108 protein-coding genes (2 of these 108 cut by a window edge) are annotated in these 114,213 nt (G+C 67.8%); 57 read left to right on the plus strand and 51 right to left on the minus strand.

All coding sequences use genetic code 11. The features are described 5' to 3' along the window. The 4 genes from ABTV68_RS00535 to ABTV68_RS00550 all read left to right on the plus strand — a co-directional run. On the plus strand, nt 1–4,485 hold the 3' portion of the coding sequence (locus ABTV68_RS00535) for an SdrD B-like domain-containing protein (protein WP_433675664.1). 132 nt of this gene lie to the left of the window's left edge; the window shows 4,485 of its 4,617 coding nt (coding positions 133–4,617); its start codon lies off the left edge, out of view; it ends in the stop codon at nt 4,483–4,485. A 141-nt stretch (nt 4,486–4,626) separates the two neighbouring features. Next, nucleotides 4,627–5,262: a hypothetical protein gene (locus ABTV68_RS00540; protein WP_433675665.1), complete on the plus strand. Its 636-nt coding sequence runs from the start codon at nt 4,627–4,629 to the stop codon at nt 5,260–5,262. A 12-nt stretch (nt 5,263–5,274) separates the two neighbouring features. Then, nucleotides 5,275–5,703, plus strand: coding sequence for a cupin domain-containing protein (locus tag ABTV68_RS00545; protein WP_433675666.1), 429 nt, complete (start codon nt 5,275–5,277; stop codon nt 5,701–5,703). Between the two features lie 52 nt (nt 5,704–5,755). Next, nucleotides 5,756–6,655 carry a DMT family transporter gene (locus ABTV68_RS00550; RefSeq protein WP_433675667.1) on the plus strand — a complete coding sequence of 300 codons (900 nt, stop codon included), beginning with the start codon at nt 5,756–5,758 and terminating at the stop codon, nt 6,653–6,655. Nucleotides 6,656–6,863: 208 nt separating this feature from the next. On the opposite strand, the gene ABTV68_RS00555 is transcribed toward ABTV68_RS00550, so the two are convergent. The 3 genes from ABTV68_RS00555 to ABTV68_RS00565 form a co-directional block, all read right to left on the minus strand. Further along, nucleotides 6,864–7,097: an RNA-binding S4 domain-containing protein gene (locus tag ABTV68_RS00555; protein ID WP_433675668.1), complete on the minus strand. Its 234-nt coding sequence runs from the start codon at nt 7,095–7,097 to the stop codon at nt 6,864–6,866. A gap of 97 nt (nt 7,098–7,194) precedes the next feature. Further along, on the minus strand, nt 7,195–8,025 hold the full coding sequence (locus ABTV68_RS00560) for an aldo/keto reductase (RefSeq protein ID WP_433675669.1): 831 nt from the start codon (nt 8,023–8,025) through the stop codon (nt 7,195–7,197). A gap of 27 nt (nt 8,026–8,052) precedes the next feature. Further along, a complete protein-coding gene (locus tag ABTV68_RS00565) occupies nt 8,053–9,237 on the minus strand; it encodes an MFS transporter (protein WP_433675670.1) in 1,185 nt (394 codons plus the stop codon). Between the two features lie 109 nt (nt 9,238–9,346). Between ABTV68_RS00565 and ABTV68_RS00570 the strand changes: the two genes are divergently transcribed. Beyond that, nucleotides 9,347–9,790: a MarR family winged helix-turn-helix transcriptional regulator gene (locus ABTV68_RS00570; protein WP_433675671.1), complete on the plus strand. Its 444-nt coding sequence runs from the start codon at nt 9,347–9,349 to the stop codon at nt 9,788–9,790. Between the two features lie 20 nt (nt 9,791–9,810). Here the strand turns inward: ABTV68_RS00570 and ABTV68_RS00575 are convergent, their stop codons facing one another. After that, nucleotides 9,811–10,689, minus strand: coding sequence for a helix-turn-helix domain-containing protein (locus ABTV68_RS00575; RefSeq protein WP_433675672.1), 879 nt, complete (start codon nt 10,687–10,689; stop codon nt 9,811–9,813). A gap of 91 nt (nt 10,690–10,780) precedes the next feature. On the opposite strand from ABTV68_RS00575, the gene ABTV68_RS00580 reads away from it, so the two are divergent. The 7 genes from ABTV68_RS00580 (at nt 10,781) to ABTV68_RS00610 (ending at nt 21,319) form a co-directional block, all read left to right on the plus strand. Further along, nucleotides 10,781–12,121 carry a cellulase-like family protein gene (locus ABTV68_RS00580; RefSeq protein ID WP_433675673.1) on the plus strand — a complete coding sequence of 447 codons (1,341 nt, stop codon included), beginning with the start codon at nt 10,781–10,783 and terminating at the stop codon, nt 12,119–12,121. A 39-nt stretch (nt 12,122–12,160) separates the two neighbouring features. Further along, a complete protein-coding gene (locus ABTV68_RS00585; protein WP_433675674.1) occupies nt 12,161–13,453 on the plus strand; it encodes an ABC transporter substrate-binding protein in 1,293 nt (430 codons plus the stop codon). Continuing rightward, complete coding sequence (locus tag ABTV68_RS00590) at nt 13,450–14,376, plus strand: carbohydrate ABC transporter permease (RefSeq protein WP_433675675.1); 927 nt, start codon at nt 13,450–13,452, stop codon at nt 14,374–14,376. Before ABTV68_RS00585 ends, ABTV68_RS00590 begins: the two co-directional genes overlap by 4 nt. Before the next feature lies 1 nt (nt 14,377). Beyond that, the gene (locus ABTV68_RS00595; protein WP_433675676.1) at nt 14,378–15,244 is read left to right on the plus strand and encodes a carbohydrate ABC transporter permease; all 867 of its coding nucleotides are present in this window, start codon (nt 14,378–14,380) and stop codon (nt 15,242–15,244) included. A 17-nt stretch (nt 15,245–15,261) separates the two neighbouring features. Beyond that, a complete protein-coding gene (locus tag ABTV68_RS00600) occupies nt 15,262–17,388 on the plus strand; it encodes an alpha-galactosidase (RefSeq protein ID WP_433675677.1) in 2,127 nt (708 codons plus the stop codon). 128 nt (nt 17,389–17,516) lie between these two features. Then, nucleotides 17,517–20,438, plus strand: coding sequence for a DUF5107 domain-containing protein (locus tag ABTV68_RS00605; protein ID WP_433675678.1), 2,922 nt, complete (start codon nt 17,517–17,519; stop codon nt 20,436–20,438). After that, nucleotides 20,435–21,319: a DUF4380 domain-containing protein gene (locus tag ABTV68_RS00610; RefSeq protein WP_433675679.1), complete on the plus strand. Its 885-nt coding sequence runs from the start codon at nt 20,435–20,437 to the stop codon at nt 21,317–21,319. Before ABTV68_RS00605 ends, ABTV68_RS00610 begins: the two co-directional genes overlap by 4 nt. Nucleotide 21,320: 1 nt before the next feature. Here ABTV68_RS00610 and ABTV68_RS00615 read toward each other — a convergent pair whose 3' ends face one another. The 5 genes from ABTV68_RS00615 to ABTV68_RS00635 form a co-directional block, all read right to left on the minus strand. Further along, entirely contained in the window at nt 21,321–22,256 is a 936-nt protein-coding gene (locus ABTV68_RS00615; protein WP_433675680.1) for a methyltransferase family protein, read from the minus strand. A 1-nt stretch (nt 22,257) separates the two neighbouring features. Then, nucleotides 22,258–23,142 carry a hypothetical protein gene (locus ABTV68_RS00620; RefSeq protein WP_433675681.1) on the minus strand — a complete coding sequence of 295 codons (885 nt, stop codon included), beginning with the start codon at nt 23,140–23,142 and terminating at the stop codon, nt 22,258–22,260. 96 nt (nt 23,143–23,238) lie between these two features. After that, the gene (locus ABTV68_RS00625; protein ID WP_433675682.1) at nt 23,239–23,682 is read right to left on the minus strand and encodes a PIN domain-containing protein; all 444 of its coding nucleotides are present in this window, start codon (nt 23,680–23,682) and stop codon (nt 23,239–23,241) included. Further along, nucleotides 23,683–24,558, minus strand: a complete 876-nt coding sequence (locus ABTV68_RS00630) for a hypothetical protein (protein ID WP_433675683.1) — start codon at nt 24,556–24,558, stop codon at nt 23,683–23,685. Between the two features lie 91 nt (nt 24,559–24,649). Beyond that, complete coding sequence (locus ABTV68_RS00635; protein ID WP_433675684.1) at nt 24,650–25,558, minus strand: LysR substrate-binding domain-containing protein; 909 nt, start codon at nt 25,556–25,558, stop codon at nt 24,650–24,652. A 147-nt stretch (nt 25,559–25,705) separates the two neighbouring features. On the opposite strand from ABTV68_RS00635, the gene ABTV68_RS00640 reads away from it, so the two are divergent. The 6 genes from ABTV68_RS00640 (at nt 25,706) to ABTV68_RS00665 (ending at nt 31,591) form a co-directional block, all read left to right on the plus strand. Beyond that, complete coding sequence (locus tag ABTV68_RS00640; protein ID WP_433675685.1) at nt 25,706–26,848, plus strand: tyramine oxidase subunit B; 1,143 nt, start codon at nt 25,706–25,708, stop codon at nt 26,846–26,848. 2 nt (nt 26,849–26,850) lie between these two features. After that, entirely contained in the window at nt 26,851–28,044 is a 1,194-nt protein-coding gene (locus ABTV68_RS00645; protein ID WP_433675686.1) for an FAD-dependent oxidoreductase, read from the plus strand. Then, on the plus strand, nt 28,044–29,267 hold the full coding sequence (locus ABTV68_RS00650) for an allantoate amidohydrolase (protein ID WP_433675687.1): 1,224 nt from the start codon (nt 28,044–28,046) through the stop codon (nt 29,265–29,267). The genes ABTV68_RS00645 and ABTV68_RS00650 overlap by 1 nt, the downstream gene beginning before the upstream one ends. 60 nt (nt 29,268–29,327) lie before the next feature. Then, nucleotides 29,328–30,599, plus strand: coding sequence for an ammonium transporter (locus ABTV68_RS00655; RefSeq protein ID WP_433675688.1), 1,272 nt, complete (start codon nt 29,328–29,330; stop codon nt 30,597–30,599). 28 nt (nt 30,600–30,627) lie between these two features. Continuing rightward, nucleotides 30,628–30,969 (plus strand): P-II family nitrogen regulator, encoded by a 342-nt coding sequence (locus tag ABTV68_RS00660; RefSeq protein ID WP_433675689.1) that lies wholly within the window; start codon nt 30,628–30,630, stop codon nt 30,967–30,969. Nucleotides 30,970–31,072: 103 nt separating this feature from the next. Beyond that, nucleotides 31,073–31,591, plus strand: coding sequence for a HutD family protein (locus tag ABTV68_RS00665; RefSeq protein ID WP_433675690.1), 519 nt, complete (start codon nt 31,073–31,075; stop codon nt 31,589–31,591). A 227-nt stretch (nt 31,592–31,818) separates the two neighbouring features. Here ABTV68_RS00665 and ABTV68_RS00670 read toward each other — a convergent pair whose 3' ends face one another. Further along, a complete protein-coding gene (locus ABTV68_RS00670; RefSeq protein ID WP_433675691.1) occupies nt 31,819–34,281 on the minus strand; it encodes a hypothetical protein in 2,463 nt (820 codons plus the stop codon). Between the two features lie 242 nt (nt 34,282–34,523). On the opposite strand from ABTV68_RS00670, the gene ABTV68_RS00675 reads away from it, so the two are divergent. Genes ABTV68_RS00675 through ABTV68_RS00695 form a run of 5 tightly spaced genes read left to right on the plus strand, consistent with a single transcriptional unit; the run spans nt 34,524 to nt 39,711 of the window. Continuing rightward, nucleotides 34,524–35,837 carry an ABC transporter substrate-binding protein gene (locus tag ABTV68_RS00675; RefSeq protein WP_433675692.1) on the plus strand — a complete coding sequence of 438 codons (1,314 nt, stop codon included), beginning with the start codon at nt 34,524–34,526 and terminating at the stop codon, nt 35,835–35,837. Between the two features lie 6 nt (nt 35,838–35,843). Further along, nucleotides 35,844–36,851: a carbohydrate ABC transporter permease gene (locus ABTV68_RS00680; protein WP_433675693.1), complete on the plus strand. Its 1,008-nt coding sequence runs from the start codon at nt 35,844–35,846 to the stop codon at nt 36,849–36,851. Continuing rightward, the gene (locus ABTV68_RS00685; protein ID WP_433675694.1) at nt 36,841–37,728 is read left to right on the plus strand and encodes a carbohydrate ABC transporter permease; all 888 of its coding nucleotides are present in this window, start codon (nt 36,841–36,843) and stop codon (nt 37,726–37,728) included. Before ABTV68_RS00680 ends, ABTV68_RS00685 begins: the two co-directional genes overlap by 11 nt. Beyond that, complete coding sequence (locus ABTV68_RS00690; RefSeq protein WP_433675695.1) at nt 37,725–38,843, plus strand: Gfo/Idh/MocA family protein; 1,119 nt, start codon at nt 37,725–37,727, stop codon at nt 38,841–38,843. The genes ABTV68_RS00685 and ABTV68_RS00690 overlap by 4 nt, the downstream gene beginning before the upstream one ends. Continuing rightward, nucleotides 38,830–39,711 (plus strand): DUF6807 family protein, encoded by an 882-nt coding sequence (locus ABTV68_RS00695; protein WP_433675696.1) that lies wholly within the window; start codon nt 38,830–38,832, stop codon nt 39,709–39,711. Before ABTV68_RS00690 ends, ABTV68_RS00695 begins: the two co-directional genes overlap by 14 nt. A gap of 225 nt (nt 39,712–39,936) precedes the next feature. On the opposite strand, the gene ABTV68_RS00700 is transcribed toward ABTV68_RS00695, so the two are convergent. The 8 genes from ABTV68_RS00700 to ABTV68_RS00735 form a co-directional block, all read right to left on the minus strand. After that, nucleotides 39,937–40,950: a LacI family DNA-binding transcriptional regulator gene (locus tag ABTV68_RS00700; RefSeq protein WP_433675697.1), complete on the minus strand. Its 1,014-nt coding sequence runs from the start codon at nt 40,948–40,950 to the stop codon at nt 39,937–39,939. Between the two features lie 10 nt (nt 40,951–40,960). Next, nucleotides 40,961–42,352, minus strand: a complete 1,392-nt coding sequence (locus ABTV68_RS00705; protein WP_433675698.1) for an FAD-dependent oxidoreductase — start codon at nt 42,350–42,352, stop codon at nt 40,961–40,963. Between the two features lie 4 nt (nt 42,353–42,356). Continuing rightward, on the minus strand, nt 42,357–43,130 hold the full coding sequence (locus ABTV68_RS00710) for an enoyl-CoA hydratase/isomerase family protein (protein WP_433675699.1): 774 nt from the start codon (nt 43,128–43,130) through the stop codon (nt 42,357–42,359). Next, nucleotides 43,127–44,317, minus strand: coding sequence for a CaiB/BaiF CoA transferase family protein (locus ABTV68_RS00715; RefSeq protein ID WP_433675700.1), 1,191 nt, complete (start codon nt 44,315–44,317; stop codon nt 43,127–43,129). Before ABTV68_RS00715 ends, ABTV68_RS00710 begins: the two co-directional genes overlap by 4 nt. After that, on the minus strand, nt 44,304–45,362 hold the full coding sequence (locus ABTV68_RS00720) for an NAD-dependent epimerase/dehydratase family protein (protein WP_433675701.1): 1,059 nt from the start codon (nt 45,360–45,362) through the stop codon (nt 44,304–44,306). The genes ABTV68_RS00715 and ABTV68_RS00720 overlap by 14 nt, the downstream gene beginning before the upstream one ends. Next, a complete protein-coding gene (locus ABTV68_RS00725; RefSeq protein ID WP_433675702.1) occupies nt 45,359–46,441 on the minus strand; it encodes a dihydrodipicolinate synthase family protein in 1,083 nt (360 codons plus the stop codon). The genes ABTV68_RS00720 and ABTV68_RS00725 overlap by 4 nt, the downstream gene beginning before the upstream one ends. Before the next feature lie 35 nt (nt 46,442–46,476). Further along, nucleotides 46,477–47,889: a hypothetical protein gene (locus ABTV68_RS00730; RefSeq protein ID WP_433675703.1), complete on the minus strand. Its 1,413-nt coding sequence runs from the start codon at nt 47,887–47,889 to the stop codon at nt 46,477–46,479. A 208-nt stretch (nt 47,890–48,097) separates the two neighbouring features. Beyond that, nucleotides 48,098–48,778 (minus strand): Abi family protein, encoded by a 681-nt coding sequence (locus tag ABTV68_RS00735; protein ID WP_433675704.1) that lies wholly within the window; start codon nt 48,776–48,778, stop codon nt 48,098–48,100. A 192-nt stretch (nt 48,779–48,970) separates the two neighbouring features. Here ABTV68_RS00735 and trxA point away from each other — a divergent pair, with 192 nt between their 5' ends. Both trxA and ABTV68_RS00745 read left to right on the plus strand, forming a co-directional pair. Beyond that, entirely contained in the window at nt 48,971–49,357 is a 387-nt protein-coding gene (trxA, locus tag ABTV68_RS00740; RefSeq protein WP_433675705.1) for a thioredoxin, read from the plus strand. A gap of 132 nt (nt 49,358–49,489) precedes the next feature. Beyond that, nucleotides 49,490–50,413, plus strand: coding sequence for an aldo/keto reductase (locus tag ABTV68_RS00745; protein WP_433675706.1), 924 nt, complete (start codon nt 49,490–49,492; stop codon nt 50,411–50,413). A gap of 238 nt (nt 50,414–50,651) precedes the next feature. Here ABTV68_RS00745 and ABTV68_RS00750 read toward each other — a convergent pair whose 3' ends face one another. Further along, on the minus strand, nt 50,652–51,437 hold the full coding sequence (locus ABTV68_RS00750) for a hydroxypyruvate isomerase family protein (RefSeq protein ID WP_433675707.1): 786 nt from the start codon (nt 51,435–51,437) through the stop codon (nt 50,652–50,654). Nucleotides 51,438–51,717: 280 nt separating this feature from the next. Between ABTV68_RS00750 and ABTV68_RS00755 the strand changes: the two genes are divergently transcribed. Both ABTV68_RS00755 and ABTV68_RS00760 read left to right on the plus strand, forming a co-directional pair. Then, the gene (locus tag ABTV68_RS00755; protein WP_433675708.1) at nt 51,718–52,557 is read left to right on the plus strand and encodes a DsbA family protein; all 840 of its coding nucleotides are present in this window, start codon (nt 51,718–51,720) and stop codon (nt 52,555–52,557) included. Between the two features lie 161 nt (nt 52,558–52,718). Next, nucleotides 52,719–52,925 (plus strand): cold-shock protein, encoded by a 207-nt coding sequence (locus tag ABTV68_RS00760; RefSeq protein ID WP_433675709.1) that lies wholly within the window; start codon nt 52,719–52,721, stop codon nt 52,923–52,925. A gap of 22 nt (nt 52,926–52,947) precedes the next feature. On the opposite strand, the gene ABTV68_RS00765 is transcribed toward ABTV68_RS00760, so the two are convergent. The 6 genes from ABTV68_RS00765 to fdxA all read right to left on the minus strand — a co-directional run bounded on the left by ABTV68_RS00765 (nt 52,948) and on the right by fdxA (nt 57,778). Continuing rightward, nucleotides 52,948–54,189: a hypothetical protein gene (locus tag ABTV68_RS00765; protein ID WP_433675710.1), complete on the minus strand. Its 1,242-nt coding sequence runs from the start codon at nt 54,187–54,189 to the stop codon at nt 52,948–52,950. Nucleotide 54,190: 1 nt separating this feature from the next. Continuing rightward, entirely contained in the window at nt 54,191–54,853 is a 663-nt protein-coding gene (locus ABTV68_RS00770; RefSeq protein ID WP_433675711.1) for an HAD hydrolase-like protein, read from the minus strand. 85 nt (nt 54,854–54,938) lie between these two features. Further along, nucleotides 54,939–55,538 carry a superoxide dismutase gene (locus ABTV68_RS00775; protein ID WP_433675712.1) on the minus strand — a complete coding sequence of 200 codons (600 nt, stop codon included), beginning with the start codon at nt 55,536–55,538 and terminating at the stop codon, nt 54,939–54,941. 58 nt (nt 55,539–55,596) lie between these two features. Then, on the minus strand, nt 55,597–56,103 hold the full coding sequence (locus tag ABTV68_RS00780; protein ID WP_433675713.1) for a flavin reductase family protein: 507 nt from the start codon (nt 56,101–56,103) through the stop codon (nt 55,597–55,599). Continuing rightward, entirely contained in the window at nt 56,100–57,458 is a 1,359-nt protein-coding gene (locus ABTV68_RS00785) for an FAD-dependent oxidoreductase (RefSeq protein WP_433675714.1), read from the minus strand. Before ABTV68_RS00785 ends, ABTV68_RS00780 begins: the two co-directional genes overlap by 4 nt. Next, nucleotides 57,455–57,778 carry a ferredoxin gene (gene fdxA / locus ABTV68_RS00790; RefSeq protein ID WP_433675715.1) on the minus strand — a complete coding sequence of 108 codons (324 nt, stop codon included), beginning with the start codon at nt 57,776–57,778 and terminating at the stop codon, nt 57,455–57,457. Before fdxA ends, ABTV68_RS00785 begins: the two co-directional genes overlap by 4 nt. Nucleotides 57,779–57,871: 93 nt before the next feature. Between fdxA and soxR the strand changes: the two genes are divergently transcribed. Further along, nucleotides 57,872–58,324, plus strand: coding sequence for a redox-sensitive transcriptional activator SoxR (gene soxR / locus ABTV68_RS00795; RefSeq protein WP_433675716.1), 453 nt, complete (start codon nt 57,872–57,874; stop codon nt 58,322–58,324). Here soxR and nucS read toward each other — a convergent pair whose 3' ends face one another. Both nucS and ABTV68_RS00805 read right to left on the minus strand, forming a co-directional pair. Beyond that, a complete protein-coding gene (nucS, locus tag ABTV68_RS00800) occupies nt 58,325–59,020 on the minus strand; it encodes an endonuclease NucS (RefSeq protein ID WP_433675717.1) in 696 nt (231 codons plus the stop codon). 71 nt (nt 59,021–59,091) lie between these two features. After that, entirely contained in the window at nt 59,092–60,030 is a 939-nt protein-coding gene (locus ABTV68_RS00805; protein WP_433675718.1) for an NAD(P)/FAD-dependent oxidoreductase, read from the minus strand. Between the two features lie 66 nt (nt 60,031–60,096). On the opposite strand from ABTV68_RS00805, the gene ABTV68_RS00810 reads away from it, so the two are divergent. The 7 genes from ABTV68_RS00810 (at nt 60,097) to ABTV68_RS00840 (ending at nt 68,249) form a co-directional block, all read left to right on the plus strand. After that, nucleotides 60,097–60,648 carry a helix-turn-helix domain-containing protein gene (locus ABTV68_RS00810; RefSeq protein WP_433675719.1) on the plus strand — a complete coding sequence of 184 codons (552 nt, stop codon included), beginning with the start codon at nt 60,097–60,099 and terminating at the stop codon, nt 60,646–60,648. Nucleotides 60,649–60,814: 166 nt separating this feature from the next. Next, a complete protein-coding gene (locus ABTV68_RS00815) occupies nt 60,815–62,059 on the plus strand; it encodes an ABC transporter substrate-binding protein (RefSeq protein ID WP_433675720.1) in 1,245 nt (414 codons plus the stop codon). Nucleotides 62,060–62,069: 10 nt separating this feature from the next. Continuing rightward, nucleotides 62,070–63,026, plus strand: a complete 957-nt coding sequence (locus ABTV68_RS00820) for a carbohydrate ABC transporter permease (RefSeq protein WP_433675721.1) — start codon at nt 62,070–62,072, stop codon at nt 63,024–63,026. After that, nucleotides 63,019–63,897, plus strand: a complete 879-nt coding sequence (locus tag ABTV68_RS00825) for a carbohydrate ABC transporter permease (protein WP_433675722.1) — start codon at nt 63,019–63,021, stop codon at nt 63,895–63,897. Before ABTV68_RS00820 ends, ABTV68_RS00825 begins: the two co-directional genes overlap by 8 nt. Nucleotide 63,898: 1 nt before the next feature. Further along, entirely contained in the window at nt 63,899–64,939 is a 1,041-nt protein-coding gene (locus ABTV68_RS00830; RefSeq protein WP_433675723.1) for a LacI family DNA-binding transcriptional regulator, read from the plus strand. After that, a complete protein-coding gene (locus tag ABTV68_RS00835; protein WP_433675724.1) occupies nt 64,939–67,083 on the plus strand; it encodes an alpha-N-acetylglucosaminidase TIM-barrel domain-containing protein in 2,145 nt (714 codons plus the stop codon). Before ABTV68_RS00830 ends, ABTV68_RS00835 begins: the two co-directional genes overlap by 1 nt. Beyond that, nucleotides 67,080–68,249, plus strand: a complete 1,170-nt coding sequence (locus ABTV68_RS00840) for a Gfo/Idh/MocA family protein (protein WP_433675725.1) — start codon at nt 67,080–67,082, stop codon at nt 68,247–68,249. Before ABTV68_RS00835 ends, ABTV68_RS00840 begins: the two co-directional genes overlap by 4 nt. A gap of 140 nt (nt 68,250–68,389) precedes the next feature. Here the strand turns inward: ABTV68_RS00840 and ABTV68_RS00845 are convergent, their stop codons facing one another. Continuing rightward, nucleotides 68,390–69,607, minus strand: a complete 1,218-nt coding sequence (locus ABTV68_RS00845; protein ID WP_433675726.1) for an MFS transporter — start codon at nt 69,605–69,607, stop codon at nt 68,390–68,392. 71 nt (nt 69,608–69,678) lie between these two features. Between ABTV68_RS00845 and ABTV68_RS00850 the strand changes: the two genes are divergently transcribed. After that, on the plus strand, nt 69,679–70,722 hold the full coding sequence (locus tag ABTV68_RS00850; RefSeq protein WP_433675727.1) for a LacI family DNA-binding transcriptional regulator: 1,044 nt from the start codon (nt 69,679–69,681) through the stop codon (nt 70,720–70,722). 474 nt (nt 70,723–71,196) lie between these two features. On the opposite strand, the gene ABTV68_RS00855 is transcribed toward ABTV68_RS00850, so the two are convergent. The 12 genes from ABTV68_RS00855 to ABTV68_RS00910 all read right to left on the minus strand — a co-directional run bounded on the left by ABTV68_RS00855 (nt 71,197) and on the right by ABTV68_RS00910 (nt 82,003). Further along, nucleotides 71,197–72,603 carry a hypothetical protein gene (locus ABTV68_RS00855; protein ID WP_433675728.1) on the minus strand — a complete coding sequence of 469 codons (1,407 nt, stop codon included), beginning with the start codon at nt 72,601–72,603 and terminating at the stop codon, nt 71,197–71,199. Then, a complete protein-coding gene (locus ABTV68_RS00860) occupies nt 72,597–73,379 on the minus strand; it encodes a tetratricopeptide repeat protein (protein ID WP_433675729.1) in 783 nt (260 codons plus the stop codon). The genes ABTV68_RS00855 and ABTV68_RS00860 overlap by 7 nt, the downstream gene beginning before the upstream one ends. Then, a complete protein-coding gene (locus ABTV68_RS00865; protein ID WP_433675730.1) occupies nt 73,376–74,380 on the minus strand; it encodes a VWA domain-containing protein in 1,005 nt (334 codons plus the stop codon). The genes ABTV68_RS00860 and ABTV68_RS00865 overlap by 4 nt, the downstream gene beginning before the upstream one ends. Next, nucleotides 74,377–75,363 (minus strand): vWA domain-containing protein, encoded by a 987-nt coding sequence (locus ABTV68_RS00870; RefSeq protein ID WP_433675731.1) that lies wholly within the window; start codon nt 75,361–75,363, stop codon nt 74,377–74,379. Before ABTV68_RS00870 ends, ABTV68_RS00865 begins: the two co-directional genes overlap by 4 nt. Continuing rightward, on the minus strand, nt 75,354–75,845 hold the full coding sequence (locus ABTV68_RS00875) for a hypothetical protein (protein ID WP_433675732.1): 492 nt from the start codon (nt 75,843–75,845) through the stop codon (nt 75,354–75,356). Before ABTV68_RS00875 ends, ABTV68_RS00870 begins: the two co-directional genes overlap by 10 nt. Beyond that, nucleotides 75,832–76,719, minus strand: a complete 888-nt coding sequence (locus ABTV68_RS00880; protein ID WP_433675733.1) for a DUF58 domain-containing protein — start codon at nt 76,717–76,719, stop codon at nt 75,832–75,834. The genes ABTV68_RS00875 and ABTV68_RS00880 overlap by 14 nt, the downstream gene beginning before the upstream one ends. Nucleotides 76,720–76,736: 17 nt before the next feature. Then, nucleotides 76,737–77,738 carry an AAA family ATPase gene (locus tag ABTV68_RS00885; protein WP_433675734.1) on the minus strand — a complete coding sequence of 334 codons (1,002 nt, stop codon included), beginning with the start codon at nt 77,736–77,738 and terminating at the stop codon, nt 76,737–76,739. Nucleotides 77,739–77,865: 127 nt separating this feature from the next. Then, nucleotides 77,866–79,167 (minus strand): S8 family peptidase, encoded by a 1,302-nt coding sequence (locus ABTV68_RS00890; protein ID WP_433675735.1) that lies wholly within the window; start codon nt 79,165–79,167, stop codon nt 77,866–77,868. Continuing rightward, nucleotides 79,160–80,770 (minus strand): hypothetical protein, encoded by a 1,611-nt coding sequence (locus ABTV68_RS00895; RefSeq protein WP_433675736.1) that lies wholly within the window; start codon nt 80,768–80,770, stop codon nt 79,160–79,162. Before ABTV68_RS00895 ends, ABTV68_RS00890 begins: the two co-directional genes overlap by 8 nt. A 75-nt stretch (nt 80,771–80,845) precedes the next feature. Then, nucleotides 80,846–81,256: a hypothetical protein gene (locus ABTV68_RS00900; RefSeq protein ID WP_433675737.1), complete on the minus strand. Its 411-nt coding sequence runs from the start codon at nt 81,254–81,256 to the stop codon at nt 80,846–80,848. Nucleotides 81,257–81,367: 111 nt separating this feature from the next. Then, a complete protein-coding gene (locus tag ABTV68_RS00905) occupies nt 81,368–81,658 on the minus strand; it encodes a WXG100 family type VII secretion target (protein ID WP_433675738.1) in 291 nt (96 codons plus the stop codon). Nucleotides 81,659–81,691: 33 nt separating this feature from the next. Then, nucleotides 81,692–82,003, minus strand: coding sequence for a WXG100 family type VII secretion target (locus ABTV68_RS00910; RefSeq protein ID WP_433675739.1), 312 nt, complete (start codon nt 82,001–82,003; stop codon nt 81,692–81,694). A gap of 210 nt (nt 82,004–82,213) precedes the next feature. Here ABTV68_RS00910 and ABTV68_RS00915 point away from each other — a divergent pair, with 210 nt between their 5' ends. The 13 genes from ABTV68_RS00915 to ABTV68_RS00975 all read left to right on the plus strand — a co-directional run bounded on the left by ABTV68_RS00915 (nt 82,214) and on the right by ABTV68_RS00975 (nt 93,554). Next, nucleotides 82,214–82,609, plus strand: a complete 396-nt coding sequence (locus ABTV68_RS00915; protein ID WP_433675740.1) for a hypothetical protein — start codon at nt 82,214–82,216, stop codon at nt 82,607–82,609. Next, a complete protein-coding gene (locus ABTV68_RS00920) occupies nt 82,603–82,980 on the plus strand; it encodes a type VII secretion target (protein WP_433675741.1) in 378 nt (125 codons plus the stop codon). The genes ABTV68_RS00915 and ABTV68_RS00920 overlap by 7 nt, the downstream gene beginning before the upstream one ends. Continuing rightward, nucleotides 82,977–84,593, plus strand: a complete 1,617-nt coding sequence (locus ABTV68_RS00925; RefSeq protein ID WP_433675742.1) for a TNT domain-containing protein — start codon at nt 82,977–82,979, stop codon at nt 84,591–84,593. Before ABTV68_RS00920 ends, ABTV68_RS00925 begins: the two co-directional genes overlap by 4 nt. After that, nucleotides 84,583–85,182 (plus strand): hypothetical protein, encoded by a 600-nt coding sequence (locus ABTV68_RS00930; protein ID WP_433675743.1) that lies wholly within the window; start codon nt 84,583–84,585, stop codon nt 85,180–85,182. Before ABTV68_RS00925 ends, ABTV68_RS00930 begins: the two co-directional genes overlap by 11 nt. Before the next feature lie 46 nt (nt 85,183–85,228). Further along, the gene (locus tag ABTV68_RS00935) at nt 85,229–85,609 is read left to right on the plus strand and encodes a TNT domain-containing protein (protein ID WP_433677667.1); all 381 of its coding nucleotides are present in this window, start codon (nt 85,229–85,231) and stop codon (nt 85,607–85,609) included. Beyond that, the gene (locus ABTV68_RS00940) at nt 85,606–86,124 is read left to right on the plus strand and encodes a hypothetical protein (RefSeq protein ID WP_433675744.1); all 519 of its coding nucleotides are present in this window, start codon (nt 85,606–85,608) and stop codon (nt 86,122–86,124) included. Before ABTV68_RS00935 ends, ABTV68_RS00940 begins: the two co-directional genes overlap by 4 nt. Nucleotides 86,125–86,360: 236 nt before the next feature. Next, nucleotides 86,361–89,315, plus strand: a complete 2,955-nt coding sequence (locus tag ABTV68_RS00945; protein ID WP_433675745.1) for a Na+/H+ antiporter subunit A — start codon at nt 86,361–86,363, stop codon at nt 89,313–89,315. Then, nucleotides 89,312–89,875: a Na(+)/H(+) antiporter subunit C gene (locus ABTV68_RS00950; RefSeq protein ID WP_433675746.1), complete on the plus strand. Its 564-nt coding sequence runs from the start codon at nt 89,312–89,314 to the stop codon at nt 89,873–89,875. Before ABTV68_RS00945 ends, ABTV68_RS00950 begins: the two co-directional genes overlap by 4 nt. Then, nucleotides 89,872–91,434, plus strand: coding sequence for a Na+/H+ antiporter subunit D (locus tag ABTV68_RS00955; protein ID WP_433675747.1), 1,563 nt, complete (start codon nt 89,872–89,874; stop codon nt 91,432–91,434). Before ABTV68_RS00950 ends, ABTV68_RS00955 begins: the two co-directional genes overlap by 4 nt. Continuing rightward, complete coding sequence (locus ABTV68_RS00960; RefSeq protein WP_433675748.1) at nt 91,431–91,994, plus strand: Na+/H+ antiporter subunit E; 564 nt, start codon at nt 91,431–91,433, stop codon at nt 91,992–91,994. Before ABTV68_RS00955 ends, ABTV68_RS00960 begins: the two co-directional genes overlap by 4 nt. Continuing rightward, the gene (locus ABTV68_RS00965) at nt 91,991–92,254 is read left to right on the plus strand and encodes a monovalent cation/H+ antiporter complex subunit F (protein WP_433675749.1); all 264 of its coding nucleotides are present in this window, start codon (nt 91,991–91,993) and stop codon (nt 92,252–92,254) included. The genes ABTV68_RS00960 and ABTV68_RS00965 overlap by 4 nt, the downstream gene beginning before the upstream one ends. Further along, nucleotides 92,251–92,607, plus strand: coding sequence for a monovalent cation/H(+) antiporter subunit G (gene mnhG / locus ABTV68_RS00970; RefSeq protein ID WP_433675750.1), 357 nt, complete (start codon nt 92,251–92,253; stop codon nt 92,605–92,607). Before ABTV68_RS00965 ends, mnhG begins: the two co-directional genes overlap by 4 nt. 104 nt (nt 92,608–92,711) lie before the next feature. Next, entirely contained in the window at nt 92,712–93,554 is an 843-nt protein-coding gene (locus ABTV68_RS00975; protein ID WP_433675751.1) for a DUF2510 domain-containing protein, read from the plus strand. Between the two features lie 111 nt (nt 93,555–93,665). Here ABTV68_RS00975 and ABTV68_RS00980 read toward each other — a convergent pair whose 3' ends face one another. Together ABTV68_RS00980 and ABTV68_RS00985 are read right to left on the minus strand one after the other, a co-directional pair. Further along, nucleotides 93,666–96,212 carry a penicillin acylase family protein gene (locus ABTV68_RS00980; RefSeq protein ID WP_433675752.1) on the minus strand — a complete coding sequence of 849 codons (2,547 nt, stop codon included), beginning with the start codon at nt 96,210–96,212 and terminating at the stop codon, nt 93,666–93,668. A 102-nt stretch (nt 96,213–96,314) separates the two neighbouring features. After that, nucleotides 96,315–97,928 (minus strand): glycoside hydrolase family 10 protein, encoded by a 1,614-nt coding sequence (locus ABTV68_RS00985; protein ID WP_433675753.1) that lies wholly within the window; start codon nt 97,926–97,928, stop codon nt 96,315–96,317. A gap of 119 nt (nt 97,929–98,047) precedes the next feature. Here ABTV68_RS00985 and ABTV68_RS00990 point away from each other — a divergent pair, with 119 nt between their 5' ends. Continuing rightward, nucleotides 98,048–98,485 (plus strand): DUF3995 domain-containing protein, encoded by a 438-nt coding sequence (locus ABTV68_RS00990; RefSeq protein WP_433675754.1) that lies wholly within the window; start codon nt 98,048–98,050, stop codon nt 98,483–98,485. A gap of 24 nt (nt 98,486–98,509) precedes the next feature. Here ABTV68_RS00990 and ABTV68_RS00995 read toward each other — a convergent pair whose 3' ends face one another. The 5 genes from ABTV68_RS00995 to ABTV68_RS01015 form a co-directional block, all read right to left on the minus strand. Next, on the minus strand, nt 98,510–100,534 hold the full coding sequence (locus tag ABTV68_RS00995) for a YhgE/Pip family protein (protein WP_433675755.1): 2,025 nt from the start codon (nt 100,532–100,534) through the stop codon (nt 98,510–98,512). Further along, on the minus strand, nt 100,531–101,805 hold the full coding sequence (locus ABTV68_RS01000; RefSeq protein WP_433675756.1) for a hypothetical protein: 1,275 nt from the start codon (nt 101,803–101,805) through the stop codon (nt 100,531–100,533). Before ABTV68_RS01000 ends, ABTV68_RS00995 begins: the two co-directional genes overlap by 4 nt. Next, a complete protein-coding gene (locus tag ABTV68_RS01005; RefSeq protein ID WP_433675757.1) occupies nt 101,802–102,461 on the minus strand; it encodes a TetR/AcrR family transcriptional regulator in 660 nt (219 codons plus the stop codon). Before ABTV68_RS01005 ends, ABTV68_RS01000 begins: the two co-directional genes overlap by 4 nt. A gap of 168 nt (nt 102,462–102,629) precedes the next feature. Beyond that, nucleotides 102,630–103,448, minus strand: a complete 819-nt coding sequence (locus ABTV68_RS01010) for an ABC transporter permease (RefSeq protein ID WP_433675758.1) — start codon at nt 103,446–103,448, stop codon at nt 102,630–102,632. A gap of 1 nt (nt 103,449) precedes the next feature. After that, on the minus strand, nt 103,450–104,385 hold the full coding sequence (locus ABTV68_RS01015; protein WP_433675759.1) for an ABC transporter ATP-binding protein: 936 nt from the start codon (nt 104,383–104,385) through the stop codon (nt 103,450–103,452). Nucleotides 104,386–104,466: 81 nt separating this feature from the next. Between ABTV68_RS01015 and ABTV68_RS01020 the strand changes: the two genes are divergently transcribed. The 3 genes from ABTV68_RS01020 (at nt 104,467) to ABTV68_RS01030 (ending at nt 107,364) form a co-directional block, all read left to right on the plus strand. Beyond that, nucleotides 104,467–105,294: an HNH endonuclease family protein gene (locus tag ABTV68_RS01020; RefSeq protein WP_433675760.1), complete on the plus strand. Its 828-nt coding sequence runs from the start codon at nt 104,467–104,469 to the stop codon at nt 105,292–105,294. Between the two features lie 408 nt (nt 105,295–105,702). Next, nucleotides 105,703–106,110 carry a hypothetical protein gene (locus ABTV68_RS01025; protein WP_433675761.1) on the plus strand — a complete coding sequence of 136 codons (408 nt, stop codon included), beginning with the start codon at nt 105,703–105,705 and terminating at the stop codon, nt 106,108–106,110. A 48-nt stretch (nt 106,111–106,158) separates the two neighbouring features. Continuing rightward, nucleotides 106,159–107,364: an AMP-binding protein gene (locus ABTV68_RS01030; protein ID WP_433675762.1), complete on the plus strand. Its 1,206-nt coding sequence runs from the start codon at nt 106,159–106,161 to the stop codon at nt 107,362–107,364. A 251-nt stretch (nt 107,365–107,615) separates the two neighbouring features. Here ABTV68_RS01030 and argG read toward each other — a convergent pair whose 3' ends face one another. Both argG and ABTV68_RS01040 read right to left on the minus strand, forming a co-directional pair. Then, the gene (gene argG, locus ABTV68_RS01035; protein WP_433675763.1) at nt 107,616–109,046 is read right to left on the minus strand and encodes an argininosuccinate synthase; all 1,431 of its coding nucleotides are present in this window, start codon (nt 109,044–109,046) and stop codon (nt 107,616–107,618) included. 104 nt (nt 109,047–109,150) lie between these two features. Next, nucleotides 109,151–109,666: a CGNR zinc finger domain-containing protein gene (locus ABTV68_RS01040; RefSeq protein WP_433675764.1), complete on the minus strand. Its 516-nt coding sequence runs from the start codon at nt 109,664–109,666 to the stop codon at nt 109,151–109,153. A gap of 25 nt (nt 109,667–109,691) precedes the next feature. On the opposite strand from ABTV68_RS01040, the gene ABTV68_RS01045 reads away from it, so the two are divergent. Further along, nucleotides 109,692–109,892, plus strand: coding sequence for a hypothetical protein (locus ABTV68_RS01045; protein ID WP_433675765.1), 201 nt, complete (start codon nt 109,692–109,694; stop codon nt 109,890–109,892). A 40-nt stretch (nt 109,893–109,932) separates the two neighbouring features. Here the strand turns inward: ABTV68_RS01045 and ABTV68_RS01050 are convergent, their stop codons facing one another. Next, nucleotides 109,933–110,709, minus strand: a complete 777-nt coding sequence (locus ABTV68_RS01050; protein ID WP_433675766.1) for an SDR family oxidoreductase — start codon at nt 110,707–110,709, stop codon at nt 109,933–109,935. A gap of 212 nt (nt 110,710–110,921) precedes the next feature. Here ABTV68_RS01050 and ABTV68_RS01055 point away from each other — a divergent pair, with 212 nt between their 5' ends. From ABTV68_RS01055 to ABTV68_RS01065, 3 genes are all read left to right on the plus strand, one after another. Continuing rightward, nucleotides 110,922–111,581, plus strand: coding sequence for a hypothetical protein (locus tag ABTV68_RS01055; RefSeq protein WP_433675767.1), 660 nt, complete (start codon nt 110,922–110,924; stop codon nt 111,579–111,581). Between the two features lie 123 nt (nt 111,582–111,704). Then, nucleotides 111,705–112,622: an RNA polymerase sigma-70 factor gene (locus ABTV68_RS01060; RefSeq protein ID WP_433675768.1), complete on the plus strand. Its 918-nt coding sequence runs from the start codon at nt 111,705–111,707 to the stop codon at nt 112,620–112,622. Next, a complete protein-coding gene (locus ABTV68_RS01065) occupies nt 112,619–113,032 on the plus strand; it encodes a hypothetical protein (protein ID WP_433675769.1) in 414 nt (137 codons plus the stop codon). The genes ABTV68_RS01060 and ABTV68_RS01065 overlap by 4 nt, the downstream gene beginning before the upstream one ends. A 34-nt stretch (nt 113,033–113,066) precedes the next feature. On the opposite strand, the gene ABTV68_RS01070 is transcribed toward ABTV68_RS01065, so the two are convergent. Beyond that, on the minus strand, nt 113,067–114,213 hold the 3' portion of the coding sequence (locus tag ABTV68_RS01070) for an LCP family protein (RefSeq protein ID WP_433675770.1). 152 nt of this gene lie beyond the right edge of the window; the window shows 1,147 of its 1,299 coding nt (coding positions 153–1,299); its start codon lies beyond the right edge, outside the window; its stop codon occupies nt 113,067–113,069.

The following is a 114,213-nucleotide window of genomic DNA, read 5'->3' on the forward strand; positions in this document are numbered from 1 at the left end:
AACGTGAATAAGGAGCACGACGGTCTCGACGTCGGGCTCGAGGGTGTCAAGGTTCACTTCTTCGACATCGCTGGCGACGAGATCGTCGTCGACACCGACGCGGACGGCGTGGCAACTCTCGCCGCCGCCGACAACACGCTGGCCGGCGGTCGTTACCGCGTCGAGGTCACCAACCCGGATGCCGGCAAGTACAGCGAGGCGCAGATCGCGGACGGTCACACCGACCCGCAGTTCGCTCCCGCCGTGTCCTTCGTGGACGTGCGTGGTGGCAAGGACGCGACGCTGACGGTCGGCTACGTCGACTACACCACACTGGGTGTGGACGGTGCCCGCATCTACTCCTCTGTGATGGGGAACGATATCTGGCCGTCGCAGAACAGCGGCACCGAGGTCTACAGCACCCGGTACGACATGACCGGTGGCCCGACTGACATCACCACGACCGGCACCATCGGCGCTGTCTACGGCATCGGCATGGACAGCCGGAGCCTCGACATCTACGCGGGTGCCTACGCCAAGCGCGGCTCGCTCTACGGCCCCGGCGGTTCCGGTGCGATCTATCGTGTCAACTCGGTGACGGGCGCATGGGAGATCTACGCCACCGTGGCGAACGCCGGTGACACCGAGCACGACCTCGGTCCGCTCGACCCGGCCGCAGGCTTCGTCCACCACGACTTCGCCTTCCGCGAGGCCGTCGGACGCGAGGCCCTCGGCGATGTCGACATCACTCCGGACAACAAGTTCCTGACCACCGTGAACCTCAACACGGATTCCCTCGTGGTCTACCCGGTGCAGGCCGATGTGAACCCGGCTCCGCTGCAGACGCTGAAGATCGACGCTCCGGCCAGCTGCACCAGCGACTGGTCGCCCATGGGCCTCGGTCAGAAGGACTCCAGCCTGTTCGTGGGTGCCATCTGCGGCAGCGACATGAAGACCTACCTGCTGGAGTACGAGCGGGCTGCAGACGGCACGCTCAGCGCGTTGCCGGTCAGCACCCGCGAGGGCGAGGTCGCGCTGACCGTCCCTCGCGCCGGACAGAACGGCCCCTTCGGTGGCTCGATGGCCGCCGAGTGCAACCCGGTGGCTTGGCGTGTGTGGACCGACGACGTCCCGCAGGCCTGCATCAACGGCGGTCTGAACGCTCCGGCTGTCGGCTGGTGGCCGCAGTTCGTGGTGCCGCAGCCGATGTTCGGCGACATCGAGTTCATCGAGAACGGTCAGATGGTTCTGAGCTTCCGCGACCGCAGCGGTGACCAGTACGGTCTCGGCATGTACGTGGGTCAGAAGGACCGCGACACGCCCTCCTACGGCAACATCGTCGCGACCGGCGACATCATCGCTCTGCCCGCGGACGCGACGTCGCTCGACTTCGCGAACCCCGTTCATGACTTCTCTGACACCGGCGCGTTCCACGCGCAGGCGGCCTACTCGGGAATCGCGCACGTGCCCGGTAGCGACACTGTCGTCAGCAACACGATGGATGCCACCGGTGCAATCAACACCAACGGTCTGCGGGCGTATGACGTCGAGACCGGCAACGGACGCGGGAACACCTTCCTCACCAGCGCCTTCTACAAGGGCATGGGTCTGGCGGATCTCGAGGCACTCGTTCTGGAGCAGACGCAGCAGATCGGTAACCGCATCTGGTCCGACCTGAACCAGGACGGTATCCAGAGCCCGAATGAGCGCGGAATTGCCGGCGTGCAGGTGAGCCTGTATGACGAAGAAGGAACGCTCATCGCGACCACGGAGACAGACGCGAACGGTGAGTACTACTTCGACACCGCTGATGGTCTGCTTCCGGACACGAAGTACGAGGTCCGTCTGGACCGCGCCAGCGACTTCGAGGCGGGTGGGCCGCTGGTCGGCTACACGCCGACCGAGGCCAACGCTGGACTCAACCGCGACATCGACAGCAACGGCGTGCTCAACGACGGTGGTGTGGTCGTCTCGGCTATCACCTCGCCGAAGGCCGGCGTGAACGACCACTCGATCGACTTCGGTTTCGTGCCGAAGCTGGTCTCGATGGGCACGTACGTCTGGTACGACGCGAACAGCGACGGCGTGCGCGACCCGGGCGAGGCACCCATCGCGGGCATCGAGGTCATCCTCTACGACGCGAACGGTGTCGAGGTTGCTCGCACCACGACGGATTCGAACGGGTTCTACGCGTTCGGTGACCTCGAGGCGAACGCCGAGTACACGGTTCAGTTCCCGACCACTGCTGAGGTGGACGGCAAGCAGGTTCCGCTGACCCGTCCGGGTCAGGGCACGGACGGCACGAAGGACTCCAACGCCGACCCCGAGACGGGTCGCGCGACCTTCCGCGCTCCGTCTGACGGTGAGAACTCGACTCTTCCGGGCGAGGTCGACCTTCCCGGTGTCGACGCGGGTTACGCCACGCCGATCCTCGTCTCCGTGGGTGACTACCTGTGGATCGACGCGGACCGTGATGGTGTCCAGGACTCCGGTGAGAAGCCGGTGGCTGGTGCCGAGGTCATCCTGTACGACGCTGAGGGTGTCGAGGTCGCTCGCACGACGACGGATGAGAACGGGTACTACGCGTTCCCGAACCTGACGCCGTCGACCGACTACACGATCGCGTTCCCGACCACCGTCACCGTGGGTGGCAAGGAGTACCCGCTGACGAAGCAGGGTGCCGGCAGCGACCGCGGTGCGGACTCGAACCCGGGCGCGGACGGCAAGTACTCGTTCACGTCGCCCGCGAACGGTGACAACTCGACCGCTCCGGGCGAGGCCGACGACCCCACCATCGACGCGGGTTACGTGCCGCCGGTGCTGGTGTCCGTGGGTGATTACCTGTGGCTGGACGCGGACCGTGACGGCATCCAGGACAAGGGCGAGAAGCCCGTTGCTGGTGCCACCGTGATTCTGTACGACGCTGAGGGTGTCGAGGTTGCTCGTACGACGACGGATGAGGACGGGTACTACGCGTTCCCGGATCTGACGCCGGGTGCGGACTACTTGATTCAGTTCCCGACCACGGTGACCGTGGGTGGTAAGGAGTACCCGCTGACCAAGCCCGGTGCCGGTTCGGACCGTGGTGCGGACTCGAACCCGGGTGCGGATGGCAAGTTCGCGTTCACTGCTCCGACGTCGGGTGACAACTCGACCGCTCCGGGTGAGGCTGACGACCCCACGATCGACGCGGGCTACGCGCCGCCGGTGCTGGTGTCTGTTGGTGACTACGTGTGGGTTGATGCTGACCGTGATGGCATCCAGGACAAGGGTGAGAAGCCTCTTCCGGGTGTTGAGGTGAAGCTGTTCGACAAGGATGGCAACCTGGTCGGTACGACGAAGACGGATGAGGACGGGTACTACGTGTTCACCGATCTGACTCCGGGTGCGGAGTACACGGTGCAGTTCCCGACGACGGTGACGGTTGGTGGGGTTGAGTACCCGCTGACCACGCCGGGTGCCGGTAGCGATCGTGGTGCGGACTCGAACGCGGGTGCTGATGGTAAGTACACGTTCAACGCGCCGACGTCGGGTGACAACTCGGCTGAGCCGGGCCAGGCGGATGACCCCACGATCGATGCCGGGTATGTGATCCCGTCGGTGTCGGTGGGTGACTTCGTGTGGCTGGACACGGATCGTGATGGTGTGCAGGATGCGGGCGAGCCCGGCATCCCGGGTGTCACCCTCACGTTGACGGGTCCGGATGGCAAGCCGGTCACGGATGTGTTCGGTAACCCGGTGGGTCCGGTCACGACCGACAAGGATGGCAAGTACTCGTTCGAGAACCTGCCGGTGCTGGCCCCGGGTCAGGAGTACACGGTCACGGTGACCCCGCCGGCCGGGTACCTGCCCACGCTGCCGGGTGTGGGTGAGCCGGGAACGGACTCGTCCACGGGTTCCGCGTCGTCGGGTGACCTGACCACGGATGGTGCGCGTGATGACACGCTGGACTTCGGGTTCTACCCGAACCTGGTGTCGATCGGTGACTACGTGTGGCTGGACGCGGACGGTGATGGTGTTCAGGATCCGGGCGAGAAGCCTCTCCCGGGTGTTGAGGTGAAGCTGTTCGACAAGGATGGCAACCTGGTCGCCACGACCACCACCGACGAGAACGGTTTCTACGTCTTCACGGACCTGAAGCCGGGTACCGACTACTTCCTCGAGTTCCCGACCACTGTCACGGTGGACGGCGTGGAACACTTCCTGACCCGCCCGGGCCAGGGAACCGACGGTACCGACTCGAACGCTGACCCCGCGACCGGACGCGTCCCGGTCACCACGCCGAAGACCGGGAACAACTCCGCCCTGCCGGGCGAGGTCGATGACCCGACCTACGACGTGGGTTACGCGCTCATCCCGGTCGTCACCCCGACCCCGACGCCGACGCCGAGTGCGCTGCCGTCGACCGGTCTCGGTGACATGACCCCGCTCGCGGGCCTCGCGGCCCTGCTGCTCCTCGCCGGTGCGGGTGCGTTCATCGCACGCCGCCGCACCAGCCAGCAGTAACCCGAGCAACACCAAGGCGGGCCCGTCGCGAAAGCGACGGGCCCGCCCTCGTATGCCAGACTCGCAGTAGCCCTAGCAAGGAGAACCGTGCGCCCATTGCCGTTCCGTCCCCGTCCTCGCCGTGCGATTCGACGTGGCGCGATGTTCGCCGCCGTGGTTCTCGGCGCATCAGTGCTGGCGGGATGCTCGGGAGGGCTGTCGGAAACGGGAGAACCGCTCACCACGGCGCAGTCCGAGCTGCTCGCGCAGGCGCGGTTCCAGCTTGGCCAGTCGGAGGAGTATGTCGCTCACGTGCAGTTGGGTGACCCCGAATCCGACTCGCATGCGGTGGCGGACCTGACCGTTGACGCCACCGAGCATCGCGCCTGGGGAACCGTGAAGCGCGGCCCGGAGGGGCTGGCGGTGGAGCAGCGGGTGCTGCTGACGACGGACTGGTACGCGTGGAACACCGACCAGGGCTGGCAGGCGTCGGGGTGGGGGCAGGGCGACCTCGCACCGATGATCATCCTGTTCTCCCTCTCCGCGGATCGTCCGGAGAACGCCCAGCTGCTTCAGCAGTCCGATGCACGCTACCTCGGTACCGAGGATGACCTCGAGGTATACCGCCTGCCGTCGAGCACCGAGGGCTCGGAGGCCGTCACCCGGCTGTGGCTCGACGACAACAAACTCGAACGCCTCGACAACGGCACGGATGACCTCGTGATCACCGTCGACGAGTCGGCCACGCCGGAGCCGCTGCCGGACGACCTGGCTGCGCTGATCGAGAGTGCGAAGTAGGAGAGGACGAGCATGTCTGACTACGAGGTTGTGGAGATCGGTGCGCCGGAGCGGTGGCACGAGTACGTCGGTGGCTTCCGGCCGGAGACCACCTGGGCCGGGCGGCACGTGGTGGATCACGATCTGCAGATGCAGTACATCGGGATGACCGCCAACGCGCTCCAGCCCGGCGACTCGGTCAGCTACTGGCATCGTCACTCGCGCATCGAGGAGCTGTACGTGTTTCTGCACGGGCGCGGCCAGATGGGCCTCGATGACGACGTGGTGGACGTGGGGCCGGGTTCCGTGGTCCGCGTGGGGCAGGGCGTGTGGCGCACGTGGCGCGCGCGTCCGGACAGCGCGGAGGAGCTGCGGTGGCTGTGCATCCGATCCGGTGGGGGCGAGCTTCCCCACTTGCCGGATGACAGCGAACGCGCCGTCGACCGTCCGCTTCCCTGGTGACGACTGGTCTCCCGATTAGCGTGTGCATCCGGCAGAGCGCCAGGATAGGGGAGTGAACCCGACCGCCGCCCGAGGCCTGCGCCTCAGCCGCCAGGAGTGGGTGCTGGTCGCCATCACCTTCCTGTGGGGCGCCACCTTCCTCATCGTGCACTTCGCCGTGACCACGACAGGCCCCTGGTTCTTCGTCGGGGTCCGGTTCCTCGCCGCCGGTGTGATCGGCGCCCTGGTGCTGAACCGCGGGCTTCGAGGACTGCGTCCGCGGGAGATCGGCGCAGGCGCCGCGATCGGTGTGATGGTGTATCTCGGCTACGGGTTGCAGACCGTGGGGCTGCAGACCATCGACTCCAGCACGTCGGCGTTTATCACGGCGTTCTACGTGCCGCTCGTGCCGCTGCTGCAGTGGGTGGTGTTCCGCAAGGCGCCGCGCTGGACCGTGTGGATCGGTGTTGCCCTGGCGTTCACGGGGCTCATCCTCGTGGCGGGACCCTCTGCCGCGGGGTTCTCCCTGGGCCAGGGCGAGCTGGTCACGATGATCAGCACTCTCGCCATCGCCGCCGAGATCATCCTGATCGGCGTGTTCGCCGGTCGCGTGGACGTCGGCCGGGTGACGGTGGTGCAGCTGATCGTGGCGAGCCTCCTGGCGTTCCTCACCATGCCGGTGGCGGGTGAAGCAGTGCCGGAGTTCTCGTGGGTGTGGCTGCTTGCCGCCGTGGGACTGGGTGCGATGAGCGCGGCCATCCAATGGGCCATGAACTGGGCGCAGCGCTCCGTGTCGCCGACTCGCGCGACCATCATCTACGCCGGCGAGCCGGTGTGGGCGGGGATCTTCGGCCGCCTGGCCGGGGAGCGCCTGCCGGCGCTCGCCATCGTGGGAGCCGCGATGATCATCGCCGGCATGGTGGTCAGCGAACTCACCCCGCGCTCTCGCCGCCGCACCCCGCCGCAAACATAGCCCGCGAGACTTCCGTCTGTGGGCGAGAATCCACGCAACGCGGCGATTGTCGCCCACAGACGGAAGTCTCGCGGGTCATGGTGTCGGGCAGGGGACGGACGCGGGGTCGGCCGAGGAACGGACGCCCGAGTGCGAATGAGGGTCCAACGAGGGACCGGGTGAGCGGGCGACGCGGGGAGGGGGCGTTGCGGAAGGGCGGACGACGGGGTCAGCCGAGGAGGCGGACGCGGACGGAGCGGTCGTCGAGGTCGACGATGTCGCCGTCCTGGAGCTGACGGCCGCGACGCACTTCGATCTCGCCGTTCACGGCCACGAGGCCTTCGGCGATGACCTCCTTGCCCTCACCACCGGACTCGATGAGATCCGCGAACTTCAGGAACTGGCCGAGGCGGATCATGTCGCTGTCGACCTCGACCTCGGGGATGTCTGCGGAGCTGGTCACTCGTCGATCGTATCGATCCCACACGTGCGAGAAACCCATGCACGGCGGAGAAACACCGCAACGCGGGGATTCTCGACCGTGTATGGGTTTCTCGGGATCAACCCTCGAACGTGGCGGGGTGGGGGCCGGTGCGACCGTCGATGTCGAGTGCGTCGATCGCGGTGAGCTCATCCGCGGTGAGGTCGAACCCGAACACGTCGAGGTTTTCGGCGATGCGCGACGGGGTCACGGACTTCGGGATGATGATCCGGCCCTGCTGCAGGTGCCAGCGCAGCACCACCTGCGCCGGCGTGACGCCGTGCGCGGCCGCAGCCGCCAGCACCGGCTCGGAGCCGAGTGCCGCGCCCTGCGCGAGCGGGCTCCATGCCTCGGTCGCGATGCCATGCGCCGCGTTCGCCGCCACCACCGCCCGGTTCTGGAACGACGGGTGAAGCTCCACCTGGTTGACGGCAGGAACGACCTCAGCATCCGCAAGCAGTCGGTCCAGGTGCGCGGGCTCGAAGTTGGAGACGCCGATGGCGCGAACTCGACCGTCGGCGTAGATCCGCTCCAACGCGCGCCAGGTGTCGCGGTAGAGGTCCCGACCCGGTGCCGGCCAGTGGATCAGGTACAGGTCCAGCGCGTCGACGCCGAGCTTCTCCAGCGTGACGTCGTAGGCGCGCAACGTGGCGTCGTAGCCGTGGTCGGAGTTCCACACCTTCGAGGTCAGGAAGAGGTCGTCGCGGGCGAGGCCGGATTCGGCGATCGCACGACCGACGCCCGCCTCATTGCCATAGATCGCGGCGGTGTCGATGGAGCGGTAGCCCGCCTGCAGCCCCGCGGTGACAGCGGCGGTGGTCTCCGCATCGGGGACCTGGAAGACGCCGAAACCGAGCTGGGGCATCGGCACGCCGTTGTTCAGCGTGATCAGGGGGATGCCGATGGACATGGCTCTCCTTGTGGGATGAGGGATGGGTCAGGCGGCGACGGGGATGGCCGGCGCCGGGACCGGGCGGGAGGTGCGGGCGGCGAGCGCGGAGGCGATCATCACGACGAACGCGACGACGGTGATCGCGGCGCCGATCCACAGCGGTGACGTGAACCCGAGGCCGGCGCTGATGCCGAGACCGCCGGCCCAGGCGCCGAGGGCGTTGCCCACGTTGAAGGCGCCGATGTTCGCGCCCGAGGCGAGCGTGGGTGCCGTGTCGGCGTAGGCCATCACGCGACTCTGCAGCCCGGGAACGGTGCCGAATCCGAATCCACCCATCAGCACCAGCAGCGCGATCACCGCCGGCTGCCAGCTGGCGAGCAGAGCGAAGGCGGCGAGCACCAGGATGAGAGCTCCGATGAACCAGAGCAGGGTGGCGTCACGGTGCTTGTCGGCCAGACGACCGCCGAGCGCGTTGCCCACCACGAGTCCAGTGCCGAACAGCACCAGCAGCCACGGCACCGCGCCGGCGGAGAAGCCGGACACCTCGGTGAGCGTGTAGGCGATGTAGGTGAACGCGCCGAACATGCCGCCGAAGGCGAGAGCGGTCACGATCAGCGACAGCCACACCTGGCCGGAACGGAATGCCGCGAGCTCGCGACGCAGGCTCGGCGCCGCGGTGTGTCCGGAGGCGGCCGGCACCAGAGCTGCGACGCCGATGAACGCGATCACGCCGATGGCCGCGATGGCCCAGAACGTCGAACGCCAACCGAACTGCTGACCGAGGAACGTGCCGAAGGGCACGCCCAGCACGTTGGCGGCGGTGAGGCCCGTGAACATGATCGCCACCGCGCGCGCCGCCCGATCAGCGGGGACGAGCGACGCCGCGACCACCGATCCGATTCCGAAGAAGGCACCATGGCAGAGGGCGGCGATGATGCGACCGACCAGGGCGATGCCGTACTCCGGCGCCAGTGCCGTGATGACGTTGCCGACGATGAACAGCACCATCAGCCCGAGCAGCACGGTCTTGCGTGGTAGGCGAGTGGTGGCAGCGGTCAGCCCCAGAGCACCGACCACGACGGCGAGGGCATAGCCCGAGATCAGGCCACCCGCTGCGGCTTCACTGACGCCGAAGTCGCGCGCGACCTCGGGCAGCAGGCCCATGATGACGAATTCCGTCAGTCCGATTCCGAACCCGCCGATGGCGAGTGCGAGAAGTCCGAGAGGCATGTGTGGAGCACTCCTGTAAGATAGTTGCAAACGCGGGATATTGCGTCGACAGCAATAATGATTGCACGCGCAACTATCCAGCGCAAGCAACTACTTGAGGAGGAGTGTCATGGGGATCTCCGACGACGCCGTCGAAGTCCGCGCCCAGGGGTGGCGCACGCTCGCCGCGCTCCACGGTCGCATCGAGTCCGAGCTGGAGCGCGCGCTCGGTGCCCACGTCGAGCTGTCGGTCGTGGAGTACACCGTGCTGGACGCCCTCAGCCGCCAGGACGGCTGGCACATGCGGATGCAGCAGCTCGCGCACGCCACGGCGCTGAGCCCGAGCGCCACCACGCGCCTGGTCACCCGGCTGGAGGACCGCGACCTGCTCACCCGCATCCTCTGCGTGGACGACCGGCGCGGCATCTACACCGAGCTCACCGCCGAGGGATGGAAGCTCTACGAGCGCGCGAAGCCGATTCACGACGAGACGCTGGAGAGCGTCCTGCGCGCCGTCAGCGAGGAGCCGGAACTCGCGCCCTTGGCTGCGCTCCTCGCCGGCGAGCGGGTCTGATCACCGCGCACGGCCCGACATCACGGCGCATGCTGCCGCGACGCCGCCCGGAACTGCGTCGGTGAGGAGCCGTTGATCGCACGGAACTGCCGCGAGAAATAGAACGCGTCCGGGTATCCCACCTGCGCCGCGATCTCCGCGACGGGAAGATCCGTCGTCACCAACAGCTCGCGCGCCCGCGCGCTGCGCAGCCGCTTGAGGTAGTCGACGACGCTGTAGCCGGTCGATGCTTTGAACAGCGCGGAGAAGTGCGACGTGCTCAGCTCCGCCAGTCGCGCCAACTCCGAGACCGGCACGGCCGAGGCGAGGTTGTCGCGCAGATACTCCTGGACCACGTGGATGCGATCCGCCGTGTGGCGCTCCCGACGCAGGCGATCCGCGGCGAGGACGGCCAGCAGATGCCAGCCCGCTCCGGCGGCACGCAGCAGCGTGCCTGTTGTCTCATCCGCCTCCAGGAGGGTGACAACCTGCTCGATGAGGGCGACGGCGGTGAACACGTCATGCAGGTGCACGACGGGATCGTCCTCCGGTCCGCGGATCTGCGCGACGAGTTCGGCGACATCCGACCCGGTCGCGTGCAGCCACCAGATGGTCCAGGGGTCTTCCTCGTCGGCGAGGTACGAGTGGGCTCGGTCGGGCGGGAGGACCACGGCGTCGCCGGGGCCGACGGGGAGGCGCTGACCGTCCTGCATCACCCAGCCGCCACCGTGCGTGCACACGATGACGATCGCCTCGGCGGCGCCCGCCGCGCGAATCCGTCCGTGCGCGGCGGCGCGCGGGAAGTACCCGGCATCGGTGACGAGCAGCCGCTGGGTCACCGGCCGCGCACGGGCCTCGGCGGCGAGCGGGACGGGAAGTACGCGCAGGCGCTGTCCGGGGAATCCATCGCGGCGGAGCATGCGCCGACGATAGCACTCATCGGAGAATCATCCAGGTATGCCGGAGAAACCAGCATTCCGTCCCCGTGGTGACCGTGGATATCGTGGCGACATGCTCACAGGAGAGATGACGGCATCAGCCGATCGGACAGGTCGCTACGTTCCCGTTCCGCCGCGTGAGGGGCTTCCGGAGCGCCTCACCATCACGCTCTGGGACTTCTCCTGGTACGTCCGCACGGGCCAGGGCGAGCCGTTCGAGAGCCTGGATCAGGCCGCGGCCGAGGCAGTCGAGCGCGGCTACAACACCATCCGCATCTGCGCGATGCCGTTCCTCCTGTTCGGTTCGGGGCTGGACACCAGCGCCGTGGAGCTGGACCGGCTGGGCGGCGACTACGCGCAGAACGTGCGCTGGTACGACGTCGGCTCGCCCACCGTGATCGACGGCCGTGCGCACCTGCGGGAGCTGTTCGAGGTGTGCCGGCGGCACGGCCTCTTCGTAATCCTGTCGTCGTGGGAGTATCAGCAGTCGTCCTCCTTCGCCACGAGCTCGGACTGGTGGGAGGCGCTGCGCGCCGTGGATCCGGAGGATCGTGCCGAGCGCCTGGCGGAGTCCTTCGCCGGGCTCATCGACTTCCTCGCCGAGCACGGGCTGGACGACCGAATCGCCTTCACCGAGTTGCACAACGAGGTCCAGATCGGCCACCTCAGCGACGGACTCACCAGCTGGCTGGTGGATGACGCTCGCACGGTCGTCGAACTGGAGCCACGGCTCACCCGGGGACTGACGCGATTCCACGAGCTGCAGCCGGATCAGCCCGTGACGGTCAACTACGCGCATGTGCCCGTGGCGTCGATGCGTGCGATTCCGCACAACATCGACGTGCTCGTCGTGCACCCGTACATCTACGGCGTGCTCGACGAGGTGACGCAGGCGTTCGACCTGCGTGGATCGCTCGCCGACTTCCCCCGAGCAGCGGTGGAAGCAGCGGGCATCCTCCGCGCGGACGCCCCCGATGCCGAGAGCTGGGTGCTCCCGGCGGATCGCGCGTGGAAGTCGGAGGCGACCATCGTCGGCAAGCCTGAGATCTTCCTGCACGACTGGGTGGATGCCGACGCGTTCGACCGCTTCCTCTACGAGCGCTACCAGGCGCATCGAGTGGAGATGGACCGGGTGCTGCGGATCTGGCTGGATGTGGCGGCGGATGCGTCGCGCTCCCGCGGGATTCCGCTGGCGTTCGGGGAGGGGTGGATCGGCTACACCCCGCTGCACGGCACCTTCGAGGAGGGGCCGGTGGGCAGCGAGTTCTGCCGACGAGCGGTGCGGGAGTCCGCTCGCGTCGGAGCCTGGGGCACCATCGTGTGCTCCAACGCGGCTCCGCATCATCCGATGTGGGCCGATGTCGCGCTCCAGATCGAATGCAACCGGATGTTCACCGAACATCTCACTCACTAGGCGCACGCGCCCCATCCATCGGTCGTCGAGGAGGACACCATGGCACCAGAACTGCAGGTCACACGTCGAACCTTCCTCGCGGGTGCGCTCGCGCTGGGAGGAGCATTCGCCCTTTCGGGATGCGTCACGGGAGGTTCCCCGGGCGCGAGTGGGAGCGGCGGCGCCGCGAGCGGCACCCTCACCCTCCAGTCATCACTGTCGGATCCGGCCCCCAAGGCGGCTCTCACCGCGGTCATGGACGCCTACACGGGCGGCAAGGTCACGCTGAACACGGTGGCGATCGAGCAGTTCCGCGCTCAGCTGTCCACCTACCTCTCCTCCAACAATCCGCCGGACGTGCTGACCTGGTACGCGGGTTCGGTGGCGCGTGACTACGCCAGCAAGGGATACCTGCTGGACCTGTCGGAGATGTGGACCGGGAGCGGTGCCGCCGCGAACTTCTCGCCCGCCCTGAAGGCGCTGTCCACCGACGACAGCGGCAAGCAGATCTTCCTTCCCACCTCCTACTACTGGTGGGGCGTCTTCTACCTCAAGGACAACTTCGCGAAGTGGGGCGTCACGGAGCCGAAGACCTGGGACGAGTTCATCGCGATGTGCGACAAGCTCAAGGGGATGGGCATCAACCCCCTCGCCAACGGCATCGGCACCACGCCGTGGATGGCGTCGGGATGGTTCGACATCCTCAACCTGCGCGTGAACGGTGCCACCTTCCACCGCGAGCTGCTGGCCGGGAAGCACTCGTTCGACAGCGCCGAGGTGCGCAAGGTGATGTCGTACTACGCGCAGCTGGTGCCGTATTTCGACCCCAATATGACCTCCTACGCCTGGCAGGACGCCGTCACGCCGCTGGTGCAGGGCAAGGATGCGATGTACCTCACCGGCGCGTTCATCAGCCAGAACATCACCGATAACCCCGACAACCTCGACTTCTTCAGCGTGCCGGTGATCGACCCGTCGGTCCCGACCGCGGAGGAAGCCCCGACGGACGGCTACTTCGCCAGCGCCAAGACGAAGGATCCGAAGGGGACCATCGCGATGCTGTCGTACCTCGCGAGCCCGAAGGCGCAGCAGGAGTTCATCGAGAAGGCCGGATCGTCCAATCTGCCCACCTCGCCCGACGTGGACGCCTCGCAGTTCAGCCCGCTGGTGCAGAAGGGTCTGAAGATGCTGAACGAGACCGAGGAGATCACGCAGTTCTTCAACCGCGACTCCTCCGACGCGCTGCAGACCACCGCCGACACCGCGCTGACGAAGTTCCTCGCCAAGCCGGACGACGTGGACAGCATCCTCAAGGAGTGGCAGACGGCCGCAGAGAAGGTGTGGAACTCGTGAGCCGCCCGGTGGGCACGGCGACCGCGACGATCGTGGCCGGACGCCGGCGGCGAAGCGCGGTCCGCCGTGTCCCACCGATCATCTGGGCCTTCCTCCTCATCCCGCTCCTGGTGGAGCTGGCCCTGGTGTTCTGGCCGGCGATCAACAGCTTCTACATCTCCCTCACGAAGTGGAATGGGGCGGGTGCACCCGAGTGGGTGGGGTTCCGCAACTTCGAGAACCTCACCACCGACCCGGTCTTCATCCAGGCGCTGCTGAACAACGTCTACTGGGTGGTCGGATTCGGTGGCGCCTCGGTGGTGATCGGGTTGCTTCTCGCTCTCGCCCTGAACCGGCCGCGGCGCGGTGTGGGCTTCTACCGCAGCGCGATCTACCTGCCGATGGTGTTCTCCCTCGCCGTCACCGGTCTGTTCTGGCGACTGCTGTATCAGCCCGACGGCGCGGTGAACACGGCGCTCGATGCGATCGGGCTGGGTGCGATCGCCCGGCAGTGGCTGGCCGATCCGAACACCGCTCTCACCGCCGTGCTGATCGCCGCGGTCTGGCGGCAGTGCGGCTACATCATGGTGCTGTACCTCGCCGGCCTCAAGGGCGTGGATCCCACGCTCGAAGAGGCGGCGCAGGTGGACGGCGCGAATCGCTGGCAGCGGTTCTGGCGCATCGTGATGCCGCAGATGAAGGGCGTCAACTCCGTGGTGTTCGCCGTGACGGTCATCGACTCGCTGCGCACGTTCGACATCGTCTGGACCATGACGCGCGGTGGCCCCTACAACTCCACGCAGCTGCTGTCGACGTACATGTACCAGACCGCCTTCTCGACGGTTGATCTCGGGTACGGGTCGGCGATCGCCGTGATCATCTTCCTGCTGGCGATCGTCTTCATCATCGGCTACCTGGCCAGCGCCGCACGATCGGAGGACTGAGATGAGCACGCATACCGCCACGCTGCATCAGGTCGGGGACACTCGCCCGCGCCGCCGCCACTCGTGGGTGTTTCACGCGGTGATGGCCCCGGTCTCGCTGCTGTGGGTCGCGCCGCTGATCTTCGTGGTCTTCGTCGCCTTCCGCTCCTTCTCCGACATCACTTCGAACGGTCTCGGAGGCCTGCCGCAGTCCTTCTCGCTGGACGGGTTCGTCACCGTGTTCACGCAGGGACTCGCCGGCAACGCGCTGTGGAACAGCGTGATCGTCACGGTGTTCACCGTGCTGCTCTCGCTGCTGCTCTCCTCCTGGGCCGCGTTCGCGCTGAGTCGCTATGAGATTCCGCTGCGGCGGACGATTCTGCTGATCATGCTCGCTGGTAACCTGCTGCCCGCCCAGATCCTGCTGATCCCGGTCGCCCGCATCACCGAGACGCTCGGCATCGCCGACACCCTGTTCGCCCTCATCGTGGTGCAGGTGGCGTTCGGCATCGGGTTCTACACGTTCGTGCTCTACGGCTTCATGCGCTCGATCCCCACGGAGATCTTCGAGGCGGCACGCGTCGACGGCGCGGGGGAGCTGCGGGTGTACCTCCAGCTCGTCCTCCCGCTCACGCGCCCGTCGCTGGCGGCGCTCGGAGCGCTGGCCACCACGTGGGTGTGGAACGACCTGATCTGGGCGCTCACCGTGCTGCGGACCGAATCCAAGTTCCCGATCACGGCGGAGCTGCTGAACATCCAGGGCGGCTTCGTCAGTCAGTGGAACGTGGTGGCGGCCGGCGCGATGATCGCCGCGCTTCCCACGGCGATCGTCTTCTTCATCTTCCAGAAGCAGTTCGTGTCGGGCCTCACGCTCGGCACGGGCAAGTGACCCCTCCAAGGAGCACCATGTCGCAGTGGCATCTGCGCACTCGCCGTACGTCCTATGCCGTGAGCCTCACGCCCGACGCCTCGGGTGCGGTGTCCGATTACTGGGGACCCGCGCTCGCGGCGGGCGAGGATCCGACGCCGTGGTCGGAGCCGGACCGGTTCGTCGGCTATGCCTCCGAGGCCGACGCCCAGCCCCTCGAATACGCCAGCGACGGCCAGCGGCACACCGCCTTCAGCGAGCTCCTCATCGACCGCGGCGACTCCCGTACCGGCGCGCGGTGGACGCTGCACGGTGAGCCGCAGTGGCGTTCGGATGCGAGCGGTGACGAGCTTGAACTGGTGTTTCACGACGAGACCGAAACGCTGCACCTGGTCTTGGGATACCGGAGCTCCCGCGACCACGACGTGATCCGTCGCTGGACCCGCATCGCGAACCACGGGTCCGACACTGTGACGCTGCCTCGCGCGTTCTCCGCGGCGTGGAATGCGCCCGTGGGTCAGCGTGTGCGCGTGGACTACCTCGCCGGATCCTGGGGGCGGGAGTTCCAGGCACGCAGCGCGCAGGTGCACTGGGGCACGTTCAGCATCGGCAGCCGGCAGGGCGTCACGGGGATGAGCTTCAGCCCGGTGGTGCGCGTGAGCGCGCTGCCGGACGATGACGACGATGTCGCGACGCGATCGGGTGCCGATGCGTACGGGGTGGCCCTGGACTGGAGCGGCTCGTGGCGGCTGCAGGTGGAGACAGCCGCCGTGGGCTCACACGCTCGGGTGTCGGCGGGCGTGGACGACGATGTCACCACGGTCACGCTGCTGCCGGGCGAGGAGTTCCGCACTCCGGACAGCCTGGGAGCGTATGCCGCCTCCGCGATCGAGCTGTCCTCGCGGTGGCATGAGTTCCAGCGCGGGCTGGCGCGGGAGCGCGGTTCGCAGACCCAGCCGATCGTCTACAACTCCTGGATGGCCACCACGTTCGACGTCGACATCGCGCAGCAGCTGGAGCTGGCTCGGCGTGCCGCAGCGATCGGGGTGGAGACGTTCGTGCTGGACGATGGCTGGTTCCGCGGGCGCATGTCCGATCGTGCGGGACTCGGGGACTGGCAGCCGGATCCGGCGAAGTTCCCGAAGGGGCTGAGCGAGCTGGCCGATGGCGTCGAGGCGCTCGGCATGCGGTTCGGGCTGTGGGTCGAACCCGAGTGTGTGAATCCCGACTCCGATCTCTTCCGCGCCCATCCCGACTGGGTCTATCGCGCCGAGGGGCGTCCACTGCTGACGATTCGCAATCAGTACGTTCTCGATCTCGGCCGCGAGGAGGTCGCGCTGTGGGTGATGGCGACGCTGCGTGACCTGCTGTCATCGGCGCCGATCGGGTATCTCAAGTGGGACATGAACCGGCCCGTCACGGACGGCGGGCGCGCCGGTGATCCGCACGGACGACAGTGGAGCGTGCAGCACACGCGCAACTACTACCGCGTGATGGACATGTTGCGCGCGGAGTTCCCCGATGTCGTCGTCGAGGCATGTGCGTCGGGTGGCGCGCGGATCGACAATGCGGTGCTGCAGCGCTCCGACGTGGTGTGGACCAGTGATCAGGTGGGCCCGCGCGACCGGCTCGTGATCCAGCACGGCTTCCTCAGCGCGTATCCCTCGTGGACGATGAGCTCCTGGGTGGCGGAGGACGACGGTCACCGGGACCGCGAGGCGGCGTCTCTCGGCTATCGCTTCGCGGTGGCGATGTGCGGCGTCCTGGGCATCGGACTGGACCTCTCGCGCACGTCGGACGCGGACCTGGAGGAGTGCGGACGCCGGATCGAGGCCTATCGCGGGATCCGCGACGTGATTCTCGCGGGTGACGTGCGCACGCACGGTGACCCGCATCGGGGGCTCTACACCGTGGAGTACACGGCCGAGTCGCGGACGGTGCTGTTCGTCTTCGACCGGGATCGTGATCGAGCCCGCGACCGCGATGCGGCCCGCGTGTATCCGGCGGGGCTACGTCCCCACACCCGCTACGACGTGCGTGACGGCTACGGGCGCACGATGGGTCGGCAGATCTCGGCCGAGGAGGCCGGTGTGCGCGGGGTCCCCGTGACCTTCTCGTGGGCTCCCGATGCCGATGTGCTGATTCTGGATGCGGTCGAGGCATGATCGTCCAGGCATTCATCGATCAGGACCGGAAATTCGGGAGGATGTGCTCCTTCAGTTCGGCGAAACATCCAGGTGGATCAGCGGTTCGGCCATTCAGTCCGGCGGGGCAGCGCTCCTAGCGTATGAGCATGCAACCTGAGATCCGCATCGACCCCTACCGCACCGAGCCTCCCACGCACCTGCGCGCGTTGCTCGAGCGCGGTGAGGTGATCGCCTGGGAAGACGAGGTGGTGCTTCCCACCTACCTGCCGGACACCCCCTCGCAGCTGCCGATGTTCCTCGATCAGCGGGTCTATCAGGGCTCCTCCGGACGCGTGTATCCGCTGCCGTTCATCGAAGGAGTCGCCCGGGACAGCGTCGATCGAGCGTGGCGGGTCGTTCACCTGGAGAACGCCTACCTGCACGTCACGGTGCTGCCGGAACTGGGCGGACGCATCGCCACCGGATTCGACAAGACCACCGGCTACGACTTCCTCTACCGCAACGACGTCATCAAGCCGGCGCTCGTGGGCCTCACCGGCCCCTGGATCAGCGGCGGCATCGAGTTCAACTGGCCGCAGCACCACCGCCCCGCCACCTTCCTGCCCGTGCAGTGGTCCATTGAGGAGGGCGACGACGGATCGCGCACGGTGTGGTGTTCCGATCACGATCCGTTCACGCGGATGGCCGAGGCGCACGGTATCCGGCTGCACCGCGACAGCACGGCCATCGAGATCGCCGTGAACCTGCACAACCGCACACCGCTGAAGCAGACCTTCCTGTGGTGGGCGAACGCCGCGGTCCGCGTGCACGACGACTACCAGTCCTTCTTCCCGCAGGACGTGCACTACGTGGCCGACCATGCGCGGCGCGCGATCACCGCCTTCCCCGCCGCGGACCGGCCGTACTACGGCGTCGACTACCCGGCGCGGGGTCGCGAGTGCGCGGGTGCCGACCGCATCGACTGGTACCGCAACATCCCGGCACCCACGTCCTACATGGTCGTCGACACGGCCGAGTCGTTCTTCGGTGGCTACGACCACGCTGCCGGTGCGGGCATCGTGCACTGGGCGGATCGGCGGATCTCCCCGGGTAAGAAGCAGTGGACGTGGGGGAACTCGCCGTTCGGGCACGCGTGGGACCGGCACCTCAGCGACGACGGCGGTCCCTACGTGGAGCTGATGGCCGGGGTGTTCACCGACAACCAGCCGGACTTCGCCTGGCTCATGCCGGGGGAGACCAAGCGCTTCTCGCAGTTCTGGTACCCGATTCCCGCCCTGGGTCCCGCGCATGCGGCGACGCCGCGGGGCGCGCTGCACGTGGAGGCGTCGGACAACGGTGTGGCCGTCGCGTGCGCGGTGACGGCGCCGACGGCCGTCGTGCTGCGGGTGTTCGCTGCCGGTGCGATCGTCGCCGAGGAGCACCGCGACCTCGTGCCCGGTGAGGTGCTGCGCGTCGCGGCGTCGGGATCGGATGTGCGGGTTCTCGCGCAGGACGCTGCGGGCGAGATCATCGCCGAGTGGCGCCCCGCAACGGATCCTCCGGTCGAACCGTGGGTCGCCACCGCGCCGGCATCAGCGGAGGACATCGCCAGCGTCGACGAGCTGTACCTCACGGGGTTGCACCTGCAGCAGTATCGCCACCCCACGCGTCGTCCCGAGACGTACTGGGACGAGGCGCTGCGCCGGGATCCGGGGGATGCCCGCACCAATCTTGCGCTCGCGGAGACCCTGCTGCGTCGCGGGTCGTATGCCGAAGCACGTGATCACGCCGCGCGGGCCATCGCACGTCTCACCGCGCGCAATGAGCGCCTGCGCGACACCGAGCCCTACTACTTGATGGGACTGATCTGCGAACGGCTTCGCGACGACGACGCCGCGCTGGACTGGTTCGCTCGTGCCGGCTGGGATGGCTCCTGGGTCGCCGCTGCCGGGGTGCGTGCTGCGCGGATCGCTCTGCGACGCGGGGATTTCCGCGCTGCACTGGCCGATGCGGACGCGCTTGCCGCATCGCGGCCGGAAGACGTGGCGCTGACCGCGATCCGCGTGGTCGCCCTGCGCGGGCTCGGCGACGCGGAGCAGGCCGATGCCGTCCTCGCGAACGCCGTGCGGGCGGAGCGGGGCAATGTGCTGCTGACCTTCCTGGCCGAGGGAGCCGTGCCGGATGACGCCGGCCTCCGGCTGGATCTCGGGCTGGACCTTCGCGATCTGGGACTCACCGAGGACGCGGTTCGCCTGTTCGAAGCGGCGGCGCTGGTCGCCCCCACGAGTGCCGGAAACCCGGCGCCGATCGCCCGCTATGTCCTCGCCGCGCTGCTCGACGATCTCGGTGATGTCGCCGGTGCCGCCGCGGCTCGCCAGCTGGCTCGCGACACCGATTCGCGCTGGTGCTTCCCCGCGGGTCTCGATGCTCATGACGCGCTGACGCGTGCGCTCGCGGCCGATCCGTTCGACGCAGTCGCAGCGGACCTCCTCGGAATGCTGCTCTATGACGCCCATCGCCGGGGCGAGGCGGTGGTGCTGTGGCGGGAGGCGGCAGATCGGAGCGGCGATCCGCGTCTGCACCGCAACCTCGCTCTCGCACTGTTCGAGGTCGATCACGACACCGCCGGGGCGTGGGGGCACTACGTTCGTGCGGTGGAGGCCGACCCGCGCGACGCACGCCTGCTGTTCGAGTGGGATCAGCTCGCTGCCCGTCTCGGGCACTCCGTCGAAGAGCGCCTCGATCGGCTGCGGCCGAGGGTCGATGTGGTGGAGACGCGTGACGACCTGACCGTCGAATACGCTCGCCTCCTCACGGCTGCGGGCGAGGCTGCCCAGGCGCTGGAGCTGCTGGAGGGTCACGAGTTCCAGCCGTGGGAGGGCGGCGAGGGACGAACGCTGGCGGCTTGGGATGAGGCGCGCGCGGCGCTCGGGCTGGGACTTGCGGATCCGCCGCTGAGCCTCGGTGAAGCGCGCCCGGAGGCCACGGCACCGGTGGCCAAACACGAGGATGGCAGCACCGACTACTTCGCCACGAGTCTTCCGGACGTGCTGCTGTTCACGTACGATCCGCGCGCGGAGTCCGCGTGACGCAGCTGCTCACCCTGCGTCGCGGGGATCTCGTGGCGGTCGTTGCCCCGGAGCTGGGTGGTCGTGTGCTCTCCTTCACGCGGTCCGGAGACGAAGTGCTGTGGCAGAACACGGATCTTCTCGATCCCGACCTGCAGCCCCGCGAGGCGGTCCGGCGGGGAGCCACCGGGTTCGCCGAGTGGCTGAACTGGGGCGGAGACAAGTCCTGGGTTGCGCCGCAGGGGTGGGGTTCGCCGGATCTCTGGCCGGGCCCACCGGATCCGACGTTCGATGGCGGAGCGTTCTCGGTCCACGATCTCCGTCCCGATTCGGTTGGTCTGGTGAGTGCCGATGATCCCGCCACGGGGCTGCGGATGCGTCGGGACATCGCCCTCTCCGATGGAGGGATGACCGTGCGGACCTCGCTGACCAACGTCAGTGAGGTCACACGCACCTGGGCGGCGTGGGAGGTGGTGCAGTTGCCGATCGAGGCCGCAGATCTGCGTTCGGGCTCGGTCCGTGTGCGGACGTCACGCGCGGCGTCGCCCCACGTGCTGCACCGGCTCGTGGGCGATCTGCCGGTCATCTCCCGGGACGGCGTCACCGCGGTGCAGCTGACGGACGCCGTCGGCAAGCTCGGCTTCCCGAACTACGACGGGTGGATCGAGTATCGCCGTGCCTCGGGCGTGGGTCTGCGGCTGTCGAGCGCGGTCACCTCGGGACCGCATCCCGACGACAGCCCGGCCCAGCTGTGGGTGCAGACGCCACAAACGCAGCCGATCGCCGAGCTGGACGGCTTCCGCTCCACCGCGGCGCTGCTGGAACTCGAGCTGGTGAGCCCCCTGGCGACGCTCGCCCCCGGGGAGAGCGTCGGCCTCCTGGTGCGCTGGACCCTGCTCTGATTCAGCCGCGCCGAAGGCGGAGCCGCGGGAACCAGCAGTTCACGCTGTCGCGGTAACGGCGGAAGGGTTCGCCGAAGCGCTCCTCCAGGTCGGCTTCCTCGCCGGGACGCACCAGCCAGTTCCAGATGAGGGCGCCGGCCAGCGCATACAGCACCACGAGCCAGGATCCGAGGATGAGCCCGGACGCCACGCCCTGACCGATCCCCGCCACCGCCATCGGATTGCGGACCACGCGGTAGGGCCCGACGATCACCAGATCACGGGCGGCGGCCGCCGGCAGTGGCGTTCCCTCGCCGAGCGACGCCATCACCGCGGCCGACCACAACCCGATCGGAGCCGCGGCGACGAACAGGGCCACACCGAAGACGTGCACCCAGCCGGGAACAGGGATCGCCAGCTGCCAGCGCTCCTCGATGAATCGGATCCCCAGCGGCACCAGCCACAGCAGCACGGCCCAGAACACGACGATCTGCGCCGCGGTGTTGAGGAGGTGATGTCGCGCACCCGTGCCGCGTGCGGGTCGGATGCGGAACGGTCCGTGGAAGATCCACTCGGCCGGCACGCGATTCAGCAGCAGGACCACCCCGGCCGCGACCGATCCGACGCTGGCGGCCACCATGAGAAGCGCGCCCCACCCGGCCTGCGTGGTGATCGTGGCGTACAGCGCCATACCGGCCGTGATCAGCACAGTCCACGGCGCGATGATCCAGGCGCTCCAGCGCGGACCGAACGCCGCGAGCAGCGATCCGCCGACGAACAGCGGGATATCCACGACGGCGATGAGCGCGGCATCGAGATCGCCGAGCGTCGCCGTGCGGATCGCCGGAATCGTGAATACGCTGGTCCACCACAGTGCGCCCGCCAGCGCCTGCATGCCGAAGTAGACGCGCGCCCATCGTGCGTCGATCGTCGACACGTCGAAGCGGCGGGCGCTCACGTCAGAGACCGAACTGCGTGCGCCAGTAGCGGAGGAACGCCGCCCCCGCCTCGTCATGGATGAGGTCGCCCTCGATGATCACGCGATAGGGCTTGTCCAGCACCCCGTCCGACGGACGAACGTCGACATGGGCCACGTCGAATCCGTCGGCGTGCAGCTGATCGGCCATCTTGTAGTCGGAGCGGGAGTCGCCCACGGAACGCCACGTACGCGGCAGCGGTCCGCGCGCGGCGAAGTGCTCGAGGGCACGGACGGCGCCCCGGTCCTTGTCGAGCAGCACCGATTCGATGTCGGTGGAGATCACGGTGGGGTCGACGCGGAACGGCACCGCGCCGGTGTCGTCGGGCTGCTCGCGATCGCCGTAACGGAGTCCCAACCCGCGCCCGGTCAGCAGCGCGTAGGCCTCGTCCTGGAACGCGGACTGAGCGGCGTAGTAGGTGGGGGAGTCGACGTCGGTGCGCTGCTCCACGGAGATCATCGCGCGCTTGGTCTCGTCGAAGAACATCGTGTCGCCGTAGGTTGCTTCGGCGAGGTCGCGGATCGCGGCGATGTCGTCGGGGCGGAAGGCGACCGACTCGTCGACGGTGATCTCACCGAGTCCGTTCTCATCGATCGGCGCCCACACCGCGCCCTTCTCGAACACGCCGAACATGCGTGCACCCGGCGCGCGCAACGCATCGGCCAGTCCGTGCGCCATCAGTGGCGCGACCACCTGCTCGTTGATGAACGCGTCAGAGCGCCCGGTGACGAAGGCGACGGGCACGCCGGCCGCGGTCAGCGCGATCAGGTCGTCGATGATCGTGGGGATGGCGATGGTCCGGCTCACCGGCGAGGCGATGGGGCCGTCCACGTCGAGCAGGAGTCCGAGATCGGGTGCAGCACTCACGCTCCCACCCTAGGGGCTTCGCCGGTCACGTCCCGCGACAGCCTCACGCAGTGGGGACGAGGGTGGCGGCGGTGCGGAGGGATCGGACTGAGGCGATCAATACGCGATCAGCTCGAGCCCTGGCGCTCCGCGGAAGTGTTTCGTGTTGCCCGTGAGAAGCGGCAGCTGCTTCGCGATGGCACAAGCCGCGATCCATCGGTCACCGACATGGTCCTTGGCAGTGCCCAGCGGATGCCCGAGAGAGCGAGCATCGGCGAGAAGCCGGCTGTAGGCATCGACGACGTCAACGTCCTCATCGACCGTGGGCGTCGCGTCCAGTTGAGCACGTGTCTGGTCAAGCCGCTTCTGGCCCCACCCTGCGAGAAGGGCACCGGCCAGGACCTCGGCCCTCGTCTGGAATGAGATCACGGGCCGGGATCCAGCGAGAGCCAGGCGCCAGGCCGCCACGGGGTGCCCCTGCCTCGCAACAACCCCAGCGGGCGTGATGAACAGTGCGCTGTAAACATCCGTGTCGAGTAAAGCGACCTGTATCGCCGTCACTCAGAATCCGATCGCATCAAGGAATGCTGCGGCTTCGTCGTGGCTGAGGTCTGCAATCCCTTCGGGGCGGGGGCCCTCGGTGCGCGCCAGAATCGCTTCCAGAGGAACAGAAGCTCGCGCGCTCGCGACTCCCGGGGCCGCAGACGCGGCCTCAATGGTGGGGCGATGAATGTGTGAAAGCCGTCCCTTCGCATTCCGCACCGGCGAGCCAACCACATGGACGTACTCGCCCAGGAGTCGACCTGCTTGTACATCGTCGGCGACGTCGACCAAGGCAACCCGATTGCCGACATCGTCTGTCACCTGGAGCCGGTGGCTGTCGAGGTTGACGGCGCGCAACCGCCCGACGAAACTCACGATGGCATGAGGAGAGACATCGTCCGAGGACCACGTGTGCTTGTGGGTCTCGCCCGTACTAAACCGCTGGGACACACGGCCGTCGACGGCGAACTCGACGCGAGGAGCGACACGGGCGAGCGCTGCGCGGAGGTTTCCCGCGGCGATCGCCAAGGGGGCTGAGACCCATTGCGGACGTCTGTCGGCTGCGATCGAGGAAACGATCTCCTCGAACCGGGCATCGAACGACAGCTCCTCATCCACATCGAACTCGAGTGAGCCTGTTCCGGCTGATATCCGTTGCAGGAACACACGTGTGCTGCCCGGCCCCAGCCCGATATTGAGTCGTGCCAGCCGGTGCGCACGTTTGCTGGGACGCCCGATCAGTTCGGACTCGGTCTCCTGTCTGCCCAGCTTTGTGGCGACTTCTTTCAGGCTCTGCACGAGCGCGATGAGATCGTCAGCCTCCAGCTGACCCGATGGTGCTGATCCGTCGAGCAGCCGGAACTCAAACTGCTTTGCCATTGGGATCACCTCCACCTGTCCCCCGTGATTGCAGGTGACCAGACTACCGAGGGGCCCCGACGCTGACTACCACCGAACTAGCGCGCTGTGGAAACGTGCGGCGCTCCTACCCCGTGGGCACGAGGGTGACGGCGGTGCGAAGGCAGTCGATGAACGCGTGACGGGTGGCGTCCTCGTCCTCGCTGTCCCGCCACGCCGCCAGCAGGCGCGTGGTGGGGGATCCGGCGATCGGGACCACCGTGATCGAGGGCGGCGCGAGCTGGCGCACCGACTCGGGAAGGATGCTGGCGCCCACGCCCGCCGCGACGAAGGCGAGCGCCGTCTCCTGGTGCACGACCTCCTCCACCACGTGCATAGTGCCGGGGGTGATCCCGAGGGTCTGGTCCACGCGCGTGACGAATCCCGCCATCAGCGAGCGGGGGTAGGAGATCATCGGCACCTCGAGGATGTCCGCGACACTGACCTCCGTGCGTGAAGCGAGCGGATGGTCGCTCGGCAGGCACATGACCAGACGCTCCTCGAACACCACCTCGGTGGCGAGCGTGGGACCGAAGGCGCTGTTCGGGAGGTCGTCGCGCACGATGCCGACGTCGAGGGTTCCCTCGCGCAGTCGGTCGAACTGCTCGCCGGACGTCAGGGGGAACAGGGAGAGGGAGACGCGCGGGCGCTCGGCGCGGAAGCGGCGCGTGACCTCGGGCAGCACCGTGTAGTTCGCCGAGCTGACGAAACCGACGGCCAGCTGTCCGGCCAGACCGTCGACGTAGTCGCGCATCTCCGCGCGGACCCCCTCGACCTCGTCGATGATCCGTCGCGCTCGCTCCTGCAGGTGACGACCGGCCGGAGTGAGGGCCACGCGGCGGGTGCTGCGCTCGAACAGCGGCACCCCCACCTCCTGCTCGAGCCGGCTCACCTGAACGCTCAGCGGAGGCTGCGACATGTGCAGTCGTCGGGCGGCTCGACCGAAGTGGAGCTCGTCGGCCACCGCGAGGAAGTAGCGCAGCTGACGGAGTTCCATGGGGGCACGATACGCCGCCCGTATTACCGCGACGTTTCCGGATCATTGCGAGCAAAACGCTATTAATCCGAGCCGGAAAAGGTATTTGACCAGGGTTTGTTTCGACCGCTTCTCTGGAGGGGAAGGACTCGATGAAAGGCCCCACACATGACTGCAGACACCCGGATCGACATGCTCTACCTGAGCGAGCCTGACGTCATCGCCGCCGGCATGAAGGACATGGATCGCTGCATGGAGGTCATGGACGAGGTGCTCGTTCTCGTCGCGAACGGCGACTACCGGATGGCCGGGAACTCCGCCAACTCGCATGGCGCGCAGATCAGCTTCCCGCAGTCGTCGCCGTTTCCCGGAATGCCGCTGGATGCCGCCGACCGCCGCTTCATGGCGATGCCCGCGTACCTCGGCGGGCGCTTCGATGCCGCCGGCGTGAAGTGGTACGGCTCCAACGTCGACAACCGGGAGAAGGGCCTCCCGCGATCGATCCATCTCATCGTGCTCAACGACAAGGAGACCGGCGCGCCGTTCGCCATCATGTCGGGCAACCTGGAGAGCGCCTACCGCACGGCCGCCGTTCCGGGAGCAGCCGCCAAGAAGCTGGCTCCGGTGGATGCGACGTCCCTCGGGATCATCGGCCCCGGCGCCATGAACAAGAGCGCGCTGCACGCCATGACGGCCGCTCGTCCGACGCTCCACACCATCCGCATCAACGGTCGTCGTCGCTCCACGGCGGAGGCCTTCGCCGACTACGTGCGCGAGCACTACCCGCAGTTCACCACCATCGAGATCGCCGAGACCGTGGAGGCGGCGGTGCGCGACTCCGACATCGTGTCGGAGGCCGTCACGGGTCTCGTCGGCTCGGAGAACTACCCCTACATCGACGGTGACTGGATCAAGCCCGGCGCCTTCCTCAGCCTCCCCGCGAACCTGCGGATGGACAAGGAGTACACGCTCTCCGGCAAGGCGCGACTGATCGCCGACGCGAAGAAGATCTACGAGGCCTGGGCCGAGGAGTATCCGGCGCCGTCGCACGAGACCGCGTTCGGCATGATCGGCCTCTACTGGCAGGACCTTATCGAGGCCGGCGAACTCGACGCGTCCCGCGTCGTCAACATCGGCGACGTCTTCCAGGGCACGGCCGAGGGTCGCGAGTTCCCCGAACAGCCCGTGCTGTTCAGCGTCGGCGGGATGGGCGTCGAGGACGTCGCGTGGGCGAAGACCGTCTACGAGAACGCCCTCGAGCTCGGCATCGGCACCAAGCTGAACCTCTGGAACACGCCGGATCTGGCCTGATCATGCCCGGTTCCGTCTCCGCACGCGCGGAATCCGCCACCTACGCGGTCATCGGCGCAGGCCTCACCGGTGCCTCGGTCGCGTGGCGACTGGCCCAGTCGGGTGCTGACGTCATCGTGCTGGAGCGCGATGTGCCGGCCTCCGCGCAGGGCAGCTCCCACGGGTCGGCGCGCATCTTCCGCTACGGCTACCTCGATCCGTTCTATGCCGGTCTCGTCGTGGCGGCTCGTCGTTCCTGGGATGAGCTGGAGGCCGCGAGCGGTCGCCGGCTCATCACGCCCAGCGGGGCCCTGGACTTCGGATCGGTGCGCGATCCGCGTGCCCTTGCGGACGTTCTGGAGAGCGTCGGGGTGGAGCATGAGCTGCTTGACCGCGCGGAGGCGGCATCGCGCTGGCCGCACCTGGACTTCGATACCGAGGTGCTGTGGCATCCCGGTGCCGGTGTGATCGACGCCGAGGAATCGGTGCTCGCGATGCTCGATCTCGCGACGGCCTCCGGGGCGCAGGTGCGTACCGGGTGGGAAGTCGTTTCGGTGGCCCATCGCGGCAGCGGGTACGTGCTCGCCTCGGCCACCGGCGAGACCCTGTACGTCGAGCAGGTGATCGTGGCCGCCGGCGGCTGGCTGCCCGCTCTCCTGCGCGATCTCGACCTGCCCAGCACTTTCGCCCGATCCCTCCCGGACTTCGAGGTGCGACAGGAGAACGCCTTCCACTTCCCCTATCGCGCACTCGCCGACCAGGGGGAGCCCGCCCCGGGCGAGTCGACGTCCTGGCCCACCTTCATCTACAAGGGGGAGGGCATCCAGACCTATGGCCTCCCGGGTGGCCGAGACGCTCACTTTCGCGGGCAGAAGGTGGCGGAGTACAACGGCGGCAGACGGATCGTCTCGGCCTACGCGCAGGACGGGGTCGTCGACCCGGCGAACCGCGCGCGGGTCACGCGCTTTGTCGCGGCCTTCGCGCCGGGGCTCGTCCCGGAGTCGTATGAGGAGACCACGTGCCTGTTCACCAACGTCCCGCGTGACGACATGATCATCGACCGGGCCGCCGGCATCACGATCGTCTCGCCGTGCTCGGGCCAGGGAGCGAAGTTCGCACCGCTGCTCGGTGAGATCGTGTACGACCTCGTCACCGGCACCGCTCCCGGCGCGGAGCGCTTCCGTGCGACAGGTCAGCGATTCGCGGCGGTGGTGTGATGACGACAGCTGCTGATGCCAACGCCCTCCTCGCCGAGATCGCCTCGATCGGAGTCGACGCCGTGCGCGGCGGATACTCCCGTCCGGTGTTCTCGCCCGCCGAGCTGGAGCTGCGCGCGTGGTTCCAGCTCCACGCCGAGCAGCGCGGACTCGTCGTGGAGACGGACGGAAACGGGATCATCTGGGCCTGGTGGGATGTCGAGGGTTGCGATCGCACCGATGTCATCGTCACCGGATCGCACCTCGACTCGGTTCCGGGCGGCGGCAATTTCGACGGGCCGCTCGGTGTCGCCAGCGCCCTCGCGGCGGTGGATCTGCTGCGCGAGCGCGGCGTGGAGCCCTCGCGTCCGCTCGCCATCGCGGTCTTTCCCGAGGAGGAGGGATCGCGATTCGGCGTCGCGTGTCTCGGCTCTCGGCTTCTCGCCGGCGTCACCTCACCTGAGCGGGTGCGCGAACTGACAGATGAATCCGGTCGCGACTACGCCACGGTGTCCGCTGAGGCGGGCTTCGACCCTCGCACCATCGGTGCGGATCCCGCTCGCCTTGCCGCGATCTCGGCGTTCGTCGAACTGCATGTCGAGCAGGGCCGCGGACTCATCGACCTCGGTGAGCCGGTCGCGCTCGCCGGCGCGATCATCGCCCATGGCCGGTGGCACGTGCGCATCGAGGGACGCGGCGACCACGCCGGCGCCACACGGATGGCGGATCGACAGGATCCCGTCGTCGTGGCAGCCGAGACGATCCGCGCCCTGCGGGTGCACACGCTCGTCATCGACGACGCCCGCGGGACGGTGGGCCGCATGACCGTCACCCCCGGCGGCACCAATGTGATCGCGTCTGCGGTGGATCTGTGGCTGGATGTGCGGCACCGCGACGAGGACGCTGTGCGGCGCATCGTCAGCGAGGTCGCCGCGGCCACCGGTCGCGCGGCGGACGCGGAGGGCTGCATCGTCACCGTGACGGAGCAGTCGTTCTCCCCGACGGTCGCCTTCGACGCCGCTCTGCGTGATCGCATGCAGGGCGTCCTCCCCGACGCTCCGGTACTCGACACGGGTGCCGGCCACGACGCCGGTGTTCTGGCGGAATCCATCCCCACCGGGATGATCTTCGTCCGCAACCCCACCGGGTCTTCGCACACCCCCGCGGAGACCGCCGAGGCGGCAGATGTCACGGCGGGCGTCGCGGCGCTCACCGCCGTGCTGCAGGACCTGCTCGCCCCCTGACACCCGTGCCCGGCACCCGAAGGTTCCGGGCCACCCGACTTGCATCACGAAAGGAATGACATGGACATCACCTCACAGGTGAACACCGGCTGGATGCTCACCGCAACCGTCGCCGTGACGCTCATGCTCCCCGGACTCGCGCTCTACTACGGCGGACTCTCCCGCACCAAGAACATCCTGAACACCATGATGATCGTGCTCGGCGGCTTCGCCGTGACCGCGGTGCTCTGGGTGCTGTTCGGCTACGGCCTGACGCTCGGCAACTCGATCGGCGGCGCCGGTCTGCTGGGCGACCCCACCAACCTGTTCGGAATCCAGTCGCTTCTGGGCGCGGAGACGCCGGAGGGCGCTGTGCCGGCGATCCTCATCGCCGTCTTCCAGCTGATCTTCGCCGGCCTCACCGTCGGCATCATCGGCGGCGCGGTCGAGGGACGTATGAAGTTCTCCGCCTGGCTGATCTTCTCCGGGCTCTGGGCCACGCTGGTGTACTTCCCGGTGGCGCACTGGGTGTTCGCGTTCGACTCGGCGGACGGATCGACCATCGGCGGCTGGATCGCCAACCGACTGCACGCGATCGACTTCGCCGGCGGTACCGCGGTGCACATGAACGCGGGTGTCGCGGCGCTCGTGCTCGCCTTCTTCCTCGGCAAGCGCCAGGACTTCCCGCACGTCGGTCGTCCGGGCAACCTGCCGATCGCCGTGGTGGGCGCGGGCCTGCTGCTGGTCGGCTGGTACGGGTTCAATGGCGGATCGTCGGGCGGTATCAACGACAGCGCCGGCGTCGCCGTGACGAACACGCTCATCGCGGCGTGCGCGGGTCTGCTCGGCTGGCTCATCATCGAGCGCATCGTGCGCAAGGCGGCGACCTCGCTCGGTGCCATTTCCGGTGTTCTCGGCGGCCTCGTCGGCATCACACCGGCGGCCAACTCGGTCTCCCCGATCGGCGCGGTGATCATCGGGCTCCTCGCCGGCGTGGTCGCCTTCGCGACCCTAGGGCTCAAGGAGAAGCTGGGCTATGACGACGCGCTCGACGCCGTTGCGATCCACATGTTCCCCGGCATCTTCGGCACTCTCGCCATCGGCTTCCTGGCCGACCCGTCCTCTCCCGCCGGCGCCGCGGGCATCTTCTTCGGCGGCGACTGGAGTCTGCTCGGCACCCAGGCGCTCGCGATCGTCTCGGTGTTCGTGTACACCTTCATCGTGACGGCCCTCATCGCCTGGCTGCTGAAGATCACCGTGGGTCTGCGGGTCAGCCAGCGCACCGAGCGCACGGGCCTGGACACCACGCTGCACGCCGAGACCGCCTACGACCTGGACGACGTGCGCTCCTGAGCGCCGCGACCGAGACAAGGACACGATCATGAAGCTCATCACCGCAGTTCTGCAGCCCAGTGCGCTGGAACCCGTTCGCACCGCGCTCGCGGAGGTCGGGATCACCGGCATGACGATCTACGACGCGAAGGGTCACGGCGGGCAAGCCGGAAAGGTGGAGGTCTACCGATCCCAGCGTATCCGGGTCGACTTCCTCCCGAAGATCTCACTGGAGATCGTCGTCGCCGACGAGGAGGTAGATGCCGCAGTGACGGCCATCCAGGAGGCGGCCCGCACGGGGGCGATCGGCGACGGCAAGATCTGGGTCACCGACGTGCTGCAGGTCATCCGCGTGCGCACCGGTGAGACCGGGCCCACCGCGATCCGCTGACGTGGCGTCGTGAACGCAGGAGCATGTGGCGAGTTCATGATGAATCCGGCGGATTGGTCATTGGCTCGCCGCATGTTCCTGCGTTCGCGAGCGGGTGGCAACGATGGCTGAGGTCGACGTCGTACGGCCGACGGATGTCGCCGCCGAGCCATGGGCCAACGGCCTCGGGATCACCCGGGTGCTGGTGTCGCGACCGCACTGGCGGATCAGCGTCGCCGAGATCGACGCGGTGGCGCCGTTCTCGTTCCTCCCCGGCCGTGATCGGCTGCAGATCCCGCTGACCGCTGCCGGGGTGACGCTGAAGATCGGAGCGGAGGCTCACCGGATCGGACAGGGTGTGCCGGTGTGGTTCCGCGGGGAGGACAGCGTCGTGGGCCACCCGCCGGACGGGGGCGCGACGGTGCTCAACGTGATGACCGATCGTGCGCACGCGGCGCTCCGGCTGGAGCTGGGTCGCAACGCGGTGTTCACGGGTGTCGACGCTGTCGTGGCCCTCAGGAGCACCCGCATCGGTGGTCGCGATGAGCCGCCGGGCACCGTTGTGCTTCCTGCCCGTCGCCCCGTGCGCATCGCGTCGCCGCACTCCGTCGCCGTCCTCCGCTGGCTCGCCCCCGACGCCTGATCGTCTCTCCTCGCGCTCGCCGTACGCCGGATCACCGAACGCTCCTGAGCCCCTCGTTCGCCGGATCGCCGAGCGCTCCTCGGCCCCTCGTCCGTCGGATCGTTCGGCGCCGGGTCCCTTCGGCGCAGATATACCCCGCGAGACTTCCGTCTGTGGGCGAGAATCCGCGCAACGCGGCGATTGTCGCCCACAGACGGAAGTCTCGCGGGTGATGGGTTTGGCGAATCTCAGACGGCGTAGCGGCGGAGGGCGCTGGCCAGGACGCTGAAGCCCTCGATGAGCTGGCCCTCGTAACCGCTGGGGGTGCCGTCGGCCATTCGCCAGTCCACCCCCGACCCCAGCCCACCGAAGGCGGTATCGTCGGCGATGGTGGTGGCGAGGCCCTCCAACACCCGATCCGCGAGCTCGGTCATCCCGACACGATCGAAGGCGTCGACCAGGACCCGGGCGCCGTGGTGCGAGTAGCCGCCCTGCTGGTAGCTTCCCATCGGGAGGCCGAAGATCACGCCGCCGATGTCCTCCTCCGGGATGCGCCAGAGGTTCAGCGGGATTCCGTTGCGGAAGTCGGTGAGACCGATCTCCGTCCACGCATCGGCGAGCGCGGTGAGCACGGCACGAGCGTCCTCGGGATCGAGCAGCTCGCCCGCACATGCGGCGCCGTTCACCACCGAGAAGCCGTAGTCGTGCAGCGCACCGTCCTGCGACCTCCAGCCGGCGATCAACCCCGTCTCCGGATTGCGGAACTGTGCCAGATACGACGCACGGAGCAACGCAGCAGACGACGCCACACGACCGGCCAGCTCCGTCTCTCCGAGGCGTGCGAGAAGCGGCTCCCAGAGCAACCACATCTCGTGCACCACGGCGTTCGCCCACGCGTCCTTCCAGCCGAAGGAGATCACGTCCGCCCAGGCGGTGCTCCACTGATGCTGTCCGGAAATCCCCAGACGGATCATGGATTCCACCAGCCCGTCACCGTCGACGTCGCGGGCCAGCATCGCCTCCAGCTCTCGCACGAGCGGGTCCCGGTTCGCGCTGAACCACGCGTCGCCGTCGGGGGAGGATCGGACGAAGCGCGCGGCCGCCGCGAGCGTGTTGGCCGCCATCTGCACGTACTCGTCCTCCAGGCGATGCGGGCCGTGCGAGGTCGCGCCGCTGCCGTAGCTCGGTGCGCCGTCGAGCCAGCGCTGCAGCGAATCGCCCACCCACACCATCGGTGTGATCCCGTCTGCGTCGCGCAGGTGCTCGGCGATGGCCGAGACGTCCGCCAACGACGTGGTGCAGTGCATCGACGCGCCGTTGTTGGAATAGGTTGTGGTGTCGGGGCGAAAGGACAGCGCCGTGAGGGTGTGACGATGCACCATGCGCGTGACCGCCGGCGACGCATCATCGGACAGCGTCGACAGTCGCGGCGCGCCGATGCGGAAGTCGATCTCCGCGGTGTGCGTCCCGGCCGCCAGCACATAGTCGCCGAAGGTCGTCGGCGTCTCGCCGAGCTTGAGCTCCAGTGTGTTGGTGTCCAGGGGCCGGACCGAATCACTCCGCCACAGCGCCTCCGCGGTGGCCGAAACGCGAAGCGTGCCGTAGCGCGGAAAATGCCAGGTCAGCGGCCCGGAGATCAACCCCGTCTCGCCCTGGAACGTCGGCGCACCGAGCGCCTCCGACGGAGTCACGCGGTTGTCCGTGGCCACGTGCCAGGCCGAGCTCGTCCACGCACGGCGCTCGCGGTCCGATCGCCGCGTCGCCCGCAGCCGGATCCCGTCGCGTTCCACCGTGAACGCCAGCGTGTACTGCTGCCCGGCGGTGTCGCTGACGAGGTCGTACGTGACTGTGTTGCCGCTGACCGTGGTGCTGCCGCGATAGTCCGACCGCAGGAAGCCGAGCGGCATCGTGCCGTCGATCGCGGTGAAACGCGGCCCCTGCCCCAAGTACTCGGCGTTCTGGTCGCGCAGCACCGGATAGACGCCCGACGGATACACGCCGCTCCGCACGATGTCCATCGATCGTGGCAGCTGCAGGAGGTTGCGATCGGTGCGACCCTCGCCGTCGTCATCGAGGCCGAGGTGAGACCAGGCGGGGGAGATCAGACGGAAGCCGACGGACAGGAACGGCGTGCGGAAGCGCACCTCCGTCTGCGACACGGTGGCGCTCACGTCATCCGGCAGCTCGCTGACGTCGATGCCCGCGACATCGAGGCGACCCTCCGGCGACGGTTTCCACGTGGGATCGACCGTTCCCTCCACCGTGATTCCGGTGGTGACGAGGTTCCATCCCGGCCACCACTCGTCGGTCGCCGCCCGGCGGGCCTGCGCCACGAGCGCGGTGGTGGTGAGACCGTCGAGCTCGAGCGTGGCGCCCTGCGCGAGGACGGTGTCGGCATCGCCCGTGAGGCGTCCCACTTCCCGCCAGTTCTCGCCGTCTGGCGCGTACAGCCGCAGGTCGAGCACGGCGTCGCGCTCCTGCCCGCTGGCGCACTTGTGATACCCCGGAGCAGCACCCACGCGGACGCGGTGGATGGTGGCCGGTCGATCGGTGAAGAGGGCGCGACTGTGGAGGATGCGCCGGGCCGGCGCACCCTCCTCCGCGGGTTCGGGAGCTGTCCACAGTGATCGGGTATGCAGGCGCACCGGGGAAGCGGGTTCGAGCTCCCAGGACGGTGTCGCCAACGGGTGGACGAAGAGATTGGCGATCACGACGGAGGCCTTTCCAGAGCGTTGACGGCCCGAATCTAACGCACTCCCACCAGGAACGGAAGGATCGTTTTCGGAATCCGTTGACCGGAGCGGATGTGCTGTCCTATAGTTCAGACAAGAAGTTGCGAAATCGATTGTGCAACTGGCTTTCGAATCGCCCCCCGTCCCACCGAACGAGACGATCCCGCTACCCGAGGGGTCGACAGTTCGGGCTCAACGAAGAGAAACGGAAAACAATCGTGGTGACACAGCGAGGCCGCAAAGGCCTGATCCTGGCGGCCGGTGCGGCCGTCCTGTCCTTGGCGCTCTCCGCTTGCGGCGCGTCCTCGGACCCCGCTCCCGCGGGCAGTGACGGCGGCGAGTCCTCGGCGGCTCAGGAGCCCGTCGAGCTGCGCATGTCGTGGTGGGGTTCGGACGCTCGTCATGAGAAGACGAACGCCGCCCTCGACCTGTTCGAGGAAAAGAACCCCGGCATCACCGTCGTTCGCGACTTCGGTGGCTTCGACGGCTACCTCGACAAGATCACGACCCAGTACACCGGCGGCAACTCGCCCGATGTGATCCAGTTCTACAACGAGGTGCTGCGCGAGTTCGCCTCCCGCGGGCAGACCGTGGACCTCAACGACGCGGTCTCCGAGGGCAACCTCTCGCTGGACGGCTGGCCGAAGGACCTGCTGGAGACCAACACGATCGACGGCGCCCTCAGCGCGCTGACGTTCGGCCTCAGCACCCACGCCTTCATCTTCGATGAGACGAAGTCCGCCGAGTACGGCGTGGAGGTGCCGAAGGAGGGCTACACCTGGGACGACCTGAAGACCTACGCCACGGCCATCTCGGCGGCCTCGGGCGGCACGGTCTACGGCGTCACGGACCTCTCGCACAGCTACCAGGTGTTCGAGGTGTATGCGAAGCAGAACGGCGAGGAGTTCCTTACCGCCGACGGCATCGGATTCACCAAGGACACCCTGGTGGACTACTGGGACTACTGGAGCGACATGCGCGAGGCGAAGGCCGCCACGCCGCCCGACGTCACGAGCGAGTACGCGTCGCCGTATGACGCCGTCGTGCAGGGCACGGCGACCTCCACGTTCCTGTTCGCCAACCAGTACGCCGGTGTTGTCGGCACCGCTCCGAACCCGCTCGCGCTGACGCGCATGCCGGGCGAGGGCGACACCCCCGGTCAGTACCTCCGCGCCGCGATGAACCTCATCATCTCGAGCCAGTCCAAGCATCCCGCCGAGGCCGCCAAGCTGGTGAACTTCCTGCTCAACGACCCCGAGGCCAATGCGATTCTCGGCATCGATCGCGGTGTGCCGGCCAACGCCGATGTGGTGAAGGACGCGACCGCGGACGTCGACGAGGCGAACGCCAAGGCCATCGAGCTGATCGAGAGCGTCCGTGAGAACGGCGCTGCCGCACCCGTGCCCGCGCCGACCGGTTCCGGCACCGTGAACACGCTGTTCGCGGAGTTCGCGCAGCAGGTGCAGTTCGGCAAGCTCTCCGCGAGTGACGCGGCCGACCAGTTCCTCGCGCAGGCGAAGAGCGAACTGGGCTGATCCGACATGGCTCTCTCTGCTGACCGGCTGACGGCCGACGATCTGCCGTCGCAGGGTGACGAGCCGCACGTGGTGCGGGGGACGCAGCGCCCCCGCACCACGCGGGGACCGCGTCGCCGCGGCGGACTGCGCGCCGCGCGCCTGAACGAGCGGATCGCTCCCTACCTGTTCCTGCTGCCGTGGCTCATCGGGTTCTTCGTGATCACCCTGGGCCCCATGCTGTACTCGCTGTACCTCTCGTTCACGAACTTCAGCATGCTCGCGCCGCCGAAGTGGGTGGGCGTCGACAACTACGTGAAGCTGTTCACGAACGATCCGAAGTACCTGGAGTCGGTCAAGGTCACCCTGATCTACGTCTTCGTCTCGGTGCCGCTGCAGCTGGCCTTCGCGCTGCTGCTGGCGATGATCCTCAACCGCGGCCTGCGTGGCCTCGCGGTCTATCGCTCGATCTACTACCTGCCCTCGCTGATCGGCGCGAGCGTCGCGATCGCGGTGCTGTGGCGGCAGATGTTCGGGCACAACGGTCTGATCAACCAGATCCTCGGCATCTTCGGCATCGACGGACAGAGCTGGGTCGGTTCCCCGGAGACCGCGCTCGGAACGCTGATCATCCTGAACGTCTGGACGTTCGGCTCTCCGATGGTGATCTTCCTCGCCGCTCTGCGACAGATTCCCAACGAGCTGTACGAGGCCGGAGCGGTGGACGGTGTGGGCACCTGGCAGCGCTTCCGCTACATCACGCTGCCGATGCTGACGCCGGTGGTGCTGTTCAACCTGATCCTGCAGCTGATCGGCGCGTTCCAGGCCTTCACGCCGGCGTTCGTGATCTCCGGCGGCACGGGCGGGCCGGTCAACTCGACCCTGTTCTACACGCTCTACCTCTATCAGCGCGGTTTCACCGGCTTCCAGATGGGCTACGCCAGCGCCATGGCCTGGGTGCTCTTCGTGGGCATCGCCGCCGTGACGGCCGTGAACTTCTGGGCCTCGAAGTACTGGGTGCACTATGACGACTGAGATCACCACCGACTACTCGCGCGACGTCGCCGACGGCTTCCGCCGCAACCGGCGCGGTCGCAACGCGCTGCGTCACCTGCTGCTCATCGGGGTCGGCTTCGTGATGCTGTACCCGCTGATCTGGATGCTGGGTGCCTCGTTCAAGGACGGCGCGCACATCTTCACCGAGATCTCCCCGCTGCCGAACCCCGTGGTGCTGGAGAACTACGAGCGCGGCTGGCGCGGCTCGGGAATCGGCTTCGGCACGTACTTCCTGAACTCGACGATCGTCGCGGTCCTGTCCGTGGTGGGCAACCTGTTCGCCTGCACGCTCGCCGGCTACGCGTTCGCTCGCCTGAACTTCAAGCTGCGCGCCTTCTTCTTCGCCTGCATGATGGGCACGCTCATGCTGCCGCATCACGTGCTGATGGTGCCGCAGTACATTCTGTTCGCCAACCTCGGCTGGGTGAACACGTTCCTACCGCTGATCACGCCGAAGTTCCTCGCGGTCGATGCGTTCTTCGTCTTCCTCATGGTGCAGTTCCTGCGCGGACTTCCGCGTGAGCTCGACGAGGCCGCGAAGATCGACGGCGCAGGACCCTGGAAGACGTTCTGGCACATCGTGCTGCCGCTGACCATCCCCGCGCTCGCCACCACGGCCATCTTCACGTTCATCTGGACCTGGAACGACTTCCTGACCCCGATGATCTACCTGCAGGACCCGCGCACGTACACGGTCCCGCTCGGCCTCAACGCCTTCCTCGACGCCAACGGCGACAACGCCTGGGGGCCGATGTTCGCGATGGCCGTCCTGTCGCTCGGCCCGTTGTTCGGCTTCTTCCTGGCCGGCCAGAAATACCTCACCACCGGAATCGCCACCACAGGTCTGAAGGGATGACCACACTGATGAAGAGAGCACGGATCGCCGTCGTCGGCGCCGGCGGAATCGGCGCCGCAGCTCACCTCCCCGCCGTCACCGCACTGTCGGACGAAGCTGAGCTGGTCGCGATCGTCGACCTCGACCCGGCACGTCTGGCCGACGCCGTGGAGACCTTCGGTCCCACGCGTGGCTACGCGGATCTCGGCGAGATGCTGGCCGCGGAGCGACCGGACATCACGGTGATCGCCACTCCGCCGCACCTGCACGAGCCGCTCAGCATCCAGGCGATGGAGGCCGGATCGTGGGTGTTCTGCGAGAAGCCGCTGACCGGCTCGCTCGCCTCGGCCGATCGCATCCGTGAGGCCGAGCAGCGCACGGGACAGTGGTGTGTGACGGTGTCGCAGTTCCGCTACTCCGGGGGTTCGCGTCAGGTGCGCGATGCTCTCGCGGCGGGGACCTGGGGTCGTCCGCTCCTCGGTGTCGCGCACACCAGCTGGTATCGCGGTCCCGACTACTGGGAGGCCGCCTGGCGCGGGAAGTTCCGCACCGAGTTCGCCGGAGCCACCACCAGCCAGGCTCACCACGCGATCGACCTGCTGCTCTGGCTGATGGATTCGCCGTGGGAACAGGTGGCCGCCTACGCCGACACGCTGTCGCGGCCGATCGAGGTGGAGGACGCCAGCGTGGCATCCGTCCGCTTCCGCTCCGGCGCGCTCGCGACGATGCTCTCCACGGTGCTGAGCCACAACCAGGAGACGCGCCTGCAGGTGATGGCCGAGGACGCCACGGTGGACCTGCACACGCTGTACATGCCGCTGCTCGACGAGTGGTCCGTGCGCCGCACGGATGCCGACGGCACCCGCGTGGTGGAGGACTGGGCGGAGCCCGAGGAGCCGGTGCAGGCCCACCGGGCGCAACTGGCGAACATCCTCGCGCACTGGCGCGACGGGCGTCAGCCCGAACTCACATGCGCCGAGGCGCGCGAGACGCTGGAGTTCCTCACGGCCCTGTACAAGTCCTCGGCGGTCGGTGCTCCGGTGACCCGGGGCGAGATCGCCGCGGGCGATCCGTTCTACGAGGCGCTCGATGCCGCAGGACCCGCGCGGGCGGAGGCGAAGCATGCCCTCCGTTGAGACTTCTGAGGTTCGGATCCAGCACGCGCCGGACGGTGTGGACGTCAGCATCGGCGACGATCTGATCGCGCACTACGCGCTCACGTCCGACGTGAGCCGCGTTGATCTGCCCAAGCCGCACTTCCATCCGCTGCGCACCCGCGGTGGGGTGGAGATCACCGGGTTCGCGCCGGAGGATCATCCCTGGCACCACGGACTCCAGTTCGCGTTCCCGCGGGTTGACGGCCACAACCTGTGGGGCGGAGGCACCTTCCACGATCTCGAGCGCGGATACACGGTGATCGACGATCACGGATCCCTGTCGCACGAGGGCTGGGACGATGCGGATCGGCTTTCGGAACGAGTCCGCTGGCGCGGACGCGACGACGAGGAGCTCATCGACGAACGCCGCCGGTGGACGATCGTTCCGCTGAGCGTGGACGGCACCGACGGTTACGCGCTGGAGCTGGACACCGAGCTGCGCAGCCTCACCGGCGCCGACGTCGCGCTGTCCACGCCGGCTGGCCGTGGCCGACCCGATGGCGGCTATGGCGGTCTGTTCCTGCGGCTCGGGGAGAACTTCGCCGCCGAGGGTCTGTACGGCGAGGATGGCGAGATCACGGCCTCCGGTGCCGAGTCCCGCACGCTCGTGGTGCATGGACGCACGGGTGACGGCGCCGCGGTCACCCTCGGGCTGTCGTTCCGTGATCCGTCGGCTCCCGGCGCTCAGGCGTGGCTCTACCGCTTCGATCCGTTCTCGGCGATCGGATGGGCCAGCGCCTACCACGAGGATCTGGTGCTCCCCGCCGCCTCGCCCTTGCACTTCCGGCACCGCCTCCTGGTGCTGGACGGGCACGTCGACCCCGCGGCAGTGCGCGCCGCGCTGTAACGTGCCCCCGCGGTGCGGGGGCGGACCGACCCGAGCGGCAACGCCGGCCCGCCCCCGCACCGCGGCCCCTCACATACCAAGCGAGCGCCGCTGAACACCCCCCGGGTTGCTGAGCGAGTGCCAGCGAGGCGCAGTGCCTTCGCGCGATGCGCTGTTCTGCATCCGCGACTCAGCCTCGTCTCGCTGAGTCCCGTCATCTCGCTCGCTCCGCAACCGAGGGCAAGCTCAGTCTGCGACCGGAGCGGTGGAGCCGCGCTCGTGGAGGACGGGGCGGGGCTGGCCCACCACGACGTCCTCCAGGGCGGTGCCCCCGAGGTGGTCCAGCAGCATGCGCGCGGCGATGCCACCGGCGGCGTGCATGGGCATCGCGACGGCACTGATCGCCGGAGTGGTGTACTCGGCCACCCACGCGTCCTGCACGCAGATCAGCGACAGCTCATCCGGGACGCTCACGCCCCCGGCCAACGCGGCCGAAAGCGCGCCGACGGCGGCGTTCGTGCTCGCAGCCACCACCGCGGTCGGGCGCTCGTCGACGGACAGCAGCCGTCGCATCGCTGCGGCACCCTGCGGCGCCTCCCAGCCTCCCGGCTGAATCCACTCCGACCGCGTCCGCATGCCGAGCGCCGCGATCGAGGTGGTGAATCCTTCGAGACGACGTGCGGCCGCATCGTGCTGATCCGCGCCGGCGATGAATCCGACATCCCGATGGCCGAGCGACACCAGGTGCTCCAGTGCGACGGCCACGGCGCGGTGGTCATCCAGCGCCACCGACCCGACGTGCCCGTCCAACCGAGAGTTGAACAGCACCACGGGGATCGGAAGCTCGATGAGCTGGCCGAGGCTGTCGTCGCTGACGCCCTCGGCGCGCTGCAGGATCACGCCGTCGACGCGTCCGTTGCCGACCAGCGCCGCGAGGCCGTTGCGGCCGCCGCTCTGCGCGTTGAGCTGACCGAGCAGCACGGCCGACCCCTGGGCCTGACAGGTCTCCTGCACACCCGCGTAGAGGCTGGCGAAGATGGCGTTGTTGACCTCCGGCACCACAAGGCCGACGGCACCCGAGCGGGACAGGCGCAGGGCGCGGGCACGATGATCGGGCACGTAGTTGAGGCGGGCGGCTGCTTCCAGCACGCGCTTACGGGTCTCCGCATTCACGCGGGCGTCAGCGTCAGCGTTGAGCACCCGTGAGGCCACCGACGGCGAGACTCCCGCCGCCGCGGCCACGTCCTTGAGCCGCGTCATGGATCCCAGGTTAGCGCGCTGTACCAAGGGAGCTCCCGGCGGCCGTCATGGCTTCGCGAACGCGTGCGACGGGAACGTCGCGCAGGGCGACGCCGTCGTCCAGCGACAGAGTCGCCGCGAATCCGGCGGCGGCGCCGTACTCGAAGCACTGGGCGGTGACGCGCGCAGAGGCGAGCGCCTCGTGGTCGGCACCGAGGCATCGGCCCGCCACGATGACGTTCTCGACGGCCTCCGGCAGCAGCGATCCATACGGGACGTCGTACCAGTCGTCCAGGAGCCAGTGCAGGCGCGGGCGCGCTCCATCATGCAGTTCGATGGGCCACGGCGAGCGCACGATTCCATCGTCGCGCTTGCGCAGCTCCACCACGTCCGCTGCGGTCAAGTCGGAGACCGAGGCGATGCTGCGGGTCTGGCGGATGCCGGCCTCCACGCCGGTGTCGACGACGTGCGCGTCCGCGCACCCCGCGATCTCCTCGGCGAAGAAGCGCGCATAGGCCCGCACCTGCCGGCGGCCGGCCGTCTCGGCGATCGTGAAGTCCTCGGGGTCGATGACGTTGAGCACCCGTCCGTCGGGCGCCGACAGCCGCGTGGCGTTCACCATCAGCTCGCCGGTGCGGGGCGTGCGGAAGACCCAGATCTTCTCGCGGGGGAGGTCGGCTCCCGCGTCTCGCTGCTCCCTGATGCGGTCCGTGACCCAGGGTGGGCAGATCGTGTCGTCGCCGAACGCCTCCCAGAAGCGATCCGTATCGACCCCGCCCAACCGGAAGAACATGGTGGGGTTCTGGATGCGTCCGGCGTCGCCGAAGCGGTAGTCGCCACCCATCAGCGCCACCACGGCGGCATCCCCCGATGCGTCGATGATGCGGCTGGCGTGCACGGCGACTTCCCCCGCAGCAGACGTGATCACGACGCCTTCGCAGCGATCACCATCGGCGATCGCGCGAGTGACGGCGGCATGGAAGACCACGCGAACTCCCGCTGCTGCGAGCAGATCGTCGGCCGTCTCCCGCCAGCGCAGCGGATCGTGCGCCACAGTGAAGGTGCGGCCGTATCGCTGGGGCGCGGTGAGGCCGCCACGGTGATCCAGCTCCCGGCGGAAGCGCTCGCTGAAGCCGTGGACCACCTGCACCGGACCCTGCGTCGCGTCTTCGCTCGCCAGGTACAGGCCGCAGATCGTGCCCGACATCCCCGCTACGGCGGCGCCACCGGCGAATCCATAGCGTTCCACGACCATCACCGATGCTCCCGCTTCCGCGGCGGTGACGGCGGCGGCGACCCCCGCGGGTCCTGCGCCGACCACCAGCACATCGACGTGGGCGAGGACGGGCAGCGTGTGATCCGGGCTCAGGGGCGGGGGAAGGCGCCACCGGTCCAACAGCGGCGACGTGTGCGGCGGCAGCATGCGATCACCGCCCGATCCACACCGGCGGACGCTTCTCCACGAACGCGCGCACGCCCTCCCGGCCGTCGGCGGAGCCGAACAGCGCGAGCAGGCCTTCGCGCTCGATGCGGTATCCCGCATCTGCGTGGTGGGCGGCGGTAATCGCGTGCTTGGCCGCCGCGAGAGCCGCCGTGGGCCCGGCGGCCAGCGCTTCCGCCACGTCGTCGACGGTCTGATCCACCTGAGCAGCGTCCGCGACGAGCCGCGCGATCAGCCCGGCCTCGTGCAGTTCCGTCGCCGTCAGCGCATCGCCGAGGAGGATCGCACGCTTCGCCCGTGCCGGTCCAAGCTGAGTGGTGAGACGCTGTGTGCCGCCCCAACCGGGGATCAGCCCGAGCTTCAGCTCCGGCAGTCCGAATCGCGCGCCCTCGACGGCGATCACGATGTCGGCGGCGAGCACCAGCTCGAAGCCGCCGCCCAGCGCGGTGCCGCCCACGCCGGCCACGATGATGAGGTCCGTGCGCGTCAGTCGCTCGCAGAGCCCCCGGGCGCGATCAGTGAACACGCGCAGCGCGACCGGGTCTTCCGCCGCGTCCCGGTATCCGGCGATATCCGCGCCGGCGCAGAACATCGGGCCATCCGCCGTGATGACCAGGACCGCGGCTCCGGCGGATTCGGCCTCGTCCAGCGCCGCGTGCAGCGCGTCGATCATGGCGGCCGTCAGCGCGTTGCGCTTGTCCGGCCGGTTCAGGATCACGTGGTGCACGCGACCGGAGGTGCGGACGATGATCTCACTCACGATGCGACTCCCTGTTCGAAATGCCCCTCGATGGCCTCGGCGCTGTAGCCCAGCTCGGCGAGGATCTCGCGCGTGTGCGCGCCCAGCGCCGGCGGGATGGTTCGCACGCCCGGCCGGACGCCGCCGTAGCGCACGGGATGGCGCAGCACGCGGACGGCTCCGGCAGCCGGGTCGTCGAACTCGTCGAAGGACTCGTTGTGCGTCACCTGCGGGTCCGCCATCACGTCGGCATACCCGTTCACCGGTGCAAACCACATCCGCGCGGCCGTGAATCGTTCGGTCCAGTCCGCGGTGCTGCGGGTGAGCATGTGCTCTGCCACGCGAGTGTTGATGTCGTCGCGCGCCTCGTAGGCCGCGCCGCGGTCGGTGAGGAAGTCGTCGTCCTCGAACACCGTGGCCAGCAGCTTCGCGGAGGTGAGAGAGATACAGAGGTGCCCGTCCGCGGTGCGGAAGACACCGTACGGGGCGGTGTAGTAGATCGACGAGACTCCGGCGCTCGAACGCTCGCCGGTCAGTCCGTTCAGCGCGTACGTCAGCGGCTCGATCTGCAGATCCAGCGCGGCGTTGAGGAGGTTGCTCTCCACCCGGGTGCCGCGCCCGGTGCGGGCGCGACCGTGCAGCGCGGCAAGGATCCCGAACGCGCCGAGCACGCCGGCGTGCTGGTCGACGATGCTGGCGCCCACCGGCGTCGGCGGCGCGTCCGCCCCGCCCGTGGCCGCGGCGAGTCCGGACAGCGCCTGGATCAGCACGTCCTGACCCGGTCGGTCGACATACGGTCCATCCGACCCGTAGCCGGACAGGGAGGCGTAGACGATCCCGGGGTTGAAGGAGGCGACCTCGTCGTAGCCGAATCCGAGTCGATCCAGCGTGCCGGGTCGGAAGCTCTCGATGAGCACGTCCGCGTCGGCCAGCAGGTCCCGCACGATCCCGCGGGCATCGGGATGCTTCAGATCCAGCGCCATGCTGCGGATGTTGCGATTGCCGAGCGCGAAGAACGGGCTGTAGCCGTTGAGGAACCGATCGGGCGCGCTCCACGACCGCTCGAAGGCGCCGGAATGAGGCTCGATCTTGATGACGTCTGCACCGAGGTCCGCCAACAGCTGCGTGGCGGACGGACCCTGCAGGAAGTGGGTGAAGCTCACCACCCGGATGCCGTCGAGCATCCGCGGGTTCTCAGAAGATGCCATTGCGCACCTCGAACTTGCTCGGCTTGCCGTACGCGGGCTTGCCGGAGCCCACCCACTCGGCCACCCAGCGCAGCATCGGCTCCAGCGTCACGACGGGATTTCCCAGTAGGTCGGCGGCGGCGTCGCAGTTCACGAACAGGGCGTTGTCCGATTCGCTGCCGTCGAACACCGGCTCCACGCCGAACAGCTCCCCGAAGCGCGTCGCCACGTGCCGCACGCTGATGCACTCCGGTCCGCCGATGTTGATGGGGGTGGCCGGCGTCTCCACATGGCGCAGCAGCCGCGCGAAGTGATTGATCGCGTCCCCCTGCCACTGGATGTTGACGTTCCCCGTCGCGAGGGGGATGACCGACCCGTTGCGCACCCAGTTCGCGATCTCCTGCAGCACGCCGTAACGCATGTCGATCGCGTACACGAAGCGCACCAGGCGACCCGGCGTACCGTGCAGACCGCTGAAGTACTGGAAGGTGCGCTCGCGGCCGACCACGGAGTTGGCGTACTCGCCGGGACGGGCCACGGGCGGGGTCGCCTCCGTCACGCCGCCGCGGCGCGGGTCGGACCAGGGGTACACGTGGATGGTGGACAGCGCGACGATGCGCGAATCGCGGAACGTGTCGGCCACGATCGCGGGCGCGAGGGTGTTCATCGCCCACAGGAAGTCCTCGCGGCCGCGATAGTCGAACTTCAGGCCCGCCATGTAAATGATGTTTCGAATGCGGGGAAGCGCAGCCACTGCTTCGCGGTCGAGCAGGTCGCAGACGATCGTCTCGACGCCGTGCGAGCGCAGTCGCTCTTCTCCGCCGGCTTCGGAGAATCGCGAGACACCGATCACGCGCTTGTCGGGGGCCGCACGCTTGGTCATCCGCGCCAGGGAGAACCCCATCTTGCCGGCGACGCCGAGGATCATGATGTCGCCGTCGAGTGCCGCGAGGTCGGCTACGGTCTCCGCCGTCGGCAGCGACATGAAGTCCTCGAGGTGCTCGACGTCGCGGAAGGCCTCGGGTAGCGAATCGCGGGTCAGCAGGGGCGTCGTGGGTGATGTCATTGCGATCCTCCAGGGGTGTCCAGCCAGCGGGAAAGGTGAGCCGCGACGAAGTCGTCGTCGGCGAGATCGGGATGTTCGCGCCAGACGCGGTCGATGGCTTCGAGCTGTCCGGGAGAGAGGGTCTCGTCAGGGTCCAGGCACCACGTGCCCTCGACGAGACCCTGGCGGCGCAGCACTTCCAGACACCCGGGAATGCAGCCCGCGAAGTCGTGCTCGGCGTCGTAGATGGCGGCATTCGCGTCGGTCACGCGCGAATCCAGCGCCAGCAGGTCCGGGGGCACGGCGCCGGCGCGGACCGCGCGGCGGAGAGTGTCGAACTGGGCGACGGCGGCGTGAGTCCATACGCTCCAGTGCCCGAGCAGTCCGCCGGCCACACGCACCCGCACCAGCTCGTCGTCGTGTGCGACGTCGAAGGGCGCGAGCAGATCGAGCACGATGTGGTCGTCGTTGCCGGTGTACAGCGTGATGTGCTGCTCGGCACCCGCAGCGACCACAGCGCGCACGATGTCCAGGGTGCGGTAGCGGTTGAACGGCGCCATCTTGATCGCGACGACCGAGGGGATCGCGGCGAAGCGGCGCCAGAAGTCGTACGACAGGTGGAAGCCGCCGACCTCGGGAAGAAGGGCGAAGCCGATCACGGGTGCGACCTCGGCGACAGCGGCGCAGTGCGCGAGGATGTCGTCCTCGTCGGCTCCTCGCCATGCGGCCACGTTCAGCAGGACCGCGTGGTACCCGTGGGACAGCGCCAGCTCGGCCTCAGCGATGGCCTGCGCGGTGTCGCCGATGACGCCCGCGACCAGCACGGGCTCACGATCCGCGTGCTCCCGGGCGACCTCGGCGGAGATCCGCAGCACGTCGGGGAAGAGTCCGGCGGCGCGGATCCCGAACTGGGTGGTGTGCACGCCGACGGCCAGCCCATCGGCACCCGCGTCGAGGTAGTACCGGCTGATCGCGCGCTGGCGGCGCTCATCGAGTCGGCGGTCGGCGTCGAGCGCGAGGGGATGCGCGGGAATCACCCCGCCTCGCGCGAGCAGACGACGGGCAGTGGCGACGCGCTCCTCATGCAATCGATTGCTCATGGGGCTCCAGGGTGGGGGTATCGGGTTGGGGGAGATCAGTCGATGCCGCGGGTGGCGTTCTCGACGGTGAGGGCGGGAAGCGTGTCGGGGTGCGGCAGGGGAATGAGCCCGAACGGCGCGGCCCGCGCGGAGCGCGTCGATACGGCCCCGTCGGTGACGAGAAGTCGCACGCGACCGTCCTGATGCGCGTAGAGGTCGGGGTGTGCATCGGCGAGGCGCTCGGTGAGGTCGTCGCCGAGATCGGCCTGCCGACCGAAGTAGTGGTGCCCGTTGCGCTCGATATGGGTCAGGCCGAGCGTCGCCGCGACCGCGATGTCCTGCGGGACGGTGATGGGTCCGAGCGTGGCGAGATCCTCCGCGGTGAGGATGGTGGGGCGGGTGCGGCCGCGTTCGGTGATGAGTGCGGCGTTCGCGACGCCGCGGAACACGCCCTTGCATCCCTTGTACGTGCCGCCGGCGTAACCGAGGTCCATCGCTTCTCGTACCGTGGTGACGGCGTCGTCGGACTCATCGATGATGACGCGGGTGCCGCGCGGCAACGCACGCAGGGCATGACTGACCGCGGGGTCCAGCGCCACCGATCGGGCGAACGGCTGCTCGATGGCGATCAGCCCGCTCGCGAACCAGTCGCGCAGATCGTCGTCGGCCGTGAGCGTTTCCCACCACTCGGTGAGGTCGTCCGCGCGGGTCATCGACTCGTTGCCGTCGATCGTGAAACGCGCGTCGATCCCTTCTTCACGGGTAAGGGCTCGAATGCGGCGCAGGCGCTCGGTGTCCTCGTCGGCGCTCGCGCGGGTCTTGATCTTGAGGTGGGTGAGTCCGTATCGCCGGATCGACGACACCAGGCTCACCGGCAGCGTGTCGGGGGAGGCGCCGGCCTCGGCATCGGTGAGTGGGTCGCCGAGGCCCACGGTGTGTCGCACGTGCAGGCGGTCGACCGCTTGCGGCAAGAACGCGGTTCCGCGCAGTTCGTCGTGGATCGCTGCGGCGTCGAAGCCCAGCACGCCGGTGGCCAGCGCGGCCGCGAAGGGCGTCTCCTCCAGGCGGCAGACCGCGTCGATCACGGCGCGCTCGACGAGTGCGGTGCCCAGCCCGCTGAGAAGTCCGGGGATGTCGTGCGCGCGACCCCAGTCCGCCTGCGCTTCGTCCAACTGACGCCACAGCGCGAACGCGCTCGCGGCCCGCAGGTCGATCGCGGTGCGTACCGCGTTGTCGATGACGGCGACCATGTCGCGCAGGTCGTCGCGGAAGGCGGAGTGCGGATCCTTGGTGAACCACTTGGGGGGAAGCTGTTCCGCCGCGAAGCCCAGCGCCGAGCGTCGCCCGTCCGTCACGCGCACCTCGATCACCGCGTGCGGCGCGCGAGTCATCTCGGCGATGCCGTACCGGAACGGGATGCGCGTGTCGGTATGCGCGACCCGCGCCGTGACTTCGGTGATCTCGTACACATCAGCTCCATCGGTGATCGATGCGACTCTAGCGAAGCACAATCGATTGTTCAATAGTTGTGCGCAACTCCCCTCCCCGCGAGACTTCCGTCTGTGGGCGACAATCGCCGCGTTGCGCGGATTCTCGCCCACAGACGGACGTCTCGCGGGGGTGACGTGCGGGTTCGGAGCGGCAGGACGGGGAGATGGGGCATGAACTCTGACCGACTCAGTGCATGCGGGCGAGGGTTTCGGCGACGCGGGAGGTGCGCAGCACGTGCGCGTGCGCCTCCGGGGCCAGCGTACGCAGGCACGCGAGCATCGCCTGGTGCGTTGCCGGGACGTCGATCGTGGTGGGCAGGAGCGGCTCGTGATGCGCGATGCGATTGCGCAGATTGTTGATCGCGGCGATATCGCGATCGATGAGGCGACGCGACGTGCGCTGCGGATAGGCGCGGTGCAGATAGGGAACCCAGACCGTCTTCTCCATCGCCGCCGTCGTCAGCTGGCGCCAGAACCCGAACGACAGCTCCGCGATCACCTTGCCAGGAGTCGCACGCCCGTAGCCGCAGCGGGCGATCGCCTCATCCACGCTCTTTCGGTTCACCTCGTTGACGTCGGTTCCGCGCTTGATGCCGTTGACCTCTCGCGTGCGCCAGATCGGCGTGACCACGGGGGAGTCGGGGTGCAGCAGCCAGTGCGTGGAGTGCGGCCACGACTGCATGATGGCCGCGTCGTAGGCGTTTCGCAGCGCCACCTCGAAATGGGAGATGTCGTGCATGAGCACCTGCGACAGCTCAGAGTTCCACTCGTACAGTCGCAGCGCCTCGCCGCGATCACCGGAGCATTCATCGACGTAGCGCTGGAAGCGGGCTCCGCTCAGCCACGAATCGATCCAGAGGTCGGACATGCAGCAATCGTCGCGCACGCACACCGGTGTCCGATGCCGCCTGTGGACAGAGCAAAGCCCCGGCGACTTGGTCGAGATCCAGCGGTCCACACGGGGCTTACACGGTCATCGTAGACCACCGCGCGTGTCCCGCCCACGGGATCCACAGTTCGATTCGGCCCCAACGTCCCGCCGACCGCGTAGCGTGGGAGCATGGCGACCAAGGATCTGACCCTCTCCGACTTCGAGTCGACGGTGAACGACAACGACATCGTGCTCGTCGACTTCTGGGCATCGTGGTGCGGTCCGTGCCGCATGTTCGCGCCCATCTATGACAAGGCCTCCGAAGCCCACCCCGATGTGGTCTTCGGAAAGGTTGACACCGAGGCCGAGCAGCAGCTCGCCGCCGGGTTCCAGATCACGTCGATTCCGACGCTCATGGCCTTCCGCGACAACATCCTCGTCTTCGCCCAGCCCGGCGCGCTGCCCGAGCCCGCGCTGGAGCAGGTCATCACCGCGGTGAAGGGTCTCGACATGGACGACGTTCGCCGCCAGATCGCCGAGCAGGAGGCCGGTGCCGCCGACGGCGCGCAGGTCTGACTCCGCCGAAAGTCGGAAACGTCGCCCGCAGAGCGCTTCGGGCGGCGTTTTCCAGCTTTCGACGTCTGTCACGCGGCGTCATCCTCTGTCGCAGCGGCCCGCGGGCTGGAGCGGGATTCTTAGGCTGGATGCATGACTGAGACGATCACTGTGGGCCCGCTCATCCTCGGCGGCAATGTCTTCGGGTGGAGCGCTGACCGCGACACCTCCTTCCGCATCCTGGACGCATTCGTGGACGCCGGCGGCACCACGATCGACACCGCCGACGTGTACAGCGCGTGGATTCCGGGCAACTCGGGCGGCGAGTCGGAGACGATCATCGGCGAGTGGCTGGCTGCGCGTCCCGGTGTGCGCGACCGCGTGCAGATCGGAACCAAGGTGTTCTCGCTCGAGTCGCGTCCCGGCCTGTCCGCGGCGAACATCGCGGCGGCACTCGAGGACTCGCTGCGTCGCCTGCAGACCGACCACATCGACATCTACTTCGCCCACCGGGACGACCCGAACGTGGAGCAGACGGAGACGTTCGGCGCCTTCGACGCGGCCGTGCGCGCGGGCAAGGTTCGCACCGTCGGCGTCTCGAACTTCGAGCCGGCTCGCATCCGTTCCGCTGCGGCCATCATCGCCGAGAACTCGCTCACGCCGATCTCGTTCGCTCAGGACCAGTACAACCTGGTCGAGCGCGATGCCGAGGCCGAGCTGATCCCCACGTTGCTGGAGCTGGGCATCGGCGAGGTGCCGTACTTCGCCCTCGCCGCCGGCTTCCTCACGGGCAAGTTCCGACCGGGTGCCGATGTCGACACGGCGCGCTCGAACTCCGCGCGCTACCTCGACGACCCCCGAAACCTCGCCCTGCTGGAGGTGCTGGACGGCATCGCCGCCGCGCACGACGTGCCGGTGACCGCCGTGAGCCTGGCCTGGCTGCGTTCGCGTCCGTCGGTGGCCGCACCCATCGCCTCCGCGCGCACGCCCGAGCAGCTTCCGGCGCTGGTGGCATCGTTCGATCTGCAGCTCACCGACACCGAGCTGGACGCTCTCACGGCGGCCTCGGCTCGCTGACCCGAACACACAGGCCCATCCCCGAGGATCGCGCTCGGGGATGGGCCTGTTCGCGCCGGTCGTGTCGTGCGCGAAGGCGAGCCGGTGACGACTCCGCGCGTCCGTTCGCCTGTCAACCGTGCACTGGCTACGGGTGCACCCGGTGGCCACCGAGATGAGGGTCGCGGACAGGGGAAGGGCGTGATGCCGCGTCAGTGAGTGCGATGTTGCTCGGGCCGCGGCCCCTCAGCGATGCATGTCAGGCGCGGATCCAGGCGAACGGGTCGTTTTGGGTGGCCTTGTACTCGAGCCCGATGTAGCCGGCATAGCCGCCGGCCTGGGCGTCGGCGATCCACTGTGCGAGTGGCAGGTCGCCGGTGCCAGGCTCGCTGCGGCCGGGGGCGTCGGCGATCTGAATGTGGCCGAAGTCGGCCGCGTGGCCCGCGATCACCGCGGGGACGTCATCGCCGTTGACGGCGAGGTGGTAGAAATCGGCCAGCAGCTTCACGTTTTCGATGCCGTGCTCGTCCTTCAGCCGCTGGATCACGGCGAGGGCGTCGGCAGCGGTCGTCAGTGGATACGCCGGGGCACCGCTCAGCGGCTCCAGCAACACGACGCCGCCGATGCGAGCCACGGCGCGGGCGGCGATGGCGAGGTTCTCGACGGCCAGGTCGTCCTGGGCCCGAGGTTCGACGCCTTCGATGCGGTTGCCGTACAGGGCATTGAACGCGCGGGTGCCGAGGCGTTCGGCGATGCCGACGACGACGTCGACGTTGGCGCGGAACTCGTCCTGACGGCCGGTCCACGACACCAGTCCACGGTCGCCCGCGGGCATGTCGCCGGCGAAGAAGTTCAGGCCGGTCAGCTGTACGCCCGCGTCCTGGACGGCGGAGACGAAGGCATCGACCTCATCCGCGGCGGGAACGGCGATGGGGAAGGGCCACCAGAACTCCACAGCGTTGAAGCCGGCAGCGTTCGCGGCGGCCGGGCGCTCGAGGATCGGTAGCTCGGTCAGGAGGATGGAGGCGTTGACGGTGTAGCTCATGAATCGCCCTCGATGTCAGGTTGCGGAACTGAGATTTCTCGCAGTGAAACCATAAGCCTGGGGCCGCGCCTGATCGGCATCGGAGCAGCAGATCGGTGCCCGCTGCTCGGCGATGGCCGAACCTGGCGCCCCGAGGCCCGCAGCGGCGTCGGTGTTCCTCCCATTGCATGGACGGCACGCGCCGTCCGCGCTTGCGCGACGCCATCGCCGCCGACCTGAGCTCGTCAGCACTCTGATGCCGCCGTCATCCGCGTGCTTCGCGGTCGCCTACCCTGAGGAGGTGACCGAACCCGTCCAGAATCCGACCGCCCCCGAGAACGCGGCATCTGCATCGCCCGTGCCCCCCGCTCCGGGCGCACCCGCACCGCAGGCGCTCCTGGAGCGCGAACTGCGCGGTCGCTTGCGGACCGCCACGATCCTGAACGTGATTCTCGGCGTCGTCTCGCTTGGCCTGCTGATTGCGGTGATCCTGCTGGCGCTGCGTCCCGCTGCCGTCGCGGCGGCCCCCGCACCCGCATCGACGTCGACTCCCACGCCGACCAGCACCCCCTCCGGGAATTCGGCCGCGCCGCTCGCCGAACAGGTCGCCCGCCGCACCGCGGATGACCCCATGGCATTCGGTGACATCGACGCTCCCGTCACCATCGTGGAGTGGGTCGACTACCGCTGTCCGTTCTGCGCCAAGTACACCAACGAGACGATGCCGGCCATCATCGCCGACTACGTCGACACGGGCATCGTGCGCTACGAAGTGCACGACGTCTCGTTCTTCGGCGAGCAGTCGACCGCCGCCGCTGTCGCCGCTCGCGCGGCTGCGGCACAGGGACGTTTCGGCGAGTTCCTGCGCGTGCTATACGCGGCAGCTCCCGCGTCCGGCCACCCCGACATGCCGCGCGAGACCCTCATCGGATTCGCACAGGAGGCGGGAGTGCCGGACATCGCCGCCTTCACCGCGGCCCTCGATGACCCCTCACTCACGGCCGCCGTCACCGCCGACACCGCGCGTGCGCAGCAGATGGGAGTGACCAGCGTGCCGTTCTTCGTCATCGGCGATGAGGTCCTGTCGGGCGCGCTTCCCGAGGCGGACTTCCGCACGGTCATCGACGCTCAGACCCCCTAGCCCGACTTCGTATCCCATTCCGCCAATTCGTATCCCATTCCGGTCACGTTTCGGTCACCATCCGTAACCGACCTCTGTGATATGAGAATCCGTTCCACTAGGTTGGGGACCACAATCCCCAAAGGTGCACGACAGGAGTGCACCCGAAAGAACGGTAAGTAATGAGCACGACAGGCACCGTCAAGTGGTTCAATTCGGAGAAGGGCTTCGGCTTCATCTCTCCCGACGAGGGTGGCGCTGACGTGTTCGCACACTACTCGGCCATCGACAGCACCGGCTACCGCAGCCTGGAGGACAACCAGCGCGTCGAGTTCGACGTCGCTCAGGGTCCCAAGGGTCTGCAGGCGGAGAACATCCGTCCCCTCTGACTCTCGGATTCGCCCGCGAATCTCAGAACCGATGCGCTCGTCCGAATTGGGCGAGCGCATCGGCGTCTTCCGCGTGTCGGACGGCACGACGCGCCGCGTCGAGCGCGGCCACGACGTCGTCGGCGTTGCGCGCACGAGCGATCTCGTCGCGGGCTGACGCCAGCCGAATCCGCGCCTCCGACGAGGATCCGGCGGCCACCGACTGCTCGGCGCGGCCGATCAGCATGCGGGCGGTGGCGAGCGTTCCCGGCAGCGCATTCTTCGCGCCGTCGAGCCGGGCACGTGCCGTGCGAGCATCGCCTACGGCCAGGTCGAGGCGGTCACGGACGCGCGTGATCCCGGCGATCACCGCGCTGGGTTCGGCTGTGGCACGCGGCTCCAGCGCGTCGACCGCGGCCGTCGCCTTCTCCGCCGCTTCACCGAGTCGCGCCGCGGCGACGGGCGGCACGTCTCGCTGCAGGGCGACGACACGACGGATGTCCGCACGCACCGAGGCGATCTCCGTCGGCGCGGCGTTCGCGGCGGCGCGGGTCTGCTCATAGGCCTGATCGGCCGACTGCATCGCGCGCTCCGCCTCCCGCAACGCGCGCTCCGCGTCGGTGAGTCGTTCGAGGATCGGCTGGGTGGGATCGTCGCGCATCTCCTCCGCGGCAGCCAGAGACTGATGCGCGACTTCCAGGCGTTCGCGCGCGGTGCGCAGGGGCACGGTGGTGTTCTTCGCCTCGTCGTCGGCGAACCGATCGGCCAGTTCCTGCTCGCGCACGCCGGGTGTGCCGAGCTGGTCGGTGACCTCTGCGATGCGACGGCGCAGCGCAGCGATCTGCCGCGGCGCGTCGGCATTGCGGCGAAGCCATGCGGCGTGTTGGTCGCGGGCCTCCTCGAGTTCGGTCACCGCACGATCGGCCTCGACGCGCAGCCGGTCGGATCGCTGACGCAGCACAGGAACCGCCGGCGGTGCATCGGAGAGCGCGCGGTGGCGGCCGAAGCCGTCGTCGCGCACCTGGACGGCGCGCAGACGGGCGCGGGCGAGCGCGGCCGGTTCTTTGCCGCCGTACACCGCGCCGGCGAGACCGAGCTCGATGTCTGCTTCGGAGATCGCGTCGTCGAGGCGCACGAGCGCGCGGCCGGCGTTCTCCCGCGCGCCCTCAGCGGCGATTCGAGCGGACGGGCGACGACGGACACGTCGCACGATCCACGTGATGGCGGCGATCGCCACCGCGGTGCCCCCGAAGATGATCAGCGACGGATAGATCGCCTCCCACATGTCATTCCCCCAACAGCAGTGCGCGCAACTCGTGCGCATCGTGTGCCACGGCGATCGCGCCGTCTGACTCGGCCGGCTCGCTGAACCCCCACGACACGAAGATCACGGGCACGCCGGTCTCCGCGCCGCCGTCGATGTCGTGGTGACGATCGCCCACCAGGACCGGGCGCGAGATGTCCGCCCCCTGCGCCGCCAACCGCACCAGGGCCTCGCGGATCACGTCCGTCTTGCTGGCGCGGGTGCGCTCATCCGGCGAGGACCCCACCGTCGCGGTGAGGTGCCCGTCGAGGGCGAAGTGATCCATGAGTGCCACCACCTGCGGCTCCGGCTTGGAGCTCGCGGTGGACTGCGGGATGCCGGCGGCGGCGATGTCCGCCATCAGCTCCGCGATGCCGTCGTACAGACGCACACCGGTGGCGTAGCCGTCGCGCTTGTTCAGCGTGCGGTAGAAGGTGACGGCACCGGTCGCCTCTTCCGAGGTCATACCGAGGCGCTCCTGGAAGGACTGGAACATCGGCGGGCCGATCCAGTGGATGAGGTCGTCGTGCGTGGGCGGCACGTGGCCGAAATGCTCGTGGGCCTCGATCAGGCGGCGGAGGATCCCCTCAGATGCGTCCACGACGGTTCCATCCACATCCCAGAGCACGCAAGACCAGTTCGCCACGTCCCCAGCGTACCGGCGTTCATCGCGCACGAATGGCTCCAGAACCCGGGGTTCTGGAGCCATTCGCCCGCTATTTCAGGGTGTGTCAGGACTGAGCAGCCACAAAGCGCTTGGTGACGTCGTCCCAGTTCACGATGTTCCAGAACGCCTTCACGTAGTCGGCGCGGACGTTCGCATAGTCGAGGTAGTAGGCGTGCTCCCAGACGTCCAGCTGGAGCAGCGGAGTGACACCGAGTGGCGCGTTGCCCTGCTGGTCGAAGAGCTGGAAGATGACGGGGCGCTTGCCGAGGTCGTCCCAGGCGAGCACCGCCCATCCGGATCCCTGAACGCCGAGCGCGGTGGCCGTGAAGTGATCGCGGAAGCGCTCGATCGAGCCGAAGTGCGAACCGAGCGCCTCGGCAAGATCGCCCTCGGGGTCGCCGCCGCCGTTGGGGGACAGGTTCTCCCAGAACACGCTGTGGTTGAGGTGTCCGCCGAGGTTGAACGCGAGGTCCTTCTCGAGCTTGTTGACGTTGGCGAAGTTGCCGGACTCCCGAGCCTCAGCCAGCTGTTCGAGCGCCGTGTTCGCACCGGTCACGTAGGCCTGGTGGTGCTTGGAGTGGTGCAGCTCCATGATCCGCGCGGAGATGTGCGGAGCCAGGGCGCTGTAGTCGTAGGGGAGGTCGGGGAGGGTGTAGACGGACATGTCCGTTCCTTTCATCATTTCACGGACCGATCGGTCCGTGTGGGTTGGGGCAGCGCGCTCAGAGCGGATCGCCGGCCGCTCGGAAGGTGCGGTCGTGGTAGATCAGCGGGAGGGCTGTCGCGGGGGCTGGGGCGACGTGAATGTCGAGCACCTCGGACACCACGAGCATGGACGAGCCGACCGGAACCTGCTGCAGACTCCGACAACGCAGGGCCACGCGGGCAGTCGTCAGGTGGGGTTCCCCGGTCGAGAGAGTCGCCCAGCCCTGCTCGGGGGTGAATCGTTCGCCTCCGGAGACGGCGAACTCCCCGGCGATGTCGGCATGGCGGGCGTCGAGCAGATGCACCAGGAACGTCTCCGCACCCAGGATGAGACCGGCGCTGCCGGTGGTGCGCGTGACAGAGAAGACCAGGGCCGCCGGATCCACCGAGACCGAGGCGACGCTCGACGCCGTCAGCCCCACCGGTCCTGCGAAGGAGGCCGCGGTGATCAGGGCGATGCCTGCGGGATGTTCGCGGAATGCCGCCTTGAACTCGGTGGCGAGATCGGTGCTGGTGAGGGTCATCGGGCGTTCTCCGTGATGCTGGTGTGATCCGTGGCATGGTCGAGCAGACGCTCACGATCGACGATCTTGGTGCGCTCGCGGCCGCGTTCGGCGCCGAGCGCCCGCTCTGCCGCATCGATGCGCAGCCAGCCGTCCCAGTCGACGACGCCGGTGAGCTGCTCGCGCAGTCGAGCCGAGCTCTCGGGTTCGACGCGCGTCTTCGTCGCGAGATCTTCGATCAGGCTCTCGACGGTCTCCGCCGCATCTGACTTCGTCGATCCGATCAGTCCCACGGGGCCGCGTCGGATCCAGCCGGTGGCGTAGAGTCCGGGGATCGGGGATCCGTCCGGACCAAGCACGCGGCCCGCCGCGTTCGGCACGCGCCCGACGGACTCGTCGAAGGGCACACCGGGGACAGGTGAGGAACGGTAGCCGATGGTGCGGTACACCGCGCCGACCTCGTGACGGATGAACTCATCGGTGCCCGCGATACGCCCGAGCTCGTCGGGGCGGGTGCGTTCCATCTCGATTCCCGTCACCCGCTCCTCACCGAGCACCCGAGCGGGCTGCTGGTAGAAGTGGAGGTGGATGCGGCGGGACGCGGTTCGCGTGGCGGGATCGATCGACGCCCACTCGGTGAGCGTGCGCACGATGATGCGGCGCTGCGAGAACTGGGCGATCATGCGCTCAGCATGCTCATCGAGCACCAGCTCTGCGGGATCGACGATCACGTCCACGTCTCGTCGGGTGCCGAGTTCGCGCAGCTCCATCGGCGAGAAGCGCACGTCAGCCGGACCGCGGCGGATCAACAGGTGGAGGTCCTTCATGGGGTTTTGCATGAAGGCCTGTTCCACATGGTCCGGGATGTCGGTATGCGTGAGATCCTCGGCATGCGTGATGAGCATGCGAGCCACATCGAGAGCCACGTTGCCGGCGCCGATCACGGCCACCGATTCCGCGTCCAGCGGCCACGCGGTTGGCGCATCGGGATGCCCGTCGTACCAGGCGACGAAGTCCGCGCCGCCGAATGAGCCGGGAAGGTCGTCGCCCGGGATTCCGAGAGCGGCGTCCAGATCGGCACCGGTGGCGATGATCACTGCGTCGTAGGCGTCGCGGAGCTCGTCCATCGACACATCGGATCCGATCTCGACGTTGCACAGCAACCGGATGCCGGGGCGCTCGAGCACTTCGTGGAGAGCGTCCTGGATCTTCTTGATGCGCGGGTGATCCGGCGAGACGCCGTAACGCACCAGCCCGTACGGGGCAGGGAGCTTCTCGAACAGATCGATCTGTACGTCGGGCACACGGGTGCGGAGGATGTCGGCGGCGTAGACGCCTGCCGGACCGGCGCCGACGATCGCGATCACGGGGGTCATTCGGTCTCCTGAGGGGGAAGGGCGGCGACGATGGAGTGGTCGCGCGGAATGATGCCGGTCTTGGCGGCTCCGCCGGGTGATCCGAGTCCGTCGAAGAACTCGACATTGGCCTTGTAGTACTCCTGCCAGACATCGGGCAGATCGTCCTCGTAGTAGATGGCCTCCACAGGGCACACCGGCTCGCAGGCGCCGCAGTCCACGCACTCGTCCGGGTGGATGTAGAGCATCCGCTCGCCCTCGTAGATGCAGTCGACGGGGCACTCGTCGATGCACGCGCGATCCTTCACATCCACGCAAGGCAACGCGATCACATACGTCACGCAGGCCTCCTTCTGATCACTCGGAGCCGCTCCGGGCTCGCACGAGCTACGCTAGAACCTCAAGTTCAGTTGAGGTCAAGTCGAGGGAGTGCCATGGAAGCAGCGCATCGTCCGGACGAACTCCTGAGCGTCGGCGAAATGAGTCATCGCACTGGCGTGGCGGTCTCGGCCCTGCACTATTACGAGCGGCTGGGGCTCATCGCGTCACTGCGCACCTCGGGCAACCAGCGTCGCTATCCGCGCCACATGCTGCGCCGTGTGGCGCTGATCTCCGTGGCCAAACGGCTCGGGATCCCGCTGGAGAACGTCAAGGAGGCGTTCGAGAGCGTGCCGCTGTCGAGCACACCGACCCACGAGGACTGGCAGCGCGCATCCCGGCGCTGGAAGAAGGTGCTGGAGCAGCGCCGTCAGGGAATCGAGCGTCTGGAGCAGGAGCTCACCGGCTGCATCGGCTGCGGCTGCCTGTCGATGAAGGCGTGCAGCCTGCTGAACCCGGACGACCAGCTGGGTGACACCGGTTCCGGCGCCCGCCGCATCCCGGTGTGATCAGAACAGCGTGGGCGCTCCGGAGTCGACGCCCTTCATGGCGTCGTAGTCCAGCAGCAGCACCTCGATGCCACGGTCCACGGCGAGGGTCCGCGCCTGCGGGGCGATGGACTGCGCCGCGAGGATGCCGCGCACGGGCGCGAGCACGGGGTCGCGGTTGAGGAGCTCCAGATAGCGGGTGAGCTGCTCGACCGCATCAATGTTGGCTTTTCTCTTCACCTCGATGGCGATGTGGTTGCCGTTGATGTCGCGCACCATGTGGTCCACGGGACCGATAGCGGTGGGGTACTCGCGGCGCACCAGCTGGGCGCCGTCCTCCACCAGGCCGATCTGCTCGGCGAGCAGGCGCTGCAGATCGGCCTCGACGCCGTCCTTCTGCAGGCCAGGGTCCACGCCGAGGTCGTGTGCGGAGTCGTGGATCAGCTCGAAGATGCGCACCGTCAGCGCGTCGCCCGACTTCTTGTGCACCACGCGCCACCGCTCCACGACGCCCGCGGCGGTGTCGTCGTCATCGAGCTCCTCGACGGAGAACGAGCAGGGTGGGCTCATCCAGTTCAGCGGCTTGTACGAGCCGCCGTCGGAGTGCACCAGCAGCGAGCCGTCGCCCTTGTGCATCAGCAGACGCGTCGCTTCGGGCAGGTGGGCGTTGAGTCGACCGGTGTAGTCGACGCTGCAACGGGCAATCACGAGGCGCACCGGAAAAGCCTACGTCACGGGCTGAGCCCCTCGCCCCGCAGTGGGGCCACGGGGCGAGGGGCGTCTGATGCTCAGGAGCGGACGGCGCGGTCGAAGTCGTCGTCGACGAGAGCGGCGTTCACGGCGGAGCCGGTGAAGGCGCCGGCGCCTGCCACGAGGGGAACGGTCGCGAACGGGACCACGACGTTGCCCGCCGCCCAGATTCGCGGGTGGCTGGTGCGCTGCATGGCATCCACGACGAGCGCACCGCCCTGCTCGCGCGGGGCACGCGCCAGCTCGAGGCCGTCCAGGAACGTGTCGCGGGCGACGGGAATGCTGGCGGTGAAGACCGCGTCGATCTCGTACTCGGCGCCGTCCGTGGTCCGAACGAGTCGGATTGACCCGTCATCGCCCACCACCTCGATGACCGGCTCATTCACCAGTCGTACGCCGCGCGCCTCGAAGCTGCGAACGGTGTCCTCGTCCAGCTCGCCGAGTCCCGCGGTGAACACCGTCACGTCCTCGCTCCACTGCCGCACGAGCCGGGCCTGGTGCATGCCGGCCGGAGACGTGGTGATCACCCCGAGACGACGCCCCCGCACCTCCCATCCGTGGCAGTACGGGCAGTGCAGCACGCCGGCGCCCCAGTTCTCCGCGATGCCGGGGATGTCGGGCAGCTCGTCGCGCACTCCGGTGGCGACGATCAGTGCTCGGGCGGCGATCGTCTCGCCGTCCGCCAGCTCCACGACGAGTCGCGCGAGCCCCGCATCGCTCTCGCGAACGGTGACGACGGATCCGGAGCGGAACTCGACGCCGTACGCTTCGGCTTCTGCGCGACCCATCGACACGATCTCCGCCGGTGATCTGCCGTCGTGCCCCAGCACGTTGTGCATGTGCGCGGCGAAGCGGTTGCGGGGCTCGCCCGCGTCGATCACGAGGGTGGAGCGCAGGGAGCGGCCGAGTGCCTGCGAGGCACTGAGGCCGGCTGCTCCGGCTCCGATGATGAGGGCGTCCCAGATGCGCTGTGTCATGTGCTCAGTCTGCGATCCTCCTGCTGCAATCGCACGTCATCTTGCAGAATCGGCAAGAATGGGGCAATGGAAGAGCTTCTGAACCTCGGACCACGGCTGCGGGCCGCACGCAAGGATCGTGGCTGGACCCTCGACGATCTGGCGGAGCGCGCGGGAATGTCGGCCAGCACGCTGTCGCGACTCGAGTCTGGAAAGCGTCAGGCCAGCCTGGAGCTGCTCATCCCCCTCACCCGGCAGCTCGGGATCCGCGTGGATGATCTGCTCGAACCGGTCGACCGTGATCCGCGCGTGCGGCGGGTCGCCGTGCGGCGCGAGGGAATGACAGTTGCGCCGCTCACTCGCGAGGAGTCGGAGGTGCGCGCCTACAAGCTGACCTACCACCCGGACGCACCGGAGCGACCGCTGCAGGTACACGACGGGTACGAGTGGATCTATGTGCTGTCCGGTCGGCTGCGGCTCTGGCTGGGCGAGGCCGAATTCGTGCTGCATCGCGGGGAGGTGGCGGAGTTCTCCACGACGACGCCGCACAACATGCGGGCGGACGGGCCCAAGCCCGCCGAGGTGATCAGCATCTTCAACATTGTGGGAGAGAGGCTGCACCTGAACCCCCTGACATGACGTCTCGCTCGCCGTGATTCCGCGCATCCGGAACCGCGTTGCGTAATTGTGATCGAAAGATCCATTGCGCGATCACTCTCGATCAAATACAGTCGTCTCAATCATGAGGCTAATCGATTAGCTAACCCTAGCGAAGACTCGATCGGCCACGGTCGAAGGAGATGACGTGAAGCGCAAGATCATCGCCGCTGGAGCGGTAGCAGTTCTTGGATTGGGGCTGTCCGGATGCGGTGCATCGGGTGGCTCGGCGGGTGAGTCCGGTGGCACGGGAGGATCGACGACGATCACCTACGCCATCTGGGACGACACCCAGAAAGACGCGATGCAGCAGATCGCCGCGGCGTTCGAGGCGGAGAACGAGGGCATCACCGTCAAGGTCGAAGTCACGCCGTGGGACAGCTACTGGACCAAGCTGCAGACGGCGATGACCGGGGGCGGTGGTCCCGACGTGTTCTGGATGAACGGACCGAACCTCGGCCTCTACGCCTCGAACGGTCAGCTGGCCGAGCTGAAGGATCTGGACACGTCGAAGTACCCGCAGGGTATCGCGGACCTCTACACGCTCGACGGCAAGACCTATGGCGCTCCCAAGGACTTCGACTCGATCGCGCTCTGGTACAACAAGCGCCTGTTCGAAGCCGCCGGAGTGGCCGAGCCGACCGCGGACTGGACGTGGGAGGACATGCAGGAGGCGGCGAAGAAGCTGACCGCGGGGGATGTGAAGGGCTTCGCGTCAGTGGCTGCGTCCCAGCAGAACGTCTATCCGGCCATCTACTCCGCCGGCGGCGACCTGATCGCGGACGGCAAGAGTGGGTTCGCCTCTGCGGACGCGCAGAAGGGCATCGACTTCGTGCTCTCCTTCATCGCCGATGCGACCTCGCCCACCCAGGAGCAGATGACCGACACCGCTCCCACCGAGATGTTCGGCTCCGGAAAGGTCGCCATGACGTTCAGCCAGAACACCAACGCGAACTTCTTCCTGAAGAGTGCTGAGGGTGCCAACATCCAGGTCGCGCCGCTGCCGAAGGGGCCCGCCGGCTCGATTTCCGTGATCCACGGACTCGCGAACGTGGCAGCGGCCAAGGGGAAGAACGTCGATGCCGCCGTGAAGTTCGCGGAGTTCGCCTCCGGAAAGACGGCTGCGGACATCCAGGCGAAGGCCGGAAACGCGCTACCCGCGTACGAGGGAACGCAGGACGCCTGGCTGGCCGGCTTCAGCACGCTGAACATGCAGGTATTCCTCGACGCCGCCGAGACCGCCAAGCCCTACCCGTCGACCCTTGCCGGCGCCGACTGGCACACGGTGGAGGACGAGACCCTGACGCAGATCTGGACGGGTGCCACCCCCGTGGCTGACGGACTGACGAAGATCTCCGACGCGCTCCAGGCTTCGCTGGACGGCGAGAACTGAGGTCCCCCGAATGACCGGAATCTCCTTCGCGGGGCGGGGCTCGGCACAGCCGGGCTCCGCCCCGCCGGGACCCCGCCGCGACCGGGGGCGCGCGCCTGGCCAGTCCGGATGGTGGGCCCTGTTGTTCGTCGGCCCTGTCGGCGTGGGTCTGGGCGTCTTCTACCTCTGGCCGATCGTTCGCACCGCATGGATGTCGCTGACCGAGACCGGCCCGTTCGGGGGATCGACCTTCACCGGACTGTCGAACTACGAGAAGCTGTTCGCCAACCCCGATCTCCCGCAGGCGCTGCTGAACACGCTGATCTATACGCTCATCGCGCTGCTGGTGATTCCCATCGCCATGGTGATCGCGGCTCTGCTGAACACGTCAGGTCTGAAGGGGCGCGGCATCTACCGCACCCTGTACTTCCTTCCCGTCGTGACGATGGCCGCCGCCGTCGCTGCGGTCTGGAAGGTCATCTACAACGGTGACTACGGCGTGCTCAACCAGCTGCTCGGATTCTTCGGCATCACCGGGACCAGTTGGCTCACCAACCCCGCCACCGCCCTCGGTGCCATCGCGGCCGTCGGGATCTGGTCGGGAATCGGAACCACGCTCGTGATCTTCCTCGCTGCGCTGCAGGGCGTGCCGGGTCACCTCTACGAGGCGGCCCAGCTCGATGGCGCCGGTCCCGTTCGGCGCTTCGTATCGATCACCGTGCCGATGATCTCGCCCAGCGTCTTCTTCGTCGCCGTGACCACCGTTATCGGCGCCTTCCAGGCCTTCGACCTCATCTACGTGATGGTCGCGAAGACCAGCCCGGCCATGCCGCACGTGAAGACGACCGTCTACCTGTTCTACGAAGCCGGCTTCATCGATCACAACCCGGGGCTGGCCGCCGCGATCGCCTTCGTCCTGCTGCTGATCATCCTGGTCGTGACCGTGCTGCAGTTCGGTATGCAGCGAAAGTGGGTGCACTATGAGTGACACGCTCGCCACCGCCACACTCATCACCGGGGATCCGGTGACCGCCGGGCCGCGACGCAGGCGGCAGCCCTACCTGATCCACGCGATCCTCATCGTGGGTGCGATCATCATGGTGTTCCCGTTCTTCTGGCAGCTGATGACGTCGTTCAAGACGCTTGCCGGAGCCACCGCCGTCCCGCCGCAGGTGCTGCCGAACCCGTGGGACTTCAGCAACTACGTCCGCGCGTTCGAGGCGATGCCGTTCGGGCAGATGTTCCTCAACTCGGCGATCATCACCGTGTGCCGCACGATCGCGCAGGTCATCCTCTGCACGATGGCAGGCTACGCGTTCGCGCGCATCCCATTCCGCGGGCGCGGCTTCGTGTTCGTGCTGTTTCTGTCGGTGCTCATGGTGCCGGGGCAGCTCTTCCTGCTGCCGCAGTACGAGATCATCCAGAATCTGGGCCTGCTGGATTCGCTGCCCGGCATCATCGTCCCCGGGATGTTCGCCGCCTTCGGCACCTTCCTCATGCGCCAGTTCTTCCTCGGGCTCCCGGTGGAGCTCGAGGAGGCGGCTCGCATCGACGGCGCCAACCAGTGGCAGATCTTCCAGAAGGTCATGCTTCCGCTGGCCAAGCCCGGCATCATCGCGCTGGCGGTGTTCACCTCGCTGAACTCGTGGAACGATCTGCTGTGGCCGCTCGTGGTGACCTCGACGTCGGAGAACATGCCGCTGTCGGTGGGACTGGCCACGCTGAAGGGGATGAACTTCACCGATATCCCGGTGCTCATGGCAGGCTCGGTGCTGGCGACCATCCCGATGGTGATCGTGTTCATCGTGCTGCAGAAGCAGTTCATCCAGGGCATCGCCTTCACGGGCGGAAAGGGCTGACGTGACCGGTTCTCAGCGTCCCACCCTGCAGACCGTCGCGCGCGAGGCCGGGGTGTCCTCGGCCACCGCCTCGTACGTGCTGCGCGGGATCGAGCGCGGCGCGTCGGCTGAGACCGCGGCCCGGGTGCGCGCGGTGGCGGAACGGCTCGGGTATCGGGTGAACACGGCGGCGCGAGCCGTGCGCACCGGCCGGACCGGCGTGGTGCTGCTGTCGCTGCACCGCGCGTTCGACCCGTGGGCGGTGGCGCTCACCGACGCGGTCAAGCGTGCCGCTCGCGACAGCGGTCGATCCACGATCGTGCTGCCCGGCGAGGCACGCGGGGAAGACTGGTTCGACTCGGTCGCCGAGCTGCGTCCGGATGTGGCCTTCATCGAGGTGCTCGATGATCTGCCCCAGACACGTGCGTGGGCTCGAGAACTCACCGCCAGCGGGCAGCGCATCGTGGTGCACCACGAGCTCATGCCGTCGGAGGGGTACGACGTGATTCGCCCGCGGCCCGAGCCCGGTGCCGCGCAGATCGTGGCGCATCTGGCCGAACAGACGGACGACATCGCCTTCCTCACCACCGAGCCGCACAGCCTCGCCGACAACTCGCGCGCGCGTCCCTATCTCGCCGCGATCGATGCGGGCACCATCCGGCCGCGGCCGGTGGTGGTGTACAACGGCAGTCGGGCGGATGCGTTTCGCAAGGCTGTCGATCTGCTCCGGAGCGAGAACGCCCCCCGCGCGGTCATGTGTCACACCGACGACGCCGCGCTGCAGGTGATCCAGGCCGCGTACTTCCTTGGCAGGCGCGTCCCCGACGACGTGCTGATCGCCGGCATGGACAACACCCAGGACGGACAGGAATCCACGCCCTCGCTCACGTCGGCCGGCCCCGATGACGCCTTCACGCGCGAAGCGCAGTTGATCATCGCCGCCGCGGACCGACCGCCGGGCACCGGTCAGGTGCACGAGTTCGACTGGTCGCTGCGCGCCCGCGCCTCAACATCCATCCCCGACCGCGCAGCTGGTGCGCGAGTGCACGGAGAGTCAGAGTAATGTCCCCCTTCCCGGCGGCCGCTGAGGCCGCGATCCGACGCGTGCTCGGAAACGGCGCCGACGCCGTCGACGTCCGTATCGAACACGGCCCGCAGGACTTCTTCGAGGTCTCTGGTGCCGGTGACCGAACGGCCATCGTGGCCTCGTCACCGGCCCTCGCGCTCGCGGGGCTGCGAGCTTGCCTCGCAGCCACCGGTGATCAGTTCGACGAGATCCTCCCGGGTGCGCAGGACCTTGTTCCGCCGGCGGAACCACTGCGTCGTGTCTTCCCGCTGGCCCACCGGTTCTACGGCAACGACACGGAAGACGCCTATGTCGGTGCGTATCGTGACTTCGCCGCGTGGGAGGTCCTGATCGACGGCGTCGCGGCGCGCGGCTACACCGAGGTGTTCGTGCCGGTGGGAACGGAGGTCGCATACGTCGACCTGCTCACCGCGTACGGGTACTCGCGGGAGGAGGCGCTCGCCTGGATTCCGCTGCCCAGCCACCAGCCGTGGTGGCTGTTGCAGAACATGTCCGGCTATCCCTCGGGGATGAATGAGCGGCTGCTCGCATGGCGAACCGAGCTGGGCCGGAGGATCATCGAGCGACTGCACGAGATGGGCATGCGCGCCGTGCTGCCCGGCTACGGCGGCACGGTTCCGCGCGACTTCGGCGACCGGCACCCGGGGGCGCACGTCACGGTTCCATCCGACCACTGGCAGGGTTTCGATCGGCCAGGCTGGCTCGATCCGTCCGATCCGCTGTTCCCCGCTGTGGCCGCGACGTTCTACGCGTCCTCCGCCCGCCACCTCGGCGTCGCCACGATGTACAAGACCGACCTGCTGCACGAGGGCGGGCAGCCCGGTGACATCGCGGTGGGCGACGCCGGTGTGGCCGTCCAGCGCGCGATGCTCGCGGCTGCACCGGACTCGATCTGGGTCATGCTCGGGTGGCAGCACAACCCGCCGCGCGAGGTGCTCGCCGCGGTCGATCGGGATCGTGTGCTCGTGGTGGACGGGCTGTCGGATCGCTACGAGGAAACCGATCGGGAAGCCGATTTCCTCGGCACGGACTATGCCTTCGGCGGCATCTGGAACTTCGGCGGGGACACCGCTCTCGGTGCGCAGGCTCGCACGTGGACCGAGCGCTTCACCCGGTGGCGTGACCGGTCCGGATCACATCTGCGTGGTGTGGCGGCGATGCCGGAAGGCGGGTTCAACAATCCGTTCGCGATGGATCTGCTCGCGGAGTTGAGCTGGCGTCCGGACGCTGTGGGCCTGGAGTCCTGGGTGACCGAATGGACCCGTGCGCGGTATGGGGTTCGCAGCGCTGCCGCAGAAGACGCGTGGCGTCGGATCGTTGAGACCGCGTACTCGCTGCCGGACGACAACGGCTTCTCCGAACCGCACGACTCGCTGTTCGCGGCGTGGCCGTCGTTCACCGTGGCAACCTCATCGTCGTTCTCTCCCACCGAAGACACCTACGATCTGTCGGCCTTCGCCGCGGCACTGCCGGTGCTGCGCGCCGCCGCCGACGTGCTGGCGGGTCACCGCGCGTACCGTTTCGACCTCGCGGACGTGGCACGGCAGGCGGTGACGAACATCGGCCGTCAGCTTCTTCCGACGCTTGCCGCGGCTGCCGCTGCCGAGGATCTCCCGCGCTACGACCACGCCCGCGAGCTCTGGCTGTCGGCGATGGATCTGCTGGATCGGATCGCCGGGACGCAGGAACTGTGGCTGCTCGGTCGCCTGCTGGACGAGGCCCGTGCGGCCGGCGCCGATGAGGCTGAGAGCGATCGACTGGAGCGAAGCCAGCGTCTGATCCTCACCAGCTGGGGGCCGGAGCGGGCCGCCACTATCGGACAGCTCTCCGACTATGCCGGGCGCGATGCGCAGGGCCTGGTCGGCACGCTGTATCGCTCGCGGTGGTCCGCCTTCCTCGACGCGGCGCGTCCGGGAAGCGGCATTGCGCCCCTCGCCGAGTCGGAGTGGTGGGCGCGCGATCAGAACTGGGTGGACAGCGTGGATCGCACCGGAATCCGCAGCGTTGCGGAGGGCGACATCATCGCGCTCGCGGACGAGGCGGTCGCGCTGCTCGCGCGCGTACAGGACGCCACACGATTGATCTCCGCCGCGGCGGGTGAGGACGGGAAAGACAGATGACACTTCGGATCGGCCTCATCGGCTATGGCCAGCGGGCGCGTCTGGCGCGCGAGCTGGAGCGCGAAGGCAACGACGCCGCCGTGGTGGCGGTGTGCGAGGTGAGTGAGCGGGGCGCAGCCGACGCCCGGGCCGCGTATCCGGATGCGCTGGTCACCGCCGAGCTCGACGAACTTCTGGCGCTTGACCTGGACGCCGTGATGATCTTCACGCCCGACGACCTGCATGCGGACCCCGCCGTCGCCGCGCTCGAGGCCGGTGCCGCGGTGTTCGTCGAGAAGCCGCTCGCGGTGACGGTGGCCGATGCGGATCGCGTACTCGAGACCGCGCGACGCACCGGGTCCCGGCTCTACATCGGTCATAACATGCGCCACATGCCGGTGATCACGCTGATGAAGCGGTTGATCGATGAGGGGCGGATCGGCGAGGTGAAGGCGGTGTGGTGCCGCCACTTCGTCGGTCATGGCGGCGACTACTACTTCACCGACTGGCACGCCGACCGGCGGCGCACCACATCCCTGCTGCTGCAGAAAGGCGCGCACGACCTCGACATCATCCACTGGCTCGCCGGCGGGTATACCCGCAGGGTTGCCGCGATGGGCGACAACATGATCTACGGCGCGATCCAGGATCGGCGGGATCGCTCCGGCGAGCGGATGGGGGATTGGTTCAGTCTCGACAACTGGCCGCCCGCGTCCCTGACCGGCCTCAACCCGGTGATCGACGTCGAGGACATCTCGCAGCTGAACCTGCGGCTCGACAACGGTGTGCTCGCCTCCTATGAGCAGTGCCACTTCACGCCGGACTACTGGCGCAACTACACGATCATCGGGACCGAGGGGCGCATCGAGAACTTCGGCGACGGCGCGGGCGAGCGCGTCGGCCTCTGGAACCGGCGTCATCGCGGGTGGGCGGAGCCCGACGAGTCCTTCGAGATCCCTGACGCCGAGGGCGGTCACGGGGGCGCGGACGCGCTGCTCGTGGCGGAGTTCTGCCGCTTTGTCCGCGAGGGCGGTCGGACCCAAACGTCCCCCGTGGCGGCGCGGGAGGCGGTGGCCACGGGCGTCATCGCGACGGAGTCCCTGCGTGCCGACGGCTCCGCGCGGGCGGTCCCGGCGTTGGACGCGGACCTCGTCGCGTACTTCGAGCGCGGTCAGATCCCGGGCTGAGTCCTGCTCTCGCTTTTGGGGACTCTCAGTGCGGAGGCCGAACTGAAGCGAGGCGGGCTTTTCGCATGTCTGTGTCAATGTCGCCGCCAGCCCGCAGTTGGCTCCCGATCCCCGGGGTGGGGAGCCAACTGCGGGAGGAGTCAGTTCTTCGCCGGGGTAATCGGCTTCGCGGCGTTGGACGCGAGACCGGACACGAGGGCGAGGCCTGCGATGATCAGCAGCGTGTTCAGCAGGCCGATGTGGTCGGCGATGAAGCCGAGCACGGGCGGACCCGCCAAGAACGCCACGTAGCCGATCGTCGATGCTGCCGCGACGCGGGACGCCGCCTTTGCCGGGTCGTCGGCGGCGGCCGACATGCCCAGCGGGAAGCCGAACGAGACTCCGATGCCCCACAGCACCGTGCCGACCATCACCAGCGGCAGATTCGGTGCGTAGATGAAGAGCAGGAGGCCGACCACCGCGAGGGCCGCGAGCACACGCAGTGAGGGAACACGACCGAACCGGTCGACCAACGGGCCACCCAACATGCGCGCGACGGTCATCGCGCCGGAGAAGACGGCGAGGCCGACGGCTCCGAGTGAGGGCGAGCCGTCGTGACCCTCGACGATGCCGAGGGCAAGCCAGTCGTTCGCGCCGCCCTCCGCGAAGGCCATGCCGAGCATGATGAGGCCGAGACCGTAGGTGCGCGGTTCGGTCCATGCGGACAGCGCCACCTTCAGGCGCACGCCGAAGCTCTGGTGCTCGGCTCCTTCGTCGGGTGCCGTTTCGGAGTCAGTCGCGGCGGGGATGTTCGCCACAGCCCACAGCGCGCAGGCCACGATCAGAGCGGCGATGATGCCGATGTGCACGCTCACCGGAAGGCGGATGCCCTCCGCGATGGCACCGAGGCCGGCGCCGGCGAAGGTGCCGAGGCTGAAGAAGCCGTGCATCATCGGGAGCACGGTCTTGCCTCCGTGCTTCTCGACGCCGGCACCCTCGACGTTCATGATCACATCGCAGCAGCCATTGCCGAAACCGAACAGGGCGAGGCCGACGATCACGATGCCGAACGAGTGGAAGACGTCGACGCCGACGCCGATCGTGGTGATACCGACGGCCGCCACCAGGAGCAGGCCGAGCATCGCCCGACGCGCCCCGAAGCGCAGCATGAGCACGGACGAGACGGACAGGCCGATGATCGATGCGATGCCGCTCGAGACCAGGAGCAGGCCCACCTCGGACTTCGTGATGTCGAGGCCTTCCTTGATCGCGGGAACACGCGATGCCCAGGTGGCGAATCCGAGGCCACAGGCCGCGAAGATCACGAAGATGGCCGTGCGCCAGCGCACGAACTGCGAGTGGGTGAGGGAGACCTGCATACCGAACACTCTATATCGAATCGATTCGATTTCTGAAGTCGAGCCCCAGCGGCTCGGGCTACACTGGCGGAATGACGCGCAAGCCGACGCTCGCAGACGTGGCCCGCCGGGCGGGGGTGTCCGCCTCGACCGCTTCCGTGGTCTACAGCGGCAAGGTCGCCGTCGCGGAGGCCACGAAGGAGAAGGTGCTGGCCGCCGCGGCCGAGCTCGGCTACGCCGGCCCCGACCCGCGCGCGGCCTCGCTGCGGCGAGGGCGAAGCGGCATCGTGGGCGTTGTGGTGGGTTCCGACCTGCGCAGTGCGTTCGCCGATCCGATTCTCACCGTCACGATGGACGGTGTCGCGGAGTCGATCGCCTCCTCCGGTGCCGGCATTCTGCTGCTGCGCGACGAGCCGGAATGGGGTGGTCCCACGCTGGCCACGGCACCGATCGATGCGGTGGCGCTCATCGGCTGCAACCCGACGCTTCGTGATTCCCTCGACGCTGCGCGTTCTCGCGGGATTCCGATGGTGGTGATCGAGGGCGATGCGGGCCCCGACGTTCCGCAGATCACGATCGACTCGCTGGAGGCGCAGCGCCAGTTGGCGCGCCACGTGCGCTCGCTCGGACATGAGCGGGTCGCGCTGGTCACGCTCCCGCTGAGTCGTCGAACCGGGATGTCGGTGGCCGGTGCCGCTCATGCGGTGCAGGCGGAGGTCGATGTCACGCGCGAGCGCCTGGAGGGTGCCCGCGAGATCTTCCCCGACGCGGTGGTCGTCAGCACCGCGCGCTCGACCATCGACAACGGCTACGAGGCCGGACGCCTGCTCTTCGGTTCCGGCGAACGTCCCACCGCCGTACTCGCCCAGAGCGACATCCTGGCCGCCGGCGTGCTGCGCGCCGCTCTCGACGCCGGCCTGCGTGTGCCCGAGGACGTCTCGATCACCGGCTTCGACGGCATCACCGTGGACGGCATCGCCCCGTACCGCCTCACCACGATGGCGCAGCCGGCCTTCGACAAGGGCCGTGCGGCGGGTGAGGCACTGGCGCGGTTGCTCGCCGACGAGCCCGCCGCCTCCTTCCGCTTCACATGCGAGTTCATCGAAGGCAATACCACCGGCCCCGTCCCGGCCTGAGCCTGCCAGGTCGCCCCGCGCCCCCGCCGTGCGTTCGCGCACCCCGCGTCCCCGCCGTTCGTCCGTGTCCGTGCCGTGCGCTCGCGTCCGTGCCGTGCCGTGCCGTGCCGTGCCGTCCGTGCGTTCGTGTCCGTGCCGTGCGTTCGTGTCCGTGCCGTGCGCTCGTGTCCGTGCCGTGCGCTCGCGTCCGTGCCGTGCGTTCGTGTCCGCGCCGTGCGTTCGCGTCGTGCCGTGCGTCCGTGCCGTGCCGTGCCGTGCCGTGCGTTCGCGTCCGTGCCGCGCCGTGCCGTGCCGTGCCGTGCGTTCGTGCCGTGCGTTCGTGTCCGTGCCGTGCGTCCGCATAAACCGCGAGACTTCCGTCTGTGGGCGAGAATCCGCGCAACGCGGCGATTGTCGCCCACAGACGGAAGTCTCGCGGGTCATGGGTTGCGTGAGCTGAGATGGCGGTGGCACACCGATCCCGGGGAAGGGGCGCTACTCGTACTCCGACATGCGCTGATCGAAGGTGGCGACGTCGCTCTCGGACAGCAGCTTCTCGGCGCGGAGCATGATCGACAGGCCTTCCATCGGGACGCCGGTGCGATCGTGGTCCGCCTGCCGCTCGGTGCGGAAACGACCGGTGGTGTCCTTCGACAGATCGTAGAGATCGCCGTAGAACCAGCCGCCGGTGTCGTAGTCGTACGACGCCCATTCCCACTGCGCCTGCAGATCGGGATCGGTGGAGCCGAACATCTTCTCGATGATCGACGGATCGATGGTGGACTCTGCCGGATCGTTCACGGGGTAGTACTGCGACATGCCATAGGAGAACAGCACGTCGTCGATGGTGTGCATCATCTGCAGCTTGAGCGCATTGTCGGTGATCGCCTCATTCGTGGACCAGATCGTCGACGTGTAGGTCCGCAGCATGGATTCGCCACCGTAGCCGTTGCGCTCCGGCGAGATGTCCTCAGGCACCGGCTGCTGAACCCAGGTGACGCCGTAGTCGGCGCTGAGGCGTTCGCGCACCGCGGTAAGGATCTCCTCCGTGCGCGCTCGCACCTCTTCGAGCGACGGCTGCGCCTTGATCTCGGTCGTCGACATCCCCTTCACGCCGGGGTAGCGCTCCCAGAGCTTCTGCTGCTCGGTCTTCTGACCCTCGTAGCTGCCCTGCGCCGCCGTGCGGACTGCGCTCACTCCGCCGATCGTGACCACGTTGAACACCAGCGCGATCGCCAGGGCGATGCCGCCCAGCCGACGCGCATCCCTCAGAATCACGGACGCGACGATCACGCCGACGATCAGCAGCTGGATGACGACGACGTTGAGGTTGAACAGGAAGTCCGTCGCCGAGACCGCGAGTGCTCCCAGGAGCACGACCGCCCAGCCGATCGCCGCGACGAGCGCGACGATACCAACCCGACGAAGCGGACGCGGCCCGTCGGCAACGGGGGCGGGAGAGGCGACCGGACGCGCCAACAGATCCACCGGAGAGACGAGCGCATGCCGAGCCTTCTCCAGGTCCGGATTCCGCGCACCGCGGTAGCCGCCGGGCGGTGGCACGGGCGGTGCGCCGTCCGAGCTGGTCACGTACCGGCTGCCCGGGCGCTCCGGTCCGTCCGGTACCGGGGTCGGCGACGCCCCGTTCGCCAGCCGCGCGGAATCCGGGGCTGGTGGTACGCCCACAGCCGCGGGCGGTGGAGCCGGAGCGGACTCAGAGTCCGCGGAAGCCGGGGAGCCGTCGGATTTCGCCGGGGCTTCGGGGGCCGCCGGGATGCCGGAGGCTGACGCAGCCTCAGCGCCCATGACACGCGGATCGTCGGGGCGAGACGGCGTGCCGGCGGGAGGCTGGTGCGGGGATACCCCGCCGTCTTCGCGCTGTGGATCGGGGTCGTTCACCATGGCTTATCCGTTCCGCCGCCGCCGGTGCCGTCGTCGCCGCGCTGGTCCCGCTCCTGCTGACCTTCCTCGAGCTTCTGCTGCAGTTCGTCCAGCTGATCCTGCGAGGGCTGATCCTGCTGCTGCTCCTCATTCGGGTCGGTGGGCTGCTGCGGATCCTCCTCGCCGTTCTGTTGGCGATCCTGCTGCTGCTGATTCTGCTGCTGCTTCTCGGACAGATCCTTCTGCTGCTGCTCGAGGGTGTCGGACATATCGCGATTGGGGTCGGGGGACTGGTCCTGGGCCTCGTCGCTCTGGCACTCGTCCGGCGTCTCGGCGTTCATGGTAAGCGCCTCTGCATAGAACGCCTGCGCGCCCTTCAGATCCCCCGCTTCCGTGGCGGCATCGCCCTGACGCTCCATCACGAACGCCAGGTTGATGCGCACAGCGCACACCTCGAGTCCGCGCGCCAGGGACAGCGCGTCCTCGAACTCGGCGCGGGCTTCAGGCAGCTTCTCCGACAGCGCGTAGCCGTCGCCCGCGTTGTACGGCGCCTTGTACGGCTCGAACCAGTTCAGCGGCTTCTGCCAGCCCGCGTTGCGCACGGTCCCTTCGCCGTCTCCGCTCACGTAGTCAGTAATCGCGAAGTGCGCGAACACGAACATGCTGAACAGTTTGGCCACCAGCACCAGCGCGGCGATCGTCAGCGGCAGGGTTCCGATGGCGACCCAGAACCGAACGCGTCGCCGTGTCCGGTTGCCGCGGATCAGTGCGTCGGCTGAGGTGTGCGGCGCGGTCATCGTTCACCCGCCTTCGTCGCGCGAAGACCGCGCATACCCGCGATCATCATGGCTGCGCGCGCGAGTTCGAACGCCAGGAGGCCCACCACCGCGAGAGCGAAGATCCAGAACAGCTCCGTGACGTTGCCCGTGCTTCCCGCTTCCGAGTAGTTCGTCGACGACTGCGGGGCGTCGGGCAGCGAGATCTCCGCATCTGCGGTGCGGTGCTCGTACTCGAGACCGAGGTCGGATCCGATCTGCTTCAGGTTGGTCTTGTCGATCACCGACATCGCATTCGCGCCCTGGTACTCGATGTAGCCCGGATCCTCGCCATCGGCACGACCGGTGGTGATCTTCATCGGTCCGCCCTCGGCTGTGCCGTAGCCGAGCACTCGCCCACCATCGACGTACTTCTTCGCCCCGGAGAACGACTCGACGGACTGACTCACGGTCTGCTCGCCGTCGCCCAGGTAGAACAGCATGCGCGAGCGATCGCGACCGGACTCCGCCTCGGCGGCGCTGCGCAGGGTCTGCTCGACGAGCTGCGCGGCGATGCCCACGGAGCTTCCGCGCGACTGGCCGGTGACCTCCGGTCGCAGCACGTCGATCGAACTCATCAGCGCGTTCGCGTCGGTGGTGAACGGCAGACGCAGCACCGGCTCCGCGTCGAAAGTGATCAGCGCGAAGCGCGCTCCGGGATAGGTGTCGGCGATGCTCTGCACGTCCTGTCGCACGCCATCGAGCCGAGGCTGGCCGTCGCCCCAGTCTTCGGCCACGATGCTCGCCGTGGTGTCGACGGCGATGAGGATGTCGGTGTTCGTGGTGAGCGTCTGCGTCTGTCCGCCGGGAACCGCCGGGCGCAGCAGCATGACGAAGCAGAGCAGCACGAGCAGGGTCCGCTCCGCCCACAGCCACCGCCGCGCGCCCGTCGGGGCCGTGATGATGTTGCGCACGGTCACGAAGACGCCGCCGCCCACGAGGATGATCAGCACGAAGACGTTGAGAACCGGGTGGAAGATCACAGCCGCACCCTCCACATCAGCGCCACGAATCCGATCGAGAGAACGGCCAGCACGGCGAGGGCTAGGTTCGGGGAGTCACTCCAGATGATCTGCACCTGTCCCTTGAGCTGCGTGGCCGCCTGCTGCTGGACCTCGGCGACGATGTCGTCGACGGTGGTGGCGTCTCGGAGCTCGTACGCCTTGCCCCCGGTGAGCGCCGCCGCATCGGCGAGCTCTTGGGTCATCGTCGCGTCCTTGCCCGCCACGGGATTGATGGCGAACACTCGGACGCCCATGGACTTCGCGAACGCCGCGGCTTCCGGGACCGACACGATGGAAGCGCCGTTCACCTCGTTGTCGCTGGCGAAGATGATGGTGCGCGAACGCTCCTCCTCCACGTGGTCGAACCGCATCGCGCAGGCGGTGAGACCGTCACCGATGAGCGAAGCTCCCGGTCCGTTGAGCGTGCCGCTGTAGTGTTCGGGAACGCTATCGGTGTAGTCGAAGCTGCGCCGCAGGCTCTGCAGGTGCTCGCGGATGAAGTCGTAGTCGTCGGTCAGGGGGAAGACCTGGACCGGCGACGAGTTGAAGATCGTCAGGCCCAGCCGCTCGCCCTCGAAACCGTCGAGAAGGTTCTCGAACACGTCGATGATCTCGAGATCCACCTCGCTCATCGAGCCGGATACATCGAGGCAGAGCATGATGTCGCGATTGGTGCTCACCGGCTGGATGGTCTGCGCGGTCATCGGACGCGCGGCCGCCAGGCCACCCGACAGCACGGCCAGTGCGCCCAGCACCAGGATGCCGGAGAGGGCGATCCGCCGCGTGCGGACGGCGCGGGAGAACGAGGGCAGCGCGCGCAGACGCTCCGCGCGCGCCAGCTGGGCACCCCCGCCGGTGACGCGTCGGGAGGTGCGGACGAGGCCGATCGTCACGCCGATCGCGATGGCGACCACCAGCACTCCGCCCACGATCAGGAGCATGAACGGCCAGTTCAACGCCATGATCGCACCACCGTTCGCGCGGCTTCGGCTCCGGCCACCGGATCGACCGGCGGACCGCTGCGGAAGATGCTCGGGTAGTAGTGGCGACGCAGCGCGTCGATCAGTGACGGGTTGACCCCGAGCCGCTGCAGATCCTGCAGCGAGAGCACGGGCGCCTCCAGACCGCTGTACTCGTTGACATACCGCCGCACCAGTCGGCTCAACTGGACGTTGGCCTCGCGGGGTGGCAGCGTGCGCTCGCGGTAGCCGCGCTCGATCGCGTCGATCTGACGGAGGTAGTCGCCCTGCAGGCGGGCTACCACCTCAGGCAGGGTGAGCTGGCTTCCGGGGTCGTCGGCGATGGCGTCCGCAACCTTCTTCGGGCGCGTGAGGACCACCAGCAGGATCGCCGCGATCACGAGAACGAGGATGATGCCGAACGCCAGCAGCAGCCAGAGGCCGCCGTACTGCGTGGGCGGGTAGAGGTCGTCAGGAGCGGACACGCGACCTCCGATTCAGCATCTGCAGGATCTCGCCGACGGCATAGTCCTGGTTGCGCAGCACCGTGTGATCGATCTCCCAGCGCCGAAAGAACTCGCGGCGGTGGTCCTCCGCCTGCTCGCGCTTCTCGGTGAGCTCAGCGAGCACTTCCGGATCCCCGTTCACGAAGTCGGGCACCCGCCATCCGCTGACCACGTCGCTGCGCACGGAAGCAGATCGATGACTCAGCACCACGTCCGCGTCGGCCACCGTGATCCAGACCAGGTCGTGCTGGAGTCGCAGGCGCCGGATCAGCTGCTCGGTGCGGTCGGTGAGCGGATCCTCGTCCGCGATCACCACCACGATCATCCGCTGCGCGATGGTACGCGCGACGAAGTCGAGCAGGTCGTCCACCGATCCGGGAGCGGTTGCCGCAGACGTCGTCGAATCGAGCGTGCGCAGCATGTGTTCGAGTGCCGCCTCGCTGCTTCCGGTCTGCAGGCGCCGGACCCGATCGGCGTCGCCGTAGACGAGCCCGACGTCGTCGCCGTGGCGAACCGTGAGGTATCCCAGCGCGCCCATCGCGAGGATGGACAGCTCCTGTTTCGGCGCGCCATCCTCCGCGAGTGCGGCCATGGTGCGCCCGGTGTCCACCACGAACAGCACGGTCTGCGCGCGCGTCGCACGGGTGCGCTTGACCACGAGGTTGCCGAGGCGAGCGGACGCGCGCCAGTCGATATCGCGCACCTGATCGCCGGTCTCATAGCGACGCAGGTCCTCGAAGTCGAGGCTGCGCCCGTGCAGCAACGACTTGTACGCGCCGTCGAGCTGGTGCATCGACGATCGCCCGGAGGAGATGAAGAGCTTGCTCTTCACCCGCGGAATGAGGCTGGCCATGGCGGAACGCGCTCCGGTTACGGGGTGGGGACGGCGCCGAAGATCGCGTCGATGAGGTCTTCGCCGCGCACGCCGTCGGCCTGCCCCTCGAAGGTGAGCAGCACGCGGTGGCGCAGGATCACGTGACGGAGCGAACGGACATCCTCGGGGATCACATACGCGCGGCCCTGCAGCAGCGCGAAGGCCCGCGCTGCCTGCAGGAAGGCGATGCTCGCACGGGGACTCGCACCGTACTTGATGTGGCGGGCTCGGTCGTCACCGATGTAGGGTGCCGGGTTCCGTGTGACGTACACGAGCGACACGATGTAGTTGCGGATTGCCGGGTCCACGTGCACGCGCGATGCGATCGACTGCAGGTCCCGAACGTCGTCGAGCGTCACCTTCCCGTCGCCCGGGTGATCGGGGTCGAGGATGCCGGCGTCGATGCGGTTCAGCACCTCGAGCTCCTCCGCCGGGCTCGGATAGTCGACGATCTCCTTGAGGAGGAAGCGGTCCATCTGCGCCTCGGGCAGCTCGTAGGTGCCCTCCTGCTCGATAGGGTTCTGGGTGGCGATCACGAGGAATGGGCGCGGCAGCTTGTGAAGCTCACCGCCGATCGTGGTCTGCTTCTCCTGCATCGCCTCGAGCATCGCCGACTGGGTCTTCGCGGAGGAGCGGTTGATCTCGTCGAGCAGCACGAAGTTGGCGTGCACTGGTCCGAGCACGGTGCGGAACGTGCCGTGCGCGGCGTCGTAGATCTGGCTGCCGGTGATGTCGCTGGGAAGCAGATCGGGCGTGCACTGGATGCGCTTGAAGTCGGCCTGTACGGTGGCCGCCAGGGTGGAGGCGGCGGTGGTCTTCGCCAGGCCCGGAACCGACTCCAGCAGGATGTGTCCGCCGGCGATGAGCGCGATCAGCAGGCTGGTGCGCAGCCGCTCCTGTCCCACCATGCGAGCCGAGTAGGCGTCTGACACGATCTTCAGGACGTCGCGTGCGCGCGCCATCTCCTGCTCTGTGGGTGCGGCGGCGGGCTGCTGCATCGTGGTCCCTTTCCCTGCGCGGGGACGGCAGACACCTGTTCCCCCTGGACCACAACGCTACCCGCACCCTGTCCGCGACGCATACGGATGCCGCTGTGGTGTTGGTGTGTGTTGTTCGCGTGGGGCGTTAGGAGTGCGGCTTCCTGGTGCGTGTGGCGATCACGATCACGAGGACCACGATGATCACCATCGCGAGCGCTCCGCCGCCGATGAGCCAGGGGAGCACGGACGCGAGCGTGTCAGACGCGCTCGCCGCGGCGGGTGGTGTCGTGGCGGGGCGTTCGGGCGCTGATGTGGGGGAGCTGGTGGCCGGTGCGGCTGTGGTCGGGACGGCTGTGGGTGTGGGCGTGTCGCCCGTGATCTGTTCCCTGGTGGGTACGCCGAGGGGCTGGTTCATCAGCGGGTTCTCATCCGGCAGTGTCGTAGGGTCCACGGCGAGAAGGTATGGCAGGGAGATCGCACCATAGCCGCCACCGTTGGTGTCGTTTCTGGGCTGCCCTTCACGAGATTGCGAGGTCGTGGTAATTAGCGCCTGGATGAGCTGGTTACCTGTCGCCGAGGGGTACTTCTGCAACAGCAGCGCCAGTGCCCCCGCCACGAGCGGCGTTGCAAAGGAACTGCCCGTGGCGGCCGCCATCTCGTCCCATCCCTCGGCTGCGCCCGGTGTCATGATCTTGACCCCGGGAGCGACCACCGTGACGCTCGGTGTGATGACGGGCCTGCCTGCGTCGGTGAGCAGCATGCCGTCACGCGACACAGCAGCGACGGACACCACCCCGTTGAATTGGCTCGGCGCCTGCCATGTGCGCTGCTCTTGGGTGTTGGCGGTGGACGTCACTATGACGACACCTGCGGCGAGCGCTGTAGCGATGACGTCAGCGTCCGCGTCGTTGTGGACTACCGTTGCCTGAGAGATGGAGATAATGCGGTTGCCGTCAGCGACGGCGCGGGCAACCGCTGCCATCATCGGTGAGGGATCACCTGATCGTCCAAGGCACTTGTCATGACCGTCTGAATAGAACGTGACGTCGGCGTCGGGGGCGATGCCTTGCATCGCGAGTTCTCGAACTGGCCGCGCGATAAGCAGCGCCGTGACCCCGGTTCCATGTAGCACGCCATCGTTCAGTCCCGACGTCGTCACGGGGACATCGCAGCTGACGACAGGATTGATAGAGAGCGATGCGCCCGCGAAGACGTCGAGATCAGGATTGATCTGGGTGTCGATCACGGCGATCTTGACGCCGGCTCCGGTGAGTCCTTCGTTGCGTGCGTCCTCGACGTGCATGCCCGTATACCACCAGTTGTAATCCTCATCACCCGTTGCCGCCGCGGGAAGGGTTCCCATCGGCAGCGCGACGAGCACTGCGACGGCCGCGATGAGCGTGCGGAGTCGACGGAACCGTCGGCGACGGGTGAGAGTATCAGTCACGCCCGCCGGCTCCGGCCGCTTCGGATCGTGGGAGTGGCTCGTCGTCATCATCCAAGTGTGGGGCAACGAGGCCGGACAGTCCGCGACGCGACTTCGAACCTGTGGACTGACCGCCACCGGCTCCGCCGCCCATCATGCCCATCCCACCGCCCGAACGTGCCCCGGCTGCAGCAGTGCCGGGTGCGGTCGCGAGAGCGGATGCACCGTGGGATCCGTTGAGGCCGGTCTGCATGAGCTTCGCGCCGGCCAGACTGACCGCGCCGCCCGCGCCGCCGATGAGCCCCGCAGACCCGGCACCACCGATGCCACCGCCAGTGCCTGCGCTTGTACCGCCGATACCTGTACCGCCACTGCTCAGCAGTCCACTGGTGCTGCCAACACCAAGACCCGTTGCGCGACCGACGCTGGTGCCGGTGCCCCATCCGTGGGAGCCGTTGCCCATCGCCGAGTCCGGCGTGAGCCCTGGACGATACTGTCCACCATCTGTGCCAGGGATGTACGAGCCCGTCGGGTTGGACGTCGCTGGGTGGTACGGCGGGTGCGGCGTGTAGGGCTGATAGTCAGAGCCGCTGTTCTCGCCCGGGACGTACGGCGTGTACAGATCGTCGTCGGGGTAGGTCGGGCGGGTGGGCTCCCATGAGCCGGGGTCGACTGGTGTCCAGGGAGCGTCTGGGTTGTTCCCGGTGGGATCGTCCGGGTTCCAGGGGCGGGTCGGATAATCCGGCAACGCAGGCAATGAGTGCACGTCATCGGGTGGCACGATGGGGTATGTGGGCACAGGCCAACCGACATTGATCTCATCGTCGGGGCGGTCGGGGAGTGAAGTTATCGGGAACGTGGGAACCGTCGGGCTCGTCTCATCTCCAGTGCCAGGATCGCGCGGCGGCGTGTAGGTAATCCCTGGCGGCACGTATCCGGCGGGATTGTGGCCGCCACCCGGGTACAAGCCGAAGGAACCATCACCACCCCCGGTAGCGGGTCCTGTGTCACCAGCGAAGTTGCCCCCGCCGGCATCAACTCGAGTCAAGTCGGTGCCCTGGTTCCCGGTGGGAGCGAGTCGTGTCTGGGTGTTGAACTGTTGGGCCCAGTAGTCCATGCGGTCTGCGACGGCTTTCACGCCTTCTTGGGCGCGGGCTTGGCGTTGGGCACGGAAATAGGTGTTGAGGGCACCGATGATGCCGTCAGTGATGGTGAACGTTAGAGGCCCGAGCTGCCAGGTCGATCCGGTCTCGGCGGTGCACAACTGGTACTCATCGTCGGAGTTGAGGGCTTCGGGGTAGGCATCAAGCGCATCGCAATGCTCTCGGGCGAGGATGCGTCGATCCGAGTTCATCACTCGAAGATTCTGAATGAGCGTCGCCACATCGTCGGACAGTTGCGCGGCCTCGTTCGCGTCGCTGTTGAACGCGGCGCGGGCTGCGTCACCGGTGTCACCCTCGATGCCGTCGGCTGTGACACCGCGCAGGACGTTGGAGATGTCGAGGAGGGCATCGCTGATGGCTTGGGCGTAGGGCAGTTCTGTCTCGGTCTCCATTGACGCGAGGCGGTTCAGTTCGGCTTCCCAGTCCGCACCGCCGCCATCGGCGACATGCATGATCTCCATGTTGACTCCCCTGAAATAAGTTCTGTGCGCTGCTGTTCAGAATCTTGCGACGCGTGATGGGTGCGGCGATAAGCCTCAGACGAACTCGTCGTCGATCGGCGTCGGTGTGATTCCGCCGCCCGCTCCAGGTGCCGTGGTAGGCGTCGCGGGCACTCCGCTGGCGTCTGTGATCTGGTCCAGGAGCCTCTGTGCGTCGGCGGCGGCGTTCGCGTCGGTCTGCTGGAACTCAGCGATCGTGGCCTGCAGGTCGCTGATCCGGGTGATGACTTTGCCGTTGAGCGTGGCGGCATCCGCGGCGCGTGCGGCGAGCTCTGCTTGGAGCTGCTGGACCCACGTGTGCAGAGCCAGGGGGCGGTAACTCAGCTGGAACTGCTGTAAGCCTTGGCTCATCTGGGACAGGTCGGTGACGCCGGCAGCGTCAGCCGTCGCTTGTTGGAGGCGTTTGATTCCCGCGCCGAGAGCTTCGGCATCGATGCGAATGGTCATGATTCCCCTCAATCACGTGAAACCCGGTCCTCCGTCACCGTGGCCGGAGGAATCGGGTGGGATGCCGGCGAGGACATAACGCTCCTCGCCGGCACCCGGGTCCGTTCGGGATCAGATTTCGAAGCGGCCCTTGGACTTGTGGTCGCTGCGGAGGTAGTCGACCTTGATGGCGTCGGTCTGCTGACCGATCTGGATCAGCAGCGCGTTCATCTGGTTGATCGAGCGCGACCAGGCGGCGTGAGCGGTGTCGTACGCGACCTGCGCGTCACCCTCCCACGAAGCCCGCAGCGTGGAGACCTTCGAGTCCAGGTTCTCCAGAGCCTGATTGATGGCCTTGCCGCGCTGGTTGATGTCGGAAGAAAGCGCCTCAAGCGCTGCCGGGTTGACGGAGAAAGAATCCATGATCGTCGATGTCCTTCGAAGTGTCCGGGTGGCTCAGGCGAGGGTTGCGCCGAGGCCGCCGATGATCTGCTGGTTCGACTCATCCGTCGCCACCTGGTCAGACGCCGTGCCCCGCAGAGCACCCTCCAGCGTCACCAGCACCTGGTTGATCTTGCGGGCCTCAGCCTCCCACCGCTCCACGAGCGAGAAGTACTGGTTCGCCGCCGGACCCGTCCACAGCGGACGCGTGGCACCAGCCGCACCATCCACCGCACGCACGTTCGCCGCGATCGCCGCGTTCGTGTCATTCACCGCACTCGCACCAGCGAGTAGCGCACCCGCCTCAGCAGAGATCTTCTCAGCCACAACACACCCCCCAAGTCATGCCGCCCGCACGCCCCCAAGCGCGCGAATGAAAACAGCAATCGCGACGAACTTAGCGCACCGAGGATCAGCGCGCATCGACGATCCACAGCATGAGGAAACTCTCATCCTGTGGGCCGGGTATTCAGACAGTGAACGCGGCAACACGCTCGTAAGCTGGCGCCGGGAAACCAGCTACAGGGGGGGGGCGTGATGGTGTTCAACAATCCTGAAGAGTCGCTCGCGCGAATCCAGGAAGATGTCGCCCGGGCGGAAGCCCGAGCGAAGGCACTGCCGCTGATGCAGGAACAGATCGCTCAGGTCCGCGGTCGAGCGCAGTCGCGTCAGCGAGACATCAGCGTCGAGGTCGACGCATCGGGCCAAGTCAGTGGACTAGACATCTCCGATGACGCGCTCAGCCGGGGCGGGCGGGCTGTGTCTCGCGAAGTCCTGGATCTGATCAAGACCGCGACGATCCGTGTACGGGAGCAGTCCCTCGCGATCACGACCGAGCTGCTGGGTGCGGATGATCCGATCGTGAAACTCACCGCAGACCAACTCGCCGCCGACATCGAGAGCACGGACCAGAGCGGGGACCTGCGGTGGTAGCCGACCGCATCGCCATCAGCCCGTCTGGGCTGACCGCACACGCGGAACAGGTGGAACAACTCGCCACGGACGTCACCGTCGCGCTCGACGCGGTCCGCGGCATCAACCTCGGCGGCGGAGCGTTCGGCGTGATGTGCGCCTGGATGGTGCCACCGGCCCTGACCGCCAGTACCCTCGTGATCAACCACATCCAGCAAGCCCAGGACGTCCTTCAACGCACCAGCGATGAACTCCGAAGCACCGCCGACGACTTCCGCGCCATGGAAGACGGAAACATCGCCGCACTGAACGCCCTCCTGAAGAGTGTTGAATCCCTGCCCGCCGCTGCGCCCGCCGGGAGCGGAAGCATATTCGGTGGGGTGCTGGAATGAGCGACGGCAACCCGCTCGTCGCAGATCGCGTCGACACCACTTCCGCATTCGCCGGTGCGTTTCTCCTGCAAGACGTGGAAGACATCGCGAACTCCGTCTCCTCCGGCGACTGGGCAGCCGGGGCCCTCGCCGTCGCATCGACCGCGCTCGACACCGTCGGAGCGCTCATCGACCCGATCGGCACCCTCATCGCCAACGGCCTCGGATGGGTACTCGACCACATCGAGCCCCTCAAGTCGTGGTTCAACGACTTCACCGGAGACGCCGCCGAAGTCGCCTCCTTCTCCGGCACCTGGGGCAACACCAGCGCATACCTCGCTCAACTCGCGGACGGGTATCAGGGGTTGCTGCCGCAGCTCGACGGTATGGCCGGTGAGACCATCGACGCGTACCTCGCTCACGCGAACACCCTCATCGCACACCTCCGCGGCGCAAGCGACTGGTCCAACGCCATGGCCACCGGACTGCAGATCGCATCCACCCTGGTGCAGATGGTGCACGACATCGTCCGCGACGTCATCAGCCAACTCGTCGGCTCCGCGATCTCCGCCGCCGCCACCACAGCAGCAACCATCGGATTCGGCGCTCCCGCCGCGATGGCCCAGTTCGGCATGAAGGTCGCCGGACTCGTCGCCAAGGTCGGCCGCGTCATCTCCAAAGTCCTCGACGCCCTCACCACGCTGCTCCGCAAACTCGGCCCTCTCGGACGCGGCGTCGCATCCGTCACCGAATTCCTCGCCAAACTCCTCCGCGGTGCGCCGGGCGGACACCACACAACCCCGCTTGACGAGACCGGCCACACACCCACACGCCCCACAGGCGACTCCGGAGGAGGCTCAGGCGGCTCCGGTGGTCGCGGAAGCTCGGAAGGCGGCTCAGGGGGCGCAGGCGGTGGCTCGGGTGGGCGACCCGATCGGCTGACGCTCCAAGAACAGTCGGGCCCACTTCCCCGAGCGGAGGGCCCGCTCTATGCGGACCCGACGCTCACGAAGGGCGATGGCTGGACGAGAGTGTCTGACGAGAACGTCTCGCCGCGAGACTATGGCCTCCCACAGACCGAACATGGTCATCCTGGCGAGAGGTTTGAACTCCCGGATGCTCCGAACCCAAAAGTTCAGGACCTCATGCTGCACCCGGATGTCAAGTACGGTTGGGATGAGCACGGTGTTCCCCTCGACCGGGATGGATGGAACTCTCGATTCACCCAACCCGATTCTCCAGACGGAGAGCCGGGGGGTGTGCGGTGGCCAGGAAATGACGGCGCGGTGAACGGCAGTCGGGTGCAATATGACGATATGGACAGCCTTCTTCGAGACTACCCAGAGATGCGGAATCTCGATCGAATTGGGACACCCGGCGGAGAATATCTGACTGTGCGCGGGACTCCTTTTGAGCAACGAGGCCTCACCCCGGGCCACGCGGGTTTCGACTACCATGAATATGACATCGTCGGAACTCTTCCTCCACATATCAAGCCCGAGATCTCTGTTGTCGCTCCGGCGAACGGATTTCCCGGCGGCGGCTGGCAGCTTCGCTTCCTGGACACCAATACCGGAAAGTGGATCCCTGCTGGACAGCTCAAATCACCATATGGAGTTCTCAGTGAACAATGAGTGGGAGGCGTTGGAGGAGTTCATCGTCTTCGCGCGTGAGCACCATTGGGGTCAGCCTGTCGAGTGGCGTCATGATCCTGACCGACCGCCGGGGGCCCAGATCCTTACCGTTGGTGGTGATCCCGACACCTGGGTGTCCTGGGCTGACGGCAGCTTCACCGTCCGGGACTACAGTCGCGGGAGGCTGTTGTCAGAAGACGTTGTGACGAACTCCGTCGAGGCTCTCGATAAGTACTTGATGTTTACCTTAGAAGGGGGTTTTCGGCAGTATGTCGGACTGCCTCAGTTGCGGTTTGGGCTTGTTCCGGAAGTGCGCCCTGGCCGTTTCGGTGAGTATGACGTCTCTGAGGCTGACGGAATACTGGTCATCCGATGGAACGAGCACGGGACCGAGAAGTTCTTCCGATCGGGTGATTACCACGCCCGCTATTTCATGCTGGGTGCGCGGTACTCGCCCGCTGAAGTGCGGGAAGCCGTGATGCGGGTCGACGGGAGCCCGGTCTTTGGTTCTGTCCCGCCGTGGACACGTGGCTCGGAGCAACCGACGGTGAACTGGCTGGAACTACTCGAGCGGAGCGGCAATGTCTGATGAAAGTGGCGGCACCGGGCCACAGCCAGGCGAGGCGGCTGCGCGGATGCAGGCACGGGTGCGATGGCCGCAGAATCACGGCGCCCAACCGGGGTCCCGGCTTCGATATGAGAGCATTCCGGCACTAGTGAACGACTATCCCGAATTCCAGCATCTCGATCGTATCGGGGCTGAGAGCGGCGTCCATCTGGCCGTACGCGGAACGGCGTTCGAGATGCGGAGTGTGACGCCCTATCACTCGGAGTTCGAGTACCACACCTATGAACTCACGGGGATCCTGCCGGCCCCGATTCAGCCGGAGATCTCCGTCGTGGCGCCCGCGCTCGGGTTTCCTGGCGGAGGCTGGCAGATTCTGTTCGTCGACACGTCACGATCGCTGTGGGTCAGTGTCGCCGACCTCATCGACAAGTACGGGGTGATTCGATGACCTATCGCGAGACGATGGTCGGCCTCGCCGACTACGCCGCCCAGGGACGCTTCTTCTGGGAGGAGCCGACCATTCCCGGTGCCGACCGGAACTCTCTGGCATTCGGGCTCATCGGTGGCGACCCCGACTTCGTGTGCACGGCGGAGCAGGGCACCTATGTGGTCGGGCGGCGTGAGCGCGGAGTGCTCACCCCGCCGCTGCTGACCACGAACTCGCTGTACGAGGTGGACCGCTACCTGTCATTCGCCATCGGAAACAGCGTTCGATATCGGAGCGGTCTGCCACGTCTGGCCTTCGATCTTCGAGCGCCGCTGGGGGTTGGGACGCACGGTGGATATCTGGTGTCTCGCGCACCGGGCACCGTCACCATCGCGTGGAATACGTCGTCGGGGGAGCGGTACGTGTCGTTCCTCACCGATGCCGACGCGTCGCGATTCCTGCTGTACTCGTCGTTCTCGGTGGAGGACATTCGCGCCGCATTCCTGTCGGAGACCGGCAGCCCCTTGGTGGGCTGAGCCGAGCGACGCCTCTGGGGTACGTGCGGGCATCTCCAGCAGATGGAGCACGATCTCGCGATACACGAACCTGTCGTTCCACGGCATCTCGCGCCGGCGTCGGACCGCGCACATCGTGTCGGAGTTTTACCGGGATGTCTTGATTTTCGCCGGGAGCCAGCTGTGAGCCTGTAAAATGGTCATACCCCGCCCGCCTGTGTCGACGTATTGCCGACCGACGAGTCCGGAGGTCGCCCATGCTGCTTCTTCTCACCGCGTTCGCGGTGGTTCCGTTGATCCTGCCCGTCGTGATGAAGCGTTGGCGTTCCGACGGCTTCCTCCTGGGCGCTGCGCTGTCCGCCCTCGCCTTCGTTCACGCGGCGGCGCAGGCACCCGCGATTCTCGGCGGCGGCGAGATCGACGAGAGCTTCGCCTGGATCCCCGAGCTCGGCATCGCGCTCTCCATGCGCATGGACCTTCTTGGTTGGGTCATGTCGCTCATCGTGACGGGTGTCGGCGCACTCGTCCTGCTCTACTGCCGCTGGTACTTCGCCGGAAAAGAGGCGAAGGGCCTCGGCCTGTTCGGTGCAGTCCTCCTCGCCTTCGCCGGTGCCATGTATGGGCTGGTGCTCACCGACGACCTGATCGTCCTGGTGATGTTCTGGGAGACCACGAGCGTGCTCTCCTACCTGCTCATCGGCTACTACCACGCCCGATCCGCCAGCCGCCGTGCCGCGCTGCAGGCTCTCTTGGTGACGACGCTCGGTGGACTCGTGATGTTCGTCGGCGCCGTGATGCTCGTGGTTCAGTCCGGCACCACCAGCATCACCGCAATCCTGGCGAACCCGCCCCAGGACCCCTGGCTGGGCCTCGCGCTCACGCTCATCCTGGTGGGTGCGCTGAGCAAATCCGCGATCTTCCCGTTCCACTTCTGGCTGCCGGGTGCGATGGCGGCCCCCACCCCCGTGAGCGCCTATCTGCACGCTGCGGCGATGGTGAAGGCGGGCATCTACCTGCTCGCCCGGTTTGCTCCGGCGTTCGCCGACGTGATGCCCTGGCGCCCGATCGTGGTGATCCTCGGTATCTTCACGATGCTGTTGGGCGGGGCGCAGGCGCTCCGGGAGACCGACCTCAAGCGCATCCTGGCGTTCGGCACGGTCAGCCAGCTCGGCATGCTCACCGCGATCCTCGGGTACGGCACGCGTGACGCGGCGCTCGCCGGAACGGCCCTGCTCATCGGTCACGCGCTCTTCAAGTCGGCGCTGTTCCTCGTGGTCGGCGTGATCGACCGCCAGCTGTCCACGCGAGATGTGTACGAGCTGTCCGGGGTCGGCAGGCAGGCTCCAGCGCTGGCTGCGGTGTCGATCATCGCGGTGGCCTGCATGGCGGGTCTGCCGCCCACCATCGGCTTCGCGGGCAAAGAGGGCGCTCTCGCGGCGTTCCTCGATGAGGCGCTGGGCGGATCGGTCTGGGGCTGGATCGCGCTCGTCGGCCTGGCGGTCGGCTCGGCGCTCACCGTGGCGTACGGCATCCGTTTCGTCTGGGGCGCGTTCTGGAGCAAGCGCGACGAGTCGGGCACCGCGGTCCCCGCCATCACCTGGCCTCGGCCTCCCTTCGGCTTCGTCCTCGCCCCGGCGATCCTGGCGACACTGAGCCTGCTGGCGGGCCTCGTGGCACCGCTGCTGGATCACCCGCTGGCGCTCTACGCCGACACCGCACCGCCCTCGTCGAGCGGTATTCCCGAGCCGGCATATGACGCTCACCTGTCACTGTGGCACGGGTTCGAAGCCCCGCTCTTCATCACCGTGGGTGCCATCGTGGTCGGCGCCCTGGTGTTCTGGTGGGGCCGCGCCGCCACGTGGGATCGGCGACCGCATCTGCTGCCGTTCACGGGAGTCGACGCCTATGTCGGCACCCAGCATGCGGTCGACCGCCTCTCGGTGATGGTCACCGCCCTCTTCCAGCGAGGCTCGCTTCCCATCTACGTCGGCACGATCTTCATCGTGTTCGTGGGAGCGGAGATTCCCGCTCTCCTGGCCTCACCCTCCTGGCGCGGTGCGATCGACGCCTGGCAGCACCCCGTGCAGCTCGTGCTCGCGCCGGTGATGATCATCGCCGGAATCGTGGCCGTCCGAGCACGCAAGCGCTACACCGGCGTCGTCCTCGTCTCCGTCACCGGGCTCGGCATGGTCGTGCTCTTCGCCACCATGGGAGCACCGGACCTCGCGCTCACACAGGTGCTCGTCGAGACCGTGACTCTGGTCACCTTCACCCTCGTGCTCCGACGCATCCCGGCGCGGATGGGGGATCGTCACGCCAGCGTCTGGCCGGTCACCCGTGCGATCATCGGAGCCGCCGTCGGCCTCACGCTCGCATTCATCGTGGTGGTCGCAACCGATGCCCGCAGCCTCCGCCCCGTCTCGGACGACTTCCCCGCTCTGGCCTACGAACTCGGCCATGGAAAGAACGTCGTGAACGTGGCACTGGTCGATCTTCGCGGCTGGGACACGATGGGGGAGCTGTCGGTGCTCGTGCTCGCAGCGACCGGCGTCGCCTCGCTCGTGTTCGTCACCAATCGCACCGACCTGCTCTCCCAGGTTCGTGCGGTGCCGAAGGCGCGCAATCGCAAGACCCGCCTGCGCCCTTACGTGGAGACCACCACGGGCAGCATCGCTCTGCAGAACCCGAGCAACGCCCTCGCGCCACGCGCGTGGTTGGTGGGCGGTTCCACCATGGATCCGCGATCCCGCTCGATCATGCTCGAGGTGATCGTCCGTCTCGTGTTCCACACGATCATCGTGGTCTCGGTCTACCTGCTCTTCGCCGGACACAACCTGCCTGGCGGTGGCTTCGCCGGTGGCCTGGTCGCCGGTATGGCGCTGGTGATGCGCTACATCGCTGGCGGCCGCTATGAGCTGGGTGCCGCGGCACCGACCGACGCCGGACGTCTCCTCGGCACCGGCATGCTGCTCGCCGTCGGCGCGGCTCTGATCCCCATGCTGTTCGGCCAACCGGCACTGACCTCCACCTTCTGGAGCTTCGACGCCGGCTTCCTCGGCCACATCGAGTTCGGCTCGTCCACCATCTTCGACATCGGTGTGTACCTCGTGGTCATCGGGCTGGTGCTGGATGTGCTGCGCAGCCTCGGTGCGGAAGTCGATCGCCAGCTGCATGAGAACGACGACCTGTCGGATGACGTGGTGATCGCATGAACGTCTCGGGAGTTCTCATCGTCGTGATGGCCGTGCTGGCCGCCGCGGGTGTCTACGCGATGCTCGAGCGCAGCCTCACGCGCGTGCTCATCGGGTTCCTGCTCCTCGGCAACGCCATCAACCTGCTGCTGCTCATCGTGATGGGAGCGCCCGGGATCTCCGCGTTCTACGATCCCGACAACCCCGCCAGTGCCGACGACATCAGCGACCCGCTGCCGCAGGCGCTCACCCTCACCGCCATCGTGATCACCTTCGCGGTGAGTGCGTTCCTGCTGGCGCTGATCTACCGCTCGTGGCAGCTGGGGCAGGCCGACACGGTCGAGGACGACGAAGAAGACCTCGCTGTGCGCGAGCGTTCGGACGCCGAGGAGGACGTCATCCACGACGACGCCGACCTCAGCGCCGACGACGCCACGACTGACTTCGTGGGCGTGGATACGTCGCCCATCACGATCCTGCACAGCTGGGACGTGCCGGGGATCGACGAGGACGCTCCGGTGGATCGCCCGGTCGCCACGACGAAGAACGAAGACACCGACACGCGGGAGGGGAACGCATGACCGCTCACGCGCTCGTCCCGATGGTGGTGATCCTGCCACTGCTCGGTGCCGCTCTCACGCTCGTGTTCGGCCGCCAGCGCCGAACGCAGATCCTGGTCTCCGTCATCACGCTGTCGGCGGTGTTCGTGGTCGCTGCCGCAATGCTGCTCATCGTCGATCAGGGAGATATGCCGCTTGCGGTATCCGTCGGTGGATGGCCCGTTCCGTTCGGCATCGTGCTCTACGTCGACCGGCTCTCCGCGCTGCTCGTCGCCGTCTCCGCGGTGGTGCTGCTCGCCGTCCTCCTGTTCTCCGTCGGACAGGGAGCGGCGGATCGCGATGAAGACACTCCGGTCTCGATCTTCTTCCCGTCGTACCTGATCCTCGGCGCCGGCATCTTCGACGCGTTCATCGCCGGCGACCTGTTCAACATGTACGTCGGGTTCGAGATCCTGCTGGTGGCCTCGTTCGTGCTCATCACGCTCGGCGGCACCGCTGCCCGTATCCGCACGGGCGTTGTCTACATCGTGGTCTCGCTGGTGTCGTCCATCCTCTTCCTCGCGGCGATCGCGATGATCTACGGCGCCGTCGGCACGGTGAACCTCGCCCATCTCGGTGAGCGGCTGGCCACGCTGCCGCAGGAGACGCAGACGGTGCTGCACGTGATGCTGCTGGTGGCCTTCGGCATCAAGGCCGCCGTGTTCCCGATGTCGTTCTGGCTGCCCGACTCCTACCCGACTGCGCCCGCGCCGGTCACCGCCGTGTTCGCCGGCCTGCTCACGAAGGTCGGCGTGTACGCGCTGATCCGCACCGAGACGCAGCTGTTCCCCGACAACGACATGTCGATGGTGCTCGGAATCGTTGCGGTGGCCACGATGGTGGTCGGCGTTCTCGGCGCCGTCGCGCAGGCGGAACTCAAACGCATCCTGTCGTTCACCCTCGTCAGCCACGTGGGTTACATGGTGCTGGGAATCGCGATCGGAACCGCCGCCGGCTACGGGGCGACGGTCTACTACACCGTGCACCACATCATCGTGCAGACCACGCTGTTCCTCGCGGTGGGCCTCATCGAACGCCGGGCCGGATCCACCTCGATCCTGCGCGTGCGCGGACTCATGACCGCCGCTCCGCTGCTGGCCGTGCTCTACTTCCTTCCCGCGATCAACCTCGGAGGCATCCCGCCGTTCTCCGGCTTCATCGGAAAGTACGCGCTCTTCGTCGCGGCCGCCGAGGTCGGAACTCCGCTGATGTGGGTGATGATCGCCGCCGGCATCATCACATCGCTGCTCACGCTGTACGCGCTGATGCGCGCCTGGAACCTCGCGTTCTGGCGCGAGGAGGAGGACACTGCCGAGACCGAGGCGCGCATCCGCCACCTCGGTGACGCCCCGGCAGCCGACGACGCGTCGGAGCAGCGTACGAACTCGCGCGTGATGACTGGAGCCACGGCAGGGCTTGTGGCGGTCACGATCGCGCTGACAGTGTTCGCCGGTCCTCTGTTCGAACTGTGCGATCGCATCGGCTCGGCGCTCACCACGCCCGTCACGCTGTCTCAGCTTCAGGAGGAGGTGCCCTCATGAGCGCGGAACCACGGCGCACGTTCTGGCAGTCCCTCTGGCGTCAGCTGCCGTTCTTCGTCTGGCTCATCGTGGTGTGGATGCTGCTCTGGGGAGAGTTCTCCGCCTTCTCCCTGGTGAGCGGCATCGTCGTCGCCTTCGTCGTCACCCGGATCTTCCTGCTGCCGCCGGTGGAGCTGTCCGGACGCGTCAACGTCTGGTACCTGGCGGTGCTGGCCGTGACGTTCAGTGTGGCGGTGGTCGCGGGTTCGCTCCATGTGACGCTGCAGGTGCTGAACCCGCGGCGGTATCCGGGAACCGCGATCGTTGGCGTGCAGCTGGAGACGGACGACGACCTGATCATGACGCACGTGGGCGTCACCGCGTCGCTGATTCCGGGCTCGCTGGTGGTGCAGACGGATCGCGCGAACCGCATCCTCTACCTGCACGTGCTGGGCATCGACGATGACGAGAGTCTGCGCAAAGCCAAGGCCGATGTGCGCAAGTGGGAGCGGCGTATCGTCCGTGCCGTGGGCTCCCGCGACCAGATGGACGCGCTGCGACGAACGGAGGCGAAGGCATGAATCCCCTGCTGATCGTGATCATCGTGGTGTTCGGCATCGCGGCCCTGCTCACGCTGATCCGCATCGTGCGCGGTCCGTCCATTCTCGACCGCGCCGTCGCGTCGGACGTGCTGCTGACCGAGGTGCTGTGTGTGCTGGGCGCGGAGATGGCGATCAACCATCACACCCGCAACCTGCCGGTGCTGTTGATCGTGGCTGCGATCGGGGTGTTCGGTTCGATCGCCGTGGCGCGATTCGTCGCTCGGAGGGAGAAGTCGTGAACTGGGACGCCGTCTGGGACACCGCCGCCCTCATCCTGATCCTGATCGGAGCGCTGCTGTGTCTGGTCGCCGCGATCGGTCTGCTGCGTTTTCGTGACGTGCCCACCCGTCTGCACGCGGCCACCAAGCCGCAGGTGCTCGGCCTTGTGCTGATCGCGCTGTCGGTGGGGATCTCGGTGCGATCGTGGCCGGCCGTGGGGATGCTCGTGGCGATCGTGCTGATGCAGTTCGCCACCGCTCCTCTGTCCGCCCACATCGTCGGGCGCCAGGCGTACCGCAACCGCACTCTCGATCGGGACTCGCTCCTCGTCGACGAACTCGCCGACGCCCGGTCCTCCGACAACGACGACTGATCCCGCGAGACTTCCGTCTGTGGGCGAGAATCGCCGCAACGCGCTGAGCCTCGCCCACAGACGCACGTGTCGCGGGGCACGATGGAGGGACGAGAGGGGGACGCATGACCGCGCAGCCGGGGTGGTACGACGCCGGACAGCCGGGAATCCAGCGATGGTGGGACGGAACGGCGTGGACGGAGAACGTGCGCACTGCGCCCGCTCCATCGGCCCCGCCCACGTTTCCCGCCCCGACGTTCGGTGCGGCACCGTCACCGGGCTGGTATCGGGTGCCGAGTACGGGAGAGACGCGCTGGTTCACCGGGGCGATCTGGTCCGGGTACTCCTTGCGTGACGGTGCGCCGCGACCGGACCGGATCACCGGCTCCCAGCGGTCCACCGTCGGGATGACCCTCGCGATGCTGTATGTCGTCATCGGGGTGTCGCAGACGCTGATCGGGCTGAACAACCGGGCCTTCGTCGCGTCGGGACTGCTGTTCTTCCTGCTCGGCGCGTTCTGGCTGTATGGCGCCCTGCGCGCGCGCCGTCGCGAGCGCCTGCCGTGGCCCGGGGATGCCACTGTCGTGTCGGAGGGGGTCCGCCCGCTCCCCGGCGAGGTGGAGGGTCCGTACGCCGGCTGGTACCCCGCCGATCAGCCCGGCCGCACCCGCTGGTGGACGGGCGCGCGATGGTCGCAGTACGTCGCGAAGGCGGGCGAGATCGAGCCGATCTATGGTGTCGAACGCTCTCTGCGCCTGGCGATGCGCATGGGCCTGGGACTGCTGGTCGCCGGCGGTGTGGTGCTCGCCCTTGGTCTCGTCCTTATGAACGCACCGGGAGCGGGGTGGCCGAGCGTGACGATCTCGGTCATCGGCGGTGCGCTGCTGTTCATCGGTGTGCTGCTCTGGGGCGTGTTCATCTCGCGCTACCGTGCGCTCGTCAATTCCCAGCGCCGTCCCGTTCCGTGACGCTTCCGTCCGTGGGCGAGAATCAGCGCAACGCGGCGATTCTCGCCCACAGACGGAAGTCTCGCGGGAGATGGGTGGACGTTTGGGGTGCCGGGGTCAGGGGCGCGGGGGTCAGGGGTGCAGGGTGAGGGTGTCGACCGTGGTGGCCGCGACGGCGTCGGGGGTGAAGGCCCAGCTCCGCTGCACACCGACCGACCAGTCGGGCGTCTGATCGACGTAGTTCGGGTGGAAGGCGTGGCCGCTGGCGCCGGTGAGGTGGATCCACGTGGACTTGTCGAAGTCCGACACGTCCAGCACCATGCGCATCGACGGGACGGACGTGGTCGCGAAGCTGGAGCCGAGGTTCCACCCCGTCGCATCCACCACCGACGATCCGCCGCCCACGGCATACGGACCGCGGTTGAAGAGCCACTCGATGGGCGCGATGCCCGACTTGCCGAACGTCGCGCTGGTCAGCGTGATCGCGTGCAGCGATCCCCAGTTCCACTTCGTGACGTCCTCACCCTGCAGCGCGGCAAGCCGATCGTAGGCACGGTTGACGACCGCCGTGAGTACGGCGTCGCGACCGGTGGCACCCGTGATGGGATCCACCCACCACGGCGAGTTCGGCTGCTCCAGCAGTGCTGACACGACCTGGAACATCCGGCCCTGCCCGCTGACGGGCGCGGGTGCCGGCTCGTGGTCCAGGAAGAGCGCCGTGCCCAGGGTGTCCCACAGCACATTCGCGTACGCGGCGGCAGGGGAGTCGATCGAGTTCTGCGCATCCCATTCGGTCAACAGGGCCACCGCGGCCTGCGGTCCCTTGCGATCGATGGGCAGATCGGCCACGGCGGCTGCCAGCTGCGGACCGAGCCAGAACTGCTGATCGTTCTGGATCTCCTGCATGCGCGCGGCACTCATCTTGCCCTCGGCGAGAGTCTGCGTGATGAGCTCGGTGATACGGGCCGCACGATAGCCGTGATCCCAGTCCGCGCTGAGGAAGTAGGGGTAGCTGTCGTCCACGATCGCGTTGTTCGCCGTGACGATGAACCCCTGCGCGGGGTTCTTCACCATCGGCATCTCATCGAACGGGATGTAGCCGGTCCAGTCATACCGGCTGTCCCATCCCGGAGCCGGAACCGTGCCATCGCCGGCGCCTCGGATCGGCTGCAGACCGGGAGCCTGGTAGCCGATCGTGTTCTCCTTGTCGGCGTAGATGAGGTTCTGCCCGGGCACATCGAACACCTGCGCGGCGGCACGGAAGTCGTCGAAGTCCTTCGCCGTGTTCAGCACGAAGATCGCCTTCGCGGTGTTGCCCGGTTGCAGGGCCGTCCAGCGCAGGCTCACCGCGTACGCGTCACCCGCGGGGGCTCCGGCGATTTCGGCGTGCTCCGCGATCGAGGTGAAGTCATCGGTCAGGCCGGAGAGGATCGGGCCGTGCACCGTGGACCGGATGGTCAGAGGCACGTCTGCACCGCCCGCGACCTTGATCACGTCCTCCTTCTCCGTGATCGGGACGAGCGCGCCATCGCGCCAGTACTGCTCGCCCTGCAGTCGCTCGATGTAGAGATCGGCGACATCGGTGGTCAGGTTCGTGAAGCCCCATGCGACCTCCGCGTTGTGGCCGATCACCACTCCCGGCAGTCCGGAGAAGCTGAACCCGCCGACGTCGAACGGGCACTCCGCCGACACCGTCGAGCACCGCAGCTGCACCTGGTACCAGACGCTGGGAAGTGCCGCGCCGAGGTGGGGATCGTTGGCGAGCAGCGGCAGACCGGTGTCGGTGAACTCGCCACCGACCACCCACGAATTAGATCCGATGCCCTCGCCCGGGTCGCCGAGGAGCGCATCCGCCGCCTCGATGACCGAGCCGACCTCGCTCCACTCGATTCCCGAGTCCGTCACAGACGGCACACGCACGGCACCCGCCGTCTTCTGATCGGGCAGCGGCGGGACGATCGTCGGGTTCTGATCGAACGGGTACGCCGGGTAGAGCTCGGCGATCTGCTCGGGGGTGAAGTTCTGCGCGAGGATGGCTCGCTCGGTCTCGTCCTCGATGTTGGTGCGCAGGTCCCAGGCCATCGCCTTCAGCCAGGCCACGGAATCCGCCGCCGTCCACGGCTCGATCTCGTAGTCCGGGTTCTGCAGGCCGAGCACCGCGTACTCGAGCGACACGTCGGCGCCCTCGTGCTCCTTCAGGTACGCGTTGACACCCTTCGCGTAGGACTCGTAGTAGCTGCGGGTGGTGTCATCGAGCGCCTCCACCTCCTGCTCCGCGATCTCGTGCCAGCCGAGTGTGCGCAGGAACTTGTCTGTGCCGACCTGCGATTCGCCGAACAGCTCCGAGAGACGCCCGGACGTGGTGTGCCGACGGAAGTCCATCTCCCAGAAGCGGTCCTGCGCGTGCACGAAGCCCTCGGCGAAGAAGAGGTCATCTGTGGTGTCGGCGGTGATCGTCGGTACGCCCGCGGCATCCCGCTGTACCGTGACCTCCGCCGAGAGGCCGGGGAGCTGCACCTCACCACGCACCTGGGGGAATGAGCGCTGGATGGTCCAGCTGATCAGCACTCCCGCCACCACGATGATCGCGACGATCACCGCCAGCAGAGTCCACAGCGTCCGTGTCACGATGGTGCGAGCACGCCCTCGGGTGCGCGTGCTGCCAGGTGTCTTCGCCATTGAGAACTTCCCTCCCCGCTGCTCCCCACGAACAGCAGCGCGCGCCAGGGGCGCCCGCTTCTCGATGTTAGCGATCACGGACGCCCCCGGCGACTCGTGCACTCAGTTCCCGGTGGTGCGGGCCGTGCTGGCGGACGACTCGTTCCACAGTCGATCGAGGGCCGTCACCACGTAGGTGTAGGTCGTTCCGGGGTCGGCCGTGGTGTCGATCCAACGCTGCACCGTCCCGCCCTGCGTGCGAACGGTGGCGACCAGGTTTCGGGCGTCCTCGGTGTCAACCGACCGCACCGAACCGGGTGCGCGATAGATCGCAAAGGACGTGGCCTTGGTTCGCGCAGGACCGGTGTCCTGCCACTGCAGCTCGGTGCCGGCGGCCACTGCAGCGGCGCGGGACAGCACCGGCTGACGAACCGCGACCGCCGGAAGGTGCGGCATCGTTGGGATGAGCGCGGGGTGCGCATAGTGGTCGTCCCGGACGCGGCTCATGGCCCCGAGCGCGTTCGTGCGGACATCGCCCGAGGAGTAGTACACGTTGCCGTGCACCGGCAGGCCGCTCGCGGCGAGCTGTGCGTCCAGCGAGAGGTGGTTGCTGAGCTCGGCGGGGTCGGTGAACGCGCCGCTGGTCACCTTGTAGACCGCCTCGCCGATGTAGAGCTGCGTGTTCGACGCCTTCGCCACCGCCGCCCACCACGGTGCGAGTTTCGCGTAGTCGGCCACAGCGAGTCCGATCTGCCAGTAGATCTGCGGGTTGATGTAGTCGAGCCAGCCCTCCAGCACCCACTTGCGACTGTCGGCGAACTGCCCGTCGTAGGACTGCGAGCCGTTGGTGTCCGAGCCGAGCGGATCGGTCGTGCGGTTGCGCCAGATGCCGAACGGCGAGATTCCGAACTTCACCCACGGCTTGGTCTGCTTGATGCGTTCGCTGATCGTGCGGACGAACGTGTCGACGTTGTGGCGGCGCCATTCGCCGATGTCGGTGAATCCAGCACCGTGGGCGGCGAACGTCGCGGCGTCCGGAATCGTCTGCCCCGCGACGGGGTAGGGGTAGAAGTAGTCGTCGAAGTGCACGCCGTCGATGTCGTACTTCGCCACGGAATCGAGGATGGCGGCGTAGATGTGCTCCTGCACCTCGGGAAGTCCCGGGTCGAAGTAGAGCTTGCCGCCGAACGGCCACACCCACTCCGGGTGCACGCGGGCGGGGTGCTCGGGCACCAGGGCGTCACGATTCGTGTCCATGGAGACTCGATACGGGTTGTACCAGGCGTGCAGCTCGAGGTTGCGGGCGTGGGCCTCGTCGACCATGAAGGCGAGCGGGTCGAAACCGGGATCGCCGCCCTGCGTTCCCGTCAGATACTTCGACCACGGTTCGAGCGGGCTCGGCCAGAATGCGTCGGCGGTGGGGCGCACCTGGATGAAGACCGCGTTGAGGCGATACGACACTGCGAGATCCAGCCAACCGATGAGCTCGGCCTTCAGCTCGTCGGCCGAGAGACCCGTGCGCGAGGGCCAGTTGATGTTGACGACCGAGGCGATCCACATCGCTCGCAGCTCTCGCTTGCGGACGCTGCTGCCGGGCGTCACGGGACTCGGGGAGTCGTCCGCGTGAGCAACCGACAGCGGGCCGATCGAGACGCTGAAGAGAGCGCCGGCGGCGCCTGCGGTGGCGAGCGTGAGGAACCCGCGACGGTTCATGGTGGGGATGTGTGGGGGCGTCATTGCAACTCCGAACATGAGGATTCGTTAATCTTTTTCAGATCATTGCGGTCTTGTGGGAGTTATTTTCACATGGGGTTCCGCGATCCGCAACGCGTCCTGTGGCCCCCTAGGCTGGCGGCATGGGATTCATCCGCGGTGCCGCACGGGTCGTCAGCTGGATCGGATTGACGGGTGTCGGCGTGGTCCATCTGGCGTGGTCGATGGGCTCCACCTGGCCCGTGAAGAACCGCAAGCTGCTCGCGTCGGCAACGGTCGGCAACCCTCGCGCGATGCCCGCACCCGGGCCGACGGCGATGGTGGGAACGGTGGCAATCGTGGGTGGAGCGGTGACGGCGGGTGCGCTGGGCGAGTCTCGGCCGATCGTGTTCGGGCGCCGGCTCGCGGGGCTCGCGTTGATCACGCGCGCGGTGCTCGGCGGCGAGTTCGCGCTGCAGGTTCTCGGGATGGGGCCGGCGGACGCGCGATTCCGACGCTTGGATGCGCGGTACTACCGCCCCCTGTGCGCGGTGCTCGGCATCGCGGTGCTCCTCGGCTCCCGCCGTCGCCGCGCGTTCTGACTCCCCGCGCTTCGCTGAGCTCGTTCAGCCGATGAGGCTGGGGGCGAGGTCGCGCATCGTGCGGCGGTGCGTCATCCGCGTGACCCCGAGGATAGCGAGCACCACTGCGCCGATGAGCCAGACCAGCAGCACGCCGATGTCGCCCCACACGCGGTCCCAGCCACCGGATCCGTACATGATCTGACGCATCGCGTCGACCACGTAGCCCATCGGAAGGATGTGGTGCAGCGACGCCAGCGGGGCGGGGAGCGTCTGCCACGGGAACGTCCCGCCGGCGGTCACCAACTGCAGGACCATGAGGATCAGACCCATGAACTGGCCGACCGATCCCAGCCACACGTTGAGTGCGAGGATGATCGCGGTGTAGGTGGCCGAGGCCAGCACCAGGAGTCCGAGCGCGGCCGCCGGGTTCGCGAAGTTGAAGCCGAGGGTGATCGAAAGCACCGCGAACAGACCGACCATCTGCACGGCGCCCAGCAGTGCGGGCGTCGCCCAGCCGGCGAGCGTCACACGCACGGGTGAGTGCAGTGCCGTGACCGCGCGACGCGAGATCGGCTTCACGATGAGGAACAGCGCGTAGATGCCGATCCAGGCGGCGAGCGCCGCGAAGAACGGCGCGAGTCCGGCGCCGTAGTTCTGCGCCTGCGTGAGCGTGGTCTTCGCGATCTGCACGGGGGCGCCGAGGGTGTGCGCCTGCGCGGCGCGCGTGGCGTCGTCGCTGTTCGGGATCTGCTCCACGCCCGAGGCAAGGCCGTCGCGGAGGGTGACCTCGCCGTCGTGCAGCTGCGAGAGTCCGTCGGCGAGGGTTCCCACTCCGTCCTTCAGCGTGACGGTACCGGTGTGCAGGGTTCCGGTTCCGTCGCGCAGCTTGGCGGCCCCGGTGCTCACCTGGGCGGCCCCGTCGGCCACCTGGCTTGCGCCGTCGCGCAGTGCGGCCGCGCCGTCGGCGGCGGTCACCGCTCCGTCGTAGAGCTGGGAGGCGCCGTCGGCCACCTGGGTCGCGCCGCTGTTGAGCGTGTCGATCTTGTCGCGAGCGGCCTGCACCTTGTCCGCGGCGTTCGTGAGTTCGGTTCCTACCGGGTCGAGCGCCGCGAGCACGCGATCGATCTGATCGGCGGTGAGTCCCTGCTCGACCAGGCGCGCACGGATGTCGTCCCGCACCGCGGGAAGCTGGTCGGCCGCGTTCTGTGCGGCATCTCCGATCTGATCGGCGATGTCGGCGAGCTGACCGGTGCCTCCGGCCACCTGGCTTGCGCCGTCGGCGAGCGTGCTCAGCCCGTCGCGCAACTGCACGGTGCCGTCCGCGAGAGTCCCGGCGCCATCGCGCACGCTGGCGGATCCGTCGGCGACCTTGCTCGCGCCGTCGGCCAGGGTGGTGGCGCCGTCGGCGAGTGCCTGAGAGCCGTCGACCAGCTGCTGCGCGCCGTCGCCGAGCTTGCTCGTGCCGTCCTGCGCGGCGACCAGTCCGTCGACCAGCTGGGTGGCGCCGTCCGTGGCGTCGACCAGCTTGGTGCGGATCTCGTGCAGCGCGTCGAGCATGGTGAGTCCGGCCTCCGACACCACCTTCTCGGTAACGGTGCGCTGGATGGTCTCGATCGCTGTCTTGCCGATCGTCGACGCGAGGTAGTTGTTCGCATCGTTGGTGCGCAGCACCAGATCGGCGGGGTGGGGGTCGTCGGTGGCGATGGACGCGATGCCCGCGGTGAAGTCCGACGGGATCTCGACGGTGAAGTCGTACGCGCCGGCATCGAGGCCGCTCTCGGCCTCGGCCGCGGAGACGCGATGCCAGTAGAAGGTGTCGGAATCCAGCAGCTCCTTCGCCACCTCGTCGCCGATATCGCGCTGAGTGCCGTTCACCTCGGCGCCCTTGTCGTTGACGACGAGCGCCACGGGCACGTTGGAGAGGTTGCTGTACGGGTCCTGGTTGGCCCACAGGTACAGGCCGCCGTACAGGATCGGCACGCAGAGCAGGGCGATGAGGGCGATCACCGACATCTTGGTGGCGAACAGCCGACGGAACTCGGCCGCGATCATCTGGGGAATCTTCATCGGGCATCCTCCGCGTCGTCGTCGGCCTGATTCGGCCGAGCTGCGGGTGGGTCGTTCGGCTCGGGGAAGGGGGCATCCTCCGCGAGCGGGGAGTGGGGGTCGGTGGTGGTGGCGGCGGCTGTTGCAGGAGCCGCGCTTGTGTCGTCTGCCGCAAGTGCGTTGTCGAACGCGAGCGCGCCGAGGGCTTCCGGAACCTCGTCGACGTAGTCCGGGGTGTCTTCGTCCGAGAGCGGGTCAGGTGCGGACTCTTCGGCTGCGTCGACGTCCGACCTAGGCATGCTGGCCGCAGACAGGCGGGACATGGGCTCGCTGGATTCGGACACGTTGGACGCAGCCGTCTCAGGCGAACGCGTCTCGACCCCAGACGAGTCGGACGCGGAAGCATGGGACCCAGGGGCGATGGACGCGGACCCGGCTGGCGCAGAGGATTCGGGCGAGGGGTCGTCGTCCTCGATCGCGCCGTCCACATCGGACAGCGCTGCATCGGAGAGCGCTGTGTCGAATTCGACGGCACCGAGAGCGAGAATCGCCTCCTCTTCCGCAGGGGCGTCGTCCACGACGACTTCCGGCCGCCCGAAAGCCGCGATGATGGCGTCGCGCGCGTCGTCATCCAAGCCCACGGTGTCGGTGCGATCCTCGTGGAGCACCTGCCACGATGCGCGTCCGGCGATCACGAGGACAGCGAAATCTCGGCGGGCGAACTCCTCGGCCACCGCCCACCAGGTCTGCGGACGACCGCCGTGGCGATCGGGGGACACGATCACGAGACCCTCGACACCCTCGCGCTGTGAGGCGAGCTCGGTGAGCAGGCGCACGCGGCGTGACGGCTCCACGCTTCCGATCGGCGTCATGGTGAGGTCGCCGAAGCCGTGCTCGCTCATCCACTTGCGTGCGGAGATCGGGTTGGACGGGAATCCCGCATACATCAGCTCTTCCGCGACGACGCCCACCGTGATGACGTCAGGATCGGGATCGCTGACGTCCGGCGCATCGATGAGCGCGACCTTGCGCCGGAGCTCTCGAGGCTTGTGGCGACCGTTGATGAGCACGTCACCGGCGTCGGGCTTCATGCGTCCGCTCGCGATGAGTCCGAGCACGGTCGGGCGCTGTTCGGTTTCGGCTTCGACCAGAACTGCTTCGCCGGTGGCGTAGCCGACGGTCGTCGCGGCGAGGATCGGGGAGCGATCCGACCCCTTGGTCACGCCGATCAATTCGATCCGCAGTGGATCGTTCGTCGCGCGCCGGGCGCGGAAGAGGGGGCGGCGCTTCATGCGCGATCCTTCGATTCGGTGTCGATGGGGAAGGGGGCGACGACGGCCGATTCACCGGCGTCATACTCGCGAACGAGGGCGTCGACCTCCTGCCAGGACAGGCCCGCCGCGCTCAGGGCGGCCCGCATGGCGAGCCGCGTGGCATCGGCCTCATCGGAATCCACGTGGGTGATGACGCCGCGCGCGGCCTCCTCGACGAGTCGGGCCGTGAGGTGTGGCGGCAGATCCTGGCGCAGCACGCCGCGATCGGCACCGCGCTCGCAGATCTCGATCAGTCGCTGCCGCAGCGGCTGGATCGCCTCGGCGGTGTCTGCGACCAGTCGTTCGTTCAGTGCCAGCGCGGCGGCAGCGTGCACGTGGCGGGCCTGCGCCCAGAGCGCAGCCGCGAGGTGGGCGAGCGCCGCACGCGGGTCATCATCCTGGACCGTTTCCGCGATGGCATTGAACTTCTCCGCGCCGGCGGCGATCACTGCTGCCACGATGGCGTCGCGGTCCTCGAAATGCCCGTACAGCGCCCGACGGCTGAGTCCGGCGGCCCGCGCGATGGCGTCGACGGACGCCGCCGGGTCGGATGCGAGGACGCCCACCGCGGCGGTCAAGATGCCGGCGCGGTTCTCCTCGGCGTCACGGCGGCGCGGGGTCGAAACGGTGCTCATGCATCCAGCGTACGAACATGCACACTCCTGTGCAAGTTAAAGTGCACGCCTCTGTGCAAGTTCCCAGCCCTCGCCCACGACCCCCTCGCCGAGAAACCCAAGCAAGTCCGAGAAACCCAGCGTCGCGGGGTGTTTCGGACTTGCTTGGGTTTCTCGCGGCGGAGGGAGTCAGACCCGGCGGGTGTCGCGGCGGAACATCAGCACCGCGAGGCCGGTGAACACGATGAACCAGGCGAAGAGATTCACCCAGGCCATCGGATCCAGCGGAGCACCGATGATCGCCTTCTGCGACAGGTCCGCGATTCCCCACAGCGGCGTGAAGGTCGCCGCCATCTGCAGCTCCGCCGGCAGGAGCGACAGGGGGACGAACAGACCACCCATGAAGCTGAGGATCGGCAGCAGCGGGCCGAGGTAGCGCATCGCGTTCTGCGCCGGGAAGGCGTAGCCCACGGCCAGGCCGAGGCTGGTCATGCTGAGCGCGGTCAGCCAGGCGAGCAGAGCCGCGACGATGAGGTTCCCAAGCGGCGCGGTGATGCCGAGGGCGGCGCCGGCGATCAGTGTGACGATCACGGCGATCGCGCCGAGTGCGAGGCCTGTGATCACCTTGATCAGCATGTAGACCAGCGGGTTCAGGGGCGTAAGGCGCAGCTGACGGCTCCACCCCTGCGCGCGTTCGGCGGCCACCGAGACGCCGGTCATGGAGGCCGCGACCATCGACCCGTACACGGCCATCGAGATCATGATCGGCACGGCCGCAGAGAGCCCACCCTGCTCGAGTGGCACATCCGTCGCCGGATACCCCTTGTTGGGCAGCGCGATGGCGAACAGCATCGCGATGGGGAAGATCAGCGTGAAGCCGACCACCGAGAAGTTCCGGAACACGCGCTTGAGCTCGATGCCGAGGAACGTCCAGCTGAAACCGCCGAGTGGCGGGACACGACGTGTGGTGGGATCGATGCGATCCAGGCGCTGCGAATCGACGGACATTTCAGGCCTCCTGCTGGTCGTCGCCGGTGAGGGCGAGGAACGCCTGCTCGAGGTTCTGACTGGTGATGGTGACGTCGCGGGCGTCTGTCTGCGTGAGGAGATACCGGGCGACCGCATCGGAGTCGGCGGCGCGGATGATCACGCGGTTGCCCTGGACCTCCACGGCGTCGACGCCCGGGAGTGCGCCGATCGCAGCCTGATCGGCACTGGCGAGTTCCGCCTCGATCGTGCGTCCCGACGCCATGGCCTTGATCTCCGCGGTGGTGCCGTCGGCGACGATCCGACCCTTACGGATGAGGATGATCCGATTCGCGTATCGATCGGCCTCCTCCAGATAGTGCGTGGCGAACACGACGGTGCGCCCACGCTGGGAATCGGCGTGAATGGCCTGCCAGAACGAATGGCGTCCCTCCACGTCCATGCCGGTGGTCGGCTCGTCGAGGACGATCAGTCCGGGATCACTCAGCAGCGCCATCGCGAACCGCAGGCGCTGCTGCTGCCCGCCCGAGCACTTGCCCACCTTGCGATCGGCGATCTCGGCGATGCCCGCACGCTGCAGCGCCGAGTCCACGGACGTCGAGTTGGCGAACAGCGACGCCGTCATACGCAGGGTGTCACGCACCGTGACATCGCTGAGGAGGCCACCCGTCTGCATCACGGCCGAGACAAGTCCGCGGCCAATGGCGGTGCGCGGTGTTCCGCCGAACAGACTCACCGACCCCTCGTCCGGCTGCGACAACCCCAGCAGCATGTCGATCGTGGTGGTCTTCCCCGCACCGTTCGGTCCGAGGAAGGCGACGACCTCGCCCTGTTCGATGTGCAGGTCGACGCCGTCGACCGCCGTGAAGCCGCCGAATCGCTTCACCAGTCCGCGTGCGGAGATGGCGGGCGGCGCTGCCGTGGTCGTAGCGCGCGATGAGGGCGCAGGGTTTGTCATGCCTCCATCCTCTCCCCGTCGCGGGCATCCGCCGTGCGAACGTCGCCCTCGTCGAGGAGCGGGGGGCGGTGTCGGAGGGGCGTGACACGATGGAAATCCCCGACCTGGAGTTGTCCCATCCACTCTCTGCACCGCCCCGCGCGAAGCGCTGTCCGTCGTCTCACGCCCCGCCGCCGCAAGCGCGTCGCGATTCCGGTGATCGGTGTGGTTCTCGGGCTCATCGCAGCGGTTGCCCTGATCGGCGGGATGCGAGCGGTCCTGCCGGAACTGGTCCCGGACGCCGTGCACACGGCACCGGCGAGCCGGCCCGCCATGCCGACGGACGCGCCGCCGAGGACCCCCGCTGTGCCGACTCGCGCGCTGGCGGTGCTCGATGCGATTCCCGCCGAGTCGGCCGTCACCACCGGCCTGCCCTACGATCGAGACGCCTTCGGTCAGCGCTGGGCCGACACCGACCACAACGGCTGCGACACCCGCAACGATGTGCTCCGGCGGGATCTCTCTGACGTCGTGGCGAAGCCGGGGACGCGCGACTGCGTGGTGCTGACCGGGGTGCTCGTGGATGCGTACACCGGCGAGCGCATCGACTTCGTCCGCGGCCCGGGAACGAGCGAGCGGGTGCAGATCGACCACATCGTCCCGCTCGCGTGGGCCTGGCGGCAGGGCGCCGATGGCTGGACCGCCGAACGGCGGCTCCAGCTGGCGAACGACCCGGTCAATCTGCAGGCGGTGGCTGGAGCGGCCAATCAGTCGAAAGCGGCCTCCGGTCCGGCGCGCTGGCTTCCCCCGGACGAGTCTTCGCGCTGCAGCTACGTCGCACGTTTCATCCAGGTCGTGGCCGATTACGGGCTCGCGTTGCCTGCGGATGATCGCGCCGCCGCGCGCGAGGTGCTGCTCGGCTGCTCCTGAGCGGTGTCGCGAGATGAGGGTGATGTCGTCAGTTCGGTGAGCGGACTCGGCGATGGTTCTCTTCTCGCGACAGCGTCCTCGATTCGCGACAGCACGCTCATTCCCGAGGATGCCGTTGTGTCGCCAGGATGCATCGTTCGTAGCGTGTCGCGAAACGAGGACGATGTTGTCGGGCGGGTGAGATCCAGGGTCTGCCGTCCTCGTTTCACGACAATGTCCTCGTTTCGCGACGAGTGTCGTCTCGTAACGATCCCTTCGTGTCCCCACGCCACAGGATTCATGGACGGCGCGTTGGTTCGCGACGCACTCCGGAGCGGCCGCATCGCGGAACAGGGGCCGTCGCGCGGTGCGCACGCCGACGATGGATGTGCGGCGCCATCCCGTCGAGGAGGAACGTAGGCTCGGACCATGGTGGATGCGCGATACGAACGGGTGATCGGCGACTGGACCGGAGCCGACGAGTTCGTCGACGGCTCGGCAACCGCGAGCGGGATCCTCTCGATCGCCCCGGGGCCGGGCGGCGTCGTGATCGACTATGTGCGGCGCGGCGGGGGTCACGATCTGGCGGCGCACGCCGTGATCGCGGGCGATGGACTGTGGTGGTTCGACTCCGACGGCGCCACTCCCGCACAGCCGGGGGAGGCCGGTTGGCAGGACGACATGCTCGTGCTGGATCGCGAGCACGACGGTGTTCGACACGTGCTGGGGCTGATCGCTCGCGCCGATCGCATCGATCTGCATCTCGCGACGGCCGCCTCCGGTGACGGGCTCGCTCCCGTCATGAGCGGCAGCTACTCCCGACGTACGGTGTCGTAACGGCGTGGGCCGCGTGCGTCCTCGCGGCGAGGTGGCTAGCGTGAGTTCATGACGACGATGTCCCCTTCCCAGCACTGGCGCACCAACACCGTGGACGGAGTGCTGCGCCGAAGCGCCGCACGTACCCCGTCTGTCACAGCTCTTCGTTTCGAGGATCGCGAGTGGACGTACCGGGAGCTCGACGACGCCGTCACGCGCGGGGCGGCGTTGCTGCGTGCGAGCGGACTGAACGCGGGGGATCGGGTCGTCACGTATGGCACCAACTCCGACGCCTACGTCGTCGCGTTCCTCGCGATTGCGCGCGCCGGCCTCGTGCACGTGCCGGTGAACTACGCCCTGCACGGTGCCGAACTCGCGTACCTCATCGAGCAGTCGGGCGCGCGGGCCGCGCTGATCGATCCGCAGCTGCGGGCCCATTTCGACGCGGTGCAGACACAGACCCACGTGGAGCAGGTGCGGTCGCTGCGCGATGACGAGGGTTCCTTCCTGGATCTCGTCGCGACGGGCGATGTGACGGAGCGCCCCACGGACGTGGACGGCGAAGACCTGGTGCAGCTGCTGTACACGTCGGGCACCACATCGCAGCCGAAGGGCGCGATGCTCACCCACGGCGCGCTGGTGGCCGAGTACTCGTCGGTGATCGTGGCGCTCGACCAGAAGCCGGACGACGCACCGCTGGTGTGCATGCCCCTGTACCACTCGGCCGCGATGCACGTGTTCATGCTGCCGTACCTGGCCATCGGCGCCACGATCCGGCTGCTCCCCGCACCCGACATCGCGCGGATTCTGCGGACGGTCGCGGAGGAGCGCATCGGCTCGCTCTTCCTCGCACCGACCGTCTGGGTGCCGCTCGCGAATCATCCCGACCTCGACACGGCGGATCTCTCCTCGCTGAAGAAGGCGCAGTACGGCGCCTCGATCATGCCGGTGACCGTCCTCAACCGACTGCGCGAGCGGTATCCGGACCTGGGGTTCTACAACTGCTTCGGACAGTCGGAGATCGGTCCACTCGCGACCGTGCTGCGACCCGAAGAGCACGAGGCGCGCCCGGCCTCTGCCGGGCGCCCGATCCTGTTCGTGGAGACCCGGGTCGTCGACGAGAACGGCGTCGACGTGCCGGACGGTGAGCCCGGCGAGGTGCTGTATCGGTCGCCACAGCTGGCGCTGGGGTACTGGGGCAAGCAGTTCGTGAGAGCAGTTCGTGGATCGGTCTCAGCAAGTGGCGTCGCGGATCGGTGTGACTGCCGCTTCTGAGACCGGAGGACGCCGTCGTCCTCATCCCCATGGCCGTGTCTCATCCCGACGGCCTCGTCTCATCCCGACGGCCGTGTCTCATCCCCGCGAGACTTCCGTCTGTGGGCGAGAATCAGCGCGTTGCGGCGATTGTGGCCCACAGGCGGAAGTCTCGCGGATCTACGCCCGCGGATCTACGCCCGCGGCGATCGCGCCGAAAACGCCGGAGGGCGGACCGGACGTGAGTCCGATCCGCCCTCTGCGACGTGAGATCAGTCGGTGCCGGCGTCGAAGGCTGCAGCCTCGCCCACCGGGTCGAACTCGGCGGCGGCGGCCTTCTGCTCGGCCGTGCCCTCGGCGATCTCCTGTGCTTCGCCCGGGGCGTAGCCACCGACGAGCTCGCCGGTCGGGCCGCCGATGAGGCCCAGCGTGGCGTACTGCTCGAGGCGCGAGCGGGAGTCCGCGATGTCGAGGTTGCGCATGGTGAGCTGGCCGATGCGGTCGACGGGGCCGAACGCGGCGTCGCCCACGCGCTCCATCGAGAGCTTCTCGGGGGCGTAGGACAGGTTCTTCGACTGGGTGTCGAGGATGGTCCAGTCGTCGCCGCGGCGCAGACGCAGGGTGACGGTGCCGGAGATCGTCGATCCGACCCACTTCTGGATCGACTCACGCAGCATCAGTGACTGCGGCTCCAACCAACGACCCTCGTACATGAGGCGACCAAGGCGCCGACCCTGCTCGTGGTACGTGGCGAGCGTGTCCTCGTTGAGGATGCCGTTGACCAGGCGCTCGTAGGCGATGAACAGCAGCGCCATGCCCGGAGCCTCGTAGATGCCGCGGGACTTGGCCTCGATGATGCGGTTCTCGATCTGGTCGCTCATTCCGAGCCCGTGACGACCACCGATCCGGTTGGCCTCGAAGACCAGGTCGACGGGGTTCGCGAACTCCTGACCGTTGAGCGCAACGGGACGTCCGCCCTCGAAGGTGACCGTGACGTCTTCGGTGGCGATGGCGACCGACTCGTCCCAGTACTTCACGCCCATGATCGGGTCGACGGTCTCGAGCGAGACGTCGAGGTGCTCCAGGGTCTTCGCCTCGTGGGTGGCGCCCCAGATGTTGGCGTCCGTCGAGTACGCCTTCTCCGCGGAGTCGCGGTACGGGAAGCCGTGCGCGACGAGCCACTCGCTCATCTCCTTGCGGCCGCCGAGCTCCGAGACGAAACGAGCGTCGAGCCAGGGCTTGTAGATGCGCAGGGCGGGGTTGGCCAGCAGTCCGTAGCGGTAGAACCGCTCAATGTCGTTGCCCTTGTAGGTGGAACCGTCGCCCCAGATGTCGACGCCGTCCTCCTTCATCGCGCGCACCAGCAGCGTGCCGGTGACGGCGCGACCGATGGGGGTCGTGTTGAAGTAGGTCTTGCCGCCGGAGCGGATGTGGAAGGCGCCGGTCTGCAGGGCGACGAAGCCCTCCTCGACCAGCGCGGTCTTGCAGTCGACCAGGCGCGAGACCTCGGAGCCGTACTGCGTGGCGCGGCCCGGGATGGACTCGATGTCGTCCTCGTCGGGCTGACCGAGGTCACCCGTGTAGGTGCACGGCACGGCGCCGTTGTGACGCATCCACGCCACCGCGACGGAGGTGTCGAGACCTCCCGAGAAGGCGATGCCGACGCGCTCGCCGACGGGAAGGGATTCGAGGACCTTGGACATGCTCTCCAGTCTACCGGCGGGCGTCGGGTCGCTTTTGCCCGTTCCTCGCGGTCAAAACGCTCGTTCTCGGGGCCGATTGGCTCGCATTGCGCGCAATGACGACCCTACGCACGAGCGCGGTGCCGACGGACGGCCGCGCGGTTTGCGCAGCGGACCGAACAGTACCGCTGGCGGCCGTTGCGAGTGACGTCCACCACCACATTGCGGCAGGGGGCCGCCTCGCAGCGCCCCAGCCGGGACATGCCTCGCGTCGTCAGGTGCAGGGCGGTGCCCACCGCGAACACGGCGGCGAGCACATGGGCCAGCCCCTGATCGTCACTGCGATAGTGCAGATGCCAGCCCTCGCCATCGTGATCGGTGAGGCGAGGGAAGGCGCTCGCCGCGGCCATCTGGGCGTTGAGGACGGCGGCGCGGTCCTCGGGCACGTCGGCGTCGACCACGCGCAGCCATTCATCCAGGACCCCGCGCACATCGGCATGCTCGGTGGGCGAGTGCTCGAACGACATGGTCATCCCGAACTCGCGTGTGCGCTCCTCGATGCCGGCGGCATCGTCGGGCCAGTCGTTCGCGAGCGATGCGGCCAACAGCACCGCGTACTCGCCGTAAGGGTTGAGTTGCATAACGGCATTACATCACGCTGGACTCATGATCGCAGCAGAACCCCTCACCTCCCCGATCCGCACGCACGAGCACGGATGGGTCACCGAATCACGCCACCGCACATCGGAGGGCGTCGTCGTCTACGTGCGGTGCGTCGACTGTGATGCGCGTCGCGTCGACATCGCCCCGGCCATGCCCGTCGCTCATCTCGCACCGGTCGCCATCTCGACCGTCGTGACGGCGTGACCCCGCGACGGTCTGAGGGATGAGAGCGACCTCGTCCGGCTCACTCGAAGACGGCCGCCTCTCCGCTCGGCTTCTGTGTGCGCCAGTTCTCATAGGTGGTCCGGGAGATGGTCGCGGTCGCATCGGGAAGCAGATCGCGACTCGACAGCCGCGCACCGAAGTAGGTGCCCAGAGGGTCAGGGGCGGCCTCCCGATCGTCCTTGCGGGAACGGAGATCGATCCTCGCCAGCTCCTCGAGGGTGAAGATCTCGGGGCCCGCATACTCGGCGGTGGCGAACAGCGGGTCTCCGATCGCCACCTGCGCGAGCGCGTCGGCGACGTCGTCAGCGGCCAGGGGGCGCACCAGCACATCGGCCACACGTACTGCTCCATCGCGAACAGCGTTGTCGGTGATCGTGTGGATGAACTCGAAGAACTGCGTCGCATGCACGAGTGAGTACGGACGCCCGGAGGACGTGATGAGCTGCTCCTGTTGCAGCTTCGCGGCGAAATAGCCGCCCTCCGCTCGTGCCAGCCGGTCGGTGCCCACCACCGAGAGCGCGACGTGGTGCGGTACCCCTGCGGCTTCCCCGTAGGTCAGCAGGTTGATCGTGCTGACGTAGAAGAACTCCTTCGCTGCGGCTTCGTCGGTGTACGAGGAATTGGAGACGTCGACGACGACGTCCGCACCTTCCAGCGCCTCCGCCAGGCCCTCGCCGGTGTATGTGTTGACACCCGTGGCCCGTGCAGCGACCAGGACATCGTGCCCCGTCGCCCTCAACGCCTTCACAAGCTTCGTGCCGACCAGTCCCGTTCCGCCGATCACCGTGATCTTCATGTTGCTCCTTCGCGTGCTCCTGGGACGATCCGTTTCCCGCCCACACTGAGATGACCAGACGACACCGCCAGGTGTGACCATGCGCACGTGCGGATCGTGACGGCTCGCACGCCGTTCTCCGGGCGCGGTCCGGACCTGTCACACCCAGACCCGCTGCACGGTCTGTGATGACAGTGGTCGGCAATCCGCCGTCCCCGGTCCGAAAGGCGACCATGTCGACACCCTGGTCCGCCGAGCACGGCGAGGCGACGCCACAGCTCGCGGAGCACTCCGGCCAGAGTCCGGCCTCACCCGATGGCTTCACGGCCGCGCTGAACGGCACCGCGGGGACTGAACTGCTCGTGCTGCAATCCGTTGCGAGCGCGACGATCAGCGAGGCTGGGACGCGCAGCACCATTTACCTGTCGACGCTCTCGAGCGGACTGGTGGCGATCGGATTTGCGAGCGGCTCGCCCACGTTGCTCGCCGCCCTCGTCTTCACGGTGCTTCCGACCATCTTCATGCTCGGCTGGTTCACCGTGGTGCGGCTGGTGGACAACAGCGTCGAGAACATCACGGCACGTCGCCGCATGGAGCGGATCCGTGAGTACTTCGTCAGCGTGCACCCGCGCGGGCCGGAGGTGATCGCTCTCGACGATCCACGATCGGGTGAGTACGGGGTGCGTTATACCCGCGCCTCCTTTCTGTTCACCATGGCCAGCATGATCGGTGCCGCGAACTGCGTGCTGGGAGGCGCGATCGTCGCTCTCGCGCTGTTCGTCGGGCTTCACGTCCCGGCGCTTCCCGCCCAGGCGGCGGGTGCGGTCGTGGGACTGACGCTGCTTGGTGCGACATTGGTCTACGAGCGTCGGCGGATTCGAACGGCGGGCTGAGTCGCGCGCCGATCCAGATCCCGGCGAGTCGTCACAGATCGCCGCGCTCCGCGGTCAATGGCTGTGACGGAGGAGTTCAACGCTCACCGCCGCTGCCTGACCGAAACACGATAGACACGGGGAATGGATGTGGAGAAGCGAGCTGGTGCGATCCCGATGAACGAAGGCGAGGAGCTCGATGAGGCGCTGGCGGTGTTCAACGCGCACCGCCGACGTCTCTTCGGGATCGCGTATCGGATGCTGAGCACTGTCGCCGATGCCGAGGACATCGTGCAGGAGACGTGGATCCGTTGGCAGAACACGGATCGCGCGGCAATCAGAGAGCCCGTTGCGTTCCTCACCACCGTGACGACACGGCTGGCGATCAACGTCTTGCAATCGTCGCGTTCGCGCCGTGAGACGTACATCGGGCCCTGGCTTCCCGAGCCGGTCAACACAGAGGACGACCCCGCCCTGGGAGCGGAGCGGGCAGAGGCGCTGCAGTTCGCCATCCTGCTGACGTTGGAGAAGCTCACGCCGACGGAGCGCGCGGCGTACATCCTGCGAGAAGCCTTCGACTATCCCTACCCGCGGATCGCCGAGGTGATCTCCAGCAGCGTCGTCAGCGCGAGGCAACTCGTCAGTCGTGCGCGTGCACATCTCGCCTCGCCGAGAAAGGCATCTGTGGAATCCACCGCCCAGCGTGACCTGCTCGAGGCCTTCCTGACAGCTGCACAGAAGGGTGATGCGCAAGAACTCGAAGCGCTGTTCGCGGCTGACGTCGTCAGTTACACGGACGGGAACGGAGCGAAGCTTGCGGCACGTATTCCCGTGATCGGCCGCCGACGCGTCGCCACCTTTGTCGCCGCCTTCGCCCATCACTTCTGGGAAGGCAAGAGCATCGAGTGGGTGCACGTGAACGGTCAACCGGCCGCGACGCTGGAAGAAGGCGGGAGGATCACGACGCTCGTGACGGCGACCACGTCGAGTGACGGCATCGTCCAGCTGCTCTGGGTGATGAGCCCCGCCAAACTCGAGCGCTTGAATGCGATCAGCGCATGAGCCGAGGGTACGAGCCGGGATCGCTGGGACGAGGACGCCGTGGCGTCGGGGACCGCGATCTGCTGGAGAGGCTGCGAAGGGGACTTGTGGCCCGCGACGCAGATGCCATCGGGGAGCTCCTCCACCCCGAGGCGGCTGTCGTCATCGACAGCGGCGGACACCTGCCCACGGTCGACATCCCGGTGACGGGCCGATCCGCAGTCGTCGCGGAGCTGGTGGCGCTGATGGTGCCGGAAACCGGAGCCGCTTCCGCTTCCATCAACGGTGTGCCTGGACTGACGATCCTCCGTGACCGCCAGATTGTTGGCACGCTCACGGCGGAGGTGCGATCAGGCCGACTGGCGGTCGTGTGGGTCGTCTGCAACCCGGACAAGCTGCGACCCTGGAATCAGTTCTCGCCGGCGAGGTAGTGACTCTCGAGCAAGCGCCGGAACCGATTGACCGTTATCCGCCCTCGTACTGGATGCCGTCCGAGCAGGTTTCCTGTGCCGCCGTCTGTCCCGACGCGCTCCAGTCCAGTGGCACCGGGGTCGTTGGGTCGGTGGTGCCGGGATCCGTCGTCCCCGGATCGGTAGTGCCCGGATCGGTGGTTCCCGGATCGGTGGCGCCGGGATCCGTGGTCGTGCCATCGCTCGGAGCGGTCTCGTCGATGACTCCCGCGCCGGTGCGCGACAGCGCGATCGGCTGATTGGCCTTGATAGCAGACATCAGCGCCTCGGCGGTGGCCGGGTCCGCGGCGAGGCTGGTGGAGCCCGGAATGTCCACCACGGGGTACGACACGAACACGATGTCCTCGAACGGCACGTCCTTGATGGCGAGCGCCAGCTGCACCATGCGGACGGGATCGGCGAGGCGGTCATCGGTCTGGATGTTGCGCGCCACGACGGATGCCAGCTTCAGCAGCGTCGCAGGGTTGGAGAGCACCTCCGTGCTGCGCAACTTGTTGATCAGCCGCGACATGTACTGCTGCTGGTTGCTGATGCGAGCGAGGTCGCTCTCCTGGTTGAGGCCGTGTCGTGTGCGGAGGAACTGCAGTGCCTCGCCGCCGGAGATCGTATGCTCACCGGCCGGAAGGTCCAGGTTGGTGTGCGAGTCCTTGATTCCCTCGCCCGCCACGCATACCGTGACGCCCCCGACGGCATCCGTGATCTTGATGACACCGAGAAAGCTCAGTTTCGCCGCAAAGTCCACGCTGAGCCCCGTGAGCTGCTCCACGGTGTCTGCGACACACACCAGCCCGCCGGCCTCGTAGGCGGTGTTGATCTTCGCGGTGCCGCCGAGGTCCACGTTGCCCTGTTCGTCGGTGCATTCGGGGCGCTCGACCGCGAGGTCGCGCGGGAACGAGAGCACCGTGACGCGGCGAGGCGCCTCGGACACGTGGACGAGGATGTTCACGTCGTTGAGGTGGTGCGCGGCCTCTTCACCCGAGCACCGGTCGGCCCCGATGAAGTCGCGGATCGACTCGTCGCACTCATCCGTGCCGATCACGAGCATGTTGAACGCGCCCGGGTAGGCGGCGAGCTCCGGCGGCGCGATCGGATCGTTCTGCAGACTGACCGCGTTATCGCGAATGGTGCCGGTGAGGTCGTTG

Origin of the sequence: Microbacterium gorillae (genome assembly GCF_050990725.1) — a bacterium.
In the GTDB taxonomy this organism is placed as follows: Bacteria; Actinomycetota; Actinomycetes; order Actinomycetales; family Microbacteriaceae; genus Microbacterium; species Microbacterium gorillae_A.

Bases quoted from the DNA above. Each gene is read 5' to 3' on its own strand.
- ABTV68_RS00540 (WP_433675665.1), top strand. From the start codon at position 4,627: ATGTTCGCCGCCGTGGTTCTCGGCGCATCAGTGCTGGCGGGATGCTCG.
- ABTV68_RS00545 (WP_433675666.1), top strand. From the start codon at position 5,275: ATGTCTGACTACGAGGTTGTGGAGATCGGTGCGCCGGAGCGGTGGCAC.
- ABTV68_RS00560 (WP_433675669.1), bottom strand. From the start codon at position 8,025: ATGTCCATCGGCATCCCCCTGATCACGCTGAACAACGGCGTGCCGATG.
- ABTV68_RS00565 (WP_433675670.1), bottom strand. From the start codon at position 9,237: ATGCCTCTCGGACTTCTCGCACTCGCCATCGGCGGGTTCGGAATCGGA.
- ABTV68_RS00570 (WP_433675671.1), top strand. From the start codon at position 9,347: ATGGGGATCTCCGACGACGCCGTCGAAGTCCGCGCCCAGGGGTGGCGC.
- ABTV68_RS00575 (WP_433675672.1), bottom strand. From the start codon at position 10,689: ATGCTCCGCCGCGATGGATTCCCCGGACAGCGCCTGCGCGTACTTCCC.
- ABTV68_RS00580 (WP_433675673.1), top strand. From the start codon at position 10,781: ATGCTCACAGGAGAGATGACGGCATCAGCCGATCGGACAGGTCGCTAC.
- ABTV68_RS00585 (WP_433675674.1), top strand. From the start codon at position 12,161: ATGGCACCAGAACTGCAGGTCACACGTCGAACCTTCCTCGCGGGTGCG.
- ABTV68_RS00595 (WP_433675676.1), top strand. From the start codon at position 14,378: ATGAGCACGCATACCGCCACGCTGCATCAGGTCGGGGACACTCGCCCG.
- ABTV68_RS00600 (WP_433675677.1), top strand. From the start codon at position 15,262: ATGTCGCAGTGGCATCTGCGCACTCGCCGTACGTCCTATGCCGTGAGC.
- ABTV68_RS00605 (WP_433675678.1), top strand. From the start codon at position 17,517: ATGCAACCTGAGATCCGCATCGACCCCTACCGCACCGAGCCTCCCACG.
- ABTV68_RS00635 (WP_433675684.1), bottom strand. From the start codon at position 25,558: ATGGAACTCCGTCAGCTGCGCTACTTCCTCGCGGTGGCCGACGAGCTC.
- ABTV68_RS00640 (WP_433675685.1), top strand. From the start codon at position 25,706: ATGACTGCAGACACCCGGATCGACATGCTCTACCTGAGCGAGCCTGAC.
- ABTV68_RS00645 (WP_433675686.1), top strand. From the start codon at position 26,851: ATGCCCGGTTCCGTCTCCGCACGCGCGGAATCCGCCACCTACGCGGTC.
- ABTV68_RS00650 (WP_433675687.1), top strand. From the start codon at position 28,044: ATGACGACAGCTGCTGATGCCAACGCCCTCCTCGCCGAGATCGCCTCG.
- ABTV68_RS00655 (WP_433675688.1), top strand. From the start codon at position 29,328: ATGGACATCACCTCACAGGTGAACACCGGCTGGATGCTCACCGCAACC.
- ABTV68_RS00660 (WP_433675689.1), top strand. From the start codon at position 30,628: ATGAAGCTCATCACCGCAGTTCTGCAGCCCAGTGCGCTGGAACCCGTT.
- ABTV68_RS00665 (WP_433675690.1), top strand. From the start codon at position 31,073: ATGGCTGAGGTCGACGTCGTACGGCCGACGGATGTCGCCGCCGAGCCA.
- ABTV68_RS00680 (WP_433675693.1), top strand. From the start codon at position 35,844: ATGGCTCTCTCTGCTGACCGGCTGACGGCCGACGATCTGCCGTCGCAG.
- ABTV68_RS00685 (WP_433675694.1), top strand. From the start codon at position 36,841: ATGACGACTGAGATCACCACCGACTACTCGCGCGACGTCGCCGACGGC.
- ABTV68_RS00690 (WP_433675695.1), top strand. From the start codon at position 37,725: ATGACCACACTGATGAAGAGAGCACGGATCGCCGTCGTCGGCGCCGGC.
- ABTV68_RS00695 (WP_433675696.1), top strand. From the start codon at position 38,830: ATGCCCTCCGTTGAGACTTCTGAGGTTCGGATCCAGCACGCGCCGGAC.
- ABTV68_RS00700 (WP_433675697.1), bottom strand. From the start codon at position 40,950: ATGACGCGGCTCAAGGACGTGGCCGCGGCGGCGGGAGTCTCGCCGTCG.
- ABTV68_RS00705 (WP_433675698.1), bottom strand. From the start codon at position 42,352: ATGCTGCCGCCGCACACGTCGCCGCTGTTGGACCGGTGGCGCCTTCCC.
- ABTV68_RS00715 (WP_433675700.1), bottom strand. From the start codon at position 44,317: ATGGCATCTTCTGAGAACCCGCGGATGCTCGACGGCATCCGGGTGGTG.
- ABTV68_RS00720 (WP_433675701.1), bottom strand. From the start codon at position 45,362: ATGACATCACCCACGACGCCCCTGCTGACCCGCGATTCGCTACCCGAG.
- ABTV68_RS00725 (WP_433675702.1), bottom strand. From the start codon at position 46,441: ATGAGCAATCGATTGCATGAGGAGCGCGTCGCCACTGCCCGTCGTCTG.
- ABTV68_RS00735 (WP_433675704.1), bottom strand. From the start codon at position 48,778: ATGTCCGACCTCTGGATCGATTCGTGGCTGAGCGGAGCCCGCTTCCAG.
- trxA (WP_433675705.1), top strand. From the start codon at position 48,971: ATGGCGACCAAGGATCTGACCCTCTCCGACTTCGAGTCGACGGTGAAC.
- ABTV68_RS00745 (WP_433675706.1), top strand. From the start codon at position 49,490: ATGACTGAGACGATCACTGTGGGCCCGCTCATCCTCGGCGGCAATGTC.
- ABTV68_RS00750 (WP_433675707.1), bottom strand. From the start codon at position 51,437: ATGAGCTACACCGTCAACGCCTCCATCCTCCTGACCGAGCTACCGATC.
- ABTV68_RS00760 (WP_433675709.1), top strand. From the start codon at position 52,719: ATGAGCACGACAGGCACCGTCAAGTGGTTCAATTCGGAGAAGGGCTTC.
- ABTV68_RS00765 (WP_433675710.1), bottom strand. From the start codon at position 54,189: ATGTGGGAGGCGATCTATCCGTCGCTGATCATCTTCGGGGGCACCGCG.
- ABTV68_RS00775 (WP_433675712.1), bottom strand. From the start codon at position 55,538: ATGTCCGTCTACACCCTCCCCGACCTCCCCTACGACTACAGCGCCCTG.
- ABTV68_RS00780 (WP_433675713.1), bottom strand. From the start codon at position 56,103: ATGACCCTCACCAGCACCGATCTCGCCACCGAGTTCAAGGCGGCATTC.
- ABTV68_RS00785 (WP_433675714.1), bottom strand. From the start codon at position 57,458: ATGACCCCCGTGATCGCGATCGTCGGCGCCGGTCCGGCAGGCGTCTAC.
- soxR (WP_433675716.1), top strand. From the start codon at position 57,872: ATGGAAGCAGCGCATCGTCCGGACGAACTCCTGAGCGTCGGCGAAATG.
- ABTV68_RS00805 (WP_433675718.1), bottom strand. From the start codon at position 60,030: ATGACACAGCGCATCTGGGACGCCCTCATCATCGGAGCCGGAGCAGCC.
- ABTV68_RS00810 (WP_433675719.1), top strand. From the start codon at position 60,097: ATGGAAGAGCTTCTGAACCTCGGACCACGGCTGCGGGCCGCACGCAAG.
- ABTV68_RS00820 (WP_433675721.1), top strand. From the start codon at position 62,070: ATGACCGGAATCTCCTTCGCGGGGCGGGGCTCGGCACAGCCGGGCTCC.
- ABTV68_RS00825 (WP_433675722.1), top strand. From the start codon at position 63,019: ATGAGTGACACGCTCGCCACCGCCACACTCATCACCGGGGATCCGGTG.
- ABTV68_RS00835 (WP_433675724.1), top strand. From the start codon at position 64,939: ATGTCCCCCTTCCCGGCGGCCGCTGAGGCCGCGATCCGACGCGTGCTC.
- ABTV68_RS00840 (WP_433675725.1), top strand. From the start codon at position 67,080: ATGACACTTCGGATCGGCCTCATCGGCTATGGCCAGCGGGCGCGTCTG.
- ABTV68_RS00845 (WP_433675726.1), bottom strand. From the start codon at position 69,607: ATGCAGGTCTCCCTCACCCACTCGCAGTTCGTGCGCTGGCGCACGGCC.
- ABTV68_RS00850 (WP_433675727.1), top strand. From the start codon at position 69,679: ATGACGCGCAAGCCGACGCTCGCAGACGTGGCCCGCCGGGCGGGGGTG.
- ABTV68_RS00855 (WP_433675728.1), bottom strand. From the start codon at position 72,603: ATGGTGAACGACCCCGATCCACAGCGCGAAGACGGCGGGGTATCCCCG.
- ABTV68_RS00860 (WP_433675729.1), bottom strand. From the start codon at position 73,379: ATGACCGCGCCGCACACCTCAGCCGACGCACTGATCCGCGGCAACCGG.
- ABTV68_RS00870 (WP_433675731.1), bottom strand. From the start codon at position 75,363: ATGGCGTTGAACTGGCCGTTCATGCTCCTGATCGTGGGCGGAGTGCTG.
- ABTV68_RS00880 (WP_433675733.1), bottom strand. From the start codon at position 76,719: ATGGCCAGCCTCATTCCGCGGGTGAAGAGCAAGCTCTTCATCTCCTCC.
- ABTV68_RS00885 (WP_433675734.1), bottom strand. From the start codon at position 77,738: ATGCAGCAGCCCGCCGCCGCACCCACAGAGCAGGAGATGGCGCGCGCA.
- ABTV68_RS00895 (WP_433675736.1), bottom strand. From the start codon at position 80,770: ATGGAGATCATGCATGTCGCCGATGGCGGCGGTGCGGACTGGGAAGCC.
- ABTV68_RS00900 (WP_433675737.1), bottom strand. From the start codon at position 81,256: ATGACCATTCGCATCGATGCCGAAGCTCTCGGCGCGGGAATCAAACGC.
- ABTV68_RS00905 (WP_433675738.1), bottom strand. From the start codon at position 81,658: ATGGATTCTTTCTCCGTCAACCCGGCAGCGCTTGAGGCGCTTTCTTCC.
- ABTV68_RS00915 (WP_433675740.1), top strand. From the start codon at position 82,214: ATGGTGTTCAACAATCCTGAAGAGTCGCTCGCGCGAATCCAGGAAGAT.
- ABTV68_RS00925 (WP_433675742.1), top strand. From the start codon at position 82,977: ATGAGCGACGGCAACCCGCTCGTCGCAGATCGCGTCGACACCACTTCC.
- ABTV68_RS00935 (WP_433677667.1), top strand. From the start codon at position 85,229: ATGCAGGCACGGGTGCGATGGCCGCAGAATCACGGCGCCCAACCGGGG.
- ABTV68_RS00940 (WP_433675744.1), top strand. From the start codon at position 85,606: ATGACCTATCGCGAGACGATGGTCGGCCTCGCCGACTACGCCGCCCAG.
- ABTV68_RS00945 (WP_433675745.1), top strand. From the start codon at position 86,361: ATGCTGCTTCTTCTCACCGCGTTCGCGGTGGTTCCGTTGATCCTGCCC.
- ABTV68_RS00950 (WP_433675746.1), top strand. From the start codon at position 89,312: ATGAACGTCTCGGGAGTTCTCATCGTCGTGATGGCCGTGCTGGCCGCC.
- ABTV68_RS00955 (WP_433675747.1), top strand. From the start codon at position 89,872: ATGACCGCTCACGCGCTCGTCCCGATGGTGGTGATCCTGCCACTGCTC.
- ABTV68_RS00960 (WP_433675748.1), top strand. From the start codon at position 91,431: ATGAGCGCGGAACCACGGCGCACGTTCTGGCAGTCCCTCTGGCGTCAG.
- ABTV68_RS00965 (WP_433675749.1), top strand. From the start codon at position 91,991: ATGAATCCCCTGCTGATCGTGATCATCGTGGTGTTCGGCATCGCGGCC.
- ABTV68_RS00975 (WP_433675751.1), top strand. From the start codon at position 92,712: ATGACCGCGCAGCCGGGGTGGTACGACGCCGGACAGCCGGGAATCCAG.
- ABTV68_RS00980 (WP_433675752.1), bottom strand. From the start codon at position 96,212: ATGGCGAAGACACCTGGCAGCACGCGCACCCGAGGGCGTGCTCGCACC.
- ABTV68_RS00985 (WP_433675753.1), bottom strand. From the start codon at position 97,928: ATGACGCCCCCACACATCCCCACCATGAACCGTCGCGGGTTCCTCACG.
- ABTV68_RS00990 (WP_433675754.1), top strand. From the start codon at position 98,048: ATGGGATTCATCCGCGGTGCCGCACGGGTCGTCAGCTGGATCGGATTG.
- ABTV68_RS00995 (WP_433675755.1), bottom strand. From the start codon at position 100,534: ATGAAGATTCCCCAGATGATCGCGGCCGAGTTCCGTCGGCTGTTCGCC.
- ABTV68_RS01000 (WP_433675756.1), bottom strand. From the start codon at position 101,805: ATGAAGCGCCGCCCCCTCTTCCGCGCCCGGCGCGCGACGAACGATCCA.
- ABTV68_RS01005 (WP_433675757.1), bottom strand. From the start codon at position 102,461: ATGAGCACCGTTTCGACCCCGCGCCGCCGTGACGCCGAGGAGAACCGC.
- ABTV68_RS01010 (WP_433675758.1), bottom strand. From the start codon at position 103,448: ATGTCCGTCGATTCGCAGCGCCTGGATCGCATCGATCCCACCACACGT.
- ABTV68_RS01015 (WP_433675759.1), bottom strand. From the start codon at position 104,385: ATGACAAACCCTGCGCCCTCATCGCGCGCTACGACCACGGCAGCGCCG.
- ABTV68_RS01025 (WP_433675761.1), top strand. From the start codon at position 105,703: ATGGTGGATGCGCGATACGAACGGGTGATCGGCGACTGGACCGGAGCC.
- ABTV68_RS01030 (WP_433675762.1), top strand. From the start codon at position 106,159: ATGACGACGATGTCCCCTTCCCAGCACTGGCGCACCAACACCGTGGAC.
- argG (WP_433675763.1), bottom strand. From the start codon at position 109,046: ATGTCCAAGGTCCTCGAATCCCTTCCCGTCGGCGAGCGCGTCGGCATC.
- ABTV68_RS01040 (WP_433675764.1), bottom strand. From the start codon at position 109,666: ATGCAACTCAACCCTTACGGCGAGTACGCGGTGCTGTTGGCCGCATCG.
- ABTV68_RS01045 (WP_433675765.1), top strand. From the start codon at position 109,692: ATGATCGCAGCAGAACCCCTCACCTCCCCGATCCGCACGCACGAGCAC.
- ABTV68_RS01050 (WP_433675766.1), bottom strand. From the start codon at position 110,709: ATGAAGATCACGGTGATCGGCGGAACGGGACTGGTCGGCACGAAGCTT.
- ABTV68_RS01055 (WP_433675767.1), top strand. From the start codon at position 110,922: ATGTCGACACCCTGGTCCGCCGAGCACGGCGAGGCGACGCCACAGCTC.
- ABTV68_RS01060 (WP_433675768.1), top strand. From the start codon at position 111,705: ATGGATGTGGAGAAGCGAGCTGGTGCGATCCCGATGAACGAAGGCGAG.
- ABTV68_RS01065 (WP_433675769.1), top strand. From the start codon at position 112,619: ATGAGCCGAGGGTACGAGCCGGGATCGCTGGGACGAGGACGCCGTGGC.